A 115,343-nucleotide genomic window follows, 5' to 3' on the forward strand; every position below is an offset into this window, starting at 1 on the left:
CTAAAAAAGCTCGCGGAACGATGGCAAAATTTCTGATGCAAAATCAATTTGATGATTTGACGCATCTTAAGCAATTTAATGAGTTAGGCTATAAATTCCATGAGCCGACCTCAACTGCTCAGCATCTTGATTTTGTAAGAGATACCCATTAAATAATAAATAATGGATTCAAGTTGCTCACAGGTAGGAACGATAGTAGGTTGGCCTTAGCTAACAATTAATTTAAGGAAATGTTGGCCCAAGGCCTGACCCAGATCAAACACCGCTTTGAAGTGTGGATTAGCGTTTAATCCAGGCTAAAATTGGCACGTGTTACTAATATAATTTGATATTTAATCTATGTGGAATTTATCCAGTCGAGTACATCATTTAAATCATTTTCCTAACGATGAAGTCGATTGTTATGTTAAGCGGGATGATGAGTTAGGGTGTGGCATTAGTGGTTCAAAGTTACGTAAGTATGCCAGCCTTTTCCCTTTTTTAATTGAGCAGGGGATACAGCATTTAATTATTATTGCTGGACCACAATCCAATAATTTACTTGCTGCTTTGCAATTGGCCAGAGAGTTTAAGTTAAAGGTGACTGCTTTTTTAATTAAACCTTGGAAATTAGAACTGCATGGAAATTATAAATTAAGTCGTCTATTTCTGGACGAGCAGGAAATCGTTTGGATTAGTCGCGATGAGTGGTCACAAGTTAATGAATTGGCATCTCACCATCTACTCACCTTAAAAGAAAAAGGGTTCGTTTTACAAGAAGGTGCAAGTGTTCCCGAGGCAATGAGCGGGGCATTGACTCTTGCTGATGATATTATTTTGAATGAACGAACTTTAGGTTTTAAATTTCAACATATTTTTATTGATGCCGGTACAGGTTTTTCTGCTGCTGGACTCTTAAATGGATTCAATCGATCACATCATTCGGCACAAGTTCATGTATTGTTACTGGCGGATAACGAATCAATATTTCGCTGTAAGTTAAAGCAATGGATTGGTTTCATCCCCCAAAATGTTTTTTGTTTTTATCCAACTACAGCAAAAGCTTTTGGTTCTGTAAATCAAACCATTAAAAATGAAGTCAAACGTATGGCACGAGAAGAGGGCATTTTGGCTGATCCAATCTATGCAGCAAAACTCTTCTATGAATCAAGGAAATACATCGAAACCCAACAATTAAAAGGCAAAGTCTTAATCATTCATTCTGGTGGCACATTAACGATGCCTGGATTTAATTACTAGGGGGTTGTTGAATGGTCAACAGTTCCTGGACACTCATGATAATTTCATTTCATTTCCCCCTTGAAATTTACTAACCTAAACCCTATATGGAAAACATCATCATAAAATGTGTAACAAGGAGATTAGGTAAATGTCGAATAAGCAACAAACTATGGGCTTTCAAACAGAAGTAAAGCAAATGTTGCATTTGGTAGTGCATTCGCTTTATAGCAACAAAGAAATATTTTTACGTGAATTAATTTCTAATGCTTCCGATGCATTAGACAAATTACGATTTTTGGCTTTATCAAACAACACACTTTATGAAAATGACTCCGATCTAAAAATTACCGTTGAAGTTAATGAGAAACTAAAAACGATAACGATTAAGGATAATGGTATCGGTTTAAGCTGGGATGAGGCAGTGGAGAATTTAGGGACCATTGCGAAATCAGGCACTAAAGAATTTATGAGCCATTTAACGGGTGAAAGTGCAAAAGATTCACAGTTAATTGGACAATTCGGTGTGGGATTTTATTCCGCATTTATTGTTGCAGACAAAGTAACCGTAAAAAGCCGACGCGCTGGGATGAAGCCTGAAGAAGGAATCGTTTGGGAGTCTAATGGTGAAGGAGAATTTACCATTGCTTCTGAAAATAAAGCAACACGTGGTACTGAAGTTACTTTACATATCAAAAAAGAGGATGATGAGTTCCTTAGTAACTGGCGTTTACGAAGTATTATCAGCAAATATTCAGACCATATTTGCTGGCCTATCGAGATGAAGAAAATATCTCAGGATGATAAAGAATCAAATGAATATGAAACTGTAAATAAGGCAACTGCCTTATGGACAATGCAAAAATCAGACATTACTGATGAAGAGTACAAACAACTCTATAAGCACATTTCTCATGATTTTCAGGATCCACTCATCTGGTCACATAACCATGTTGAAGGAAAAAATGATTATATTTCTCTACTTTATATTCCTGCTCATGCATCGTTTGATTTGTGGCAACATGAAGTGAAGCATGGCTTAAAACTTTATGTGAAACGTGTTTTTATTATGGATGACGCCACTCAATTCTTACCGCGTTATCTGCGATTTGTTAAAGGTATTGTTGATGCAAGCGATTTGCCACTTAATGTCTCCCGAGAAATTTTACAAGACAACAAGCAGGTAGAGAGCATACGTTCTGCATGTACCAAACGTGTTTTATCCATGCTTGAAAAAATGAGTACTCAGGATAAAGAAACGTATCAAAAGTTTTGGAATGAATTTGGGTTGGTTTTGAAAGAAGGACCCATTGAAGACTTTGCTAATAAAGAAGCGATTGCCAAATTGCTACGTTTTGCGACAACTGCAACCGATTCTGAGAAACAAGAAGTAACTTTAGATGAGTATGTAAGTCGCATGAAAGAAGGCCAGGATAAAATTTATTATATTACTGCGTCCAGTTACAATGCGGCTAAGAATAGCCCTCATTTAGAAATCTTTAGGAAAAAGGGAATTGAAGTCTTATTACTCAGCGACAAAGTGGATGAGTGGTTGGTTGGTTATTTGAGCGAATATGCTGGGAAGAAATTGCAGTCTATTTCCAAGGGTAAAGTGGAATTAAATGATGAATCAACCGAGCAAATAAAAGAGCAAGAGAAAACGCTTGAACCCTTGTTAAAACATATTAAGCAAGTCCTAGATACACAAGTTAAGGATGTATTGCTTACAAACAGGTTGACTGATTCACCCGCTTGCGTTGTTGCTGATGAGCAAGATATGGGCTTGGAAATGCAACGTATTCTGCAGGCCGCTGGTCAACAAGTACCTACGAGCAAGCCTGTTTTTGAAATTAATCCAGACCATGCATTAATTAAACGTTTACATGATATTCAAGATGATGATTTATTTAAGCTATGGGTCACCATGTTGTTTGAACAAGCCGTTTTAGCTGAGGGTGGTCAACTCGATAATCCAGCTGATTTTGTCAATCGAGTCAATAAACTGTTGGTTTCAACGGCAGTATAGAAATAATTTATTTTGCCTGGGTACAGCGTCGTTGAACCCAGGCTCTATTTTTCTGTTTAAGTTAAACTCTTGATTGTTGCGCTTTTGTATTAAGAGTTCCTTTCAAAATGACAAGTACAATCAATGCTGCTTCTCCAGCTATAGAGCAAATATCCTTGCTTTTAAAATAGATATTTACAAGTAAATCCAAACCAAGTATTTTAAATAAAGTACAGATTGTATATTTAAAGGGAGTTAATATGTTTGCAAAAGGATTTTTGTTCTCCGCTGAATTTTCTTGGGATCAAGATTTATCTATCAAAGATAATGTTAAGTTTCTAATTCATGATTAAATACCTTATGGATTTAATGTACTAACGAGAAAAACACATTTAACTGATGCAAAGAAGCTGATTTCCCTCTTAGAGACAAATCAAAATATTACCGATTTTGAAATTTATTTATTGATTCAAACGATGAGGCAAGAATTGAATGATGAATCGGGTGAGTTTAAAAAAAGATTAATTTTTGTGTGCGAAAAATGGAAGAGCAAAATGCTTTGTTCAAAACTATGGGGAAAACTGGGCAAGCGATTAAATCCCTTTTTTGTATGAACCAATGATACCTCAACAGTATTTGTTTGAATTTAAAGTGATACGAGAGGAAGGGAATGTTAAGGCCACGGCCAAACTTTGATTCGCATAATAAAATTTAATAGGAGGGATGTTTCTGGCAAAAACGAAGTTCATCTCATTGCTGATTAGTATAATTGGTGTTATGAGAAATCTACTCAAGAGAGTGCATTTAATAAAGGCAACAATCTGATGTGATTTTCCTGTTTACTATTTTACTCACTTGGCAAGCTCTAGAATACTAAGCTATTTTTCATTCTTTAAAACCCTGGGAAATATTATTTTACTGTTTTCCCAGGATTATGTAGTGATTATGCGTAAGGGAGTACTAATACCGTTGTTCCTACATCAATGAAATTCTCATTCAGCCATTTTGCTGCCCCGGGTAAAACACGAATACAGCCATGGCTGCTGTTGTATTTAGGTACTTCATAGGCCGCATGAATTGCATAACCGTCATGGAAATGCATGCAATAAGGCATTTTGGCTCCGCCTATGACATGGCCATCACGAGCAATAGGATATTCATTGGATTTACAGTCAGCTCCTTTTTTATTGAACACATGGAAAGTTCCTGTAACTGTTCTACATGATTCGTGAATATCATCACAATAATCCATTCCGCCAGAGGCACTACCGGTCATAACTCTGTTTCCTTGGGCATCATAAGCTGCCCATGCATTAGCTTTTGGATCAAAAACAAAGAGTTTTTTTCCTTGAACATCTCGTTTCATCGGAAAAACTTTGCGGCCACGTGTATCGTCTTGATAGGGCGTTGTGTAATGTAAGTTACCTGCATCATCTGCAATGACATCAGGTTTATCAGTAACACAGGAGGTTAATAGTAAGCCAATTAGAGGGGTTAGATAGATTATTTTTTTCATTACAAATCCTTAAAAGCTGGTTTATCTACTGCAAAAAAAAGGCTCGATATTCGAGCCTTTTTAACATAATTAAAATTTATTATTCATCAGTTAAGCGAAAATATTTAGTTCCAAAATATCTTTGGAGTTTCTTACGGATGGTGCCACGGCTAATACCTAGCATCTTAGCAGCTTGTAGTTGATTGCCACGACGTTTTTCCATAACTGCTTGCAGTAATGGAGGCTCAACCTCAGATAATATCATGTCATAAAGATCATCGATGTTTTTGGTCTTGTTTTCAGCAAGAAAACGAGTGACTAAATTGTAGACTAAATCTTGTAGACCTTGGTCTTGTTTAGTCATGCTTAGAGTAGTATCAGGTGTTTCAATGACAGTCATCTTAACTTCCTTATTATTAATTAAATCACACATTCCAATTGCTAACATTTAAAATGAAAGCAAAATTAATTGTACATGAAGGATAATTGATATTCTATATTTTTAAGAGAAAACTATGCATTATTTTCGAGCAATTCATTCACCACAAGACTAAATAATGAGCGATCGGATTTTTCTGAGGACAATGATTTCTTTACCTTGGCTAATTGCGAAATCATTTTTGTTGGTTGTTCGGGATCATTATAAAAAAGATCAATATAGCGAGTTAATTCATGAGCATTACAGTCGTATTGTAAAAACTCTGGCACAATCATTTTGTTCGCCAAAAGATTACACAGACCAAAAAATTTTACGCGAATAAACCGCATCGCTAATACGTAGGAAAGAAAAGAGGATTTATAAATAATACACATAGGCTTTTCTAATAGGGCACACTCAAGAGAGGCCGTGCCTGAAGCAACAATGATGAAATCCGCGGCAGCCATACAATTTATTGCTTTACCTTGGACAAAGCTAATCGATAACTGCATATCCGAAAAATAATCTTTAATTGTTTCTGGATTAATTGTATCTGCAATAGGGATTACAAAATGTAAGTTAGGATAACGTTGCTGCAAAATCTGCGCGGTATCCCGCAGTATGGGCATATGATATTTGATTTCATTCGTGCGACTTCCAGGAAGAAGCGCAAAAATTTTTGCATCCTGAGGCAGACCTAGAGCTGTACGCTGCACATTGCTGGAGTCAACAGATATTATTTTTTCTACTAAAGGATGACCAACAAAATTGACAGGGACTTGGGCTTTTTCATATAAAGTTTTTTCAAAGGGCAAAATAACTGCCATTTGGTCAACGCATTTCTTGATTAGATGAATACGATTTGCTTTCCATGCCCAAATTTGCGGGCTTATATAATAGAGAATTTTAAGACCTAATTTTTGCTTTGCATATTTAGCCAACCTCAAATTAAAGCCAGGGTAATCGACTAGAATAAGTAAATCTGGTTTTTGTTGGTTTAAATGTTTTTTAATGGCAATAAATGCCTTACGGATTACATTAAGGTGACGAATAACAGCTGTAAGTCCTGTTACGCCAAATCGTGCTAAATCAGAAATTATGTGCGCTCCGGCTTCTTGCATATGCTGACCACCAATCCCACTAATCTCTATATCAGGATAGGTGGCTTTTAATTGCCGAATTAAAACGGATGCATGAACATCACCTGATTCTTCACCAGCAATAATGACAACTCGTTTAGATTTTTGCATGACGTTCAATTAAATTATTCTGAATGAGCGTAGTAATTGTCTCAGCAGTTTCAAGCGCAAGACGGCCATCTTCACCAGTAACCAATGGAAGCGTGTCTTCTTCAATGCATCTGATGAACGATTTTATTTCTTCAAGTAAGGCGTCACTTTTTTCAAATTCTTTTTCATCACGAATGATATCAGGAACACCGGGAAATAGTTCACCCTTTCCTTTTTTAAAAACAGCAAATTTTTTGTGCTGATAATCAATTGAAAGATACGAATTAGGTTGAAATATTCTTGTCTTACGTTCCGTCTTAAAGCTTACTCGACTCGCCGTAATATTGGCGACACACTGGTTAGCGAATGTAATATGTGCATTGGCAATATCGATTGCATTAGTAATTACGGGTGTCCCGTGGGCTTGGATTGAGGCAATGGGGCTTTTTACTATATTTTGAATTAAATCGATGTCATGAATCATTATATCGAGAATCACATTAACATCTGCACCACGAGGATTAAAGGGAGCTAAACGTTCTGATTGAATAAATAAAGGCGTATCTAAATATTCATCCAAAGCGAGTCGTGCAGAGTTAAAGCGTTCGAGATGTCCTACTTGCAATTTTACATGGTTTTTCTTGGCAAGATGAATTAATTCTTCTGCCTGAGTTATTGTTTCAGTGATTGGCTTTTCAATTAACACATGGATGCCATGTTCCAAAAATGCTTTGGCAATATCAAAATGCTTATTGGTCGTGGCGGCAATGCTTACTGCATCAACCTTGCCAAATAGGTCGCGATAATTGCTATAGCCTGGGACATCCAACTCTTGTGATACGCCGTCTAATGCTTTCTGATTCAGATCGCAAACCCCAATTAACTCGGCATTTGGAAGGAGTTTATATTTTTGTGCGTGAAATCTACCTAAATAACCTACACCAATTACTGCGCAGCGAATTTTACTCATTATGTCTATATGTTAATTATTTGTGCGAATGATCGCATTTCCTGGATGATAAATCAATTTTAAAAGAGTATTATTAGCCGACATTAAAGCCCATGACTATACTGATTTAAATAAAGAGAACAATATTATGCTTATAGCTGGAGTTGATGAAGTAGGACGCGGTACTTTGGCTGGTGCAGTTGTTACTGCAGCAGTTATTTTAAAAAAGCCTATAGAGGGTCTTGCCGACTCAAAAAAATTAAGCGCAAAAAAACGTGAATTGTTATCTGTACAAATAAAAGAACAAGCCCTAGCTTATGCATTTGGTCGGGCAGAAGTGGATGAAATCGATACTCTGAATATTCATCACGCCACGTTACTGGCGATAAAGCGAGCGGTTGAGGCGTTACCAATCCAGCCAGATCAGGTATTGGTAGATGGCATACATCTCCCAAAGTTAAGTATTCCTTGTAAGGCAATTGTACAGGGTGATAATTTGATTCCTGAGATTAGTGCCGCCTCTATTATTGCAAAAGTATTTCGCGATGCTGAAATGGCTGCGCTTGATGCGATTTATCCCGGATATGGGTTTGCCGAACATAAAGGATATGCGACCGTGGCGCATCGAGAAGCATTAAATCGACTTGGCCCATGCATGATTCATCGTCAAAGTTTTGAACCAGTTGCAGCATTGCTGTAAAAATAAACATAGCCTGAGTGGAGCAGCGTCCTTCACAGTTCCCTTCATCCCGAGCCTAGCGAGGGTGCTCCACGCAGTAGCACGCTATTCTATGGGAGATCGCTCGCTAGGCTCGGGATGAAGGTACATCAGTGTAAGCTATTGAATAAAATCTTATGTGAGCTAATGGACATTAAGATCCCGAAACTCGCTAAAAAAGTAACCATTGCCGTACCACCGTAACTAACTAAAGGCAAGGGAATGCCAACAACTGGAATGATCCCCATAACCATGCCAATATTTACAAAACCCGACATAAAGAACGACATCGCAAGACTTGCTGCTAAGAGGCGAGTATAAGTAGTTTGGGCATTTGAGGCGATATTTAGACTTCTTAGGGAAATTAAAACAATCAGTGTAATAATAGCGAACCCACCTGCGAATCCAAATTCTTCACTGGTGACTGCAAAGATAAAATCGGTCGCATGTTCAGGTAAAAAGTTAAGATGTGATTGGCTTCCTTGCAACCAACCTTTTCCTGCAAGACCACCTGAGCCTATGGCAATTTTAGACTGTATAATATGATATCCTGATCCTAATGGATCTTGTTCGGGGTCAAGCAGTGTATAAACGCGTTGCTTTTGATAATCATGCATGACATGCCAAACTACTGGAATCGCAGCGCCAACCAGGAGCATGAGTAATAAAATCACCTTAAAACGAATTCCAGCTAAAAAAACCACACATAAGCCAGCAGCAGCCACCATAATTGCAGTCCCTAAATCGGGTTGTTTGGCAATAAGAAGGGCGGGGACACAAATAATGAGCCCGGCGATGCTAAGCGACTTGAAACTACTGGGTCGAGTCTGGCGGTCAAAATACCATGCGGCCATCATAGGGACGGCCAGTTTCATTATTTCAGAGGGTTGAAAGCGAAATAAGCCCAATTCAAGCCAGCGCTGTGCTCCCTTCCCAATTTTACCCATGAGCATCACTGCAATTAATAAAGTTAACCCGACGCTATAAATCCATGGAGTCCATATCTTATATTTATGAGGTGGGATAAATCCAAGCACAATCATGATGAGCGAAGCAAAAATAAGTCTCATGGATTGACGTAAAATCATACCTGAATTGGCATTAGAAGCGCTGTATAATATTAGAAGACCAAAACTGATTAATACGAGCAATAACCCCAATAAAGGAAAATCTAAATGGAGTGATTTTTTGGTAAAACGATAAACGGGTTTACTGTGGCGTCTGTTCATGAGTTTTCATCGGATAAAGTTGATAGTAAGTATCGAGAACTTTGCGTGCGACCATTGAGGCTGCAACATCATTCTCAACAACAACTGCAAGTGCAATTTCAGGCTCATCAACCGGAGTAAATGCAATAAACAAAGAGTTATCACGTAATGCTTCGGGAATGTCCTCATATTTTGCTTTTTCATATTGTCTACCGCTAAAGACCTGTGCGGTCCCTGTTTTCCCTGCAACAGGGTAGGGGGGATTACGTCCAAAGCGATAACCTGTACCTTCATTACTGGTTAATACACTATGCATAGCATCTGCAACAATATCCCAATTTGCTTCATCTTTAAGGTAGATTGGATATTCTTCAACAGGTTTATACTGTTTGACCTCACCACTATCGCTGTTCACGGTTTTCGTCAATAAATGAGGTCTAAAACGTTGTCCATGCTGGCTTAAAGAGGCTGTTGCATTAGCCATCTGTAGGGGTGTGGCCAGCATAAAACCTTGGCCTATTGAAGAGATTAATGTATCCCCAGGATACCAAGGCACTCCTTTAGTTTGTTTTTTCCAACGCAAGCTGGGTACAATTCCTGAAGCCTCTTCATAAAGATCAATATGGCTTAAATGGCCTAAACCAAATTTAACAAGCATGTCTTCAATATTGGAAATACCCATTTTATTTCCTAGCTGATAAAAATAGGTATCACAAGATACAGTGATCGCACGTTTAAAATTTATCATTCCATGCCCTGTTTTTTTCCAGTCTCTATAGATATGGCTTGCAGTGGGAAGTTTATATCTTCCCGGATCATAAATTGTTGTGGCTGTTGTGATAAAACCTTTATCTAAGCCTGCTAAACCAACAAATGGTTTAATTGTGGAGGCGGGTGGGTAGACACCCCGTACCGCACGATTGAATAAAGGTCTTTGTAAGGTATTGGAGAGTTTTTTATAATCTTTAGAACTGACACCGCCAACAAAAATATTAGGATCAAAACTAGGAGAACTCACCATGGTCAAAATTTCTCCATTTTTAGAGTTAATCATGACAACGGCTCCTCGTTTGTCTTTTAGCGCTTCATATGCTGCTTGCTGGAGTCTGGCATCGATACTTAAATAGAGTTTTGCTCCTGAACGAGGATTAATTTTATCAATGACCCGAAGTGTCCGTCCACTGACGTCCGTTTCTACCATTTGGTATCCAACTTTGCCATGGAGTACATCCTCATAATATTTTTCGATACCCGCCTTACCAATAAAGTTTGTAGCCCGATAATTAGTAGGATCGACTGCTTTTAATTCCTCAATATTAATTCTACCGACATAACCCAAAACATGTGCCGTGATTTCGCCTAAAGGATAATGGCGCATCAGGCGCGCCTTAATACTGACACCAGGAAAATGATATTGATTGATAGCAAAAAGCGCGACTTCTTCTTGAGTTAATTTTAACTTAATGGGTATGGGTACAAAGGATCGATTTTGTTTTCGAGTTCGTTTAAAGTTTTTTATATCTTCCTCAGAGATGGAAGGAATTAGTTTTTGCAGTTCGATTAAAGTTTTATCCATGTTTTTAACATGTTCAGGAATAATTTCCAGAACATAGACAGGAATATTTTCTGCAAGCAATACTCCATTTCTATCAAGAATTACTCCTCTAGGTGGGGCGATAGGAATAATACTCATTTGATTTTTTAAAGAGAGTGTTTGATATTTTTTAAATTCAGAGATTTGTAGAAAAGCGAGTCTTAAAACAAGAATTAAAGATAAAATAATAAGAAAGGCTACCAGCAATTTAATTCTAAAGAGTTGGTGCTGGGATTCAGTTCGGTAATTTTTAAAAGATTGATAACTCATTGACGCACAGTCAGTTAAGCAGGACTTAAAGATTGGCATAGTAACTTAAAATTCGAATGTTTACTAGCATTGTAGCTGGGTGTAGCGCGGTGGAAACCTGGCATTTTGCGGTTTTATTTATATCTTAAAATAGGGGTAGTCCAGTATAAAGAAAATTTGTTTAAAAAACCCTCACCCTAACCCTCGCCCCTTTGGGGAGGGGGTTAGGGTGAGGGGGCAATAGGGTTACCCACAACATTTACTACTTATGATACGGATGATTGTTAATAATAGACCAGGCTCTATATAAGGTTTCGAGTAATACGATGCGGACTAAGGGATGAGGAAGGGTGAGTTTGGATAAAGACCAACGTTCATCGCATAATTTTAGAATGTCTTTTGAAAGGCCTTCAGGCCCACCGATTAAAAAGCAGAGGTGGCTCGTTGTTTGATTCAACTGAGATATTTTAAGGGCTAACTCTTCACTACTAAACGTCTTGCCTTCGATTTCTAAAGCAATGATTCGTGCGCTATTAGGTAAAGCCTCTTTAATTAAAGCAGACTCTTTTTCCATGATCCGCGACAAGTCCGATGATTTGCTGCGACGAATTAGAGGGATCTCGATTATTTTAAGCTGAATCCCATCATTAAAGCGTTTGGCGTACTCATTCGATCCTTGAGTAACCCAGTCGGGCATTTTATTACCTAAAGTAATGAGAGTAATTTTTAACATAATCAATGAATCAAAATATTTAGTCTTTAGAATGTTCTTCCCAGAGACCTTCTAGATTGTAATATTGCCTGTACTCAGGCTGCATGACATGAACTATGAAGTCGCTAAAATCAACAAGAACCCAATCACCAGTTTCCAAACCGGTACAATTCATAGCAGGAGACCCCGAAGCCTTCATATCTTCCATCATTTTTTGAGCAATGGCTTTTACATGGCGGGATGAGCGTCCAGAAGCAATTATCATATAGTCAGTAATTGTTGTTTGATTTCGAACATCAATTACTTTAACGTCAATGGCTTGGTTATCATCAAGTAGTTGTAATAGTTTTGTTAATATTGGATTTTGATCTGGCATAAGTAAGTGAATCGTCTATAAAAGGCGCTGAATAATAGCAGTATTTTCTCTATATAAAAAGGGTTGAAATAGTTCGTATTGTTCTTTTATATGTAATTTATTGAATTATCAATTAACATTATCTTGTTTTTATTGATTGGGTGAAATAAATGGGCCTTCTTTATTTCACCCAAAATAGGATTATTCTGTTAAGTGTACATGAGTTAATAAAAATTTAATCACTGCAAACAAAACTAAACAGCATAAAGCCGCAATAAATAGGATTCCCAGTTGTTGTGAAAACGCAGCGGCGTAGAGCGTTTTTAACACCGTAATGTTTGTTTCCCCTGAAGGTATCGCCGTTAATGAGGCTAGCTTGCCTGATAAAAATCCACCAATTCCCAAAGAAACGAAAAAGATACCCATTAAAGTACTTACTTTATTCTTATCCGCTAACAAAGTAATTGCAGATAATCCCACCGGAGATAAAAGAAGCTCTGCTAATGAAAACATTAAATAAGCAGGGATGATTAAAAGTGGGGAAAGTAAGGTATTTTTATCAGTGAAATTACTGACTAATGCAATCACAGCATAGGCTGCAGTGATAATAAATATAGCAAGAAGAAATTTTTTTCCAATACTTAAGCCACGTTCGATTAGGTTAAGCTTTGGATTTTTCTTTGCAAGAAAATAACCAACAAGTAACATACCTATACTTTGAATGGTCACATAATACGGTGCTGGGAATTGAATACCTAAAAATGTTGGTTCGACAACTCGTGAAATGAACAGAGTTAATGACATAAACATTTGAAAGTAAAAGGACCAGAATACGACTGAAATAATACACAATAAACCAATGACTAGCGTTTGTCTTGATTGATTTGCATTTTCTCCGCTAACTGAATGTAAAATATATCCGGCAGAGAATATGACAACCAGACCAAAAATAATATTAGCTAATTGTGGCGAATTGAGAATATAAAAAGATAAAGACCACAAAAATACGATGAGCACAGCAGCAGTAATGAGCTTTTTATATTGAAAAATAAAAGGATTATAATCTCTAATGTTGTATTTTTTGATTCCGTAAAAAAATACAAAAAAGGCAATGACCATGCCAATTGCAGCACTGGTAAATGATGCGAGCCAGCCAAAATTATCATTTAGAATACTAGGTACAGTAGTTCCTAAAATAATACCGGTGGTAATTCCCATATAAAAAATAGTAAAACCACTCTCACGACGAGCAGAACTCATTAGATATTCATTGCCCAACAGTGAGGATATGTTTGGCTTCAGTAAGCCAGTTCCTACAGCAATAGCAGCCAGCGATGCTGTAAGTATCTTGGTGTTATCCACTAGCGATAAGAAGCAATAGCTTAAAAAGAGTACAATAGCACCAAGTAAAACAGCTCTTTTTTGACCAATTAACTTGTCGGCTATCCATCCGCCTACTACTGGGGAAAGATAAGTCAATGCAGTAAACGAACCTACTAAGGCATAAACTTGTTTGTCAGGCCATTTAAAATGTAAGGCTAAATAAAGTGCTAAAAGTGATTGAACTACATAAAAACCATATCGTTCCCACATCTCAGTAGCAAAAAAAATACGGAGTGACTTTGGGTGTTTTTCAGAGGAGGTATGCACTGTACTTACATGGTTAGTTAACGTAAGGCAAAGTATAACATAAGGGCTTAGATATTAATAGACAATATGTGCTTTTAATGGTCATTAAGCTCAAGGTTCTTGGAGATTCTTATAATCATATTATTAAAAACACATGCAAATAAATGGGGCAGTTTTCCTCTATGTTTCTAATACTGAAATTGTATCTTTGCGCTGAAATAGCTCTAGTGTATGATGCATCTATTTTTAGTTCATTATGGAGCATTCTTAATGGAAGAATTCAAGTCAAATCGAATAATTAGAGCAAATCATGGCAAAGAGAAACAAGCCAAAAGTTGGCTTACTGAAGCAGCACTTCGCATGTTGTGCAATAATCTTGATCCCGATGTAGCAGAAGACCCTGATTCTCTAATTGTTTATGGCGGCTTGGGCAAAGCGGCTCGCAATTGGGATTGTTTCAACAAGATTGTTGAAGTGCTAAAGACCTTAAATGATCAGCAAACACTATTAATTCAATCGGGAAAACCGGTAGGTGTTTTTACAACACATGAAGATGCACCTCGGGTGCTTATCGCCAATTCCAATTTGGTTCCTCGTTGGGCTACCTGGGAACATTTTAATGAATTAGACAAAAAGGGTTTAATGATGTACGGACAGATGACTGCTGGGAGCTGGATTTATATTGGCTCACAGGGCATTGTTCAGGGTACTTATGAAACTTTTGTTGCTGCAGCGCGTAAACATTACGCGGGAAATCTAGACGGGCGTTGGATTTTAACCGGTGGGTTAGGGGGTATGGGTGGAGCTCAAACCTTAGCTGGAACTATGGCTGGAGCTAGTGTCTTGGCAGTTGAATGTGACCGTTCACGAATAGAAAAACGTATTAAAACCAGATACTTAGATCGTTACACGACGGATTTGGAAGAAGCCTTAAACTGGATCAATGAATCATGTCAGAAAAAAATGCCGATCTCCGTTGCCATTTTGGGAAATGCTGCTGAAATTTTCCCTCAATTGGTTCAACGAGGAGCCTCTCCAGCTTTAGTAACCGACCAAACCAGTGCCCATGATCCCTTAAACGGTTATCTTCCTGCCGGATGGACTTTGGAGCAAGCTGCTCAATTAAGAAAATCAGCACCAGATGAGGTTGTTGCAGCAGCAAAAGAATCTATGGCAGTACAAGTACATGCGATGCTTGAATTCCAAAAAAGAGGCATTCCTGTTTTTGATTATGGTAATAACATAAGACAAATGGCTTTTGAAGCAGGTGAGAAGAATGCTTTTAAATTTGAAGGATTTGTACCTGCTTACATACGCCCTTTATTTTGTGAAGGAATAGGACCTTTTAGATGGGTTGCTTTATCTGGGGATCCTGAAGATATTTATGCAACGGATGAAATGGTTAAAAAACTTATCCCAGATAATAAGCACTTGCATAATTGGTTGGATATGGCCAAGAAAAAAATTGCATTTCAGGGCTTACCCGCACGCATTTGCTGGGTTGGACTAAAAGATCGCGCTCGTCTGGCCTTGGCTTTTAACGAAATGGTTCGCACAGGCGCTGTTAAAGCACCTATAGTAATAGGCCGTGATCATCTAGATTCAGGTTCCGTTGCAAGCCCTAATCGTGAAACCGAGGGGATGATGGATGGAAGTGATGCTGTATCTGATTGGCCTTTACTCAATGCTTTATTAAACTGCGCAAGTGGCGCAACGTGGGTTAGCATTCATCATGGCGGTGGTGTAGGCATGGGATTTTCCCAACATGCAGGAGTGGTGATTGTTGCAGATGGAACAGAAAAAGCAGCGCAGCGTCTAACAAGAGTACTCCATAACGATCCTGCTACTGGGGTCATGCGTCATGCTGATGCAGGTTATGAAATTGCAAAAAAATGCGCTAAAGAAAACGCACTCTGGTTACCTATGGAAGCTTAGATTGGATTTTTCCTGTGGTTTTTTTATGACACAATATTAAAAAATAGTAGTTGGTATGGCGATCTATTTGAATCAATTCCAACTTACTTTAAGGAGATACGTTAATGCAAGAGCCATTTCTTCTTCAACCTGGTCAGTTGAACTTGCAATCGATTAAACATATTTTAAATCAGCAATTACCTTGTGCTCTCCCTAAAGAGGCATTTGAACGGATTGACGCATCACGGCAAACGGTCAAAAAGGTAATTCATGAGAAAAAAACAGTTTATGGTATCAATACAGGTTTTGGATCATTAGCTAATCAGACGATTTCAGAAGAAAACCTCAAACAGTTACAACGCAATATTGTGCTTTCCCATGCATGTGGTACAGGTGAGTTACTTTCTGATGAAATAGTTCAATTAATTTTACTGCTTAAAATAAATAATTTAGCGCAAGGATATTCTGGCGTGCGTCTGGAGCTGATCGAGGCGTTGATTTCATTGTATAACCATAAAGTTTATCCTTGTATTCCTTCTAAAGGCTCAGTAGGTGCTTCAGGTGATTTAGCGCCTTTAGCGCATATGTCTTTACCCTTACTCGGTGTTGGTGAAGTACGCTATCAAGGGAAAATTATTCCTGCTCTTGAGGGATTGAAGATTGCGGGTTTAAAACCCGTTGAATTGGAAGCAAAAGAAGGTCTAGCTCTTCTAAATGGGCTGCAAGTGTCTACTGCAATTGCTTTAACTGCCTTGTTTGTCTCAGAAAGTTTGTTTGAAACGGCACTTATCGCGGGCGCCTTATCTGTTGATGCAGCAAATGGTAGTGATGTCCCCTTTGATGAGCGGATACAAACGGCTCGAGGTTATAAGGCTCAGCACGATGTAGCAAAGTGCTACCGTGAGCTTTTAAGTGGGAGTGAGATCCGTGCAGCCCATCTGCACTGCTCACGTGTTCAAGATCCCTATTCATTGAGATGCCAACCTCAAATTATGGGAGCGATATTGCATCAAATTCGGTTTGTTAGAGAAACCTTGCAAGTAGAAGTGAATGCAATTTCTGATAATCCGCTTGTTTTTAGTGAGCAAGAACAAATAATTTCGGGGGGCAATTTTCATGGTGAAATTGTAGCTATGGCTGCTGACAACCTTGCTTTGGCAATTGCTGAAATAGGGGCCAGTTCCGAACGACGTATTGCGTTGTTAATTGATAAAAACTTTAGTAGTTTACCCGCTTTCCTTATCAAAGAGAGTGGATTGAATTCAGGATTTATGATTGCTCATGTTACTGCTGCGGCTTGTGCTAGTGAAAACAAGGCGCTTGCACATCCTCACTCAGTGGATAGCCTTCCTACTTCTGCGAACCAAGAAGATCATGTTTCTATGGCAACCAGTGCTGCACGAAGGTTGCATGATATGAATGACAATACGGCAACTATTTTAGCCATCGAATTATTAGCGGCTGCCCAAGGAGTTGAATTTTATAAACCTTTAAAATCATCTGCATTACTAGAAGATGTTCACCAACGTTTACGCTCTTATGTAGCGGCCTATGATACAGATCGTTTTTTTGCACCAGATATTTCCATAATCAAACAAAAAATTCTGAATGAGGAATTTAACACTCCATTTTTGCATTTGTGGAATCAAGATTAGGAATCAAAGTGACTATTGAAATTTATACCGATGGTGCATGTAAAGGAAATCCAGGACCTGGTGGTTGGGGAGTATTGCTTCGTTATAAGGGACAGGAAAAAACGTTATATGGTGGGGAAACACATACTACCAATAATCGTATGGAGCTTATGGCTGCAATTAAAGGTTTGGAAGCCTTAAACCGTCCCTGTGTCGTTAATTTATATACTGATTCTCAATATTTGAGACAAGGCATGACCGAATGGTTAGCCAATTGGAAACTCAATGGATGGCGTAACTCTAAAAAAGAGCCTGTAAAAAATGCAGATCTTTGGAAATTACTCGATGAATTGGCGTCACGTCATCAAATAAAATGGCACTGGGTAAAGGGGCATTCGGGGCATGTAGAAAATGATTTAGTTGATGCATTGGCCAATCAAGCAATTGAAGAGTTAAGTGAGTAAGTAATGCGACAGATTGTTTTAGATACTGAAACTACAGGTATAGGACATGAGCAGGGGCATCGAGTTATTGAAATTGGCTGCGTGGAATTATTTGATAGAAAATTAACAGGGAAACATTTTCATGTTTATCTTAATCCACAACGTCTGGTTGATGAAGGTGCTTTTCGTGTCCATGGAATTAGTAATGAATTTTTACAAGACAAACCATTATTTGAAGAAAAAGCGGATGAATTTTGGAATTTTATTGTTGGTGCTGAACTAATAATTCACAATGCACCTTTCGACGTAGGATTTTTAAATTCGGAATTGAAACATATTCAATGGAACAAAAGATTAGAAGATTCTTGCACTATTATTGATACCTTAGTGCTAGCACGCGATAAATATCCTGGACAGCGAAACAGCTTAGATGCTTTATGCAAACGATTTGGAATAGATCACTTCAATCGCGAACTTCATGGTGCTTTACTTGACGCGGAGATTCTTGCATACGTCTATCTGGCTATGACCGGTGGTCAAACCAGTTTATTTGCAGAAGTTGAAGAAGCTTCCATCTCAACCAAGATCAAAACTCAAGAAATTGCCGCACTTCAGTTAGCAAACCCAATAGTCTTGTCCGCAGATACTAAAGAGCTAGAATTACACCAAGATTTTGTAGCATTTCTAAATAAGAAATCAGGGGTTAATCATTGGGAGGAGAGCTGATTGAGTGTAGCCCGGATTACACGAAATGGTAATCCGGGACTAAGCTGACGTCAAACTCATTTGCATCTATGGGCTTTTTAGCCTTTTTATTAGCTTTTAGGGATTAGATACTTTATTGCAAAATCTTTACCGATACATTCACCAAGAGATTTTCCCCAAATACCTGCACTGTCGTTATTGATTTTATCAGGAATACTCCCATACAGTTGTTGTTGGCATTTACTGACGCTATCTGGAATTGCAGCAATGCACTTTTCATAGGTCATTTTGATGTCATCCAGCCGTTTTTTCAACTGGGGATCATTTTCAAATCCTTTGCAAATGAGATCAGGCAATAAAGGTGTGACTGATTTTAACCAGCTATCTTTAGATATTTCCATTGAGCTGTCAGAGGATGCAGCACCGTTAGTACTTGTAGTTGTGCCTGTACTTGTACCTGTACTTGTACTCTTGGATGTATCTTCAGCATTTGATGTGAAAGAAATAACGGTACACCCTAAAAAAATGTATAAAGCTGCCTGCAATTGTTTAGTCATGATTGAATACCTTTTGTAATCATTTCATTAAAATAGTAGAACAAATATTTCATTCTTGCTTAAAATTAATTTGTTTTGATTAAAAAATAATCTAAAATTAAGGTGACGATGGGTAAATACTAGGAATTTATTATGGAAAAACAAAGTTCTATTTTATCACCATTAGCTTGTTTTTTGTTCATTCTTCTGTTCATCTTTCTTTTTTATCCTTCTTCTGCTTTAGCGAATACATTTGTTTTCAATCCCAATACACTTACTTGGAAAGCTATTGACTCAAATGGAAAAGTAGTACGTACTGGCAGAGGATCTGGAGGTAGACGATATTGTCCTGACATACATAGAGGATGTAAAACGCCAATAGGTGTTTTTACTGTATGGAGTAAAGGAGGGGCTGGTTGCAAATCATCTCGTTACCCCGTAGGGCGAGGCGGCTCACCAATGCCTTATTGTATGTTTTTTACTAAATATTATGCGGTGCATGGTTCTTATGAAGTGCCAAATTATAATGCGAGCCATGGTTGCATACGTGTGCATCCTAATGATGCTTACTGGCTCAGTAAGCATTTTATTAAAATAGGAACAAAAGTCGTTGTTAAACCTTACTAATTTCTACTTCTAATCACGTCATCTCTTACTAAGTGCGGGATGACGTGGTTAAAAATTATTTTAATAATCATCCTCATCATCGATGCTAAATGATGAACCGCATCCACAAGTAGTTTTTGCATTGGGGTTACGAATAACAAATTGTTCGCCTTGTATGCCTTGAACGTAATCAATTTCAGCATCATGCAAATATTGGTAGCTCATTGAATCAACCAAAAGTTTTACTGAAGACACGCCATCGGAGCATTGTTGAACAATGACAGTATCATCCTCATTGATGTCTTCATCAAAACTAAATCCATATTGAAACCCAGAACAACCTCCACCAGTAATGGATACACGTAGATTTAATTTGAAATTATCTTCCTCTTTTATGAGTTCAGCCACCTTGTCTGCTGCACTTACAGAAAAGTGGATATCGCTAGTAGTAGGGGATATATCAATAGCAGCCATTTTAACTCCCATAGTCATAATATAATTATAACGCAATTATCGTATAATCTGTTCAATAGTAGCTCCACCCAGGCATTGGTTTTTATCATAAAAAACCACATATTGACCCGGTGTAACTGCTCTTTGTGGATTTGAAAACATTACATAATGCTGATTTTCATTCTGAGGCGAAATAATACACCCTTGTTCTGCCTGTCTGTATCGTGTTTTAGCATAACAGGTCAGTGGTAAATTATCCGCACAATCAGCTAACCAATGGATTGGACCACAAATCAGGCCTTGTGCATAGAGCATGGGGTGTTGGCTGCCTTGAGCTACATATAAAGTATTTGTAGCCACTTCTTTATCAACCACATACCAAGGTTCATCGGCCGAATTTTGTAAACCACCAATTCCTAGCCCTTGCCGTTGGCCTAAAGTGTAAAACATTAATCCGTCATGTTGTCCTAAAACTTTGCCATCCGTACTTTTTATCTCGCCTGGGCGTGCTAAAATAAATTCCTGTAAAAAGGATTTAAATCGTTTTTCGCCAATAAAACAAATCCCTGTCGAATCCTTTTTGGCCTGGGTTACTAAGCCAAGTTTTTTCGCAAACTCTCTCACTTCTGGCTTAGTATAATCTCCTATAGGAAATAAAGTTTTGGCCAAAGCTTTAGGGTTTACTGCGTGAAGAAAATAGGTTTGATCTTTATCACGATCTTTTGCTTTATATAAGAGCCCAATATCGCCTTCTATTTTATTTTTAGCATAGTGTCCTGTTGCAATGTAATCTGCTCCGAGGCTTAATGCATGATTTAAAAAAGCATTGAATTTGATTTCCTTGTTACACAATACATCAGGATTGGGCGTTCTTCCTTTTTCGTATTCATTTAAAAAATGAGTGAAAACCCTTTGCCAATATTCTTCTGAAAAATTAACTGTATGCAGCGGAATGCGCAATTGATTGCATACTGCTTGGGCATCAGCAAGATCTTGTGCTGCAGGACAGAATCCATCTTTATCATCTTGTTCCCAGTTCTTCATGAACAAGCCTTCAACTTGATAGCCTGCTTCTTGTAATAACCAGGCTGCAACAGAAGAATCAACACCACCAGACATTCCAACTATAACTTTAGCTTTCATAAAATTGAGATACCGCTTAATATTCTATTTTTTCAGCATCGTAGCCTAAGCGAGTGGAGTTGCTGTCATCCCTCGCTAGGCTTGGGATGACAGCAACTAAGCGAGATTCTATTGCTCAGGCGACGATTCTGAAATTGAACTTATACAAATAATAACTCTTTAGGATACGACAATAATGCTGCACTTACAAGAAATGGTTAAACAAGGGCAACAAACTAAGACAGTGACACTTAGTGAACGTTTACCTCATTTCATTACTACTCCCTGTCAGCTTGAGGTGACTTATCATGTTGAAGCAAAAGAAGATTTTTATCTTATTCATCTTCATGTTAAAGGCGATTTGCCCACACAATGTCAACGCTGTCTGGACGAATTTAATTTTCCATACGATAATATGACAGTAGTTGCTGTATGTCGTAATGATGAGAGGGCAGAGCAGATACTGGAACATTATGAATGTATCGTTTCTGAAAATTTGCAGGTGAGTTTGGAAGATATACTGATTGATGAGTTACATCTCTATGCGCCACAGTTTCATCCTGAAATTAATGATTGCAGCAGTGAAATAAACCAAATTTTAGTGGGAAAAAAATGAATTTTATTGAAATTTTATCTAATTAACACTAATATTCCCGCTTTATGAATGCAATTTGTTTAGGAGTAATACAATGGCCGTACAACAAAATAAAAAATCACGCTCACGTCGTGACATGCGTCGTTCACACGATGCTTTGACAAAGCCAACACTTTCTGTGGATGAAACTACCGGCGAAACACATCTTCGTCATCATATGACTCCAGATGGTTATTATCGTGGTAGAAAGATTATTGACACTGATACTGTTTACGAACAAGAGTAATTTTCTTGAAAAATATCACCATTGCAATTGATGCGATGGGTGGGGATCATGGTTTGAATGTTGTGATTCCTGCCTGTATTCGCGCAGCAAATAATAATCCTGATTTGAAACTCATTCTTGTTGGAGTTCATGATAAAATTCATGCTTTTTTAAAAAAGCATGGAGTGGCTTCTTCAAATCAATTTTCCATAGTCCATACTTCTGAAGTGGTGACTATGGACGAATTGCCTTCACATGCTTTGCGCAATAAAAAAGATTCTTCCATGCGTGTAGCCATTAATTTGGTGAAAGAGGGAATGGCGCAAGCTTGTGTTAGTGCCGGAAACACTGGCGCTCTTATGGCTACAGCGCGTTATGTTCTAAAAACTTTACCCGGAATCGATAGACCCGCAATTATTTCTGAGTTACCGACTATGCGTGGTAGGACTTGGGTGATTGATTTGGGTGCAAATGTTGATTCCTGTGCGGAACATTTATTTCAATTTGCCGTAATGGGATCTGCATTAGTTCAAGCGGTAGCAAATAAGCCCAAGCCTAAAATTGCCTTATTGAATATCGGCGTGGAAGAAATGAAGGGAAATGATCAAGTGAAACGTACGGCACACATGCTTGCAGAGTGTGACGTTATGAACTACGTTGGTTATGTAGAAGGTGATCATTTTTATACTGGGGAAGTTGATTTAGTGGTCTGCGATGGTTTTGTGGGTAATGTTGCTTTAAAAGCGAGCGAAGGCCTTGCAAAGTTTTTTGTAAGTTTACTCATGGAGTCATTTAACAGGAACTGGTATACCAAACTTTCTGCTTTAATTGCACGACCTGCATTAAAGCATCTTAAGAAACGCTTTGATCCTTCTCGTTATAACGGCGCAAGCATGCTCGGATTAAATGGCATTGTTGTAAAAAGCCATGGCGGTGCTAATGAATTAGGATTTCAACATGCTATCGAACAAGCAGTTCTTGAAGTTAAAAATAACGTGATTGATTTAGTGCGTGTACAAATAAATGATTTTATCAATCAGGGATTGCTGTTATGAAAAATGCTGTAATACGTGGTACTGGAAGTTATATTCCTGAAAAGCAACTCACAAATCTCGAGCTTGAGTCAATACTGGATACGAGTGATGAGTGGATTGTCACCAGAACTGGAATCAGTAGTCGTAGTGTGGCGCAAGCTCATGAAACCACCTCATATATGGCTTCTAAAGCTGCTGAACAAGCATTAAGTGCTTCCGGTATGGATGCAGATGAAATCGATTTAATCTTAGTTGCTACCTGTACCCCAGATCATTTTTTTCCAGGGGTTGCTTGTTATGTCCAGCATGCTTTAAAAATTAAACGTCCCATCCCTGCTTTTGATGTCGGCGCCGCATGCAGTGGCTTTGTATATGTAATGGATATTGCAAAACAGTATATTGAGTCCGGTGCAGCTAAAAATATTCTTGTTATCGGCAGTGAAAGTATGTCTAGAGCAGTAGATTGGACCGATCGTGCAACTTGCGTCCTATTTGGAGATGGTGCCGGAGCAGTCGTTTTAAGTGCTAGTGACAGACAAGGCATTATGGGTAGTGTGCTACATGCCTCTTACGATGCAGAAAAATTACTAAATTTAAGTAATGCTACATTTGAAAATCAACGTGCTACGATTACCATGCGTGGTAATGAAGTTTTTAAAATCGCCGTTAAAATTATGGGTGATGTTGTTGATGAAGTTTTAGAGATCAGTCATTTGAAAAAATCTGATATTCAATGGCTTATTCCTCATCAAGCAAATATGCGTATCATACAAGCCATCGCTAAAAAACTGGACCTTCCTATGTCACAAGTGATTGTTACTATTGGTAGCCAGGGAAATACTTCGGCTGCATCTATTCCTTTGGCTCTGGATCATTCTATTCGAACCAATCAGATTAAAAGAGATGAATTAATATTGATTGAGTCTTTTGGAGGTGGAATGACTTGGGGAGCTATGGTAATTCGTTATTAATAATTTTAATGAGTTCTTTTTTTGAATTAAATTTTTAGTTCGGAGCTATTTTTGATATGGTAAAAACAGCATTTGTATTTCCCGGGCAAGGTTCACAATCAGTAGGTATGTTAGCTGATTTTGAGTTGCAGCATCCTATTGTTGTCAATACTTTTGCAGAAGCATCTGAAGCGGTAGGTTACGATCTATGGAAACTCGTGCAACAAGGACCTGAAGAACAATTAAATCAGACAGAACATACACAGGTCGCAATGCTTACTGCTGATGTTGCCGTATATAGGGTATTGATGCAACATGATGTCGCTCAACCAATGCTCATGGCCGGTCATAGTTTAGGTGAATATGCAGCTTTGGTTTGTGCTGATGCATTATCATTGTTTGATGCAGCGTGTTTAGTAGCGCGTCGAGGACAAGTAATGCAAAATGCAGTCCCTTTAGGCTTAGGTGCCATGGCGGCAATCGTTGGTTTAACCGATGAGCAAGTTAAAGCACTATGTGAGCAGGCCAGCCGTGAAAATGAAGTGGTAACTCCCGCAAACTATAATGCAATTGGACAAGTTGTTGTGGCTGGACATACTCCAGCAGTTAACAGAATATTGAACTTAGCCGAGGAAGAAGGCGCACGTCTTGCTAAAGTGATCCCAGTCAGTGTTCCATGTCATTGTCCTTTATTGTCTGAAGCTGCTGAATCATTTGCTGATTATCTCGCTAAAATTGATTTTAAAAATCCAAAAACAGATGTTGTGAGTAATGTTGACTTAAGTTTTTATCATTCAGCACAACATATACGTGAAAAACTAAAAGAACAGCTTTACAGTCCTGTACGTTGGGTCGAAACGATACAACTCTTTAAAAACAGTGGCATAGGCCTTGTTCTTGAGTGTGGTCCAGGAAAAGTGTTGAGCGGATTAATTAAAAGAATTGATAGAAGCTTAAATACAATTAGTGTTTACGATACTATTAGTTTAGAACAACTTGAAGAGCAATTTGCATAGTCTAAGTGTAGCGAATTGAGATCTTAAGGGATATGCTGAGATGTAGACTGAGCAGCACTTAAAATGATATTGATGTAGTAAGGCACATGCTCAACCTAAAGAAATAACTTTTTCTATAGAGGAAAATAAATGACAAGTTTAGAGGGGAAAATTGCCTTGGTAACAGGGGCAAGCCGAGGAATAGGTCAGGCTATAGCTCTTAAATTGGCCCAGCAAGGTGCTTTTGTCTATGGTACTGCAACTACTGAACAAGGTGCCCAATCAATAAATGCCTATTTTGAAAAAGAAAAGTTATCAGGAAAGGGTCTCGTTCTGGATGTTACAAATTCGGAGCAAATAGAAAAAGTAATTGGTGAATTGGTTGACAAGAATCAATCCCCTTCAATATTAGTGAATAATGCAGGGATAACTGCAGATAATTTACTGCTGCGTATGGATGATGATGAATGGTATAAGGTAATCGAAACAAATTTGAATTCAATATACAAAATGTCTAAAATTTGTATAAAACCCATGTTTAGAACTCGATGGGGACGAATTATTTCTATAGGTTCAGTAGTCGGTTCAAGTGGGAATTCAGGCCAAGTAAATTATACTGCAGCAAAAGCCGGTATTGTTGGTTTCAGCAAATCCTTAGCTCAAGAAATTGGAAGCCGAGGAATTACTGTTAATGTTGTTGCGCCTGGGTTTATTGATACAGACATGACAGCAGCTTTACCCGATATGGTAAAGGAAGAGATGTTAAAAAGAATTCCTATGCGGAAGCTGGGAGATCCTAAAGATATAGCTGAAGCAGTAGCTTTTTTAGCATCAGAAAGTGCTAAATATATCACGGGTGAAACAATTCATGTCAATGGCGGCATGTATATGGATTAAATGCACTTGCGTTATCTGTATAAATGAATAAACTATACCACTTCCATTTAACTTTGGTTGTTTGGTATTTGAGATTGCTTATAAATTTCAGTGATTAAGCAATCAAAGTTAAGTGGAAGTTGTATTTTAATAATCTGGAATTTTTTTAAATTTCTATCAACCGAAAGAGGAAAATCAAGTTATGAGTACAGTTGAAGAGCGTGTTCGCAAGATTGTTGTTGAACAACTAGGCGTTAAAGAAGAAGAGTTAAAGAACGATGCATCATTTGTTGATGACTTAGGTGCTGATTCTTTAGATACTGTGGAATTGGTTATGGCTCTTGAAGAAGAATTTGAAACAGAAATTCCTGATGAGAAAGCTGAAAAAATTACCACGATTCAAGAAGCGATTGATTATATTGAATCTAATTTAAATAAAGAAGAAGCATAAGCATTTGCTTTTATCTCTTTCTCTCCTACCCAATGTGTGGGAGAGAAATGGGAATTGTTTTACGAGGAGCCTTCATTGAATAAGCGGCGTGTAGTAATTACTGGTATGGGTATGATTACCCCTGTCGGGCTTAATGTAGAAGAAACTTGGCAAAATATATTAGCTGGTGCAAGTGGTGTTGTTTTGGCAGATGAATTCGATGCTAATGAATACAGCACACGGATATGGGCTAAGGTTAAGAATTTTAATATTGAGAATTATGTTCCGCTTAAAGATGCACGTAAAATGGATGTGTTTACCCAATATGGCATTGCTGCAGCTGATGAAGCAATGTTGGATTCGGGTTTGAAGATTGATGCGAATTTAGCCAATCGTATTGGTGTCGCCGTTGGAGCAGGTATTGGTGGCATCCAGACAATTACCAATAATCAAGATAAATTGATGGCGGGTGGACCTCGAAAGGTTTCTCCATTTTTTATTCCAGCAGGAATCATTAATATGGTTGCTGGGCAGATTTCAATAAGACATCAGCTGAAAGGGCCTAATATTTCAGTCGTTACTGCATGCACTACGGGTACTCATAATATTGGACTTGCGGGACGAATGATTACTTATGGTGATGCTGATGTTATGGTATGTGGTGGGGCTGAAATGACCTTAACCCCACTGTGTTTAGCGGGATTCTCTGCTGTGCGTTCCCTATCTAAACGTAATGATGAGCCTGAAAAGGCATCAAGACCTTTTGACAAAGATAGAGATGGCTTTGTTATGGGCGAAGGCGCAGGTGTTCTTATTCTAGAAGAATATGAGCACGCTAAAGCTCGTGGTGCAAAAATTTATGCCGAACTTGTTGGGTTTGGTATGTCTGGTGATGCGTTTCATATCACTGCGCCCGATGATGATGCGGATGGTGCAGCTCGTGCCATGGAAGCAGCCATACATGATGCAGGAATTGATCCAGAACAAGTTGATTACATTAATGCACACGGTACATCGACTTATCTTAACGATTTGAATGAAACAAAAGCCATTAAGCGTGTTTTTAAACAACATGCTTATGATCTAGCAGTTAGTTCTACAAAATCAATGACAGGTCATTTATTAGGTGCTGCTGGTGCTGTTGAAGCAATATTTAGTATTTTAGCACTCAGGGATCAAATTGCTCCCCCAACTATTAATTTGGATAATCCTGATGAAGGATGTGATTTGAATTATGTACCTTATACACCTCAAAAAAGAGCGATCAATTTTGTTCTAAGTAATTCACTTGGTTTTGGTGGAACAAATGGTAGCTTGTTATTTAAGCGGGTCTAAATGACATTTTCAAGACATAAAAAACTGATATTTTTTATAGTAATATTGTTTTTTATGTCTTGTTTTCTCCTCTTTTTTAGTAATTATATTCAGATTATCAGACCCATTATTCCCAAAGAGGGCTCACCAGTTATCATCACGCTTGACCGAACTGCTTCCGCCTCACAATTTGTAAGAATACTAAAAGACAAAAATCTAATTCACTCTGATTCGGCGCTTCTAACGATGATTCGTTTCTCTGGTTTATCATCCCAGCTTAAAGCGGGTGTATACCAAATTAAACCGGGTGAAACGGCAATGCAACTAGTACACCGAATCGTAGCAGGGGATGTCTTAACCCAAAATTTTACAGTTATTGCGGGTACCACACAGCAAAAAATTTCCCAAGATTTGGCTAAAGCGGCCTATTTGAATTACAGTCCCGAAGACTGGCGTTCTATTAAGGACGACCATCCCAATGCAGAAGGGCTGTTGCTTGCGGATACCTATCAATATCATGGTGGGAGTAGTGGTAAGAGTTTATTAGAGCATGCCCATCGTAATTTAATTAACTATTTAAATATGAGTTGGACGAATAGAGCTGCTAATTTACCTTATAAAACTCCCTATGAATTGCTTATCGCTGCCTCAATCATTGAAAAAGAAACAGCTGTTCCACAAGAACGTAAGTTAATTTCAGGAGTGATGGTGAATCGATTAAATAAAAAAATGCCATTGCAGATGGATCCAACTGTGATCTATGGTTTGGGTGCTGCTTACAAGGGAAAGCTCTCTCATAATGATTTGCTTATTGATTCTCCCTATAACTCATATCATTATAGAGGTTTGCCGCCAACACCTATTGCTATGGTCGGTAAAGAAGCATTGGATGCAGCAGCGCATCCACAACTCTCCAACTATCTATATTTTGTTGCTAAAGGGGATGGAACACACCAATTTTCCGAAACGTACGAACAGCAAAAACAAGCAATTAATCAATATAAACGCAAGGATCCCTAATGTCATCTTTAGCTGGGAAGTTAATTGTTATTGAAGGATTAGAAGGCGCTGGTAAATCTACCGCAATAAAAACTGTTACAGAACTTTTGGCAAAAAGAGAAATTCAAACCTTAACTACCCGAGAGCCTGGTGCTACAGCAATAGGTGAGATTTTGCGTGAACTGATTAAGAATCCCAAATATCGGGATGTTTTAGATGATCGCAGTGAATTGTTATTGCTTTATACTGCCCGAATTCAGCTTCTTGAGGAAGTGATTAAACCTGCGTTGCGACAAGGAATTTGGGTTATTGCTGACCGATTCGAACTTTCAACGATGGCTTATCAAGGTGGCGGACGAAGATTAGATCAAGAGATGATCCACAAGTTATCTTCCTTTGCACTTAGGGGATTTAAACCCGATCTGACTTTATATTTGGACATTAACCCTGAAGAAGGAATGATGCGTGTTAAATCAAGGGGGGAATTTGATAGGATTGAACAACAATCAATTGATTTCTTTCATCGTGTCCATGAAAGTTACACACATCATGTAAAAATGAACTCCAATGCGGTAATGATTGACGCTCGAAGACCTCTACATGAAGTGCAACAGGCAATAGAAAATGCAATAAATGTATTTATTGAGCATCAATAATGAGCAATTTTAACGAGTTATCCGATCAAATAATAAAATATCAATCCCAATGGAATCAAATTCAATCAGCATGGATAAATAAGCGTATTTCTCAGGCTATGCTGTTTGTGGGCTCGTTTGATTGTGCTTTTGTCGATTTTGTAAAAAAATTAAACCAGCTGATTTTCTGTAAAAAAGAAGAGAATGAGCCTTGTTTTGCATGTTCTGATTGTCAAATGGTTGCATGTGGCGAGCATCCCGATGTGGAATGGGTTAAACCAGAAAAAAGCGGTGGGGCAATTAAAGTCGATCAGATAAGAGAGTTACAAAATAATGCTTATTTGACACCCCAACGCACCAAATACCGCTTGATTGTTATTGAATTCGCTGACCGCATGAACCTTTCTGCTGCTAATGCATTATTAAAAATTTTAGAAGAACCTCCCCCACAGACCATATTTTTACTTTTGGCTCAGCAAATAAGTACTTTATTACCTACAGTCTTAAGCAGATGTCAGATCATACGTTTTGCTTCATATGAGGATTTATTCGGGACTAATTATTTGCAGTTGGCAGAGTACTATCCAGAGGAATCTGAGCAAGCAAGGATTGTGAAACAATCAGAATTTATTTTAGATGGGTTAATTGCAGTAATTGAACAAAAGGAGCATCCAAGCCGTGTTGCTGCTCAATGGAATCAATTTGAGTTAGGAACATTACTTTGGTTTCTATATTTGGTTTATGCACAAATACAAATGATGCAAATTATTACACCCGCAGATACTGGTCCAATTCTACCTCAGATGAGTTGCTTAATGTCTTTATTGAGTCCCATAATGATTTTTTCTCAAATTGATAGAATTAATACATTACAGCGAAAATTAAGCCATAATATGAATGTAAATCAAACTTTGGCATTGGAAGATTTATTGTTAACAATATGCAGTGAATCTAGAGCTTCTTAAAATATGTAATGTTTTGATTTTTATGAAGTCCAGAATATTTAAGGAAGATCTATGATGGATACAACACAACAAATCAATTGCACGTTTCTGAGTGAGTCAGATCTTTATGCAGCTTATATGCCTTTTGTCAAAGGAGGCGGGTTATTTATCCGTACTAAAACAAACTACTCATTTGGTTCAGAGGTTAAGCTATTTGTTAAACTAATGGATGAGGATGAATCCTATGTTGTTGAAGGTAAAGTAATCTGGATTACTCCTAACGGAGCGCAGGGAAATAAAGTACCGGGAATAGGAGTACAATTTATCGGTGAAAACAGCCGCTATTTATGTAATAAAATAGAGACCTATTTAGCAGGCATGTTAAAATCCTCTCAATTTACAGATACAATTTAGGTTCATTCAATATGGGGAACTATTTCTTTCTATTCCTTATGTTGGGCTGACGAACATTTTAAGAGGTCATCCATGTTAGTTGATTCACACTGTCATTTGAATTTTCTCGATTTAGCTGATTTTAATAATGATATGGCGAATGTTTTGGCACAAGCAAAATCAAATGGAGTGCAGCATTTTTTATGTGTTTGCGTTGAATTAAAGGATTATCCACAATTAGAAAAGCTTGCTGCACAATATACTGATATTAGTATATCGGTTGGTGTTCATCCAAATACTGAAATGGATGTTGCTGTTACCTCAAAAATGTTGCTTGATTTAGCAAAGAATCCAGCATGTGTTGCAATAGGTGAAACAGGTTTAGATTATTATCGAACTCATACTGAAGAAGCGCGAGAAATACAACGTAGCCGATTTAAAGCGCATATAAAGGCTGCTTTACAATCTTCAAAACCATTGATTATTCATACTCGTCAAGCAGCAGAAGATACAATCGCATTAATGGCAGAAGAAAATGCCCAACACATTGGTGGTGTTATGCATTGTTTTGCTGAAAGTTTGGATATAGCACATCAAGCCATGGATTTGAATTTTTATATCTCATTTTCGGGAATAGTTACGTTTAAAAATGCAACGGCCCTTCAAGATGTAGCAAGAAAAATACCTTTGGACCGAATACTCATTGAAACGGACTCACCTTATTTAGCACCCGTACCTTATCGCGGAAAACAAAATCATCCTGCACTAGTAAAACATGTGGCGGAAGCTATCGCTGAGCTGCGCGGTATGTCATATGATGAGATAGCTGAAATTACTACCAATAACTTTTATACTTGTTTCAAATTATAGGCGTCTAGACATGTAGCTTCGGTGCGCGCAGTGGCATTGCTATTAAGTGAAAAGAATCCCATCTCCCCAGAGGGGGATGGGAAGTTTCTTAATTTAATCGCAATGCCAAAGCGCTGTATCCAGCTATATGCTTTTAATATTTTCTATTGGGGATCACAGAATGACTTTGTACATAGGCTTGATGTCTGGAACAAGTATGGATGGTATTGATGCGGCGTTGGTTGATGTATCAAAAAACACACTGGTTTATGGGATCACTAATAAGTACAGCGATGAAGTGAAAGCACGCATGGATAATTTGCTCCATGGTTTAGACCTAAGTCTGGCCTCTATTTGTCAACTGAATACATTGATTGGAAGAGAGTTTGCCTATGCAGTAAATCAATTATTACAAAAAGCAAAATTATCAGCCAGTGATATTTGTGCGATAGGAAGTCATGGTCAAACAGTGTGTCATAATACGAATTGTTCTATTCCATATACTTTACAGTTGGGATGTGCTCATACTATTTCAACATTAACTGGTATCACTGTTGTTGCTGACTTTAGAACTCGTGATTTGGTACTGGGTGGGCAGGGTGCTCCTTTTGCACCGCTTTATCATCAGCAGTTATTTAGTGGCAGAAATAATCATATTGCTGTAGTGAATGTAGGTGGTATAAGCAATATTACCTTTATTCATGCAAATCAGCCAACTAAAGGTTGGGATGTAGGTCCTGGGAATTGCCTAATGGATGCTTGGATCATGGAGCAGCAGGGCAAGGATTATGATGCTGGTGGAGAATGGGCGCAACAAGGCGAAATTATTGTTCCTCTTTTTGAAGCATTAATGTCAGATTCTTTCATTACCTCTTCAGCACCAAAGAGTATAGGTAAAGAATATTTTTCCTTATCATGGCTAAAAAACCATTTAAGAGAAGGATATAAAGCAGTAGATATTCAAACAACATTGCTTGCATTTACTGCTCAAACGATTGCGGATTCGGTTTTAAATGAACCCAATCAAGTAGAGCAAATGTATCTGTGTGGTGGGGGCACCCACAATCATGCTCTTTTGCATAGGCTTACTGAATTATTACCAGAAACCCGTGTGAAAAGTATAGCAGAGGTAGGTATTAGCCCTGATTATTTAGAAGCGATGATGTTTGCTTGGCTGGCTGCGCAAACAATAAATCACGTTCCCGTAGATTTAAGTACGATTACCGGATCTCAAGCCCCTGCAATTTTGGGTGCGATTTACCCTAAACAAAAGTAGAATCATATAGTCTGGATATTGTGCTGTGAAGTTCTCGTCATCTCGAGTACAGCGAGGAATTTTCCCTCCTAACACGGTACTACAGCCCTGGAGATCCCTTGCTGTACTGGGGATGACGACGAAAAGAGAACAGAGAATCCTTTAAGTAAAATACATCTGACTTCCTTTTCTGTATTAAGATCATATTGACAAAATAAATATGTATGAGCTTAAATGAGGAATTTCAAACGGAGTGGCCTTAAGTTGAGCGCAAATTATATAGAAAAAACACCTCAAGGAGTAAGTACAAGTCTGGTGACTGCGTATTTTATCTTTTTCCTGGCAGCATCATTTTATTTATATGAATTCATTCTGCAGGTAGCCCCTAGCGTCATGGCTGAATCGATGATGAAAACCTTTGGGGTTACAGGACAAGGATTTGGAGTGATCTCCGCATTTTATTTTTATGCTTACGCACCAACCCAAATACCCGCAGGCGTGTTATTTGATCGTTATGGGCCGCGAAAATTAATGACTTTTGCCATTATCCTATGTGCTCTTGGGTCTGCTTTTTTTGCTTCAACTGACAGTGTACTCACTGCATGTATCGGAAGATTCTTAATTGGAATTGGCTCAGCATTTTCTTTTATTGGAGTGTTGGTTCTTTTATCACGTTGGTTTCCTCCTCATTATTTCGCCATTTTGGCAGGGATCGCCCAATTGATGAGTTCCGTAGGTGCTATGTTTGGTGAAATGCCTTTAGCTTATCTAATTCAGGGTGTTGGCTGGCGTAATGCAAGCTTTATTCTTTCGATTATTGGCTTTATTCTGGCGACATTCTTTTGGTTGTATATCCGAGATTACCCACATCAGAAAAGCCAAGCAGTTCCTGAGCATTACCTCCGTGATGAATGGAAAAGACTTATGGCGGTGTGCAAACATAGTTATACTTGGATAATAGGTGGTTATGCGTTCACAATATGGGCACCCATTGCCGTCTTCGCAGCACTTTGGGGTGTTCCGTATTTACAAGAAAAATTCCAAATAAGCGTGGTTGCCGCTTCAGGACTATGCAGTATGATTTGGATTGGAATCGGTGTGGGGAGCCCCTTATTAGGATGGTTTAGTGATCGTATTCAAAGTCGACGCATCGCGCTCATTATCAGTGCCATTTTAGGTTTGTTTGCGACATTGGTTTTATTGTATTTGCCTGGATTATCTTATGGATGGACCCCATTTATTCTGTTCGTATTGGGTTTAGGCGCCGGAGGGCAAACGGTAAGTTTTGCTGTAGTCAAAGAAAATAATCCACCAGAGCTTGTTGGTACTGCCTCAGGTTTTAATAATCTTTCCGTAGTGCTAGGTGGTGCCTTATTTCAGCCTTTAGTGGGGTACATATTACAGCATACCAACTTATGGCATTTGGTTAATGGAGTGCATGTGTACAGTATTTCAAGTTACCAAATCGCTTTAATGGTGATGCCAATATGCTTTTTAGCAAGTTTGCTGATTGCAAGTTTCGTGTTAAAAGAGTCACATCCAGCATATAAGAAACATTAATTCTAAATAGCCTTAAGTTCACCTTTTCATTTTGGATAGGTGAACCTTTAAAGTGAATCTCCAAACTTAACTCTTAGTGTATTTCAGGGCGTAGGCCTCGAATTATCAATTTTAATTGAACAAGATTCAAGCCCTGACCCTGGGGTATTGTTTCGTTTCAAAATATTATTCTTAACGGCGACATACATCGCTAAAACCACTAGAAACCTTTAAAAGTCATTCCTGGTGCATCGACCACAGAAGTTGAGACATCATCATGAGATGAAGAATGACTAAAAATACTCAAAGAAGAGTGCGGTGTATTTGAGTTTTTCTGGAATGCTCCCTCTCCAGAATCATGGAGTACTTCATTGTCTCTACCAGAAGATTTATATGTACTTAACTCAGTGAATGGTTGCATTAAAAGAGCAGGGACCTCAGTAAAATGGGTACTGGGACCGAACAGAGGGTTCCCACTACAGAGAATAATTGGCTTCTCTTCTGGCAATAAAGGAATAATACCGATAATCGTATTTTCCTCATGCTCGCCACTGAGAATTTTTACAGTATCACACTCCAGGCCTAAGTTTGTAAAGGTGGCTAAATTAATTGTGGTCTGGTCAGTTAGCTTTTTTGCATGTTGAATTATTTCTTCCTTAACATGTGTTTTAAAACTGGCAAAAAGGGTAGATCCCCCTACTTTATCCAAGGTATTACTTTCGTTTAATATAGTTAATATCTCTACGGAAAGTTTTGCAGAAGGGGTATCTAAAAAGAACTCTTTGTTATTGTTATACTCCGCACTTGAATGAGATAGATATGCAGGATTTTTACCAAAATGAAAAAAACACATTCCTCCTGTTATTTCATCATAGACAATCACTGCGCCAAAACGAGAAGCGCCACCATGATTTTGTATTTCCGAACTTTCAGGTGAGGTGAGGGTCAGCGTCGGAGGGACACTATGATAGTAGCCTACAGGCAAGACCCAAAGATGATTACATCTAGGCAAGGCTAATGTTTCTAAAATAGAAAGACCCACAATCCTAAATACAGTTCCTTCTGATAAACTAGATTTATAAATGTCTTGATACTCCAAAATTAATTTTTGCTTTTCCTCTGAAGATTTAGCCCAACTGCTGCGCGTCGAATATTTTTCACTTTCAATTTTATTGAACATTACACGTTCCTATTAAATCAGAATTGATGACTAATACATCGGGTGGTTAAAAGTTTATATTGAATCCATGAGGTGCTCAACTTGTATCAAAGATGAGCGAGAATAAATTAGATGGTTAGGATTTTATTGGTTATTTCAAATGTCATAATTTCTTTATTCCAATAATTAATGGTTCCTGCATAACTCATTCCACATTTGATTAATACATTTTGGGAAGAAGCATTTTCTGGATGGACTACAGCGATTAGTTTTTGCATATTAAGCTTTCGAAAAACTAATTGAATTAGAGAGATAGTGATTTCTGTAGCATACCCTTTGCCCCAGTATTGAGGTAATAAAGCATAAGCGAGTTCAACCTCTGATTGCTGGTCATCATAATTGAAATAAATAAGTCCTGCTCGACCGATAAACTCATCGGAATCTTTTGTATAAACAGAGCCAAGGCTAAATTGATGTTTTTGAAAGTGATGAATGGCTTTTTCTAATCCAACTATGACTTCATTTTTATCACGTTGCCCATGACCGATAAAACGCATCACTTGAGAATTTGATTGCAGTCTGTAGAGATTGTCAAAATCATTCAGAGAGGGTTCGCAAATTATTAATCGTGTAGTTGTCAAAAGTGGGATCATTTAATTTTTTTAGAGCAGGATAGTTAAATTTGAAGAGTATACATTGGAACTGTTAATTAGTTTCAATTATGCATCCAAAATGTAGGGAAAACAAAGCACAAAAATAATTACAGAAACTTTAACATCAGTTGATGTAACCCGAGAGCATCATTTCAAACATATAATCAATGCATTATGCCTTAAATTAAGGGCAGTCAGACTACGCTTATTGCTTTTTACTTATTCAATTCAAAAGACAGAATTAAAACAGGATACATGTTGGCTGAGATGTGGATAGCTGGTTTTCAAGCAAAGAAGCACATTGATTAATTAGGCGTAAAATTATCTGTGTTTTGCTTTCAGTAGTGGTAAAGCTAAAAAAACGTAAATTACAGCCAGAGGTATTTTTGACGGCATGTTTCATATCTTCCTTGAAATCTTGCATCATCCCCGTAACAATTTCATTAAAATAACAAGTTTTGATGTTTTTTTCTGGGTTTGTGCCAGTAAGAAAAGCCAGCATATCACCTACATCGTCTTTGATCTTATCAATGTCTTTTTCTGAAATAGAGGTTCTTAGTGTATCACTCTCATCATTAGAAGTAATCAAATAGGAAACTGCCAATACTGAACTCTCTAGTACGTCGGGTTCGCGTGGAAGCGTAAATTCAACTTGGTTATGGTTGGTATAGAAATACAGCACTTCATACAATTGTAATAATAAGATACCGATACTGGCCTCTTTTTCGTTTGGATCGGATATTTTAGGCAATTCATCAAGCGCAAATACAGTTATAAGATGTATTATTTTTAGAGGGTTTACTGAGTCAAAGCGTATAGTTCTTGTTATTAGGTAGTCGTTGAATAACTCTTGCGCTTCATTTTTGGTTAATTCTCTATCAGCTTCCAGAAAGCGTTTGCATACTAACCTCCCTTTATGATTGGTAAACCCGAGCAAATAGTGCAGCATTTCATTCGGCAAATTATCAAAAGGATTTATAGAGTGGGATGTTAATATGGTAGTCGTTTTCATTTAGTCTATCGTTGAGGATGTGTTACCGTTTAAGTGGAAAATAGCATCATGCTGAATAGTAATTGTACATTGATTGTCATGGTAGCAAGCGTAGGTACTGCCCTTTAAAATCAAGCCCAATTTTCATTAAAAACTTGCTTTTAAGGATGCCAAGCTTTAATTAAAATTTTTTGCAACAAGAGCAGGATAAAGTCTGGAAAAATCGTCTATCCGCCCCACTAGTTAGCATTCAAATTGCTCTAATAATTCAATCTGTTCATTAAGATTTATTATCAGATTTTGCCAATATACAGGAGTATTAAACCATGGAAAACTCAAAGGGAACGCGGGATCGGCCCAGCGTTTTGCGATCCATCCTGAATAATGCAGCATGCGTAGTGTACGCAATGCCTCGATTAAATGGCGCTCACGCGGGTTAAAATCATGAAATTTACAATAACCCTCTAAAATCTTCTCCAGTTGCAAATCCATTTGTTTGGGTTCACCTGAAAGTAACATCCAAATATCCTGTATCGCAGGGCCCATGAGGCAATCGTCTAAGTCAACGATATGAGGGCCTGATTCGGCCCATAACACATTTCCTGCATGACAATCGCCGTGCAAGCGTATTTGATCAATATCGCCTATAGACTTAAATATCTGATTTACTTTCTGTAATGCTGTTTCAACTGTTTTGCAAAAATTTGAGTTTAAGTAATCAGGAATAAAACTTTGTTCAATGAGAAGTTTGTAAGGATCATGGCCATAACTTTGGGGGGTTAATTGGATGCGATGTTGAAATGACCGGCATGCACTAACTCTATGTAAGCGCCCTATAAAACGCCCCATCCATTCTAGTTGTTCGCTATTATCCAATTCTAGTGCGTGGCCGCTGCGCCTGGGAAAGAGTGCGAATCTGAAATCATGATGATGGTGTAAGGTTCGGTCGTTTATAATGAGGGGGGCAATAATGGGAATTTCATGTTGTACTAATTCAAGTGAGAATTGATGTTCCTCTAAAATAGCTGCTGAACACCAGCGATTCGGTCTATAAAATTTAGCAATGAGCGGCTCGGCATTTTCAATTCCTATTTGATAAACGCGGTTTTCATAGCTATTTAGTGCGACTAGGCTGCCTGTGCAAAGAACCCCCGTGCTTTCAATTGCATCCAAAATGGTATTGGGATCGAGTTGCGCATAAGGTGTTTGATTCTCGTGATTCAAGTGCGAATTCTCTGATGGATAAGTATAGGATGTATTATACAGATTGTATGGCAGCAAGCGTAGGTCAACAGCTTATGAGATTATCAAGAAATACTTTGTTCCTGTGAATTAGTGTACCGATGGGCTACACGCTATTGATAGAAAACATGAGCCTATAAAACGGTGGGTTTGTAAACGATTAAAATTGCTGTTCGAAAACTTTTAATTCACCACTATTCAATCAATTTGTAAGATGGTTGGGGTGGGGAAGACTACACTTTATAAATATATAAACCAATAAGTAGCGTTTAAATAATAGTATTCGCGGATTCAATTGCTAATGCAACCACTATCTAACAAGTTTCTTTAGGCAAAAATAACATATCAGGAGTTTTAAATCCTAACATTTTTCTAGGTCTTTCATTAAGTGTTTTCTTAATAGCAATTAAATGTTGAGCTGTCATTAAATCAAAACTGGAACTTTTCTTTAAATATTGCCGTACAAGTCCATTAGTATTTTCATTGAGTCCACGCTCCCAAGATGAATAAGGATGGGCACATGAAAACTAATTTTAATTTTAAAAGATGCTTTTATGCCAATACAATAGCTCTTAGTGTTCCAGCGAATGCAGGGGGCAAATTGGTATTTTGACCTGGGGTGGGTATGTATGACAGTACTGGTTCAAGATATATGTTATTCATTATTTTTGCTTGATAATATATTTGATACATTAATTCAGAAGAGCGATCAGTAATGCGCTGATTGAGCCAAGCAAGCGAAAAACCTGCGCCTAATGAGTCGCCCTCACGATGCGCAATAAGGCCAAATAAAGTAATGCCACCCCCGATAGATTGTTTCATAGGTAACACACTGGAGTTATTGATCCCATATTGATAAAACGCGGAAATCCCGCTGGTATCGTATCCAGGATGGCGATACCATAAACGCTGCGAACCAAATAGATAAGCGCCTGTTGCTTCCATTTCAGTGAGATTGTGCTGCCGAATTAAGCCAGTTTGATGCCATACACCTAGTCCAGCAGTCCCAGGTAAATGATTTTTTCCTAAAACCCAAGCGCCACCCATTTCACTCACTTGAAAATACCTTCCATTAAATGTCGGACCGGTTAAGCCGGTTTGTTTGCCACTAGCGAGATTGCCATCATATATTCCATAGGATAGATACCATTGAGAGATTGGGGCCAAAGTCATAGTAATACCATAAGCAGTATTCGTATAACCGGGCATGATGCCATCTACTTCTGGATTAATAAAAATTGGGGTATAAATTAAACTTGTCACTGCAGGAATGTTAAGTGCGTCAGAACTGAGTGGGGCGGGTTTAATGACGTTATTAAAATCGAGCGTGGTGATTGTTTTTCCAATTCGGACAAATAATTTTTTATCGAAAAGTTCTTGGCGATACCAAAGGGCATAGAGTTCGGAGCGATTAAAAGGATAAACATCGGGTAATGAGTTATATCCTTGTATAATACCCGCTTGTGCATTGGTATTCTGAGCATTTTGTTGCAGAAATTGAGCGCTAAACAACCCACCATCCCATCCAGTAAATTGTCCCATATCCACGGTAAGATCTACTAAAAGAACGCTGTTGGATGTCACTAGGTCCGCATCGGGCACTCCACCTGAGAACAGTCTGTTGGTGTCACCAATCCATGCTCCTTGAAGCATAATTCCATGATTATTTTGAATACCTAGCTTGTTCTCTAAATAACGTTGTAGCACTCCAGAGCCAGTAGTTACATTAACTGCGGCAGGGTTAGAACTAATACTGGAGTTGTTTTCAATCGGTTTTTGATCTGATTTCGTTGGCTTTGTAGGAGGATTTTTTAATGTCTGTGCATTAACAAGGTTATGAATACCATTTAGGAGAATGAGTAAAGTAAAAAATAATAATCGGATCATGATTTTTTTCTTTCAAAAGCATAGACATACGAATCTTTCTTTACATCTTTAACTATATATTTTTCTAAAGCAAGCCCAATCGTTTAATATTGACAAAGAATACCTAACTCTATACCGTTAAATGGAAACTGCTGATGCAGACAAGGACTTTATCTAGAGAAAACAATAATCTATTACGGCGAACATGGAGCGGAACTATGGTTGTGGACTATAAATTATTTTTACTTGTTGGCGCAGTTTGTTTCAATATACTGAATACTGGCGCGGCCTTGGCCCAAGATAATTCAATCAATTCGGTAGGAAAAACAAAAAAATGTTTTCCATACATTGAAAAACTACCTGAGCAAAAACTTATGGCTGCTCCGCTAGAGAGTGCCAACTTAGCACATAAAACCTATATGCTTCCTGCAACGCCTGCAACGACACAATGGGGTGTATACAATAATCATCAACCCCCTGTTTTAACCATTAATCCAGGTGACAGTATTTCTATAGAAACTATGGCTGCTTCCGATAACCAAGTGGTACCAGGTACGCCTATTGAAGAAGTTGTCCGTATGAATAATGCCGTCCCAGGTAGAGGCCCTCATACTATTACAGGCCCCGTCTATATCCAAGGTGCCGAGCCTGGTGATGTGCTCAAAATACATTTTAATAAAATACTGCCTCGAAGCTATGCATCGAATAATAATGTTCCTGGAAAAGGATTATTCCCAGAAGAATTTCCGGAGGGACAAATTAAGTATTTTTATCTCGATGTAAAAAAGATGCAGATGCAATTTGCGCCGGGGATTGTAATTCCACTTGCCCCATTTCCGGGTTTAATTGCAGTAGCACATGAAAAATCTGGTGATTTTGACACAATTCCACCGGGCCCTTTTGGTGGAAATATGGATTTACGTGAAATGAAAGAGGGTACCACATTGTACTTACCGGTTTTCGTAAAAGGGGGGCTACTGTGGACAGGTGATTCGCATGCTGGGCAGGGGAATGGCGAGATCAATCTCACTGCAATTGAAACCGCATATGAAGAGTTCAATATTACAGTTGATTTGCTTAAACACACTCCATTGAGCTGGCCACGTGTCGAAACACCCGATGCATGGATCGCAGTAGGTTATGATGCGGATTTGAACAAGGCTCTTGATATTCTTAAAGGAGAAACGATTAAATTGATTATGGATCAACGTAAAGTATCTCCCGAACAAGCTGAGCAAATTATGTTTGCAACATGGAATTGTCCTATTTCAGAGGTGGTTAATGGAGTAAAAGGTGTTTATTGTATGGTTCCAAAAAAGTCTGAAAAACAAACTCCGTTCCTATTGCCTAAAACGGATACGCCCACTCAATATGTTACTTACGCAAAGGATAATGATATTGAAAATGCAATGAAAAAAGCGTCTATGACTATGCTCAATCGAATCGCTGCAGAGAAAAAGTTAACTCGACTCGATACCTACTCCTTACTTAGTCTTACAATGGATTGTCGCATGGCACCCTATAAAACAGGGGAAAAAGAAGTCCACTGCATGTTAGATAAAAATTTGTGGATTTCTTAAACTATTTATTGTGAATAATAGGAAAATGGAAACCCAGGATTAAAAACTGGGTTCATACCGTACAATCGAGGCTGAGCTAGATTGTGTTATTATTTTCTGCTTTATTTTCTTCCATAATTGCATTTTGACTTGGGAAGAATGTTAAAGCTATAAATATTAAAAATAGGAGTTGAATCGCATTACAATAAAGTCCGAAATGAAAATTATTGTGATATTTATAGAAAAAATTAGCTAACTCTGTTCCTATCGCACCTACAACCATAACACATAGACTAACCAATGCCGACGCGGTGCCCTTGCTTACAGGGGTTACAAAAAGACAGTATCTGTTTAAAGGTGCATTAATCACACTGAGTGCAAAAAAATAGATAATTGTCCCAGGAAGTAAATGGTAATAAGCATTACCATAAAGGTATGGAAGCAATGAAGTTAAAATGGCCCCAATAACCATAATAATACAGCCCCAAAAAATGATTTGTTTAATTGTGTATTTGTAAGTTAATTGATGTAAAAACCAATTACCCAAAATGGTCGCACCAAATACAGGAAGTTGCCAAAGTCCATATTGAATCACCGTGAGTTTCGCTTCAGAAATCAAAATAATAGGGGCTAAAGCAATCCAAGCAATACATGGGATACCTACAGTACCTGCGGCCAAGGTTCCAAAGACAAATGCTTTATTAGTAAACAAATCTTTATAATTTCGTAATACTTTATTTGCTGAGAACTTGGTTTTTGGTGTTACTTCTCCATTCTTTTTTGTCTGGCCAATCGGTTCAGGCATGTATTTCCATAATCCCCATAATGTAATAAGAGCACCCAGAGCAATGGTTATGAAAATATAACGCCAGGAAGTGTAATGAATTACTATAGCTCCCATCAGTGGGCCTAATAAGGGAGCAAGAATTGCAACGTTTGCCATGATCGAGATTAAACGAATGGCATCCATTTCTTCAAATATCTCTTGAATGGTCGCATAACCTATGACGCCAATAAAGCATAATCCCATACCTTGAAAAAAACGTGCGAACAGAAATTGAGACATTGAATTGGAGCTGGCAATAAATAGGGTAAAAATAAAAAATAGAAATGCACCAAGAAGCATCATGGGCCTGCGCCCATAACTATCAGATATAGGACCTAAGAAAATTTGCAAGCTTGCACCTCCGAGAATATAAACACTCAAAGAAGTGGCTACCGCTGATTCAGGCGCATTAAAAGACTGGACCACATGAATCATCCCCGGCATGATCATATCGTTGGCTATATAAGTTAAAAACTCATACATGACAAAAAAACAGGTAAATACTAAAGCTTGTCTTTTGGTTATAGGAATAAGGGGGTCAGTCATAGCAAGAGCCCTTGTTGTTTAATTTTTTCTTTAAATGTGCTGTCTTGTAATTTTGTGGCTAAATTTTATATACTCTTTTGATGCTCAATTTTTATGAAACGATCTTTATGAAATGGTATTTTTTTGGCAAAGATAATGGCAATCCTGAAATTTATGAACATTTAATGATCTACATTCTTAGTCTACTCGATCCTAAATCGCAGTTCAAGGCATCTCTGGTAAACCATGCATGGAAAGAGATGGTCGAGTTAACTCAGAAATACATGAGCTTATTACCCACAATTCATCGCATACCGCTGCTTTCAAAAGTGGGGTTGGATGCGCTGAGATTAAAATTATTATCAGGTGGAATGACCAATACAGTGTACAGAGTACAAATGGGTCCTAATATTCCTAAGTTGCTTGCCAAAATCCCTGGAATCAATCCTCATCTCATCGAGCGTAGCCAATTCAAACGATGGGTATTACGAATTCCTGGAGAGGTGTCCTCATTTTCAATATCGCGTGAGCACGAAGGAGAAAATGCGCGCAAAGCATCAGTCTTGGGACTTAATGTACCCATAAAACACTTTGAACCTGATGGATTACAGTTGATGGAGTACATTGAAAATGCTCATGATTTAGACAAAGAAACATTGCAACGTATTGACATATTGACCACTCTAGCAAGTATGGCCAAACAACTGCATACGTCGGAACGTTTTGACAATGACACAGCAGTTTTCGAACGCAACGAACAGTTATTGGAACGGTTAAAAAGTAAAAGTTTTGTGGTTCCTGAGAATACAGACTTTATAGTAGAACAGATGATTGCATTGAAGAATTTATTTTCTTCGTATCACGTTGAGATGAGCCCATGTCATAATGATTCGACACCCCTAAATTATATGATGGCATTTTCTGGACCAAAGAAAGAGAAAGTGTTCTATCAAATTGATTGGGAGTATTCCGGTAATAACGACTTTATGTGGGATCTGGTTTATTTTGCAATTGAAGCAAAACTGAGTAAAGAGCAAGAATTAATTTTTTTTAAAAGCATACTTCGGAGATAAAGAACTTACAGAGTCGGTATTGGCCTGGTTTACTGCCTATAAACCGGTAGTCGAATGGTGGATAACCCTTTGGTCGTGGACCCAATTAGCCAATAAAGCGAAATCTGTGAGTGAGGAAGACTATGCAAAGCTAGGAACAGAACGCTTTGCAAAAACGTTAGAACATTTGCAGAGTGATGATTATCGGAATGCACTTGAGATTATTAATGCCGATAAGTTGCTGCCTTCTTTTAATGGTCATAGGTCTTTTACAATCTAATGGTAGCTTGCGTACGACGCTTTCCAGTCATCCCGAGCGCAACGAATGATCTCCACGCTTGTAGCGGTGTTACGATGGAGATCCTCGATACACTCGGGAGGTCAGGGGCGCTAGACTTATGTGACTACTCATTTTATGACATATGACTTAAAAATTCTTGCAGATGCTTTTTATCTTGCTCTGAACGTAAATAAGTTTTTAGCAATTCCAATAAACGATGATATTCATCATGTTGGAGTACGCCACGCATGAGCTCAAACCGTAAAAAAACACAATATGTATTGAGAACATCTGTTTCACAATAATCGCGAATACTTTTTATTTGGCCTAATAAATACTGTTCCCAGACTTTAGAACCACTCATGCCCATTTTTCCAGGAAATCCCAGCATACTGGAGATTTCATCCAGTGGAGCAAACGCTTTATTTTGATATCCTGCAATCACATCCATGAGATCAAGATGTCGATAATGGAAGCGGCTTAAGTAATTATTCCAACGAAAATTTTGTTGATTTTCTCCTGTTTCCCAATAGGTAGGTGCGGTGATGCCATGCAACATGGAACGATAATGCAAAACCGGTAAATCAAACCCGCTGCCATTCCAGCTCACTAGTGTTGGTGTATGTTTGTCGATTCCAGCAAAAAAACGGGTGATTAATTCCTTTTCATCAGAGGCTTCATCACCTAACGACCATACTTTTATTTGTGACCCATGGCTCATCACCAAAGAAATAGCACAAATTTTTTGTAAATAATGTGGCAAGAAATCGTTACCTACTTTAGCTCGCCGTAATGCAAACATTGCTTCTGCGGTGTCTTCATCAGACAGACCGTGTAAATCATATAAATTACGGGCTGTTTCAATATCAGGAATTGTTTCTATATCGAATACAAGAATGGTCATCGGTTTAGTTTTCTTTTACTGTAAATGAACCCCTATCTTAGCACGGGGTAGGGTGAGGAAATAGTAGGTTTTACAATTCTACCTCTTGCTACGTCATCTCGAGTGCAACGAGGGATCGTCACACGGTAACACACGGAATGACGAGGTGATACTACGGTTTCTAAAATCATTCCATTTTGGTTCATTCGAACGAATGTATGCAACAGCCAATTTATATAAAAGTATATCTCCAGTTCATCATGATTATAATTCAAGCGTAGATTGTAGTTATCAAATTTGTTAAAATGCTCAATTTTCAGGTTTGGTTGCTCATGGACGCTTTGTTGCACATTTTTAAGAAATTACGAACATTCTTTTTTTTAATATTTGCTTTAATTCTTACTGCATGTGTTAGTCATCCTCCTGCGGATGTTAATAATCTTTGTAATATATTTAGGCAATATCCTAAATGGTATCGAGATGCTAAGGATGTGGAACGCCGATGGAAAGTTCCAATTCCAGTACAAATGGCAATCATCCATCAAGAATCAAAATTTAACGCACGAGCACGACCACCTCGTCAGAAGCTCTTTTGTATTATTCCTTGGAAAAGACCTTCGTCAGCTTATGGATATACCCAAGCACTACATGGAACTTGGAATCACTACAAACAAAGTTGTGGTGGATGGTTTGCTTCCCGGGATGATTTTGCAGATGGTGTGGATTTTATTGGATGGTACGCCAATGAAGCGTATAAAAGAGCAAGGGTGCCTCGAACAGATGCGTATTTACTTTATTTGGCCTATCATGAAGGTATAGGTGGTTATCAACGTAAAACTTATTTGAGAAAATCATGGTTAATACCCGTTGCTCGCAAAGTAAAAGCGCGCTCACAACTTTATGCAATGCAGCTTAATTCGTGTAAAAAATATTAGAACAACACTATTGGTGCTAATGTTTTCCTGAATTTGTGACGTAGAAGCTTAGGGTAAATTTGAATTTATATGGTTTAATAAGTAATAATATATTCAGTAATTGAAACTGATATAGATCACTAAGGAGTTTTTAATGCGATTAATGCTTTTGGGTGGGCCGGGTGCAGGAAAGGGAACCCAGGCTTTGCGTTTGATTGAACGTTATCAAATTCCGCAAATCTCCACAGGTGATATGCTGCGTGCTGCTATTGCGCAAGGAACTCCTTTGGGACTCAGTGCCAAAAAGATTATGGAAACGGGAGGATTGGTTTCCGATGACATTATTATTGGGCTAGTCAAAGAACGTTTAAAAAAGAGCGATTGTGCCAATGGCTTTTTATTTGATGGTTTTCCTAGAACAATTGTACAGGCAGATGCCTTGAAGCAGGCAGAAATTTATTTAGACCACGTTATTGAAATTGATGTTGATGATGAAGAAATCATTAAGCGTATTAGTGGAAGACGTATCCATCAACCTTCTGGCCGTGTTTATCATATCCAAAATCACCCTCCAAAACATGACGGAATAGATGATGTTACAGGAGAAGCTTTAATTCAACGTGAAGATGACAAAGAAGAAACGGTAAGAAAGCGTTTGGAAGTTTATCGTAATCAAACAGCCCCTTTAGTTCATTACTATAAGTCTTGGGCTGAGAGTGGCACCCATGGTGCTCCTGAATTCCATAGTATTATTGGAGCTGGAGATGTGGATGATGTATTCCAAAAAATTGTTAACTCAATTGAAGCTAAGGAAGAAATATGACCAGCCTTAATATTACCAGTTCTGAATTTGAATCTTTAATTAACGAAAATGAAATTGTATTCATTGATTTTTGGGCAGACTGGTGTGCTCCATGTAAACAATTTTCCAAAGTTTATGAGCAAGTGGCTGAGCAGTTTCCAAATATAAAATTTGCAAAAGTAAATATTGAAGCAGAACAACAATTGTCGGATTTCTTTGAAATCCGCTCTATCCCGCATCTGATGGTATTCAAAGAAGGAATTGTGATTTATTCAAATGCGGGCAGTATGCCAGCTTCAACGCTTAAAGAATTGGTTGAACAAGCAGTGGCTGTTGATGTCAGTGCAATAAAAGAGGAGCTTCGGCAGAAGGATAAGAAGTAACCTTTGATAAGTAATTTGCCAATTCTTTTTTACCTGTTTCATCAATGATTAGATCAAGCTTTGTTCGGCGTTTGAGTATATCTTCACAATTTTGTGCCCATTCTTCTAAAATCAGATAATCTACTTCTACTTGATAGAGATAGGTACAATATTTTTTTCCCAAGGATTCTTTGCTATTACAGGAGGAAAGGAACAATTCCATGCGACTTCCATAAGTATTCAAATAACGATTAAATAAGTCTGTATCCATCCATTTATATTTTTCTTTAGCATAATGAACGTACTGTTCAAAATTCATTTGTTCAAAAGAGGCTCCTGGTAATGGGGTTGATGCCGTGGTCGAAGGGCCCATTTGGGGAAATGTTGGAAGGAGTTGATTGATAACCTCCTCTGCTAATTGCCGGTACGTAGTAATTTTTCCACCATAAATGGTAACACTGGGTGCGGGGTTGAGATGGACTTCATATGAATAATCACGGCTTAAAGCTTTGGCCTCTTTGTTTTCGTCAGCGAGCAAGGCTCTGACACCACTCCAAGTATAAATAATATCTTGTGCTGATATCTTACTTTTAAAGTACGAATTAACCAAATCAAGCAAATAATGAACCTCTTCATCGCTGATGCTTGCATTACCTGGATTTCCAGTGAGTGGAATATCAGTGGTACCTATCATGCTAAATCCGTGGTATGGAATAACAAAAATTACCCGTTTGTCTTGATGTTGTAATAAATATGCGTGATTGCCCTCATAAATTTGAGGAACAATAATGTGGCTTCCCTTAATTAAACTGATTTTTTGTCGATCGGGGATCTGCGTGAGTTGTTCCACCGATTTGACCCATGGACCAGCCGCATTAATTACTGATTTGGCACAGAGTGTATAGCATGGGCCTACTTTAGGTTGAACAGTTAATTGCCATAAGTTATTTACAACGTCGATATGAATCACTGTAGAGTGGGTTCTTATGCTAGCCCCATGGTTTTTTGCTTGGATTGCATTGACAATGGTTAAGCGAGCATCATCAGTTACAGCATCATAGAATAGAAAACCCATATCTAATTGATTAATTAAAGGGTCAAAATATTCCATTTTGCTTTTTCTATAAATGGTTTTGCATTTGGGTAAACGATTTTTGCTACTTAAATGGTCATAAATAAAAAGACCTAAACGTAAAAACCAAGCGGGTCGCATATGCTTTTCATAAGGTAGAACTAAGGCTTGGGGATGTACTAAATGGGGTGCTAAATCTAAAAGGCGTTGTCTTTCGGTGATTGCTTTTTTCACCATACCAAATTCATAATTTTCTAAATATCTAAACCCACCGTGAATTAGTTTTGTGCTGCTTGAGGAAGTTTTAGAGGCTAAATCATCTTGCTCCAAAAGGACTACAGATAATCCTCTTAATGACGCATCTGCAGCACAACCACAGCCATTGATGCCGCCACCGATAATTGCAACATCAAAAACCGAATTCATATTTTGGTCTCCATAAAAAAAGTATACACTTACAATATACACATAATAGCTGGGACAAGGAACTCTGCAACAATGAATTATTTACTGGCAATCGATCAAGGAACGAGTAGTACCCGTGCCATGATATATACTGTTCATGGCGAATTAGTTACTTCCAGTCAATACCCACTTACTCAACATTATCCGCAAAGCGGATGGGTCGAGCATGATCCAGAAGAAATATGGCAAAAAACTCTAACTGCCATGCGTGATGTTGTATCTCAGGTTCCTGTGGAGCAAATAGTGTCTTGTGGTGTAACAAACCAAAGAGAAACTACAGTAATCTGGAATAAAAAAACTGGAGACTGTCTTGCACCGGCTATTGTTTGGCAAGATCGGCGAACCGCTGAATACTGCAAAACATTAATAGCTGATGAATCGATGATTCAAGAAAAAACGGGTTTAATACCCGATCCTTATTTTTCAGCGACTAAGCTAAAATGGCTTTTAGATAATAATCCTGAAGCAAAAGCATTAGCAGATAAAGGTGATTTAGCTTTTGGCACTATTGATAGTTTTCTTATCTGGCGTTTGACTACGGAACATTTACATTTAACTGATGTGACTAATGCATCAAGGACCATGCTTTTTAATATTAAGGAAGAACAATGGGATTGGGATTTGCTCGAATATTTTAGAATACCCGAGTCCGTATTACCTAAAGTCTGTGCAAGTGATAGTCAATTTGGCCTGATAGATAAAAAGTGGTTGGGTATTGAACTTCCCATTACCGGGGTTGCTGGCGATCAGCAAGCCGCATTAATTGGTCAGGCCTGCTTCAACATTGGCATGATAAAAGCCACTTTTGGAACAGGTGCATTTTTATTGCTTAATACAGGAAGTAAGGCGGTTTTATCGCAGCATAAACTTCTGACAACCATAGCCTATAAGATTCATGGAAAAACAGTTTATGGATTAGAAGGCAGCATTTATCATGCGGGTACCACTGTAAAGTGGTTACGAGATTCAATGCAACTTATTTCTCATGCTGATGAAACCGAAACCTTAGCAAACTCATTAAAAGGAAATGACGGGGTTTATTTAGTTTCAGCCTTTACGGGTTTAGGTGCTCCCCATTGGTTATCGGTACCAGGAGCATCCATGGTCGGTTTAAGCTTATCCAGCAGCAGAGCTCATTTTGCCAGAGCTGCGTTAGAGGGTGTTTGTTACCAAACGCGCGAAGTATGTCTTTGTATGCGCGAAGACAGTCAATTGGATTTGTCCTTATTGCGTGTTGATGGTGGAATGGCAGTCAATCAGTGGTTCTTACAATTTTTAGCAGATCAGTGTCAACTGAAAATACAAAAACCTAAAGATATCGAGACCACGGCTAAGGGCGCAGCGATATTGGCTGCTTTAGGATGTGGTGTTTTTAATTCTTTAGATGAACTCAATGCAATCTGGAGTGTGGAGCAAGAATTTAGTCCACAAAGGGCTTTAGAGGAAGTAGAAATGGATTATCGGGGCTGGCGCCAGGCATTGCAAAAAGCAAAGTGGTAGTTACAGACTTCTATTAACCGCCCATCATCCCTCGTTACCGCGGGATGATGGGTGTGTGCTAAACTAGGCTATTAAGGTACATCTCTAGTTTTTTCGCCAGTGTATAGCTGACGTGGTCTACCAATTCGTGACTTGGTGGCAACCATTTCCATCCAATGACTCATCCAACCCACAGTTCGAGCCAAAGCAAAAATTACTGTAAACATATTGGTTGGAATTCCTAGAGCACTTAAAGTCAAGCCTGAATAGAAATCAACATTGGGATAAAGTTTTTTCTCAATAAAATAATCGTCTTCAAGGGCAATGCGCTCCAGTTCCATAGCCAGTTTGAATAATGGCTCATCTTTTGCACCTACAGCTTCCAAGACATCATAGCAGGTTTGACGCATTACTTTTGCTCGAGGATCATAACTCTTATATACACGATGCCCGAATCCCATTAATCGGAATGGATCATCTTTATCCTTAGCCCGTTTAATGTAATGTTGAATGCGATCAACGCTTCCAATTTCTTTGAGCATGTTCAGGCATGCTTCATTTGCACCCCCATGTGCAGGCCCCCATAATGCCCCGATACCTGCAGAAATGCATGCAAAAGGATTCGCACCTGTTGAGCCAGCGAGACGAACAGTCGAAGTGGAAGCATTTTGTTCATGGTCTGCATGCAGAATAAAGATTGTATCCATGGCACGGACTAGAACCGGATCAGGCGTAGACTCTTCTGTTGGTACGCTAAACATCATATGCAAGAAGTTTTCCGCATAAGACATTTTATTTTGTGGGTAAATATACGGTAATCCTATGGAATATTTATAACTCATTGCTGCAAAAGTAGGCATCTTAGCAACCATGCGAATTGCAGAAATAAAGCGATCTTCGGCGTTATTTATATCCATAGTCTCATGATAGAACGCAGAAAGCGCACCAACCATACCCACCATAATTGCCATGGGATGCGCATCACGACGAAAACCATTTAAAAATTGATACATTTGTTGATGTACCATGGTGTGATTGTTAATTAAGCTAACAAATTTTTTCTTTTCTTCAGCATTAGGTAATTCGCCATTAAGTAAAAGATAGCTTACGTCAAGGAAATCTTTTTTCTCGGCCAATTGCTCGATAGGGTAGCCCCGATAGAGCAATATACCTTTATCGCCGTCTATATAAGTGATTTTAGATTCACAGGAGGCAGTTGATAAATAACCCTGATCAAAAGTAAAGACGCCACTCGCCCCCAATTTCGTGATATCAATAACATCATTTCCTAAGGTAGGCGTATATACGGGTAATTCAAGCGGCTCTTGGCCTTCAAGGCTAAGTTTAGCTGTTTTATTGGTCATTGCTTCTCCTGATAAAGGATTCATATTGATTGTGCGTGGCACTATATAAAAATGCTCACTTACAGTCAATTTTATTATGGTTTAGAATTTCAAAGAATAACAGCAAAAAGCAATAAAATTGTTATGTGCCTGGAGAGCGCTAAGGTTTAGCTTATATTTAATTGTTTATCTCCAGAAAATACGGTGTTTCAGTGTTTCTACAAGGCTACATTTTAGGATAGATGATTTAATTAAATCCGTCTGTGTGGTATTCTTCATTATTAAAATTTATCGTCAAGGATACGTCCAAACCATGGTTTATCTAGCTAAAGAAGTCTTGCCAGTTAATATTGAAGATGAATTAAAACAATCCTATCTTGATTATGCGATGAGTGTCATTGTAGGCAGGGCATTGCCTGATGTTCGTGATGGGCTGAAGCCGGTTCATCGACGCGTGCTTTATGCAATGAGTGAATTAGGTAATGACTGGAATAAACCCTATAAAAAATCGGCGCGTGTCGTGGGGGATGTGATCGGTAAATACCATCCACATGGTGATACAGCAGTTTATGATACAATCGTTCGCATGGCACAACCTTTTTCAATGCGATATCTTTTGGTTGATGGTCAGGGTAACTTTGGTTCGGTAGATGGTGACGCGCCTGCGGCAATGCGGTATACCGAAGTAAGAATGTCGAAAGTGGCTCACGCTTTATTAGCTGATCTGGAAAAAGAAACAGTTGATTTTAGCCCTAACTATGACGAAACCGAATTCGCTCCGGTAGTTTTGCCTTCCCGTGTACCCAATCTGCTTGTTAATGGTTCTTCCGGTATTGCTGTAGGTATGGCGACGAATATTCCACCGCATAACCTGACTGAAGTGATTAATGCGTGTATTGCCTTAGTTGACGATCCTGAATTAAGTCTAGATGACATTATGGAAATTATTCCTGGTCCTGATTTCCCAACAGCAGCTATTATTAATGGACGAGCTGGGATTATTCAAGGTTATCGTACGGGGAAAGGTCGAGCCATTATCCGCGCTCGAACAGAAATTGAAACAGATGAAGATTCTGGGCGCCAGTCCATTATTATCACGGAACTTCCTTATCAAGTGAATAAAGCCCGTTTGGTTGAGCGTATTGCTGAACTGGTTCGTGATAAAAAGATTGAGGGGATTTCTGGGCTTAGAGATGAATCAGATAAACAAGGAATGCGCGTCGTTATTGAGCTAAAACGAAATGAAGTGGCTGATGTCATTTTAAATAACTTATATGCTCATACGCAAATGCAAAACGTGTTCGGAATCAATATGGTTGCCTTAGTTGATGGTCAACCCCGTACATTGAATTTGAAACAAATTCTTGAATATTTTATTAAACACCGACGTGAAGTTGTCACCCGAAGAACCCTGTTCGATCTGAAAAAAGCACGTAGCCGTGCTCATTTATTGGAAGGTCTAGGTATTGCCCTCGCTAATATTGATGAGATGATTGCTTTGATTAAACAATCACCAACGCCGCAAGATGCAAAAGAAGCCTTACTTGCTAAGTTGTGGGAAGCAGGCATGGTTAAAACGATGCTGGAGCGAGCTGGTTCTGATGCATCACGTCCTGATGATTTGGCTGCTGAGTTTGGTTTAGGTGCTGATGGCTATAAATTATCAGAAGCCCAAGCCCAAGCGATTCTGGAATTAAGACTACATCGTTTAACTGCTCTGGAACAGGATAAGATTTTAGGTGAGTTCGAGGAATTATTGAAGTTAATTCGCGAGCTATTGGAAATTTTGGCTTCTCCAGAACGGCTGATGCAAGTGATCCGTGATGAGTTTCTTGAGATTAAAACACAGTTTGGTGACGAGCGTCGTACTGAAATTACCGCATCACAAGAAGACTTAACCATTGAGGATTTAATTACTGAAGAGAATGTGGTAGTGACTCTGTCACATCAAGGTTATGTAAAATACCAACCACTTACTGCATATCAGGCTCAGCGTCGTGGCGGAAAAGGTAAATCTGCAACCAATGTTAAAGATGAAGACTTTGTTTCACGTCTCGTTATTGCAAGTACACATGACACGCTACTTTGTTTCTCTAACCATGGAAAACTCTATTGGTTAAAAGCTTATCAGCTTCCATTAGCCAGCCGTATTTCCAGAGGCCGTCCCATTATTAATATCTTACCTCTTGCTGAAGGCGAAGAAATTAATGCCATGTTGCCAGTCAGAGAATATCAAGAGGGTTATTATGTGTTTATGGCCACTAAAAAGGGAACAGTCAAAAAAGTACCTTTAAATGCATTTAGCCGTCCCAGATCCAACGGAATTATTGCTGTGGATCTTGACGAAGATGACAGCTTGGTCGGTGTGGATATCACCGATGGTAGTAAAGATATCATGTTATTTACTGATGCCGGAAAAGTGGTTCGTTTTGATGAAAATAAAGTCCGACCTATGGGGCGTACTGCTCGTGGTGTGCGAGGTATTCGCATAGAAGAAGGTCAGGCAGTAATTTCCTTGGTTGTAGCGCACCCAGATGGAACCATATTAACTGCAACAGAAAATGGATACGGTAAACGTACCTCAATTGAAGAATATCGTGTTTCTGGTCGAGGTGGACAAGGGGTGATTTCCATTCAGGTAAGCGAACGTAATGGTAAAGTTGTTCGTTCAGTCCAAGTGACTGATGCGGATGAAGCCATGCTCATTACAGATAAAGGCACCTTGGTACGCTTCAGGATAAATGAATTGTCTGTGATCGGACGAAATACACAAGGGGTTCGATTAATTAATGTCAGCCCTGGTGAAAAAGTAGTGGGTATGCAGAAAATTGAAGATTTGGGCGAGGACTCTAATGAGTCCGATAACGAAATTGAAATTGAAGAAAGTGGCGATGACGAATCGAGTTTATAATTTTGGTGCTGGTCCTTCAATGCTTCCTGAGACCATATTAAAGGAAGCTCAGGAAGAATTCCTTGATTGGCAAAACTTAGGTGTCTCAGTGCTTGAAGTGGGGCATCGTACTCCAGAATTTTCGGCGCTTTTGAATCATGCCGAGCAGTCTTTAAGAGAATTACTCTTTATTCCTCCAAATTATCAAGTACTATTTTTTGGAGGTGCGGCCCGTACCCAATTTGCGATGATTCCCATGAATTTTTTGCATCCAGAGGAGCAGGCGGGGTATTTAGTTACCGGTGTATGGTCGCATATGGCTTTTGCTGAAGCACAGCACTTAAAACAAGCCTATTGCATCGCCAGTGGCGAAGAATATGGTTATAAGACAATTCCTGAACCTAAAAGTTGGGAAATAAAAGAAAATACATCCTATGTTTATTACACACCTAATGAAACCGTCAATGGTGTACGATTTCCCAATGTTCCTAAAACAAAGGGTAGTACATTAATTGCGGACATGACCTCTGCTCTGCTTACCGAGCCGATAGACATCAAGAGTTATGGCTTAATTTTCGCCGGAGCTCAGAAAAATATAGCAAATGCGGGTTTAACCATAGTAATTGTTCGGGATGACCTGCTGGAGAGATTACCTGTTCCTCCTGTACCTACCATGTTAAATTATAAGATTCAAGCTGAGCATCATTCACTTTATGCAACTTTGCCGGTATTTAATTGTTATTTAGCTGATAAAATGTTTGATTGGTTAAAAAAACAAGGTGGAGTTGAAGCAATATATCGTATTAACTGCCAAAAAGCAGCAAAGTTATATCAATATCTGGATAGCTCAGATTTTTATACTACTAATATTGATCCTCAAGTGCGTTCCATTGTGAATATATGTTTCTCACTTAAGAATGAACAATTAGAGGATGAATTCCTTCGTTTAGCGCAACTTCGTGGTTTATATGCTTTAAATGGACATCGACTTGTGGGTGGACTACGCGCCAGCCTTTATAATGCAATGCCAATGGCTGGAGTAGATGCACTTATTGAGTTCATGTCTGAATTTGCTGAGGAAAATAGTCGGTGAGAATACATAATTTCATAAGTAAACCCGTCCGCGCGATAAAAGGTGAGATCACCGTGCCTGGTGATAAATCGATTTCCCATCGCTCCATTATTTTTGGATCCATAGCTAAAGGAACAACCATCATTAATGGTTTTCTCGATGGTGAGGATTGCATGGCGACCTTGAAGGCATTTCAAGCAATGGGCGTTTCAATAGAAGGGCCTGATGAACAACAAGTTGTAATTCATGGTGTTGGGAAATATGGGTTGAAGAAACCGGAGCAGGTTATTGATTGCGGAAACTCTGGAACCAGCATGCGCTTATTAGCGGGATTATTGGCGGCACAATCTTTTGATAGTCAGTTGACCGGTGATGAAAGTTTATTAAAGAGACCTATGCTACGGATTAGTAAGCCATTGACACAAATGGGTGCTGATATAACTACTGTGGATGGCAAACCTCCGGTAACAATTAGAGGCGGAAAAGAACTTAATGGAATCCATTATGTAATGCCTGAAGCAAGTGCTCAGGTGAAATCATGTATTTTATTGGCAGGACTTTATGCTCGAGGTGAGACTCAAATTACAGAAACCGGTATAAGTCGAGATCATACGGAGCTAATGCTCAAATACTTCTCTTATCCAGTTCATCATAAAGACAATGTTCTCGTTATTAATTCAACAAGTGAATGCTTGGGTACTGAGGTTTTTGTTCCTGGAGATATTTCCTCGGCAGCATTTTTTATTGTTGCAGCCACGATTATTCCTGGTTCTGATGTCCTAATTCGTAATGTTGGCATTAATCCAACACGTACAGGGATAATTCATATTTTACTCGAAATGGGCGCCAACATTACTCTGTTAAATCAACGGCAACTGGGAGAAGAATGGGTTGCTGATTTACGCGTTAAATATGCGCCATTGAAAGGAATTAATATTGGTGCAAATATGGTTCCACTTGCAATTGATGAATTTCCTGCTATTTTTGTAGCCGCAGCATGTGCCCAAGGACAAACTACACTTCATGGGGCAAGCGAGTTACGTTTTAAAGAAAGTGACCGTATTGCTACCATGGTTGATGGCCTAATAAAATTAGGCATTCATGCGGAAGCATTCGATGACGGTGTCATGATTGAGGGCGGAATAATGCATGGAGGTAGTGTTGAAAGTATGGGTGATCACCGTATTGCCATGTCTTTTGCAATCGCTGGGGCGGTAGCTAGTGAACCCGTTACTATTAAAAATTGTGCCAATGTAGCTACCTCATTTCCTTTGTTCATCGAAACAGCAAGGGCGCTTCAGCTACAAATAGAGGAAACTGTTGATAATGTACAATGACACCGTACCTGTGATAACCCTAGATGGGCCAAGTGGAACTGGTAAGGGAACGATATGTCAATTACTTGCAAAACATCTTAAATGGAATATGCTTGATAGCGGTGCAATTTATCGCGTCCTCGCTTATGCGGCAAGAAAAAACAAAATTGATTTTCATGATGTGGAACAATTAACTGCTTTAGCTCGGTCCCTAAATTTACGTTTTGTATCTTCAGATGATTATGGAACACAAACTATATTGGACGAAGAGGACATCAGCTCAGCAATTCGAAGTGAGCAATGTGGGCAAGATGCATCTCAAATTGCAGCAATTCACGAAGTAAGGCAGGCGCTTCTTGAGCGTCAACGTAATTTTGCTCAACCTCCCGGTTTGGTTACTGATGGCCGCGATATGGGCACAGTAGTTTTTCCAACGGCCATTTTAAAGATTTTTTTATATGCAAACGAAGCAGAAAGAGCAAATAGACGATATTTACAGTTGAAAGAAAAAGGAATTAATGTTAGCCTCGCGCAGGTTGTAGAAGAATTGGCTAAACGTGACGTAAGGGATACTGGTCGTGCACATGCGCCATTAAAGCCTGCAGATGATGCAGTGCAAATTGATACAACCAGCTTATCCATTGTACAAGTGTTTAATATTGTATTAGAATTAATGAAGGAACGTATGCACAATGTTTAAGTTTTTATTAGGGGAAAGATGAGTGGAACTCATTCTTTCATTTTTTTACTAAAGAGTTTATTAACATGTCTGAAAGTTTCAAAGAATTGTTTGAGCAAAGTATTGCCGGTGCTCAATTTTATCCTGGTGCCATTATTAATGCCAAAGTTATCGGTATCGATAGTGATTATGTCATTTTAAATGCCGGTCTAAAATCTGAAGGGATTGTACCTAAAGAAGAATTTTATGACAAAGATGGTGCCTTGGAAGTTAACCTGGGTGATACTGTCGAAGTAGCGCTGGACTCAGTCGAAGATGGCTACGGCGAAACGCTCCTTTCAAGAGAAAAAGCAAAACGTCAGGAAGCTTGGCGAAAATTATCTAAATCACATGAAAACAATGAAACAGTTACCGGTCTTATTTCCGGCAAGGTCAAAGGCGGATTTACTGTTGAAATTGGAACGATACGCGCTTTCTTACCTGGTTCATTAGTAGACGTCAGACCTGTAAGAGATCCTTCTTATCTTGAAGGAAAAGAGCTTGAATTCAAAGTAATTAAAATGGATTTAAAGCGCAACAATATTGTTGTATCACGTCGCGCAGTTGTTGAAGAAGAAAGCAGCGCTGACAGACAAGCATTGCTTGAGTCACTACATGAAGGCCAAGAGCTCCATGGTATTGTCAAAAACCTTACCGATTATGGTGCATTTATTGATTTGGGTGGCATAGATGGCTTGCTACACATTACTGATATTTCTTGGAAACGGGTCAAACATCCAAGTGAGGTATTATCAGTTGGTCAAGATGTGAAAGTGAAAGTATTAAGCTTTGACAGCGAAAGAAACCGTGTTTCCTTAGGCATGAAGCAATTAGGTAACGATCCTTGGGTTGACCTGGTAGAACGTTATCCAATAGGCAAAAAATTACAAGGTAAAGTAACCAACATTACTGATTATGGTTGCTTTGTAGAAATTGAAGAAGGTGTTGAAGGCTTAGTCCATATGTCTGAGATGGATTGGACCAATAAAAACGTACATCCAAGTAAAGTGGTTTCACTAGGTGATGTAGTTGATGTTATGGTTCTTGAAATTGATGAAGAACGACGTCGTATTTCTTTAGGTATGAAGCAATGTGTGGGTAATCCATGGCAACAATTTGCTGCAACTCACAATAAGAACCAAAAAGTTAGTGGTAAGATTCGTTCCATCACTGATTTTGGAATATTCATTGGCTTAGATGGCGATATTGATGGTTTAGTTCACTTGTCTGATATTTCCTGGACTGTTCCTGGCGAAGAAGCAGTAAAACAGTTTAAGAAAGGACAGGAATTAGAAGCAGTTATTCTTGCTATAGACCCCGAGCGTGAGCGAATTTCCTTAGGTATTAAACAACTTGAAGGCGACAACTTTACAAGTTTTGTTGATGAGTACACCAAAGGAGCTATCGTCAAAGGAACTGTTGTGGCTGTTGACGCTAAAACAGTTACTGTTGCATTAGCAGATGACATTACTGGTACTATTCGTGCGAGTGAGCTTTCAGATGAGCGTGTTGATGATGCGACTACTCTGGTCAAAGAAGGTGACGAGATTGAAGCAAAAATCATCAATGTTGACCGTAAAAACCGTTCAATTACTCTTTCAGTAAAAGCGAAAGATGCTCAAGATGAAGCTGATGCGATTAAGAAGTACTCTAGAACTGAAGGCGCATCAACAACAACCTTAGGTGATTTGTTGAAAGAAAAAATGGCAAGCAAAGAAAGTGATTAATTTCTTTATTGTCAAATAGCTAAAAAAGCGTAGATTTTTCTACGCTTTTTTGTTTTTATCTATATAAATAATCTGAGTGAGGCGAAGTGAGCTCAGGTTTATGTTATTATAGTCTCCTGGTAATACCGGGTTGCACTTCGCTTTTACTGCCCAGGCAACAAAAGGAAGAATTTATGCGCATATTAATGCTGGTTATTTATTTACTTCTCATTATTATTGGCGTTAGTTTTGCTGCCCTAAATGCTACTTCGGTAGATGTTAATTTTTATTTTAAAACAATATCTATGCCTATCTCAGTTCTTATGACCATAATGTTGGGCATTGGTATTCTAGTGGGTTTTATACTTTTTGTTGGACGATATTGGCGTCTAAAGGCGGAATGTTACAAAATTAAGAATCAATTGAAATTAACTGAAAAAGAAATTAAAAACTTACGATCAATTCCATTGCAAGATCAACATTAGTTTTTTTATTATATAAAACGTAACATGCACAGAGGAGGGTAATAATGATTGATTTATGGCCATTACTATTGCCTGCTGCTGCTTGGTCGGGCTGGTGGATGGCAAATCGTAGTAAACCCAAAGAAGATCCTACTTTTTATAACCGTTTATCCCGTGAATACGTTGTCGGACTTAATTATCTCTTAAATGAACAACCTGATAAGGCTGTTGATATTTTTATTAAATTATTAGAGGTAGATAGTGATACGGTAGAAACTCACCTTGCATTAGGAAGTTTATTCAGGCGTCGTGGAGAGGTTGATAGAGCCATCCGAATTCATCAAAATTTGATTGCAAGGCCTCAATTAAGTATTCTGCAAAGAAAAGAATCTTTAATGGCTCTTGGCCAGGATTATATGAGTGCTGGTTTATTTGATAGGGCAGAGCGAATTTTCTTAGAGGTTGTGGAGTTAGGTGGTTCTAAAGAAACACGAAGTTTACATGGCTTATTAGCCATTTATCAGCAAGAAAAAGCTTGGGAAAAGGCTTTAGATGTAATTAAAAAATTAGAAATTTCAACAGGAACAAGTTTTCATAATCAAGCAGCTCATTATTATTGTGAAATGGCCAGTCAGGCATTAAAAACTAATGCGATTGACAAGGCTACATATTGTATTAAACAAGCTATAAGTGTGGATAATGAATCAGTTCGAGCCAGCTTAATGAATGCAAGCCTGGAAATGAAAGAAGGTCGTTACAAGCAAGCCATTCGCTCATTAAAGCGTGTCCCACAACAAGATGCAGATTTTTTAACAGAAATTATTGAACCACTAGTTATATGCCACAAAGAATTAAATACAATGGATGAGTGCATCAAGTATCTTGAGCAGACCTTAGAAAATCATCCTCGGGCTTCAGTAATTTTTGTCATCGCAGAATATTTAAGACAACAAAAGAATATGGATGCCGCTATAGATTTCGTAGCCGATAATTTAAGCAAACATCCATCAATAAGAGGTTTAAATCAGTTAATTTATTGGCATCTTGAATCTGCTCACGGGAAAGTTCGTGACAAATTACAAATGCTTTATGATATAACGAGTAAGTTTTTAGACAATAAGCCAGTTTATCGATGCGTTCATTGCGGCTTTGGTGGTAAGCATCTGCATTGGCATTGTCCCGGTTGTAAAAACTGGGGAAGAATGAAACCTGTCCATGGTTTGGAAGGATATTAACTAATTTTAAGAGATTATGATGCAATTTATCGATTTAAAAAAACAGTATTCAATAATAGAAACCGAAATTTTGGCCAGTATTAAAAATGTTTTGAATCATGGCCAGTATATTATGGGACCTGAAATTACAGAGCTTGAAAAGCAATTGGCTGATTTTATAGGTGTCAAACATGTTATTGTCAATTCAAGTGGAACAGATGCCTTATTAATGGCATTAATGGCTTTGGAAATTCAGCCTGGAGATGAGGTTATTACAACTCCGTTTAGTTTTTTTGCCACCACAGAAGTAATTAGCCTTTGCCAAGCCAAACCAGTTTTTGTCGATATCGACCCTCTTACCTATAATATGGATCCCAAACATTTAGAAGCGGCTATTACCAGTAAAACTAAGGCTATAATGCCCGTTGGATTGTATGGTCAATGTTCTGATCATGATGAAATTAATGCGATTGCTGCTCGTTACGGTATTCCGGTAATTGAAGACGCAGCGCAGAGTTTCGGTGCAACATATAAAGGTAACTATTCATGCGCCTTATCAACAATTGGATGTACTAGTTTTTTTCCATCTAAACCTTTAGGTGGATATGGTGATTCTGGTGCTTGTTTTACCAATGATGATGCTTTGGCACAGAAACTCATTGAAATAAGAATTCATGGACAAAATGCGCGTTATTGCCATAATCGTATAGGCATTAATGGCCGAATGGATACCATACAAGCTGCTGTTTTAATTGAAAAACTGAAACTTTTCCCTGATGAAATCATTATGCGGCAAAGGGTTGCTAAGGCTTATGATCACATGCTCTCGCCATTAGTAAAAACACCTTATATTCATAGCTATAACACAAGCGTGTACGCACAATATACAATTGAAGTAAATAATCGTGATGCTTTTCAAAAATCAATGAGCGAATCAGGAATCCCAACAGCAGTCCATTATCCAATACCGTTGCATCAACAAACTGCCTTAGCTTATTTAGGTTACAAAGTGGGCGATTTTCCCCATTCTGAACATGCAAGCAGTCGGGTAATCAGTTTACCTATGCATCCTTATTTGCAAGAAGCCGAACAAATGAAAATTGTTGCTGCAGTTAAAAATGCTCTAGAAATGCGCGAAGAAGAGGCTGTGGCATAAAATGACACCTCAATTAATTGTTGCGCTTGATTTTGATAATGAGCATGCTGCTTTAAACCTAATTGAAAAGCTTGATCCTAAAAGTTGTGCTCTGAAAGTAGGTAGCGAGCTTTTTACTCTATTTGGCACGGATTTTGTGAAACAATTAGTGAAGCGACAATTTAAGGTTTTCTTGGATTTAAAATTTCATGATATTCCCAATACTGTTGCAAATGCGTGTAAGGCAGGGGCTGAATTAGGGGTGTGGATGATGAATGTTCATGCCTCCGGCGGAGTAAGCATGATGCAGGCAGCACGCAAAGCAATCGATGCGTATGGCACTAATCGACCTCTTTTAATCGCTGTAACTGTTTTAACCAGTTTTAATGAAAACGAATTAACTTCTATTGGCATAAGCACACCGATCATGGAGCATGTAAAGAAACTGGCAATCTTAACCCAAGAATCCGGTTTAGATGGAGTGGTTAGCTCCGCTCAAGAAGTTAACGTAATTAAAAGGGCCTGTGGCGATCAATTTATTACAGTTACTCCAGGAATTAGACTTACAAATGATGCAAATGATGATCAATCAAGAGTGATGACACCCAAACAAGCTATTAAAGAAGGTAGTGATTATTTAGTGGTAGGTCGTCCCATCACCCAATCATCAAATCCAGAACTCGTTGTCGCAGAAATTCTAAAAAGTATTCAAGAACCTTAATTATCTCAATGTCCTGGGTAACCCAAGTTGTTACCCAGGGTTATCTTAAGAAAATTTATTTATACCTCAACTCAATCTCACTTACTTCAAAATAAGAAGTGTAATTTTTGATTAATTAGTGCTATTTAATTTCTGATAAATTTGTGTTAATTATATTTGTGATGGTTAAAAATAATAAAACAGATAAGCATCCAACCGTATCACTTAAATGAATGAGGTGATTAAGAAAAACAGGAGTTTAAGCAAAAAGAAGATTTAAGCAGAATAGGAAATTTTGCAAAATACAATAAAGCTGCTGAATGTATTAATGGATTATCATAACTTAAGGATAAGTGATGACACCACAACACGTAATAAGTCAGTTGCTTGACTCTGACTCAGCTCAATATGCTCAAAACCTGGATTTATTAAAAAAAATTATTATTACTGCCTACTTAGGTCGTCTACAGATCAACGGCTTACCTCCAGATAATAAAATTGCCTTAGGGAACTATTTATTTGACAACGAGCAGATGATGTTCGATTTTACACGTCTAAGTGAAGAAAAAAGAGCCCTATTTATGCACTGGTTCTTAGAGCCGCATCAAGAGAATAAATCGAAGGTTTTTTTAAGAGGCGTTACCGTAAATGAGTATCGAGGTTTTACTGCTGAGGTCCCTTTGTCCTGGTGGGGTAGAATAGTAAGCTGGTTCCAAGGGCTGTATTTAGACTATTGGAAAATAAGCGATATCGATTTATCACTGAAAAATATATCTCACTATCAATTGACTGGAATTGAGATGTGTCAAGGGACTCATGGAATATTGATCGGCTTTAATCAATTTTTAGTACCTGGAACAGGAACAAAGTACAAAGCCCACAATGACTTACAACAAGAGCCTTTAGGAAATACAAAACGAATTTTTATTACCGATAAATTAGTCGAACAGCTTAGTACGCTCAATTTAAAAAATATCAAATTTGAATCGGTATGCAAAAGCCCGCATCCTCAATCTATAGAAGTGTCTGATCCGCAGGAACGTCTCGATAAAATGTATGATTATCGAAAAATGCAGCGATTTATGTCCATGAAACCTTGGTATATTCGAATTTGGATTTGGTTATTTCCATGGTTGGGTGAAGAAAAAGTTAAAAGCAAATCCATTAAAGAAAAACAAATAGTTCCCTTACATGAATCAAAAAAAATAGAAATATATCGATTTTTAAAATCTCATGAGATTTTAGTCAGAGAAAGAAAACCTAATATTGAAAATATTGTTCTTTGCGGTGGTGGTGCAAAAATTTTTGCTCATATTGGGGTCTGGAAGGCGCTAAATGAAGCCAGAATATATCCTGAAAAGTTCGCGGGTAGTTCTGCGGGCGCGATTATGGCTTTAATGTGTTATTTAGGCTATTCAGCGGCTGAAATTGAAGAATTATTTAAACATTTTAAACATGAACATTTAGTTCATTTTGATATTAATATTAATGGAATTTCAGAGGCTCATTCGCTAAAGACAGCTCTTGATTATGCAATTGCCTATAAATTAAATGAAATCGTTGCTAAATATCGAATTCCATATCCAGAAGGAAAAATTACTTTCGCAACTTTAGAAGAGATAAGAAAAAAATGTCCTGGATGTGGTATAGGAAAAGAGTTGGTGGTAACGGCTACGAATAAACGTAAGGGGGAAACGCGCTATTTTTCATTTTTACGCTCACCTAATTTTGAAGTAAGTGAAGCAGTTAAAACATCAGCAAGCTTTCCTATAGTTTACCGGTCGACCGATATTGATGGGGATCCACATAATGATGGTGGTGTATTGAATAATTTTCCTACGGAAGCTTTTGTGGATGATCATACAACATTACTCGAATCCGAATATGGTAATAATTTAAAAGTACTCGCTGTCAAGTTCGATGATGGACCCGAGAGAAAGGCAATAGATCGAGTGATGGATAGGGTTTATAGAGAAAATATAGTGTTAAACTGGATTTATCGATTGCTAACTGGGGTGAGTGATCCTGCCAGTGGGTGGGAAAAAGACCGTTTAAAATTAAGAAAATATGCATGCCAATCCATTGTGATCAATGTAGATAATGTATCTACCTCATCATTTACAGTGGGAGAGAAAACCAGAAAAAAAATGATTGAGTCAGGTTACAAAGAGACAATAAACTACTTAAATATGCGCTATCACAAAAATGAATTTGATGAGTATGATAATGAGGAGTTCATGTATGAGACGTTCAGCTCTTTAGGTGAATTGCTCTCTTATTGTTGTTATAGAGGAGATAGACAATGGTTTGATAGAGTGTATCAACTACTTGAAGAATCTACTGCTCCTAATCGCGTTGATTTGTTAAAACAGGCTCAAGAATTAAAGGCTCTTTATTTCAACTCGGGATCTTCTTCATTACATAGCCCTTCACATGAAGATCGTCCATTAACATTTTTTGGTAATGAAATACACCACACCCTTTCTTCTACAGTGAGAATGGAGAATCACAAAATTTTACTTGCGGTATATCCTGTATTTTTAAAGTTATCGCAGTCCTTATTAAAAGACAGTACGGACAAAAAAATCTTTGATTACGCTCGCCATTCATTTTTGTTGAAAGATCCTTTTGCTTGTTTAGAGCATTTTGCAAAAATTCGAAATGAAACTCATTTAATTCTTCATATTGTGATTAAGTTATTAAAAGAACTTAAAAAAAATCCGGCTAAAGAGGTTTATGATGCATTGAGTCAGGTGCTTGATTTGTTGAATGGGAATAAAAACATGGATAAAGACGAGTATTTTGCACGTTGGGATTTATCTTTTCCCCAATGTTTACGTATGTTGCGTATATGGAACAAAGATTCTCAAATTAATACTCGCTTACTTCGTTCGATGAGCAGAAAAAGTGAGCCTTTGCAAACCGTAGTTTCAGGTGTTTATTATGAAGCAGAGGATGACTCTGATGAGGCGTTTTCTTTTAGTATGTAATATGTTGCAATACATGATATTTTATTTACTTCCATTCGCACCAGGAATAGATATGGAGAAGCATTTATTTTTATGAAAAGAAAAGGTTTTACACTTCTTGAGTTAGTGATAACGATGGCGTTATTTATAGGATTATCACTATTAGGAATAGCTTCATATACTTATTTCATGAATAAAAATGAGCAACAAACAATAATTGATGAACTACGAACAGCAATTCAATATGCCAAGATTCAGGCGATTATTCTTGGTAATCCAGTATATCTTACTCCCATAGATAGCTCATCCAATTGGTCAAATGGTATGGTTTTGAGTTTTTTAGAGAAACAAACCAATCAAACCAAAATGATTTATCAATGGCAATGGAATCATCCACGCTGGAGTTTGAATTGGGAGGGCGCTGGTTCAAAAAATAAGATCACGTTTTCAACTGTTCTTGGTCAGGCGATGAGCAATGGGCATTTTACCTTAATTAATAAAGTGACACATGAGCAAGTCACTGTGATTTTAAATCGACTAGGAAGAATAAGAGTCAGCAATAGCTTGTCGCTAGAGCGTTAATTTTGTAAGATCTTACTGATAATATTTTGTTTTAAGTAATACCATCCATGGCTATTAATACCCAATCTATTTTTACAATAAGTGCAAAAAGCTCCGAGCCTCTTACAGAGTGGCTCAATCATCAAGCTTCATTAACTGATAAATTGCAGCAAATAAAGGGTGAGGCAAAAATTGAACTTATTTCCCAAGATTGGATAAATACAGATTGGTGGAATAAAAATTTTCTACACATTCAAGATGAAATGGTTTTTCAGCGTGACATTATTATGAGAAGTCATGGTGTCGCTTATTGGTATGCCCGAAGTATTATTCCTAAAAAATGTTATGACCTCGATCCTGATTTTTTTGGACGTCTAAAAAATGAATCCATAAGAAACTTAATTTTTGATCAAGATAAAGTGTGTCGCGTACAATGGATTAGTTATCCCGCCGATCAACAATGTTTAGAGTATTATTGGGTTAAACGAACTTTGGATTCGGTTCATGGTGTACTTTGGGTCCGTCTCGCAGAGTTTTCATTTCAACAAAAGGAGTCATTTTATTTAGTTGAAATTATGTTACCTGAACTTGAGAGTTTGAATCAATGAAATGGAATGCGTATTGGCGATTAATGCGCTTTGATAAACCTGTGGGAATTTTATTGCTATGGTATCCCACTGCATGGGCTTTGTGGCTAGCAAACAAAGGGGCGCCATCATTTAGATTGTTTGCCCTTTTTTTTGGCGGAACGGTTCTTATGCGATCAGCAGGCTGTGTCATCAATGATATTGCCGATCGAAATATCGATAAGCATGTCGCTCGCACTAAATTAAGACCATTAACTGCTGGAGAAGTGACTTTACCCGAGGCTTTTCTTTTATTAATCGTATTGCTTTTAGCCGCATTGTTGATATTAATTCAGTTACCTCGAAATTGTTTTTATCTTGGATTAATCGCATTATTTGTTTCTTTACTCTATCCATTTTGCAAACGTTTTTTAGATGCTCCACAACTGATTCTTGGTTTTGCATTTTCTATGGGAATACCTATGGCTTATGTCGCCTCAGGTTTCACGTTAACTATTGAATGTTTCTTATTATTTTTAATCAATTTTTGTTGGATCCTTGTTTATGACACCATGTATGCTATGGCCGATAAAGCAGATGATTTACGAATTGGGGTAAAATCTACTGCCATTTTGTTTGCTGATTATGATCGATTAATTATTGGCATGTTACAAAGTTTATTTCATGGCTTATGGCTCTATTGGGGATTGATCAATCAAAGGAATTTATTTTTTTATATTATTTGGTGTATCGCCGGTTTTATCTTGATTTACCAACAAAAGCTTATCAAGAAAAGAGAGCCTCAGGATTGTTTTAAAGCTTTTATCGTAAGTGGGTACTATGGGGCATGGATGTGGTTGGCAGTTGCGATATAGGTGATTATAAATTTAGCGGAGGTCGCTGAATCGGGGCAATTGAATTCAAATGCAAGACGTAACATAAGGTTAATTTATGAATGCATCGACAGTCTTAAGCCATCTATTTAGGACTTAAAAAAAGCCCGGCTGCTTGCAACCAGGCTAGATTAGCATCACAGGATTGATTCATCCAAAAGTTGTCGCTATTAAAATGTCTCACTTCCATTATCTGCGACAACACGTGTGTGTTTTCCATAAATAACAAGAATTTTTTGTTTTGTTTTAAGTCTGAGATCTTCGGACTGAACGACAGAAATAATTCCGCCAGAGTTTAATTTAATAACGTACTCAACACCGCGTGTTTGACTATAACCATTATCTACAAAACCATTGTTTGTATTTTTAGTCATATTATTCATGTTTCGATGTAAGTTCACTGGACGTTTAGAAATAATTGTTCCAGGAATTACTTTTTTAACTTTGCCAACTTCATTTGTATCATACTCACCGGGAGGCAATGCTTTGTTGCAGCTTATTAAAATAAAGCCAAAAAGTAGTATTAAAACAGATTTAAATAAGTTTTTTTTATTCATAGGGCTTAAACTCCAGTTAGGAACATGACCGAAATAACACCGAGTCATATCATCAATTTAATGTTTGGCCGCACGAAGTATAACCGAGAATTAAATTATTTTTAACAGTTCATCTAACAAACTACTAGCTCCGATGCGAAACCAGCTTTTGTTAATTGGTTTGTCGATTATTAGTTCTGAGAGCGTTGCATAATTGTATGCATCTTGGGTTTTTTTAACACCCCCAGACACTTTAACACCACAGTCTGCTTTTGCATCTCTAATCGCACTTAAAATCGCAAATACCGCAGATAAAGATGCACCTAAAGGTATTTTACCTGTAGATGTTTTAAGGAAATCGCAACCTGATGCAATGAGCTCTTTACTTGCATTGTAAATGCTTTGCATGTCAGGAAAAGCACCCGTTTCCAAAATTATTTTTAAAACAAGATTGTGTTGTTTGCATGAGTTTGACACAGCATGACATTGGGCCAATGCTTTATGTTTCTGTCCTTGTAGATACAAATGATAGGGAAGGACATAATCAATTTCAGTTGCGCCTAATTGTACCGCTTGTTCTATCGAAGCAAGTGAGAAATCTAACTCATCCTTTCCATGAGGAAAGTTGATCACTGTTGCCAAGGGTATGGTATTTTGCGAAGAACACTGTTCTAAATGTTGTGAGTAAATACATAGTGCAGCAACATGATTCAGATTGGCATTCTGTTTTAATTGAGATAATGAGTCATCGGTTGCCTGCTCATCTAATAGGGTGAGATCGAGTGTATGGATGAGTTGTTTGGCAGTTATCCCTCGATGAGGATAACTGCCAAGCAAAACTTGTATGACCTCGTTAAAATGGGTTTCTAACGTCACTTTAGGCTCGCAATGTATTGTTTTAGGATAAGATTTAGCTGCTCAGCAGCACTTTCTGCCATTGCAACTACTGATTCATGACTATGAGCTGTTTTTGAAAGGCCAGTCGCGTAATTAGTTATCATGGCAATTACTGCCACATTCATAGAGCAGTGGTTAGCTACTAAAACTTCTGGAACGGTAGACATTCCTACTGCATCTGCTCCCCAAATTTTAAATGCCTTAATTTCTGCGGCTGTTTCATAGTGTGGGCCTAAAACAGAAATATAAACTCCTTCAGTGAGTTTGATTGAATTTTTTTCTGCAATTGATAATAAATCTAAACGCATCTGTTTATCATAGGCATTGTCTAAAGGATAAAATCTTGGACCAAACTCATCATCATTAGGGCCTATTAAAGGGTTGCTTGGTTGCAAATTTATATGGTCAGAAATGAGCATTAGTTCCCCGGGCCCGACATCTTCTCTTAATGACCCTGATGCATTGGTTGCAATAAAATAGGTGCATCCTAGAAGTTTCAAAGTACGAACGTAGGTCTTAACCGTCTCATAGTTTTCTATACCTTCATACGTATGCGCTCGCCCTTGCAGACAGACAACACCTACGTTGTTCCAATAGCCAAGGATTAGATTACCGCCATGTCCTTGTACGGTAATTTTTGGAAATCCAGGTAATTCATCATAATTGATACGTATAGAATTTTTTAATTCATCAGCAAATTTACCTAATCCTGATCCCAAAACCACAGCAATAGTTGGCTTAAATGAAGGATATAGTTTTTTGATATGGTTTGCTGCTAAATGAGCATAGTTCTGCTTGGTTGCAGTATCGGTCATACAAATTTTCCTATTATGTTAAGAGTTAAAATCAAATTTAAAAGCCAGCGGCAGGAGTTCATCAATTTTTAAGCTATGCAATATCGAATCTTTATTGCACAGATGGACTACGGTATCTGGTGTTGCAAACTCATAAATCCTTTGTCTGCACGCACCACAGGGTGAACACAATGCATTGGTTCCTGCAAGTACCACCATACTTTTAATATGCTGTTCCCCGGCAGAAACCATCGCTGAGATTGCTGAAGTTTCTGCACATACTGCTAAACCATAAGAGCTATTTTCCACATTAACGCCTGTATATAGATTATCTTTATCCGTACAAATACAACAGGCTACGCTAAATTTGGAGTAGGGTGAGTAAGAATGAGCAAGTGCTTGATATGCATTTGAAATCATTGTGGTAATTTTGGGATCCATAATAAGTCTCAATAAAATAGATACTATTTATTCAATTATAAAAGACTATTGGTACTAAGACTATGTCCTCCTCCAATTTCTTCATGTTTCACTGCATCAATTAATTCAATGGAATTTGAAAATGATTTATTAGGTTTATCATTTGGACTAGAAAACAGGCTGCTCCAACAGCCTGGTTCTGGCGTATCAGCATGTTCCAGAGAGGAGGACGGACCAAGTGTATCGCCCATTTGCACATAACTACCAGGTACTGGGGCTGGTTTATGATCCCCAAAAGAGGAGTTTAGCCAGAACTCAAATGCTAAGGCACCCAGCCCTACGCAAACGATCAGCGAAAAAATAGTAATGGGTATTGCCATAGGAGGAAATATAAATGTAAGAGTGGCTGCGATAGCGGTTACTAATGAGATAACAGCTGATGTTGAAGCATAACCAAAATAAGCACTTTGTCGAGAATAAGAGGAATTCTTATCCAGTGGATTTTTTAATTTATGATATTCGCCAACGGCCCATACCAGGTTACCCAAAAAAAAGAGCCAAGCGGCTGGAGGGAATAGAGCTGGCAGAAAAACTGCAGCAATACTGAGGATTGTGGCACCAAACCCTATGAATGATGAATAAAAAAATTGTTCTTTTATTTGGGCAAAACCATACCATTTTTGGTAGTGTTCTTTATGATCTGGATGAAGAAGGCAAGCTGTAAGCCAAGAAAGATATGCAAATAAATAGATCCCCAGCGAAACGAATCTGAAAATTGCTGACACAATTGGAAAAGGTAGATATTGGAGCTTTGAAAGCAAAAAGCCAGCGAAGAATAAAATACCACTTGCTTTATCTAATTTCTGAGCTACGGTCATTCTAAAAATAGTCCTGGAGATTCTATAACCCTGTGCATTGTACCTTAATTAAACAGAAAAAAATAGTTCGTTTTCAGACACTAAGAAGAGTTATCATTGATGTCCTATATGGTCATAAGAGAGTCTAATTCAGGTTTTTCGATTCGAACTTCACTCGTTAAATTTGAATTAAGAATAATTCGTACAAGCAATCCTCCTCCCGAATTATTTAGAGCCATAATTTTGCCATGATGCATTTGAATCGCACGAGAGGCTATAGCCAAGCCTAAACCATACCCCCCAGTTTTTTTTGCTCTCGATGTATCTACTCGATAAAAAGGATTAAATATTCTCTCTAACTGATCTTCAGGAACACCAGGTCCTTTATCACTAATGTCGATGCATACGTGTTCTTTTGTTTCATCATATTTTAATGACACAGTAACCTGTTCAGCAGCCGGTGAATAATGCAATGCATTGCGAACCACATTTTCTATTGCTCTGTGAATCAAACGTTCATCGATTAATAAGTGACAAGGCTCAATTACTCCTGCTTGGACTCTGGGTGTATCCTCACCTACCTCATAATTGGCATCTTCGATGATATGAAACAGAAGCTCCGAAAGATTGCTTTCAGTTAAATTAAGTTCAGTTGTTGATTTTTCTAAACGAGCAAAGTCTAAAACTTCTGTAATCAAAGCATTTAGACGAGAACATTCAAGCTCCATACGGTTAAATTCGGTATCTGCCAAATGTTGTGTTTTATTGCGCCCCAATTCAATGGCAATTTGTAGTCGGGCAAGAGGGGAGCGTAATTCATGAGAAATATCTTGCAGCAATCGTTCTTTTGAATTTATCAATCGTTCCAGTTGCTCTGCCATTCGATCAAACTCTTTACTTAACTGAGCAATTTCATCGTTATGATGGCCTCTTAAATGCCCGACACGCGTATTTAATTTTCCCGTTGCGATTGATTTAGCTGCCATGCCTAAAGAACGCAATGGCTGAGTTAAGTATCGTGATAATAAATAGCATATTAGTCCGCTGATAAATGTTGCTAAGATAAGACGAATCGCTAGACCTGCCCAAGGTACACCAACAAAATGATAGATAGGTTTTTCACTAACCGCTGCAAGACGATAGAATTTTCCTGAAGTGGATAAAATTTCATGACTGACTATGAGCTTTCCTGACTTTAAAATACCTTCACTTAATTGATCTTGAAGCAGATTTTCAGCAACTTTTTTGACATTTTCTGGCGCTACCTGTGTTCCAATAATTTCACCAGTACTGGACAATAAATAAATGGACATATGACGAGAAATGCCTATTTTATTTAGCCATTTTAATAAAGCAGCTTGCCTGCCAGATTCATAAGTAGCAACAGCTGCATTCGCATAGCTGTCCATAAAGAGTTGTTCTTGGGCGGGTAATGATGACTTTTGTACAATATGGCTGATGACCCATGCGGTAGTGAAAATAATAAGTATGGTGGCAAGCCAAAATGAAATAAAAATTTTCCAATATAAACTACGCATTAAACATATATCCAAAGCCACGAACCGTCTTAACTATGGGTTCGCCTTGAGGATTATCTCCTAACTTGTTTCTTAGGTTACTGATATGAACATCAATGCTGCGATCATAAGCGGTGTATTTTCGCCCAAGAGCATATTCAGTAAGCTCTTCTTTTGAGAATGCTTGTCCTGGTGACTTAATAAGCATTTCTAAAATATTAAATTCAGCATTGGTTAATTCAAGATAACTTCCGCCCATAGTTACATGGCGTTTGGAACAATCAACAACAATATTATGTTGTTCAATGATCGGTCTTGAAGTGGGAATTTTTTGAGTACGTCTTAAGATAGCACGCAAACGAGCTACCAATTCACGTGGATTACAGGGTTTCGGTAAGTAATCATCGGCGCCAATTTCAAGACCTACGATACGATCGATATCATCCCCCCGAGCAGTTAACATGAGGACAGGGGTTTCCAAATGTTCTCGAATTGCTTTTAATACCTCAAAACCATTTAATTTAGGCAGCATCACATCGAGAATAATGGCATCAAAAGTTTGATTTAAGGCCTTTTTTACGCCACTTTCACCATCATGGACACATACAGCGTTAAAACCCTCAGGCACCAAATATTGGGACAATAAATCGGTCAGCTCTGTATCATCATCAATTATGAGAATATTACCATTCATACTTCATTATGCCTTACGTTTATCAATACATTCCATTAACTTAATTCTTCTGGCATCTGCATTAATAATTCTAAATTCAAAAGAATCAATTGTAATGGTTTCCCCTCGTGAAGGTAAATGGCCAAAACTATTCATTACAATACCACCAATTGTATCATAAAATTCATCACTAAAATCTGCATTCAGTTGTTCATTAAATTCTTCAATGGGCATATGGGCTTTGACAATATAGTGCCCATCTTCATGTACTTTAAGGTAAGCATCTTCATCGATATCAAACTCATCTTCAATATCGCCGATTATTTGTTCAATAATATCCTCAATGGTTACAAATCCTGAAACTTCGCCGTATTCATCCACAACAATAGCCATGTGATTTTTATTACTACGAAACTCACTGAGCAGACTATCGAGACGTCGGCTTTCAGGAACAAAAGCCGCCAAGCGACAAATATCTAACAAATCAAAGGTATCCAGATTAGACGATTGATAGCGTAGTAAATCTTTTGCATGGAGTATCCCAATGATTTCATCTGCATCTGCAGCAATAACTGGGAACCTTGAATGGCCGGTTTGAGTTACAGTTTTTATAATATCGCAGAACTCATCGTTTTGTTTAATACAAACCATTTGATTTTTAGGCAGCATAATATCTCGTACGCGCATTTTGGAAAATGAAATAGCGCCTTCGAGCATTGCCAAAGTTTCTGCACTAATAAGAGAGCGAATTTGAGCGTCCCTTAATAAACTAACAAGTTCCTCTTGGTTTTGTGGTTCTCCTTGTAAAAACTGTTTAAAGCGAGCAAACCACGTACTATTATCTTCCTCTTTATTCAAGTTCAATACCCTCTGCGTCGTAAGGATTAGGAAACCCCAGTTCCGCTAACAATTTAATTTCAATAGCTTGCATTATCGTTGCTTCATCATCCTTAATGTGATCATAGCCCAATAAATGCAATATTCCATGAATCAAAATCAATGCCCAATGGGCTTCCAAAGTTTTATTAAGCTGTTTACTTTCTTCTACTAATACCTGCGGGCAAATAACAACATCACCTAAGAGAGGGCATTCAAGTTGTATTTCAGGAGGCAAAGCACTGGGAAATGACAGTACATTTGTTGTTTTATTTTGTTTTCTGTAGGTGTGATTTAAGTAGATCATCTCTTCTGGTGTAACGAGACGAATGGTCAGTTCAGCATCTTTTTGATTATCCCTCAAAGCCAGGTGTGCTAGACGTGTTAATTCGTCTTCACTAACAGGTAAGGATTCATCAGTTGCATTTTGAATATCAATATAATAACTCATTATTTTTTTCCTGTTGATGCATTATCATAGCAGTCAACAATTTTAGATACTAAAGGATGTCGTACTACTTCCCGACTCGTGAACATATGAATACTAATTTCCGGTATTTTTTTGAATAATCCTACTGCATGGGCAAGTCCGGAATCAATACCCTTGGGTAAATCTACTTGGGTCATATCTCCAGTTACCACCGCTTTTGAACCAAAACCTATGCGAGTTAAAAACATTTTCATTTGCATAATGGTCGTATTTTGTGCCTCATCAAGAATAATAAATGATTCATTTAAAGTTCGTCCGCGCATAAATGCCAGAGGTAAAACTTCGATTATATCAGTTTGAATTAATTTTTGTGTTTCTTTAAAACCTATCATTTCGTATAAAGCATCATAAATAGGTCTTAAATAGGGCAAAACTTTTTCCACCAAGTCTCCTGGTAGGAAACCTAATTTTTCACCTGCTTCAACTGCGGGTCTAACAAAAATCAATCTTTGTACTTCACCTTTTTCAAAGCATTGTATGGCCTTAGATACAGCCAAATAAGTCTTCCCAGTTCCAGCAGGACCTACAGCAAAAGTTATGTCAGATCGATCAATGGAATCGAGAAAATCAGCTTGTTTGTTATTTCGCGCAGCAATCGATTTTCGGCATAATTTAACGTGATGAACATTATGAATCATTATTTTTTGGTTTTCCTCAATAAAGTAATATATATTATGAGTATAGTATTTTTAATACTTTTTGACCTTGAAAAATATAGGTATGCAAGAATAGTGCAGAAAGCACATCTCCTGCAAGATTTATGCTACAATCATTCTTTTTGATATAACACGAATTCATGATCGATCTTCATTGTCATAGCAGTTTTTCTGATGGAATTTTAAGTCCAAAAGAACTAATACAAAAAGCGCAAAATCAAAAGATTAGGTGTTTGTCACTCACCGATCACGATACTGTTGCAGGTTATCCAGAGTTACTTGAGGCAACCGCTGCGACATCCATTAAAATAATTAATGGCATAGAATTTAGTGTTCGATGGAAAAAGCATGAATTACACATCCTTGGTTATCAAATAAATCATACTGCAGATTTTCTGGAACTGATTGACCGGCAAAATCAAAGTAGAGTAGATCGCGCGCAACAAATTGCTAGTGCTTTGGATTCACTCGGTATTTCGGATGCCTACTTAAAAGCGTGTCATTTGGCTGGTCATGAACGAGTAGGTAGACCTCATTTTGCACAGCTTCTCGTGAATGAAGGAATGGTTAAGGATCTAGCTGCTGCATTTAAACGTTTTTTAGGAAGAGGTAAGTGTGCGTTTGTGCCTACTCCCTGGATTAGCCTTCAAGAGGCAGTGCAGGGCATTATCGCTGCTGGTGGCCAGGCAGTCATTGCTCACCCGCTTAAATATGGATTGACGCGTTCTAAATTGCATGAGTTAATTAATGAGTTTAAAGAAGCAGGTGGAGTAGGAATAGAAGTCGTCTCGGGGGAAATGACAGTAACTGAAGTTAATGAAATGGCTGCAACATGTCTTCGTTTTCATTTATTAGGTTCTTCTGGTTCAGACTATCATAGTGATCGCACTTCACGTGTTAACCTTGGTGGTCAAAAACAACTACCAGCAAACTGTAGGCCTATTTGGCATGAATGGAACATATAACAGGGGACTTTATGAGTCAGTTTTTTGCATTACATCCTGATAATCCGCAAGCTCGTTTGTTGAGAAAGGCGGTAAATATTATTGAGGAAGGTGGTTTAATTGTATATCCCACAGATTCAGGCTACGCATTAGGTTGTAGTTTGGGGAACAAGGCCGCGCTCGAACGCATTAGAAAATTACGTCAATTGGATAAGAATCATAATATGACTCTTGTATGCCGCGATCTATCGCAACTTGGCACGTATGCTCGAGTATCAAATCCAATATTTCGATTATTGAAAGCATTCACACCGGGCTCCTATACTTTTATTCTTAATGCAACACATGAGGTTCCTCGTTTAATGTTGCATCCAAAAAGAAAAACATTGGGATTACGGGTGCCTAATAACATGATTACACTGGCACTGTTGGATTGTCTTGATGCTCCTTTAATGAGCACTACATTAATTCTTCCTGGTGCAAAAGCTCCATTAAGTGAACCTGAGGCGATTCGAGATCTTTTGGGAAATCAAATCGATTTGGTTATTGATGGTGGTAATTGTGGGCATGAACCCACGACAGTAGTTGATTTAACTGGTGATTATCCAGTGATAATAAGGGAGGGTAAAGGTGATCCTGAGCCCTTTAGATAATAATATTTAAAAAAAGAGGATATTGATGTCAGCACTATTTAGTTCCAATAAACGAGTTGTTTCTGGAATGCGAGTCAGCGGAAGATTACATCTTGGGCACTACCATGGTGTAATAAAAAATTGGATTAAATTACAACATCAATATGATTGCTTCTTTTTTGCGGCCGATTGGCATGGCTTAACAACACAATATGATGAACCCGGTTTTATCGAAAACCATTTATGGGATATGATCATTGATTGGCTGGCTTGCGGGGTAAATCCTGGATTATCACGAATATTTATTCAATCATGGGTGCCAGAACATGCAGAGCTGCATTTACTCTTATCCATGATTACACCTTTGGGCTGGCTTGAAAGGGTGCCCAGCTTTAAAGATCAGCAAGAAAAAATAAAAGAAAAGGATTTATCCACTTACGGTTTTTTAGGCTATCCCTTATTACAAAGTGCTGATGTTCTAATTTATCATGCCGATTATGTTCCAGTTGGCGAAGATCAGGTATCTCATATTGAGCTGACCAGAGAAATTGCGCGTAGATTTAATCATATCTATGGTAAGGAGCCTAATTTCGAAGAGCTTGCAGCTGAAGCAATAAAAAAAATGGGAAAAAAGAACAGCAAATATTATAGTGAATTACGTCGACAATTTCAGGAGCATGGGAATCACGAAGCGATTAAAACAGCACAGGCTCTTCTAGAAGACCAGTCTAATTTATCTATTGGCGATAAAGAGCGTTTATTAGGCTATTTAGAGGGAAGTGGTAAAATTATTCTACCAGAACCACATCCATTACTGACTGAAACAGCCAAGATGCCTGGGCTTGATGGACAAAAGATGTCTAAGTCTTATCACAATACAATTATGTTAAGAGAGCCGCCGGCACAAGTCGAAAAAAAGGTATTGACGATGCCAACTGACCCAGCACGGGTCAAACGAACCGACCCTGGCGAGCCAGAGAAATGCCCAGTTTGGCAATTTCATAAAATTTACTCAAATAATGAAGTGAAAGATTGGGTACAAAATGGATGTCGTTCTGCAGGGATTGGTTGTATTGAATGTAAAAGACCTGTTGTGGACGCGATTAATAAAGAGTTACAGCCTATCCAGGAAGCAATTTCAGAATATGAGTCTGATTTGAGCTCCGTGAAAAGAATTGTTTCTGAGGGGAGTGAGGCAGCGCAAGAAGTGGCTAGTAAAAATTTGAGTACGGTCCGAGAAGTCATGGGACTCGATTATTGATGTTTGCGGTATGGGTGTCCTTAAGCGTTATCATAACGCCCCAGGCTTCACTGTTATTAAATAGAAACTGCCGTTCCCGAAGGAGGGAGTTTCTTTATCGGGCGGCACAAGGCTATTTTATGAGTAGATTCCCGTTTGTGGGAATGAAATAAATTTTTAGAATAATGACAGTAGGTCCAGGTTCACCCATTCTATTGTTGATTATGTCGATTTTTTAACGTGTACTGACAAGCTAAATAAGAATGAGTTGTTAGCATGGATATTGAAATATCAAGCAATCCGGAAGTAAAAGCAATAGTTGATGGTAAGGAGCTTACAGAGCTTCCGGATGATTTATTTATTCCTCCAGATGCGCTTGAAGTACTGCTGGATTCATTTAGCGGCCCACTCGATTTGCTTTTATATCTTATTCGCAAACAGAATCTTGATATCTTAGATATTCCTATTATGAGTATTACCAAACAATATTTGCATTACATTCAATTAATGGAATGTAGAAGATTGGAGTTAGCGGCTGATTATTTGTTGATGGCTGCAATGCTTGCAGAAATTAAGTCTCGGCTGTTACTACCAGCGCCACCCACGAGTGATGAAGAGGAAGAGGACCCTCGAATGGCACTAGTAAGAAAACTACAAGCCTATGAACAAATAAAAATTGCAGCAGAGCTGCTTGATGCACTCCCTCGACAAGAGCGTGATCGCTTTATGATTCAAGTAGTACCTTCAGAACTTGAGAGGATAATCGTGCACTCTGAAGTTACACTCGAGGATTTAATTGATGCAATGAAATCATTATTGAAAAGAGAAGAACAAATAAGCCATCACCAGGTCTCTCGTGAGGTGTTATCAGTTCGTGAGCGTATGAGCCATATTTTAATGCAGCTACAGGAACACAAGCTCTTGGAATTTAATCAATTATTTTCTATTAAAGAAGGTCGAATTGGATTAGTTGTCTCTTTGTTGGCTATTTTAGAGTTAGCACGACAATCACTGATTGTGATTACGCAAAATGAACCATTTTCACCAATACATTTACAGGCAGCATAAAATGGATGAAAAGGAATTAAAAAACATAGTGGAAGCATTACTCTTAAGCAGTAATGAACCCGTATCTCTTGATAGAATGTTAGAGGTCTTTGATGAGTGGCAAAGACCGACTAAAGAGTATTTAAGTGTTATTATCAATGACCTAAAGGAGGAGTATGTATCTCGATCTTTTGATCTGGTACAACTCGCAACAGGTTTTATTATTCAAACAAAAAAAGAATACAGTAACTGGATTGCGCGAATGCAAATTGAGAAACCCCCAAAATACTCGCGTGCTTTACTTGAAACTTTAGCCATTATTGCTTATAAGCAACCCGTTACTCGTGCAGATATAGAAGAGTTGCGTGGAGTAGCAGTAAGCAGTCAAATAATGAAAACACTGCTGGAAAGAGAATGGATTCGTATTTCTGGTTATAAAAATGTAGCAGGTAAACCTGCTGTATATACAACGACGAGAGAATTTTTAAATTATTTTAATTTAAAATATTTAAATGAACTTCCAACCTTACCCGAGGTTATGGAAGCATTAACCTTACACAATCCTAACGAAGAGTATATTACCGAATGAGCAGCGAAAGGTTACAAAAAATACTAAGCCAAGCAGGTCTTGGCTCGCGACGAGAAATGGAGCGATGGATAGAGAATGGCTGGGTACAAGTGAATGGAAAACCTGTTAAATTAGGGGACTCAGCAAGTGCTGAAGATAAGATCACAGTAAAAGGAAAATTAATTCCCAATCCACTTAAGGTAAGACAAAATGTACGCATTCTTCTTTACCATAAACCTGTTGGAGAAATTTCTAGCCGCCATGATCCTAAATTTGAAAAAACAGTTTTTGATCATTTACCTCACTTAAGACAAGGTCGTTGGGTGCAAGTAGGACGTTTGGATTTGAACACTTCTGGGTTGCTTATCTTTACAAATAATGGTGAGTTAGCCAATCAGTTAATGCACCCAAAATATGGTTTAGAAAGGGAATACGCAGTGAGAGTGCATGGTCAGGTGAGTCCTGAAGCATTAAATAAGCTTCAAAAGGGAGTTGAACTGGAAGATGGAGTCGCTAAATTTACTCGTTTAGAATTTCGAGGCGGTGAGGGTGCTAACTCTTGGTATCATGTGACTTTAAATGAGGGGCGTAATCGGGAAGTCCGCCGCCTGTGGGAATCGCAAGGTGTCGAAGTTAGCCGATTAATACGCATTCGCTACGGCCTATTAACTATGCCAAGGTACTTGTCACGGGGACAGTGTTATGAGTTATCCCCGAAAGAGGTCACTGAGTTTTTGGCTTCTTTACCAAAGGAATAATTGAAAAAAGCTTGAAGTTTACGGGTGAATGAACTGTAATTCCCTGATTACACTGTGCTAATTCGGGCTATGAAACCACCTAAATCTATTCTCATATTTGTAGGTTGGTCCTTGGCCCAGCCTACATTTGATTTTGTACTAGATCTTAAACTGTATAGCTTTTTTTGTTAAAGGGTTTTAGTGACTCTGCAATTTGTTTATATAATTCAGGAAGCCATCTGGGTTGAGCAAATGTAGAAGTTGATGGCTTACCTTTACGCAAATCATTTGGTGCAATAATTACTTGAATGTTATCTAGACCAACACGACGTGCCAAAATAAAAAGCTGATCTATAGCCAGATCGCCTACAGCCAGACAACCAACGGATAAATTTTTACCATGAATAAAAATATTATTACCTAAATTTCTTCTCCCATCTTGATAACCTTTTTGCTTATCAAAATTATTGGGATAATTAATCATCATCGATAAATGCATACTACTAAAAGGGTTGAAGTTAACCAGTCTATAAACCCCTTCAGGAATTTGTTTGTCATTTTCACGTAACTTAGGTCCTAACCGCCCACTGAAACCAGTTAAAGGATAGTCGTGTATATGTTTCCATTTTTGATTGGTATTTTTGGCCCATAGCTCTACTTTTCGTTCTGATTTAAAAGCGAGTAAGGCGATCTCACTGGGAGGATAACTTACTTTTGCTTTGGAGAAATAAGATTTAAGCCTGGGTTCAACTCGTAAACCATAGCGTTTTATTGCTTTGTCAACTGCTTGATCCCAATTAAGTTTGGGGGCCATTGCATGACAATTGAAACTAAGAATGAATATGGTAAGAGATAATAACCGTTTCATATTAATATTAAAGTGCTGAATTATTGGCATATTATCAAAGATTAACCCAAAGAACAATTTAACCTCCAGACCGAATCAGGACTACGTAACCCTTTGTAATAATTTATTAATACATTAACTCTTATTTTTTTGCTTCAAAAGTAATTGTTTTTTAACAGGTAATGACAATTGTGTTGTAATGAAATCTGGGCTTGTCGCTAAGTGTCCAATTGAAGGTAACAAACCATAATAATTTGGACAGAGGTATGTGACTTTGCTGTCTTGATCAATTTTGTAAAAAACATACTTATTGCCACAATAATCTGGTTTTTCAAACAGAGCTACTTGCATTATGGGAGTGCCTTCCAACTTATTTTCTATAAAAAAAGCATTAATCCAAAGATTACTAATTACAATTAACGCTCCCACCACCATAAGTGAACTAATAAAGGCGTATGTGTATTTCAATGCGGGACCATTAGCACTTAAATGTGAAATGACTTGGAGTAATGCAAGGAGCAAGATAAGGAAATTAAATGAATAAATGCCTGCATTAAAATAGTTAAAATAGGTTCCAAAAATTTGATTCCCTGAAAATTGGAAATGAATTAACAACGCAATTAGGCTAAGCCAAAGAGATGAAATGATATAATAAATGGCGTTTCTTTTAATTCCAATAATAAAGAGTACTAGAGCAATTAATGGAAAAAAAGCTTGGATTAATTTTCCCAGTGTATACATTGAGCCATACTCTCAAAATTAAATGGTATTTAATTTAAAACTATATAGTTATAACAGTAATTTTTACATATGTATAGAGAATGAAGTGTATGAAAGAAGTTTTTGATTGTCGCTTGAGGAGGACAACTAAGATCTTTTTTCAAGTTGATTTATCTGATAGGGGATTTCTACCATAAGTTCTTATTATTAAGCGTAGGAGTTTCTAATTCTTACTTAGCTGGTATTCATGTCATGATAAACTATTTTTCTTTATAAAATATAGGCAGCGCTATAAAGACACCTGGCAGGTATATGAAGAAACGAGAAGCAAACCAGTGATTTTAGATTACATTAAAATCAGGTAATTCATTGGGTATCTACGGTACCTTATTTATACTTGGTTTTATTTGCTAAGGACTTGATGTTCTTCTTTAATAAGGGTTAAGTAGGGCTCTGTTGGATAGATTGTTGTTTTAATCATAGTATCCGGTAATTTGATTTGTTTGACCGCAAAGGAGTGATTCTTTTTAAACAAATATTTTGATGGATTGAGTAATTGGGGAAAATAACCTTGGTTACTCATCTGCTTGTTAGCACGGTTGGATGGATGAATGCTGCCTATCCATAAGGGCTGGTTCGATTCAAGTAAATTATAATTAGACTCCCAAATTCTTAACTCCAGTGTTAACTTAGTCTCTTCGTCGGTATAGGTCATGACGAGCAAGGGCGCTTTATTTTCATATAATTGAGTAAATAATGGGAGTTTAATACTGTTTGGTTGCTTATTCATGCGCATAAGTAAGTTCGTAAAAAATGAGTCTGTTTGTAATTTCCACCCATTCTTATCTAAAGTATTTTGCAATGATTCTAGATTACCTGCGAATTGAACGTTCAATAAACTGATTCTTTTACCAATTCTACTGTATTGATACATTGGAAGAATAGGTTTTTCTTGCTCCCACCATGTTACTTCACTGAGAGTGAATTTTTTATAGTTGGGTGTATGGTTATAAGATAGCGTTTTAAAATTAATGTAGGTCGATGTGACCGAAGCTAAAAGAATGCCTATTAGAAGCAGAGAGAGCATTAACAATGAGTGGCTTGCTTTCTTGAGGGGTATATTAGATTTTCTATAAACCAAGCAGTGGATTAAACAAATTGATGTACCTAAAAAATAGGATGTTAACACGTCGGTGAGCCAATAATCCCCTAAATAGAGAGACCCTAATCCACTAAAACCCAAAATTACAAAGAGAATTGATTTCAGTATATTCGCAAATAGGGTAAAGGTTCTATTAATGTAAAATAAAATAAATCCGTATAATGCAGTTGCAATCAAAAGGTTAGTTGCAGGAAAAGAGAATCCAGGAAGAGTCACTAAGAGTCCCGATGGTCTAGGACTATGAATAAGTGAGTTTAGTAATAGCGCCACCACACTGCTTATAAAAATCAGGCTGCATAAATAAATAATCGCTGTTCTATTCTTATAAAAAATGAACCAGCAACAACAAATAATAAAAACGCTAATTATTGTTATTGTAGAGGTTAATTGGGTGCAAAAGATAAAAAATACTTTTAAGGACAATGTATTAAAACTTTGCAAAAATAGATAGATAGGCAAATTAATATAAGTTAGGTATTGTGTTGTAACAGTTAATCCAAGAATAATTAAAAAAAAGAGCATACAAACTACGGCTATTAGGACAAGAGCAGCTGTAGGATAATGGTTTGTTTCACTTTTTGGTGTAAATGCATTATATACATATACCCATAGCGAGTTGTTTTTAAGCCTGAGCCAAAAATCATGTAAATAAGCCATTAAAAAAGTATTTAACAACCGAATTAGTCGCTTTATAACTAAACTAATCACCCAGAGCCCTGCAAGTAAAACAAGTATTAGGATAAATAAACGTGTCGCGCTTTCTGCTGATAATTCGTGACTTGCTGCTCCGATTGCGACACCAGGCATTACGTATAATAGAGACCAGCCAATTGCAGATAAGACATTAGCTACAAAAAAACGCCATTGCTTCATATGCAATATTCCAGCGATGACAGGAATAATTGATCGCAAAGGACCAACAAAGCGACCAATTAATACACTTTTTCCACCATGTGTTCTAAAGAATTCCTTACCATATTCTATCCATTTTGGATATTTACTAAATGGCCATATTTCAGTTAAGCGATCACTGTAATAATAACCCAAGGTATAACTTAGACTATCTCCAGCAACAGCACCTAAAATAGCTGCCAATAAAGTCAAATCAATACGCATAATCCCAGAACCAGCGAGGATCCCTATAGCGGTCATAGTGACACTCCCTGGGACGATGCTGCCCACTATTGCCAGGGATTCTGTTAAAGAAATTAGAAAGGTTATGAATAAAGACCAACGCGGGTTGTGTTGCAACCATTCTGTAAGCGGTTGTACATAGTCAACGAACAAATTCATATTGTATTCAGGGATAAAATTGTTCTAGAAAATATTGCACGAAATGCTGATTAACTTGAGAGATTTGAACATCAGGAACGAAATGTCTTATTTGAGTCATTTCCATTTTTGCAAATCCACAAGGATTAATTCCTGAAAAAGGGTTTAAATCCATATCAACATTGAGCGCAATTCCATGATAGGTACAGCCATTTTTTACTCTTAATCCTATTGAAGCAATTTTTTGTTCTTTGACATATACTCCTGGTGCACCACAACGAATAGAGCCTTCTATTTGATATTTTGCCAGAACAGAGATTAAAATTTGTTCTAATTTACTCACTAATGATCTGATCCCTAAATTTTTTCTCCTGATATCCATTAGTACATAAGCAACTAGCTGGCCAGGTCCATGATATGTTACCTGTCCTCCTCGATCAGACTGTACTATGGGTATGGACTGAGGATTGAGTATGTGCTCGGGTTTGCCTGCCTGTCCTTGGGTATAGACAGGGAAATGCTCTAGGAGCCAAAGTTCATCGTGTGTTCCTGCTTCACGTTTTTGAGTAAATTCTTTCATTAGCAGCCAAACATCATTGTAATCTTTAATACCTAGCTGTCGTATTTTCATTATAGAACCATTTTTACTTCGGGATGCTGGGTAACGGCTCTATAAAACGCATCAAGCATCTCTTGATTTTCAGCATAAACAGTGACTGTTATTGCCAAATAATTGGAGTCCTTGCTCATCTTATGAGTCAATGCCTCATCTTCAATGTTAGGAAAGTGAGTAATAGTAATGTGTTTAATTTCCTCAAAAAAAACGGGCGAATTATTCCCTATTATTTTTATAGGAAAATAACAAGGAAATTCAATTAAAGTCGTTTTTTTCATCCTCAATCCTATAAATCCTAGGAGCCAAACCAACGTTTGAAGGCTAAACGTATGGAGTCTTTGGTTCGAGTATAAAAACCGCCTGATTCAACATCTTGTAAAGCATAAAGAGGTCGGGTCGAGACGACGTTATTATCAAATTGAACCACTAAGTCACCTATTTTATCACCTTTTTTAATCGGAGCCTCAAGATAAGATGGAACTTTAGTTGAAATGTTTAATCGTTGATATTGGCCAGTAGGAATGGTGATAAATTGATCTTCAGTTAATCCTACAGTAACTTTATCTACTTTTCCTTTATAAAGAGGAAGCTCGGTTATTGATTGTCCTGATTTGTAAAGCTGATGGGTTTCAAAAAATCTAAAACCATAATTTAGTAATTTTTCACTATCATCAGCACGGGAAGAGTCGCTTGGTTCTCCAAGGACTACTGCCAATAAACGCATGTTGTCACGTTTTGCAGAAGAGACGAGACAAAACCCTGCATCATTGGTATGACCAGTCTTAATACCGTCGACTTGATTGTCGCGCCATAACAAGCGATTTCTGTTGGGTTGACGAATACCATTATAGGTAAACCATTTTTGCTTATACCAATCATAGTATTGTGGAAAATCGATAATCAATGCTCTACCAAGAATCGCTAAATCCTTCGCTGTTGTATACAAATTAGGATCAGGCAAACCAGTACTGTCAGTGAAATGGCTGTTTTTCATTCCAAGGTTTTGAGCTTGCTGATTCATAAGATCAGTGAATGAGTTCTCAGTTCCTCCCACGTGTTCTGCCATTGCTACGCAGGCATCATTACCAGAGTCAACAATAATTCCCTTAAGCAAGTCTTCCACTGGGACTTGTTGTCCTTCTTTGATGAACATGCGAGAGCCACCTATTTTCCAGGCATCACGACTTACACGCACACTGTCAGTGAGGTGAATTTGGTCATGATGCAATGCATTGGAAATGACATATAAAGTCATCATTTTTGTTAGGCTTGCAGGAGGTAAACGCTCTTCGCTGTTTTTTTCAGCAATGATTTTACCGCTGTTCACATCAATCAATATGTATGCTTTTGCATTAAGAATTGGAGGAGCAGGGGTTACTAAGGGTTTATCATTCACTGTTGGAGAGGGTCTTTCCAAATCAGCGGTAGGTTTTGTAGGTAATGAACCTTCATCAGCAATTGAATTGGTTGATTGTACAAATAGGGTAATGATAAACAATGTGGTTAATAGAATAGACGTGGTTCTTGTCATGTTGTTTACGAGTCCAATTACAAAAATGAGAATATATTATCACAGCCTTTTGATGGCAACAAAATAACAGATGAAAAATAATGAAATTTTTTTCAAATTAAAATAAGTCTTCGAAATTAAGTGATATTTCGGTATATTAGCCAGAAAATAATAATAAATAATGGAAAAAATGCGAAAGATACTTATTGCTGTGCTCATTCTGTTAACAGGATGTCAAACTACAAATCAGTCTCTTGATTCTGCCTCATCAGGGGTGAAACAGTCTACGCGACAAGCAAGTAAAAAAACGAATAATTCCATATATAATCGCTATAAAAATAAAACAAATCGTTACACCCAATTAAAAGACGGAGCCCCCTCTAAAAAGAAAGCAGTCACTTTCAAAGAGCCCGTGCCAACCAAAGAACCACTTAGCCGATACGGCAATCCGACTGAATATTCTGTTGATGGACGCTCATACCAGGTGATGAGAAGCTCTACGGGTTATAAAACACGAGGGATTGCTTCATGGTATGGAACAAAGTTTCACAAGCAAAGAACGTCAAGCGGCGAGCCTTACGATATGTACGTCATGTCTGCTGCCCATAAGACCTTACCTTTACCTACTTATGTAAAAGTTAAAAATTTAAATAATGGAAAAGAAGCTGTTGTTAAAGTAAATGATCGAGGTCCTTTTCACTCAGATAGGATAATCGATTTGTCATACGCTGCAGCGTTAAAACTTGGGGTATTTCCTAAAGGAACAGCTCCAGTTGAAATTGAAACGTTAATGGGACCTGCAGGACAAGCGCATTATTATCTGCAAGCAGGAGCTTTTTCTACCGAAATCTTGGCAAAGCGTTTAAAAGAAAAATTATCCCACCTGACTCCTTCTCCCGTTTATATTGAACATTTTAAACAGCATTATATTGTTAGAGTAGGGCCATTTGGGTCAAAAATTATGGCGGATAGTTTAAAGCATAAATTGGTTCTTAATGGTATTACAGGATCTTTTTCTGTTTTGATTTAATTAAGATTGAATTATTGATAGCTAATTCGCGGATTAATAGATAAAATTATGGCGTCGAATTTTCAGGACATTAGAATTGCTATGGTAACAAAATTGTAGCATTGATGAAGCGTGTATTAACTCGTTTTTTGTGTTCAATTTCTTATTCTTGCGACATCATCAAGCTAAAATTTTCTTAGGTTGATATTTTTTAATATTGAGGTATTCAATCAATGCATGATGGCACTGTGTTTTATACAATTTTCTTAATCTTCGCAGGCGCTGCATTTCTATCAACATTGGTTCTTTATACCAAACAGTCCCTGTTGGTTGCTTATATTCTTCTTGGTGCTGTGTTTGGCCCTTGGGGCTTAAGTTTGGTATCCGATGTAACTATTGTTAAGCAGATTGGTGATGTTGGAATTGTTTTTCTATTATTTTTACTTGGATTGCATTTGCAGCCACAAAACCTGATACACATGCTTAAGAAAGTAACATGGATTGCTCTAATTAGTTCAATCCTTTTTGCAGTAATGGGTTATTGGGTGGGTAGGCTTTTCGGTTTAACTGTGAATGAATCATGGATTTTAGGTGGATCAATGATGTTTTCAAGTACCATTATTGGCTTGAAATTATTACCAACAACCATCTTGCATCATCAGCATACTGGTGAGGTCATGATCAGTGTATTATTAATGCAAGACGTTATCGCAATTATTGTGCTGATCCTAATTAATGGTGCGAAACAAACAAACGGTTTATCCATCGATGATATCATTCTAGTAGGAATTGATTTACCTGCACTATGGCTGTTTGCATTTGCCATTGAGCGGTATGTTTTGATCCGATTACTGGCTCGTTTCGATAGAACTCAAGAATATGTATTTCTTTTGTCAATTGGATGGTGTCTTGGCTTGTCTGTTCTTGCGCAAGCGATAGGTCTTTCAGAAGATATTGGTGCATTTATTGCAGGTGTGGCTTTGGCAGCAAGTCCTATTTCTCTTTATATTGCAGAGAGTTTAAAACCCTTAAGAGACTTTTTCCTGGTTATGTTTTTCTTTTCAATCGGGGCAACATTTAATTTTGGACTGGCTCATCAAGTCATTATTCCCGCACTTATTTTATCGGGTTTGGTTTTACTATTTAAACCGATATTATTTTATTTACTTCTTGGTAAGTCGGGTGAAAAAAAACAAGTTTCGAAGGAAGTTGGTATCCGATTGGGGCAAGCGAGCGAGTTTTCATTACTTGTCGCCAGTATTGCTCTAAGCACCAACCTTATTTCGGATAAGGCATCAAATTTAATTCAAGCGACTACTATTTTAACTTTTATTGTTTCATCATACTTTGTTGTTTTGAAATACCCAACCCCCATAGCATTCTCTGATAAAATGCGTAAGGATTAAATAATGAAATTACTTGTTATCTTATTGTGCTTACTAAGTGAACGTTTTTTAATTCACAGTCTGTCCTATCAACGATTCTATTGGTTTGCCGACTATTATCAAAAAATAAAAGCATTTGCCGACAAACACAGCATGTTTACTAATCCCTGGATATTGTTATCCTTAATAGTAATACCTGTCGTATTGCTTGTATTAATCATATATTTGTTACTGCACCATATTGTTTTTGGATTGATGGGACTTCTTTTAAGTTTGTTCATTTTCTTTTATTGCCTTGGCCCACAGAATGTCTTTTACCCAGTAACTCAATCAGATACTAAAAGTAATCAAGAGATTTTGGGGGACTATTTTATCTTAGTTAACCGGCAATTATTTTCTCTGATATTTTGGTATATTATTGCCGGGCCTGTAGGTGCTTTGGCTTACCGTCTAATCACATTATGCCGTGATCTTAATTCTGTTAGTGAGCACGCAAATGAAATTACTGATTTGCTTGAATGGATTCCTGCGCGATTAACCGCTTTGCTTTTTTTACTTGTGGGAAATTTTCAACGCGGTTTTTCCTCGTTCACCAAATACTTTTTTGCCAAACCCGATTTGAATAGTAATATGCTACGTGAGTGTGGATTATTAGCAGTTAGAACAAATGAAGCCGAAGAAGTTCCTATGCCTGAAGCCGAAGGTTTAGTGGAACATGCAATTATAGTCATGTTGGTTTTTATTGCGCTATTTACCTTAATTCCTTGGCTTTAGTTTTTTAATTTATAAATTGAGATTGCAGTTGGGCTTATGGCTCAACCTGCATAATTATTTATTCGGATGCTCTCTATATGAATTCTTTTTTGCGTTTAGTTTGTTGCACTATAATATTAGGACTTGGGGGTTGCCAGGGATTAAAACAAAGCGCACTTAAAGCCCAAGAAGAACAACGATGCAATATGAGGTGCATGCAACATTTTGAATTTTGCAGACAAAATTGTGTTGATAACTGCCCAACTTGTTCTTATAAGGCTCAAAGAACGGCAGAGAAAAATTTTGCTAAATACGTGCATGAACGAAAAGTTGAAGGCAAAAAGGTGATGCGCGAGTTGAATTCTTACCGCGATCCACTACAATGCCGCAAAGTGACATGCGATTGCTTATTTGATTTGGCAATGTGTAAGAAAGGTTGCACTGGTGTAATTCCAAAAAAATTACACGCTATACCTTATTGTGTTTAATAGATTTCGGGGAACACTTTCATGGCAAATGAAACTAAATTAGATTTGGATCCTATAGAAACGCGTGAATGGCTGGATGCCCTGCAAGCTGTATTAGTCAATGATGGCCCTGAACGAGGTGCTTTTCTTTTGAAGCAGCTTCTTAATAGAGCAAATTCAGAAGGGGTTAACTTAACGAGTTCAATTAATACCCCCTACAAAAATACCATTAAACCCTATGAAGAAAAGCAAATTCCTCCCGATGAAGGGATTGGCAAACGCATTAGTGCCTTAATTCGCTGGAATGCTGTGGCAATGGTTTTACGTGCTGGAAAGTACGCTCCTGAGCTTGGAGGACATATTGCCTCCTATGCTTCATCATCTACTTTATACGAAACTGGATTTAATTATTTTTTTAAAGGACCCAATGGCGAGCATGGTGGTGATTTAATTTATATTCAGGGACACTCTTCTCCTGGAATTTATGCGCGCGCTTTCCTTGAGGGACGTTTGACAGAAGAGCAATTAAGTAATTTCAGACAAGAAGTAGAAGTTGATGGTTTATCATCATATCCACATCCTTGGTTGATGAGCGAATTTTGGCAGTTTCCTACTGTCTCTATGGGATTGGGGCCATTACAAGCTATTTATCAAGCACGTTTTTTAAAATATTTGGAGAACAGAGGCCTCATTAACACTGAAGACAGAAAAGTGTGGGCTTTCCTCGGTGATGGTGAAATGGATGAGGTAGAGTCAGTAGGCGCTTTAAGCATTGCTGCTCGAGAAAAACTTGATAATCTTATTTTTGTTGTGAATTGCAACTTACAGAGACTTGATGGTCCTGTGCGCGGCAATGGCAAAATTATCCAAGAACTCGAGGGTTTATTCCGTGGAGCGGGTTGGAATGTCATTAAAGTCATTTGGGGTGGCCGTTGGGATCCATTGTTTGAGCGTGATAAGGATGGCTGGTTGCAAAAACGCATGGAAGAATGTGTTGATGGTGATTACCAAGCCTACAAGGCAAATGATGGGGCCTATGTAAGACAACATTTCTTTAATGAATATCCTGAATTAAAGAAAATGGTTGAAAATTACACGGATGAAGAAATTTGGAGATTAAATCGCGGTGGACATGATTCGCAAAAAGTTTATGCGGCCTATGCCAAAGCTGTGGAGCATAAAGGTTCGCCAACTGTTATTTTAGCAAAGACAATTAAAGGCTATGGAATGGGAGCTGCGGGTGAAGGACAAAATATCACCCACCAGCAAAAAAAGATGACTGTTGATCAATTAAAAGCGTTTAGAGATCGATTCAGTATTCCTATCAGTGATGAGCAAATTGCTGACATTCCTTTTTATAAACCTGCGGATGATAGCCCAGAGATTAAATACATCAAAAAACAACGTGAAGCTTTAGGTGGGTATTTGCCATCACGTTCTACAGAAGTAGAACCACTTAAAACTCCTCCCTTAGAAGATTTTTCATCCGTTACAAAAGGATTAGGGGATAGAGAAATCTCAACAACAATGGCTTTTGTACGAATACTTTCTGTATTACTAAAAAATAAAGAGATAAGTTCGCGTATTGTTCCAATTGTTCCTGATGAGTGCAGAACGTTTGGTATGGAAGGGTTGTTTCGACAAATTGGTATTTATTCTCCAGTTGGACAACTTTATACCCCAGTAGATCACGAACAGGTAATGTTTTATCGTGAGGCTAAAGATGGACAAATCCTAGAAGAAGGAATTAATGAGGCAGGTGCTTTTTGTTCCTGGATTGCTGCGGCAACTTCATACAGTTCCAATAAATTGGCCATGATTCCATTTTATATCTATTATTCTATGTTTGGATTTCAGCGCATTGGCGATTTAGCATGGGCTGCAGGTGATATGCAAGCCAGAGGATTTCTGCTCGGTGGAACCGCTGGAAGAACAACCCTTGCGGGAGAGGGATTGCAACATCAAGACGGGCATAGTCATTTATTTGCATCAACAATTCCTAATTGTGTTTCTTATGATCCTACCTTTGCTTATGAGCTTGCTGTGATCATTCAAAACGGGTTACACCGTATGTATGAAAAGCAAGAAAATGTTTTTTATTACATTACAGTAATGAATGAAAACTATATGCATCCGGACATGCCCGAAGGAGTTGAAGAGGGTATTATCAAAGGAATGTATTTACTTCAGGATAATAAGAAAAAATCCAAACAGCATGTGCAACTCATGGGAAGTGGGACTATATTGCGTGAAGTAATTGAAGCTGCAAAGATGCTAAAAGAAGATTATTCTGTGACCTCAGATATTTGGAGCGTGACAAGCTTTAATGAGTTAAGAAGAGATGGATTAGCTGCGGAACGATACAATGCAATGCATCCTGAGGCAAAGGCATTAAAAAGTTATGTTACAACACAATTAGAAGGTAGAACCGGGCCAGTGATTGTTGCAACGGATTATATGAGACTTTATGCGGATCAAATTAGACCTTTTGTTCCAAATTATTTTGTAACATTAGGCACAGATGGTTATGGAAGAAGTGATACACGTCAACGTTTACGTCATTTCTTTGAGGTGGATGCTAAATTTATAGTTTTGGCAGCATTAAACGCTTTAGTTGCTGAAGGAAGCATTGATAAATCCAAAGTAGTTGATGCAATGAAGCGCTATAACATTAATCCTGATAAATTGAATCCGGTTAATCATTAGAATTGAAATAGATAGAGGCCTTGATAATTCAAGCCCTGAGATTAAGGAAGCGGATAACTATTTTAGGTCTGCTTCCTGAAGATCGTTGCTTGAATTAATCGGCAACCTTTGAGGAAAGACATGTCAAACGAAATAGAAGTTAAGATTCCTGATATTGGTGGGGCTACTCAAGTTGATGTGATTGAAATAATGGTTCAGGTTGGTGAGCAGATCGAAGTTGATACACCACTTATTACTTTGGAATCAGATAAAGCCAGCATGGAGATTCCTTCTCCGGTTGCCGGAAAAATCACTAAACTGAAAATGAAAGTGGGGGATAAGGTCTCTGAAGGAGACGTGATTCTTTTAGCAACAGTTGAAAGTAAATCACAAACTGAAAAGGAAAGTGCACCACGAGCCCCGCAAAATGAAACGCCAAATAAAGAGGTGGATAAACCTCAAATTGTGCAGGAAAAAAAATCAGAAAGTGTAAAAGAAATCAAGATACCCGATATTGGTGGCGCAACCCAAGTTGACGTGATTGAGATTATGGTGCACGTTGGGGATCAGATTGAAGTTGATACACCACTTATTACCTTAGAGTCAGATAAAGCCAGCATGGATATCCCTTCTCCAGTGGCTGGGAAAATCACGAAACTCAGTGTAAAAGTTGGTGATAAAGTATCTGAAGGAGATGTGATTCTTTTAGCTACTGTAGAAAATGGTTCTGAAGTAGAAAAACCTGAACCAACCCCTAGCGAATCAGTGCAAGTAAGTGCTTCTGAATCATTGAAATCAGCCGCAGAGGATCATAAACAAGAAGATGTTTCAACAAAACCTATTTCTGCCAGCACCGTAGAGTCAACAAGAATACTCGCTGCCGGCCCTGCTGTAAGACGTATGGCTCGAGAGCTTGGGGTAAACTTATCTGAAGTTGCAGGAACAGGTCGTAAAGAGCGTATTACGAAAGAAGACGTCCAGGCTTTTGTAAAAGCACGTCTCAGTGAGCAACCCAGTTCGAGTTCTTTAGGCATGCCCTCGAATCCAGTAATTGATTTTAGTCAGTTTGGTGAAATTGAAACGAAACCACTAAATAAAATTAAAAGGCTTACTGGGGTTAATGTGCATCGCTCGTGGATTACAATACCTCATGTAACACAATTTGATTCAGCTGACATTACCGATGTAGAAGCATTTAGAAAATCTGAAGCAGAGAATGCAAAAGAAAAGGGTTATAAACTTACATTACTTGCATTTGTCTGTGCCGTAGTAAGCAAAGCTTTAAAAGCGTTCCCTCAATTTAACGCATCTTTAGATGCTACCGGTGCTAATCTTGTTTATAAAAAATATTGCAATATAGGAATTGCTGTCGAGACGCCAAATGGTTTGGTGGTGCCGGTAATTAAAAATGTGGATAAGTTAAGCGTTGCTGATATTGCAACTGAAATGACGCGTTTAAGCTCTAAGGCTCGAGATAAAGGATTGATGCCAGCAGATATGGCTGGCGGCTGCTTTACTATTTCCAGCCTAGGCGGTATTGGTGGTACATCTTTTACACCAATAGTGAATAGCCCCGAAGTAGCGATCCTTGGGTTGTCTCGTTCTGAAATAAAACCTGTCTACGAAAATGGCACATTTCAACCAAGGTTAATGTTGCCTTTATCTTTATCGTACGATCATCGAGTGATTGATGGTGCTGAAGCAGCGCGTTTTACTCGTTTTATTTGTGATTGCTTAAGTGATATAAGACGAATTTTACTGTAGTTTTTTATAATATCTAATTAAAAGAGGCTTGTAATGGCTAATAAAATTAAAACTGATGTCGTTGTGTTAGGAAGTGGACCTGGTGGATACACAGCAGCATTTAGAGCAGCGGACTTAGGAAAAAAAGTAGTTTTAGTTGAACGTTATGATTCACTAGGTGGGGTTTGTTTAAATGTGGGCTGTATCCCTTCTAAAGCATTGTTGCACATTGCAAAAGTTGTTGATGAAGCTCATGAAATGTCTGAGCAAGGTGTAAGCTTTGGCAAACCCAAACTGGATAATAAAAAAATTGTTGCATGGAAAAACTCTGTTATTTCTAAATTGACAGGCGGTCTAAAAGCCTTATCAAAACAGCGTAAAGTGGAAGTAATTACTGGGGTAGGGAAGTTTTCGGGGGCCCACCAAATCACTGTGGCTACCAAAGATGGCTCTGTCGAAGTAGAGTTTGAAAACGCTATCATTGCTATAGGTTCTGAATCCATTAATTTACCTTTTATTCCTGAAGACAAACGTATTTTTAGTTCAACAGGTGCGTTAGAACTTGCTGATATTAAAGGCAATTTATTGGTTTTAGGTGGAGGAATTATTGGACTGGAAATGGCCACAGTTTATTCAGCCCTTGGAGTTGATGTAACTGTTGTTGAATTTATGGATCAACTTATTCCAGGTGCTGATTTGGATCTCGTCACTGTTTTGCAAAAACGTATGCAAAAGAAAGGCGTCAAATTCCTTTTGAAAACCAAAGTAACCGCAGTTGAAGCCAAAAAAGATGGTATTTATGTTTCTATGGAAGGCGAGCATGCAACAGACAAACCGCTATGCTTCCAACAAGTTCTTGTTTCAGTTGGAAGAAAACCAAACGGTGGTGCAATTGATGCAGAAAAAGCTGGGGTAAAAGTGGACGAGCGAGGCTTTATCAAGGTAGACAATCAACAAAGAACCAATGTGTCGCATATTTTTGCTATCGGCGATGTGGTTGGTCAACCTATGCTTGCGCACAAAGCTATTCCCGAAGGTAAAGTTGCTGCAGAAGTTATCGCTGGAAAAAAACATTATTTTGATCCCAAATGTATTGCGAGTGTTGCCTATACTGATCCCGAGATTGCTTGGACAGGTTTAACTGAAAAAGAAGCAAAAGAAAAAGGTATTCGCTATGAAAAAGCTACCTTCCCTTGGGCTGCCAGTGGCCGTGCTCTCAGTATGGGACGTGAAGAAGGAATGACGAAATTGTTATTTTGTCCTGATACCAACCGAATATTGGGTGCAGGAATTGTTGGAATTAATGCCGGTGATTTAATCGCTGAAACATCATTGGCTATTGAAATGTGTTGTGATGTTGAAGATATTGCCCTGACAATACACCCACATCCGACACTTTCGGAAACTATTGCTCAAGCTGCAGAGGCATTTGAAGGTACGATAACAGATCTTTATTTGCCAAAAAAGAAAAAAAGTACTGAATAACATTTGATAGAAAATGCTTGTACTCCCCCCATCCGCCCTGACGGGCACCTTCTCCCCAAGGGGAGAAGGGATGTTTCACATTAAATTAATAGGTGCAGGGATGGGGCAGTTTCGTAGATTTTTTGTTGTCAGAGTAGTAGTCAATTTTCGGCATTTGCAGGAATAGGAAATATTCAGTAAGGTAATTGGGAGCTTTCTCCTTAGTTTCAGACAAAAAATTATTTGGGAGCAAACAGGGATGGCATTCAACATTCGGCGCATGACTGAATCAGATGTTGATGCAGTTTATTTAATTGAAAAAAATACTCATATTGCTCCTTGGAGTAGAGAGATTTTAAGGGATTGCGTTCGTGTAGGATATGATTGTCGCTTATGCGAAGTTGATGAAGGAAGTAAACTGCTCATTGGTGGTTATATTATTTCTAGACACAGTAACAAATGCTGTCATATTTTAAATTTTTGTATTGCCAAACCATTTCAGTCAAAAGGTTATGGACGCCAATTTCTCCAAAAAGTGCTTTTTTCGTTAACTGAATCACAGCATATTGATTATGTCATTCTTGAAGTGCGACCTAGCAATAAAGCAGCGTTATCTCTTTATCAGAGTATGGGCTTTGAACAAGTAGAAATTAAACCGGGCTATTACATAGAAGATAATAACATTGAAGATGCAATTGTATTGAAAAAGATATTAACGATTCAAAATTAACATTCTAATAAAAAACATATAAAAATTCACTGTCAAGACTGTTTTTTAAATTTTTATTTAGCTATCATGTACGACCAACTCAGTGCAATCTTAAATTTCTCTTCCTGTGAATAACTTTTTTTAAAAAGTTGTTTTTTATTTCATTCTTTTACAAAAAAAAATCATAAACCCTTTATGTACCGCGGTATTGTTATTTTTATAAAAATGTATTGATGTACTTGTTATCCACAGAAACTGTGGATAACACTGTGAATAGGACTATGAATTACTTGATAAATAAGCTCATTTTAAAGATGTTCTAAAATAACTCAATCGGGCTCTACCCCAAATAAGGGGGCATTTTAATCAAGTTAGTCTAGACTAACCCTTTGATTTGACGGTCAAAAGGAAGATTAAAATGCCTAAGAAAGATTGTATCCTAAATTTGCCTGGATATTCTATTAAAAGAGTAAGTGGAGAAAACCCGGTATACATAGAGGTAAGCTATCGCTGGGTAGTTCGCTGTATTCATTGTGGTAATAAGAAGTTACGTAAAAAGGACAGTTTTATAAGACGAATCCGTCATGAATCGATTGGATTGCGACGCAGTTATTTGTGTTTAAAAGCTCATAAGTATTATTGTCCATCATGTGGTCGTTATTTTAATCAGCGATTTCCTGGGATAGGGAAACATCAAAGAGCGACGGAGAGTTTACGAAAACAAGTATTTCACTATCACAGTAAGGGAGTGAGTCAAAAAGATTTGTCTCGGGACTTAAAGCTGGGCAAATCGACTGTAGAACGTTGGTATCACTATGGTTATGAGCTCCGTTATAAAAAGATATCGAGTCGCTCTTGTCCTCGGATATTAGGCCTTGATGAGCATTCATTGGGTATGCGACAACCTTTTGTGATTTAGCCAAGCACAAAATCTTTGATGTGGTTGAAGGGCGTAGTGCTAAAGACTTAGAGAGCTATCTCAAGTCCTTAGAGGGGCGGGATAAAGTGCTTGTTGTGTGCATAGATTTAAGCAGTAGCTACCGTTTGTTAATAAGACGTTATTTTCCTAATGCAAAGATAGTGGCTGACCGTTTCCATGTGATTCGCTTGTTGAATCAGATGAGCCTCCAGACTTATCAACAAATAGACCCTCAAATCAAATATCAACGTGGCCTATTGGCCGCATTAAGAACGAATGAAGCCAATTTAACGATAAAACGATTAAATAAAAGAGCCAGCTATTTACAGCACCAGCCAGCAATTGCGGCTATCTATCACTTGAAGCAACGTCTCCATCGACTCCTGATGAAAAAGCATCGGACAGCAAAGCAATGTAAGCGTTTACTGCCTTTGTTTCTTAAATACGTCACGCTTTTAAAAGAAAGTCCTTTTGAGTCACTAAAGACTCTAGGTAAAACATTATACCAATGGCGTGAAGAAGTGGTTAGAATGTGGCGGTTTACTAAAAACAACGGCATTACGGAAGGGTTTCATCGTAAGATGAAACTGATTCAAAGACGTGCTTACGGGTTTAGAAATTTTGAAAATTACAGGTTAAGGGTTAAAGTTTTGTGTTCTTGATTAGTGCCCCCGGAAATGGGGAAGAGCCCTCAATCGTGAAATGGTAAATATTATCTATTGCAATTAAAGCAGAATATGAGAGGGTTCATATAATGGGTATTACTTGAATTCAAGACGGACATGCAATGATATTTATTTGAACATCATGGGTTTTGTCATAACAAATTACCATGACAAATATAAATTGCATGTGGTACTCTTTACCGTTTTAAACCATGCAATTATTTTCACAATTGCATGGTTTTTCAGTTAATTAAAAGATTTATATGTTGAGAATACTTTCATGAGAAGAGCAAAACCCAAACAGAATCCCACCCCGCAAACTGCTCAAATCGATAATTTAAGCCATGATGGAAAAGGAGTTGCGCGTATTGAAGGTAAGGCAACTTTTATTCAAGGTGCATTGCCAGGTGAATTCATTGAGTTCCAGTATAAACGGATAAAAAAAGATTTTGATGAAGGCCTTTTACTTAAGGTTCTTAAACCCTCTCCCTTACGGGTGGAACCTAGGTGCCCGCATTATTCAATGTGTGGAGGTTGTTCATTACAACATATGAGCGAAGAAGAACAAATTCATTTTAAACAAGAGCAATTATTGGATTTGTTATTACGATACGGGCATACTAAACCGCAAACTGTGTTATCACCTCTAGTGTCAAATTATTGGAATTACAGAAATAAAGCACGATTAAGTGTACGATTTGTTGAGAAGAAACAGACTTCAATGGTTGGGTTTAGGGAACGTAATAATCCTCGGTATATTACAGAGATTACCCAATGCCCTGTTTTAAATGCCAAACTTGATGCTGATATCATTCCGTTAAGACAATTGATCGATTCTATGCAAGACAAAAATTGTATTGCGCAAATTGAAGTTGCTGCGGGGGATGAGGAGGTTGCGCTGATTTTTCGGAATTTAACCACTCTAAATTGTGAAGATGAGTTAAAAATTCAAAAATTTGCTGAAGACTATCAATATAAAATTTTTCTTCAACCTGGTGGCCCCGACAGCGTTTATTGTTTTTATCCACCCAAATCCAGTGAGTATCTAACTTACACATTACCGGTCTATGATATTACCTATTCATTTCACCCCACAGATTTTACGCAAGTGAATTCTGCATTAAATCGTTCCATGGTATCGCAAGCAATACAACTTATGGACTTAAAAAGTACAGATATAGTGCTAGACTTATTTTGTGGGTTGGGAAATTTTTCACTTCCAATGGCTAAATTTTGTGCCAAAGTTCTCGGTGTTGAAGGCAGTAAGACTATGGTTGAAAGAGCATATATGAATGCCAAATTAAACCATATCCCAAATGTAGATTTTTATGCTGCAAATTTGGATGATGTTAATGAAGTAAAGAAACTGGTTCAACAGCCCTGCAGTAAAGTATTAATTGACCCTCCTCGATCAGGTGCGCTTGAAATTGTGAAACAAGTTGATGCATTAAATCCAGAGCGTATTGTTTATGTATCGTGTAATCCCGTAACATTAGCACGAGATACTGATATATTAGTCAATCAAAAAGGCTATACACTGATAACAGCAGGAGTAATGGATATGTTCCCTCATACTGCCCATGTCGAGTCGATAGCGTTATTTGAAAAAGGATAAAACTCATGGTTAGAGTAAAAGATACCGTTCCATTGTGCGAAGATGGAAGCATTGATGTTGATTTATGGCTTCATCAATTAGGCGCAAAAGGCTATTTGGAAAATCTTGAACTCATTCGTAGCGCATGCACTCTCAGTCAGCTTGCAGGCCAAGAACATGCTACAGAAACAGGTCATTCTTGTTTGCAACAAGGATTGATTATGGCGGATTTGCTTGCTGATCTTGAAGTTGATCCAGAAACGCTGGCTGCTGCAATTATTTTTGAAAATGTGCATTATGCCGATCTGTCTATTGATGACGTGTCTGAGCAGTTGGGTCCTAATATTGCGAAGCTGGTGAAAGGTATTGAGCGCATGAGCGCGATGCACAGTTTTCAAGGATTAAATAAATACCCACAAAATAAGCAACAAATTGATAACATTCGCAAAATGTTATTGGCTATGGTAGATGATGTGCGGGCTGTATTAATCAAGCTTGCTGAACGTTTGTGTGTTTTAAGAACCGCCACTCATTTATCTGAAGAGTTACGCAAACAATTAGCTACCGAGGCAATGGAAATTTATGCACCTTTAGCCAACAGGCTGGGAATAGGGGCGATCAAATGGGAAATGGAAGACTTGGCTTTTCGCCATTTACATCCTGAGGATTATAAAGCGATTGCCAAGGGTCTGAAGGCCAAACGCCTAGAGCGCGACAACTTTGTTAATACTATTGTTGCCCAGCTTAATGAACAAATTAAAGCAAGCGGAATAGATCATTTTGCTGTTTACGGTAGATCAAAACATATCCATAGTATTTATAAAAAAATGACGCGCAAGAATGTGTCGCTTGATGAAATTTATGATGCTACAGCGGTACGTGTCCTCGTAGATACCCAACCTCAATGTTATGAGGTCTTAGGTATGGTCCATACACTTTGGAAGCAAATTCCTGCTGAGTTCGATGATTATATTATTAACCCTAAAGCAAATGGCTATCAATCGTTGCATACAGCAGTTAAAGGACCTGAAGGTCGAGTTTTTGAAGTACAAATAAGAACATTTCTTATGCATGATTTGGCAGAAATGGGTGTTGCCGCACATTGGAAATATAAAGAGGGTGGTTTTAAACAGAAGCAAAGCCATGAACGTAAAATTGAATGGTTACGCGATGTATTGGCCTGGCATCGAGAAATGGCAAGTAATAAGGGGGTTCCCGAAAGTACAACCACAGAGTTTCTCGAAGATAGAGTTTATGTTTTTACTCCTGATGGTGATGTTCTTGATCTACCCCAAGGCGTTACTCCTTTAGATTTTGCATACCACGTACACAGTGATTTAGGACATCGCTGTCGTGGGGCTCGTATCAATGGCCATATCGTTCCATTGACTTATCAACTGAAAACAGGAGATAAGGTAGAGGTTTTGGCTGGAAAAGAAATCAAGCCATCTCGTGATTGGATCAATCCACACTTAAACTATCTCAAAACATCCCGAGCTAAAGCCAAAGTATTGCATTGGTTTAAAATGCAAGATTATGATCGAAACATCCAGGATGGACGTGAGTTATTAGATAAAGAATTAAAATCTTTAGGAATAAAATCCGATAAACTGAATGAAGTGACGGCGGCACTGCATTTCAAAAAGCTTGATGATCTGTATGCAAATCTTGGACGTGGTGATATTAAGATAGGACAAATCATTAGTAAACTTGCTCCACCAGCAACCTCAGAACTCAATCTTGAGCGATTTGTTAAACCACAGGCCAAACCAGAAGTTACTGGGAGCGATCTTCGGATTGAAGGGGTAGGTAATTTATTAACTTTTATGGCTCGATGTTGCCAACCCGTTCCAGGTGATCCAGTTATTGGCTACATCACTGTAGGAAGAGGTGTGTCAGTACATAGACCAGATTGTCCTAACATTATCCATGCGAGTGAACACCAAAAGCAACGTTTCTTGCAAGTTACTTGGGGCAGTGCTACGCGTGAAAACTATGTAGTGGATATTTTAATCAAGGCATTTGATCGTTCTGAGCTTTTAAAAGATGTCACCTCATTACTTGCCAATGAAAAAGCACATGTTTATGCGTTACAAACTCAAAGTAACAAACAAGAAAACATGGCATATATTACATTAACTGTAGATGTTGATGGTCTAAACAGCCTGTCTCGCCTATTAACAAAATTAGAGCAAATCCCGAATGTGCTTGAGGCACGAAGACAGCTTTAAGTGGCTGCCTGATAAAATGGAACCTGGGTGCAGCGCAGCCATTGTGTTTCCCTTCTCCCCCCGTGGAGAAGGTGCCCGTATGGGCGGATGAGGGAATCCCTCACCCCAACCTCTCTCCCACAAGTGGGAGAGAGGAATTTCTTATAACCGCTGCACTGCACCCAGGTTCCATCTATATTTCTATTCAAAAATAAATCCTGCAACAACAGCACGGTGCTCACTCAATAATACATTATAGGTACGACATGCTGCACCCACAGACATGCATTCTATACCTATTTGCTGTTGGGTCAGTTGATTCAGAATTGACAGAGGCAGGAGTTTTCCGGTATGTTCATGACCAATGATGATAATTTCCGGTTTAAATTGCGTTAATAAGTTCATATAGTGTGCATCAATTTCTTCAATGGTTTTAATTGAAAGATCACTAATGATTTCTGTTTTAGAAATTATTAAACTGCGTTCATAAACAATGGAATTAATCTGAATTTTGTTATCACTATAAGCTTGTACTGCGTGTAGTTCTGCTGACTCTAAATTGATGTTCATGGTTTAGAATGTTTAAATGAATTATAGATAGCTACAAGTATACTACAGAGGTCACTATTATGAGTCAATTTCCGCGCATAAATCGTTTGCCACCCTATGTTTTTAATACGTTAACGCAATTAAAAACTGAAGCGCGGGCGCGTGGAGAAGACATTATTGATTTCGGTATGGGAAATCCTGATCAACCCACGCCACCTCATATTGTAAATAAGTTGATTGAGGCAGTACAAAGGCCAGATACTCATCGGTATTCTATGTCCAAAGGAATACCAAGGTTAAGACGGGCTATGGCCTCCTGGTATCAACGTAACTATGATGTACAGTTAAATAGTGAAACACAAATATTAGCTACTATTGGTTCAAAAGAGGGGTTAGCACATTTGGCATTAGCGATAAGTGGGCCTGGAGATACCATACTGGTCCCTGATCCAGCTTATCCTATCCATACTTATGGATTTATTATTGCTGGTGCTAATGTCAAACAAATTCCTCTGATTAATGAAACTCAGTTTTTAGCGTCAATAGAGGATACAATTAATCGAAGCTTGCCCAAGCCTAAAGCGTTAGTCATTAATTTCCCTGCTAATCCAAGTACGCATTGTGTGGATTATCCTTTTTTTGAGCAAGTAATTGATCTGGCAAAAAAGCATAAAATTTGGGTGATTCATGATTTAGCTTATGCTGACATTGTATTTGATGGATATAAAGCTCCATCAATACTTCAAGTACCCGGCGCTACTGATGTTGCCATCGAAACTTATTCGATGTCTAAGTCATATAATATGCCAGGTTGGCGCGTTGGTTTTGCTTGTGGAAATGAGGAACTCGTTGCTGCGCTTACTCGAATTAAATCTTATTTGGATTACGGTACGTTTACACCAATTCAAGTTGCTGCTATTGCCGCACTAGATGGTCCTGATGAGTGTGTGCATGAAATCAGGACACTATATGAAAAACGACGTAACATTCTTTGCGATGGTTTAAATGAAATTGGCTGGGAAGTGACTCGACCCAGAGCAACTATGTTCGTCTGGGCACCTATCCCAACTCATTATCAGCACATGGGATCACTTGAATTCAGTAAATACTTACTTAAAGAAGCTCATGTCGCTGTATCCCCAGGGATAGGTTTTGGCCAACAAGGTGATAATCATGTTCGTTTTGGTTTGATAGAAAATAAAGATCGTATGCGACAAGCATTACGAAACTTAAAGGCATTGTTTCGTAGAGATGGATTGATTAAGGCCGAAGAAACATGCATGTTGTAATTGATTCAGACTGTAATTCTATTCCAGAAAGAATGAGCCCATTACACTCAGAAGGGAATGTGTTACTCAATTTTTTGTTGAGTCTTGGCTATGAACCTACTAATCCACCTTATGCTGATTTATTAAGACGATATCATAATTTAGAAGGTGAGTGGTTCATAGTGACACCAGTTCACTGGGAAGCAACCCATAATGACGCGATGATCGTTGCCTCGGCTAGAGATTTACAGCTGGAAGAGAGTGAGTCGAGATCATGGTTTGACTTATTTTCACAGTATTTGGCAGAAGACGAGACCGTACTTTATTATCATGATGCGGAAACATGGTTGCTTAATACGAATAAAAAATATTCTTTAAATGCAAAACCTCCTCATCATTTATTGCACCAATCCTTAATGCCGGAATTAATTCAACTTGATAACTCGATGCATTGGCAGAAATTCATCACTGAAAGCCAAATGCTGTTCGCCTCTAGACCTAATCAGTCTTTAATTAATGGATTATGGGTTTGGGGGAATGCAAAACTTAATGAGAAAAAAACACTTAATATTTGTGTTGACACGCATCTTTTTTCATTCGCGACATTATGTAGTACTCAGGTTACTGTATATAGCCCAGAAATAAAGCTCAAGGACTTTCAAATTTTATTACTCTCTGAGTTTTCAATACTAAGTAAGCAACATCAAGAAGAGTTAAACAAAATGCCGGTTCATTTGTATTGGAATAATACTGCTTATTTGATGAGTAGCGGCAGGTGGTATGCTCGTTTATGGAGAAAAATAATTCATGCTAATTAAACAACGCCCCAGACCAGAACTCATACTCGATTTACCTAATGTGCCTGATGTACTAAGGCGAATATTTGCAAACCGGGGGATCAAAGAATCTTGCCAATTGGATAAACAACTCCAAACATTACTGCCTTTTGACAGCTTTAAAGGAATAAATGAGGCTTGTGTACGTTTAGAGAGCGCATTACGTGAACAGCATAGAATTTTAATCATTGGTGATTTTGATGCCGATGGCGCAACTTCAACCGCACTTGCTGTTACTGCTTTACGCGCTATGGGGGCTCAATTTGTTGATTATTTGGTTCCTAATCGGTTTGAGTTTGGCTATGGTTTAACACCTCAAATCGTTGAGGTTGCCAGTAAATGGAAGCCTGATCTCATTATCACCGTAGATAACGGTATTGCTAGTGTTGAGGGTGTGGAAAAAGCAAACCAGTTAGGTATCGATGTTTTGATTACCGATCATCATTTGCCTGCAGATACTCTTCCTGCTGCCTGTGCTATTGTGAACCCAAATCAGCTGGATTGTAAATTTCCCAGTAAATCGATTGCTGGCGTAGGGGTTATTTTTTACGTCATGCTGGCCTTGCGTAGACATTTGGTGAATGCCAATTGGTTCCATGAAATGAATATCACCGAACCTAATATGGCCAGTTTTTTGGATTTAGTTGCATTAGGAACTGTAGCTGACGTAGTTGGGCTGGATCAGAATAATCGCATTATGGTTAATCAAGGTCTTTCCAGAATACGTCAAGGACAATGTCGTGTAGGAATTAGGGCTTTGATTGAAGTGTCTGGACGTGAGTGTGCGCGACTAAGAGAGTCCGATTTAGGTTTTGCTATTGCACCAAGACTCAATGCTGCAGGAAGATTGGACGATATGGCTTTAGGCATAGAATGCTTAATTACTACAGATCAGCAACAAGCTAGAAACTATTGTCAACAACTCGATGAGTTAAATGAAGAAAGAAAGTTAATTGAAACTGAAATGAAAGAGCAAGCGATGCTTGCATTGGAAAAACTTGCTTTAAGTACAGAATATACAAGTAATCATTTACCCATTGCGTTATGTCTTTTTGATAAAACCTGGCACCAAGGGGTTATTGGAATTTTAGCGGGACGAGTCAAAGAGCGATATCATCGACCTGTTATTGCTTTTGCGGAAGTCAGTGAAAATGAATTAAAAGGATCTGCACGGTCTGTTCCGGATTTAAATATCCGAGATGTATTGGCAGCAATTGATAAGGATTATCCAGGGCTCATCAGTAAATTTGGTGGTCATGCTATGGCTGCGGGTCTGAGTATTCATCCAAACTCGTTTAAAGCATTTAGTGAAGCACTAATTTCTGAAGTGAGTAAGCATATTGATTTATCTCAATGTGAAGGGGAAGTGCTTACTGATGGGCCATTGCAGCCTGAAGAGCTTAATATTGAGATCGCTCAATTGATCCAGCAAGCGGGCCCTTGGGGACAGCAATTTGCTGAGCCTGTTTTTGATAATGTTTTTGAAGTGCTTGAGCAACGACTGGTGGGAAAAAATCATTTGAAAATGACTTTGGCAACAACACAAGGTGATCAACAGGTGGACGCGATCGCATTTAACATTGATCTAAAATCTTGGCCAAACCACAGAGTTAAATACATCCATGCCGCTTATAAGCTTGATATTAATTTTTACCAAGGACGTACACGCTTACAATTACTTATTCAAGCGATGAATGCGGTAAATCAAAAATAGAATGAGTGCTTATCTCCCCGTAACACCCTACTATGCTCGGGATGTAGGGGAGGGTGTTACCTCGGCATCTGCTGCAATACGGTTATTTTTTTGCACAAAAAATTTTAGTTTCAGTTATAATCAGTACTTTTTAACCGAACAATCATAGTGACGAATATTCTGCTTTCTCCTTTGTCAATTGCTCCGATGATCGATTGGACCTACAGTCATTTTCGAGTTTTTATGCGTTTTTTGGCTCCTCATGCGCTTTTGTATACTGAAATGCAAACTACTGGGGCGATACAAAACAATCCTGTGCGTTCTTTGCAATTTAGTGCAAAAGAACATCCCATCGCACTTCAACTTGGTGGATCGGATCCTGATGCGTTAGCGCAATGCACTCAACGTGCTGAGCAAGAAGGATATGATGAAGTGAATATCAATCTTGGCTGCCCTAGTGATAAAGTTCAAGCAGGACGTTTTGGTGCGTGTTTGATGAAAGAACCAAAACAGGTTGTTGATTGTATTCATGCCATGCGACAAGCAGTAAGTATTCCTGTTACAGCCAAAACTAGAATAGGAATTGATCATCAAGACAGTTATGAATTTTTCAGTGATTTTGTACATCAATTAGTTGAGGCTGGGGCACAAAAGATTATTGTTCATGCACGTAAAGCTTGGTTAAACGGTTTAAATCCAAAACAAAATCGAACAATTCCACCGGTTAATTACGAGTATGTTTATCGTCTTAAAAAGGAAATTCCTGAAATTCCGATAGTGATCAATGGCAATATTTTGAATATAGGGGAAATTAAAGACCATCTTCAACATGTTGAAGGAGTGATGCTTGGACGTTTAGCATGTGACAATCCTTTTCAAATAGCAACAATACATCAAACGCTTTATCCTGAAACTTCCGTGAGAACACGCAGTCAGGTATTTAACTATTATTTGGATTATTTGCTGGATCAATACAGCAAAGGTGTATCACTTAGTTTACTAATAAAACCTATATTCAACCTTGCTTTTGGTTTACCTGGCGCCAGTCAGTGGAAAAAAAAGTTAATGCTGATTTTGCAGGATAAAAATTTAACTTTGTTTCAAGAGCTAAGCGAGTATCTTCAGAATATTGAATTGCTTGCAGCGGTTTGATGAATTGAAATTTATTTTTCTAATCGTTAACCGTTTCGTTACGCTAAGGAGTTTATTACCCTGACTGGCTGTCCTTTATGGATAAAGGCAAAAATCAAGATCTGACCCCTATATTTTGTAAAAATAATAAGTTACTGTGTAGCATATCCTGACAAGCAGGTCGGATCATATTATAAAGAGGGTTATATGCAAGATCGATTTTTTAAGGAAGCCAGCTCTGACTTTTCAATTTCACTCCCATCGCTGAGTTTGGAAGATTTACATCATTTACAGACTTTATGTGATGAAGATATTGATATAAATACCTTGCTTATTCAAAAAATGCCTAAAACAGATTTACATGTTCACGCTGAGGCTGGCTTTTTGATTGATATTGAATTAGCTAAAACTATAGCGGAGCGTAATAATATCCCTTTTCCATATGATTTGATCGATGAACAAACCCAGCAATGGAAATTTACGGGTTCGGATGATCTCGATCAATTTATCAAAGACTTTCGACGTATTTCGAATCTGTTGAAAACGCCACAAGATATCGAAGATCTCACTTATGCATTTTATAAATATTGTTATGAGCATCATGTCATCTTCGCTTTGCCAGGAATATCCTGGATTCAATGTAAAGAACATATAACTTTTGTTGAATTTAACCAGGCCTATAATCGTGGCATCGCACGTGGGATCAAAGAGTTTGGTGATGTCACCACATTAAGATTACGCTATTATCAAGAGCGACACATAGATCCAGAAGATTTTCAGAGCATATGGGGTACTATTCAACAATATCCCAATCCGATGGTGACAACAATAGGCCTTGCAGGTGCAGAAGATGGGTTCCCTCTAGAGCGTTTTTTTAATTTTTTCGATGAGATCAATCGTTATAGACAGCAAAAGGGTAATCCTTGGTATTTTATCACCGCCCATATCGAGCCTGAGGCACAGAAACATACCTTGGAAATTGCAAAACAATATCTTGACCGATTTGCCCATGGAAGAAATGTTGCCAATTATCCCGAACTCGAAAAAGCACTTAAATTTGACGGCATGACACTTGAACTATGCCCTTTAAGTGACGTTGCATTTTTCCCAAAATCGATACCCAATTTAAAATCTCATACTCAATTTCAAACTTTATTTAAAGATGAAATGATCTCTTTAAATTCTGATGACCCCGCATTTTGTGGGCCAATTGATCAGGTATATCAGGCTGTTTTTAAAGAACTCGAATGCGACATGAAACTTTTATTCCGATGCACTTATAACGGTCTATTTGCAGTAGCACCTGGTAAATTAGAAGCTATGCATCGTTTCGCACCAGAAATGTATCAGGACCACATGTTATTCCTCAAACACAGCATGTTAAAGCTTAAATTTTTTGAACAATATTTTCATTTGTTACAAGAGATTAGAACAATAGATAATGAGTATCGCGAACTAAAAAAACGCATTTTGGGAATTAGCTTACACACACCCATAAGTGAATTAAATCACCTCTCATCATCTCTTTTAAAAATTGGAAAAGAGACAAGTATCAGCTCATTAATAGATATAAAACAGGAAATTATCAGAACGTCTAAATTATTAGAAAAAAACACGTTGCAAGCTATAGAACAATTTGAACACAATTATCTCCTCTCACAAGAGCAAAACATCAGCTGTCTTGAACTATGATGCAAGACAGCTCCCATAATATAAAAATGAATCCGGTTCAAGGCAGACCAAAACACAGATTTATGAGTTTATTGACGCCAGGGTAATGCAACGAAGAATCTCCTGATTTGGAGATCCTTCGCTACGCTCGGGATGACGTTTCTCCCTATTGAGTTTACAGATTAACAAAATTTTGGTGCAAACTTTCCTCTGCATCTTCACTTAGCAACTTTTGTGCTTTGTCATAGAAAATTTGCGTCGTTTCACCGCGTTTATTGAAAAAGCCGTGATTATTCTTTTTAGCGGAGGCCTCGATCATCCCAGCGACTTTCTCTACGGTTTCTGAAAAGGTCACCAAGCCTTTTTGCGCATCTTCAATCTCTTTAAGGACCGCATGCATTCCTTTAGGAATGAGATTGGGAGTACCTGTAGTTGATTTAACTTTTTCCCCACCAAAATAACCAATATCCCACTGTGTATCTCTAATGAGGTACTTAAGTACTTCTAATAATGCTTTATTCACAGCCTCTTTAGGCGACTCTGGGGCAAAAGTTGAGTCTTGATGAATCTTGAAGCTATCAATTGTTCCATTAGCATTTTTTGTTCTCAGTTGCCATTCCGAAACTTGAGGCAAGTTATTTAATTGATAGAGTAGAAATTCTTTCCTAAAGGTATTTTTTTTATTTTTATCTAGATCAGATTTTTGCAAATCAGAATAGATAGTATGAATGGGGGTCGTACGCAGCCTTGTTTCATAGTCCAAAAAGCTATCGTTTATCAATGCAGGCTCATTTTCAGTTTCAATCCAACGATAACCTATTGATTTGATACACTCTTGAATCTTTGGCATTTGTTCTAAAGCAGATTTAGACTTGATATCCCCGAGCTGAGTTAAAAATGCATTGGCCTGTCCTTTTACTTGTAAATCAAAAAGCAAATCGGCAAAATGATCTTTCTCTTTCTTGCTCGCATCTTTGTACCAAGTAAAAACTTGTTCCATGATCTTTGCTAAATCATCGACATCTATATCACTATATCTGCTAGAGCGAGTTTGTTGATATTCGTATAGCCTCAAATACAGTTTCAACATCGGTGTTAGGCATTGAGCAATTTGAGTTGTATCGGTTGGATCCGCTTTAGCATATTCAGCGCCAGTAGTTGCTGTCAGTAAAAGTTTGGGACCATACTTGACCATCACCGCCGGAGTCTTTCTAGTGCCTGTATTATTGAGAAATTCTACTAATTTTTGTTGTTCTCCTTTAGGTAACTGATGGAATGCAGCATCAATACTTTCTACAAATAAACGAGTCCTTGCTTCGTATTGTCCTGCGTCACGAATTGTAATTTTTTTATTGTCTGGATTTTGTACCGTTTTAAATAAATGACAACGTAACATTTGCGCAATACGTGTTATTGCTAAATCGTGCAATGAAGGATCTGATCTAAGAATATCAGGGATGGCTTTCGCTAATTTTTTGCGATACAGAGTATAGGCTTCTTCAGCAGGATCTTTACCTGGCTCTTGTTTTTGAGCTACGCGAACTAATGTTTTATATAGTAGATTGATTTTTAAATGGATTTCAGGCGAACTTCCAGCAGCACTAACCATTGTATCAGAGGGTTTCGCGCCAAAAATGTCATAACAATGATGTACAAAAACCAGTTCAGCAAGTTTTGGATTTTTTTTGTACGCAGCAAAAAATAAATCTAATCCTTTTTTAATTCCTGCAAAAGGAATTTCGCCCTGAACAATTTGGGCTATGTTCATTTCATTGCATAAATTGAATAATTCATCACAGAGAATAAATGATTCTTTATTTTTTTGTTCTTCTTTAGGTGCGGGACCACCCCATAATAAATATTCTGTAGCAGTACAATTATTTTCTTGAGAACCAGCAAAACCATAAAGTTCTAGAGCAATGTCATGATCAACATATTCTTTTGCTCGCTCGAATTGATCTGCATCAGCGGGGGAAATAAGTTGGTTGTCAGTGCACTTAAAATAGTTTCCTGATGGAAGACGAACTAAATAATTCCCTTTGGTATCCCGATGAACTGCATTTTTTATGTGATCGCCTTTTCCTGCATCATGAAGTGCTAAATGTAAATAAAACGCTGTTTTATTAGTTTCAGAATGACCTTCTAGGCGCAGTAGCTCTTTATATTTTGCAGACATGCCCAAAACACCGCTTGGAAAAGCAGCGATCAAATGGTTTCGGGTGGCTAAAGAAAAGTATAGAACGCTATTACCAGTTCGTTTAAATTCAAATCCCAATTTGCCATTTTGCTGCAGTAAATTGGATGCACTTTCAGTGGGCATCAATCTGGGTCTTAGCATATTAACGAAGAGGCCTGTTAAGGCAGTGTATTTTTTTTCTGTAGTCGGTTGTTGTAATGCTTTATTGATATCCTGAACCATTGATTCTGGGAAATCATTGTTTTCAATAAGTTGTAGGAAAGCTTCGATTTCCCTAACCCATTGCAGGAGATTTTCACCTAATGCATTTTTATTCTCAGCTTCTAATGTTTCAGCGCTAAGAAAATATTTATTTGCTTCATCTAGGTTAGCCTGGGCCTGAAGTTTGAGTTGCTGTTGCAGTTCCAATAAGTTCGCCTTTATCCATAGCGAATTAACTTGCTTCTCTGTTTCTGGATCAGTTTTATCTTGTTGTTTTAAGTGATGTAACCCAGCTTTTAATTCAATAATTTTTTTATAGCAATTAACTAAGCGTTCTTGTCCTTTGACACAGCCCACAGCAATGAGATGCAATAGCGAAGTAACGAATATGGGATCTATTTCTTTACCATAAATAAAGTTTCCATCACTTTCAATCGCAATATCTTTTTTCTCTGGGTCTACAGGAACGGTAGAATCAATTAAAACTCCAGTATTATTGACCATGCGTAGGCGGAGATCATGAGCAGGTATTTGAGCTGTCTCCTTAAACAGCATTTCTTTAGTCACTTCAGTTCCAATGGACTCTTTCCAGTTGATTATTCCAATTAATGCCAAAAGTGAAGCCACAACATCGTGGGGCCAAAATCCTTTGTATTTAGAACTTTTGATAAACTCGCCCATCGCAGTGAGTAGCGTAGGGGCATATTGTCCGGTTAATACAGGATAAGCGCGAGACATAATGTCTGATGTCCCTTTTATCGATGTTATTTTACTGTAGTTAGGGAGTACGCGAGTTGTTTTTGATACCACATGAAATGCATTGTCATGGGTTAATGCTGCTACTGCAAGAGCTGCCTTCTTCGTGTCAGTGCTACGTGCATTGTAGGGAAGATCCGAAGTTTGATAATCATTTTGAGAGTAAGGTTTATTATAACCCAAATTGATAAGGGTATACTTTTTCTGCTCTTCTGGCGCCATTTGTGCTAGAAAATCGCTAACTGCATTAAATGATGCGATGTTAACTATAGTTGTGTCTTCAGGACTTGCTTGCCCAATATTTTGTAGCCACGCATCGGGTTCGTCAGTGCTTAAAAGGGAGTTTATGTGTGGAAATACTTCAGATTGAGCATAATACTTAATTACTTCATCAATAGGATAGAAGGCATCGCTTTGTGATGGCTCATGATAGTATTTTTTTAGTTGTTCGTTATAACTGTAATAACTTGTTACTGGACCAGCAATTACTTCGGGTAAATAACCTTTGGGGAGGTTGAGTTGTTTCTGCAATTGCTCAATGTGCATTTGTAAATATAAAGCACGCAAACCGTATTTGCCCTGGGGATCCTGCACCCCGTATTTATTGCAAGGAATTTCGTCGGTAGTGATTAGTTTAATTGGTGTAAGAGGATCTATAATACCTGCAACTTTGGCTTGAATGATTACATGGACTGTAGCAAGCAAGTCATCCCCATCTTTTCCTGGGTCAGTAAAAAAAACTATTTGTACCATTATTATCTCCTGTTAAATTCAAAATCAGGCTTTTATCATAATTCTTAATAAAAACATATTGTTATTTTTATTTGCAGAAGATATGGTTGTGTTTTTTTAATTGTTCAGTTTGTGTGATTGCTATGGTATTTCACGCTTAGAGTGCTTTTTTCTGGTAATATGCTTTCCACTTTAAGATATATTCTGAATCTAAGGGGCATTTAGATACTAAAATATTGTATACTATGAGAGAAAATTGCGGAAAATAATAGTTTGGTTGTCTGTTTTGTCAGCAACTCTTCCTTTCACTAAGTTAAACCATGAAGATTCACTTAAATTAGAAGGTATTCATAGTATTTTTCCCCAAATTTTAGTACATTAACCAATTTGTTATTTGATATCTCCAGAGGATTATTTAGGCCATGCTGAATACGTTGATTAAGAAAATGTTTGGAAGCCGAAATGAGCGTACATTGCGGCGTATGGAAAAGGCAGTAATGGCAATTAATGCATTTGAGCCACAAATGCAAGCACTCACTGATGCTGAATTAGCCGCAAAAACCCAGCATTTTAAAGCACGTTTTGCAGAGGGAGAAAGCCTTGACGAGATGTTAGCAGAGGCTTTTGCTACAGTAAGAGAAGTATCCGTACGTACTTTAGGCTTACGTCATTTTGATGTTCAGTTAATCGGTGGCATGGTGTTGCATGAAGGTAATATTGCTGAAATGCGAACAGGGGAAGGTAAAACATTAGTTGCAACTTTGCCTGCATATTTAAATGCAATTACTGGGCGCGGTGTCCATGTTGTTACTGTGAATGATTATCTCGCTAAACGGGATAGTCAATGGATGAAGCCTATATTCGAGTTTTTGGGATTAACTGTAGGTGTGATTTTCCCTGATATGCCACATCCTGCGAAACAAGAAGCTTATCGTTGTGATATTGTATATGGAACAAACAATGAGTATGGCTTTGACTATTTGCGCGATAATATGGCTTTTAGTCTAGAAGACAAAGTACAACGAGAACTAAATTTTGCCATAGTGGATGAGGTGGATTCAATTCTCATCGATGAAGCACGTACCCCGTTGATTATTTCAGGGGCGGCTGAAGACAGCTCAGAACTTTATATCAAAATTAATACCTTGATCCCCCATTTGAAAAAACAAGAAGAAGAGGGTGGAGAAGGAGATTATACTGTTGATGAAAAACAAAAACAGGCACATCTTACAGACGCAGGCCATCAACATATTGAAGAGTTACTGGTTAAAGCAAAACTTTTGGATCATGGTGAAAGCCTATATCATGCCAGTAACATTATGTTAATGCACCATGTCAATGCAGCATTAAAAGCCCATGCTATGTTTCATCGTGATGTGGATTATATCGTTAAAGACGGACAAGTGATTATAGTTGATGAGCATACTGGTCGAACTATGCCTGGTCGAAGATGGTCTGAGGGATTGCATCAGGCTGTTGAGGCTAAAGAGGGGGCCTCTATTCAAAATGAAAATCAAACCCTGGCATCAATTACATTCCAGAATTTTTTCCGTATGTATAATAAATTATCAGGGATGACTGGAACAGCAGATACCGAAGCATATGAATTACAGCAAATTTATAATCTTGATGTGGTTGTCATTCCAACAAATAAACCTATGGTACGTAAAGATGAGTCTGATTTGGTTTATTTAACTCAAAAAGATAAATTTCAGGCTGTTATAGAAGATATTCGTGGGTGTATCGTGCGCAA

Annotated in this window: 103 protein-coding genes and 3 pseudogenes (2 of these 106 cut by a window edge); 66 read left to right on the top strand and 40 right to left on the bottom strand. The window is 38.0% G+C overall.

Features of this window, described 5'->3' with window-relative positions; genetic code table 11:
• The 3 genes from yaaA to htpG form a co-directional block, all read left to right on the top strand.
• Positions 1-152, top strand: partial view of a peroxide stress protein YaaA gene (yaaA, locus tag OQJ26_RS12300; RefSeq protein ID WP_265704068.1) — the 3' end only. Its footprint begins 625 nt before the window's first position; 152 of the gene's 777 nt are visible here — the last part of the coding sequence; its start codon lies off the left edge, out of view; its stop codon occupies positions 150-152.
• 187 nt (positions 153-339) lie between these two features.
• Positions 340-1,239: a pyridoxal-phosphate dependent enzyme gene (locus OQJ26_RS12305; protein ID WP_265704069.1), complete on the top strand. Its 900-nt coding sequence runs from the start codon at positions 340-342 to the stop codon at positions 1,237-1,239.
• Between the two features lie 130 nt (positions 1,240-1,369).
• Positions 1,370-3,244, top strand: a complete 1,875-nt coding sequence (gene htpG, locus OQJ26_RS12310; protein ID WP_265704070.1) for a molecular chaperone HtpG — start codon at positions 1,370-1,372, stop codon at positions 3,242-3,244.
• Positions 3,245-4,166: 922 nt separating this feature from the next.
• On the opposite strand, the gene OQJ26_RS12315 is transcribed toward htpG, so the two are convergent.
• The 4 genes from OQJ26_RS12315 to OQJ26_RS12330 form a co-directional block, all read right to left on the bottom strand.
• Positions 4,167-4,739 carry a L,D-transpeptidase gene (locus tag OQJ26_RS12315; RefSeq protein WP_265704071.1) on the bottom strand — a complete coding sequence of 191 codons (573 nt, stop codon included), beginning with the start codon at positions 4,737-4,739 and terminating at the stop codon, positions 4,167-4,169.
• Between the two features lie 79 nt (positions 4,740-4,818).
• Positions 4,819-5,118: a helix-turn-helix domain-containing protein gene (locus OQJ26_RS12320; RefSeq protein ID WP_028380363.1), complete on the bottom strand. Its 300-nt coding sequence runs from the start codon at positions 5,116-5,118 to the stop codon at positions 4,819-4,821.
• Positions 5,119-5,231: 113 nt separating this feature from the next.
• On the bottom strand, positions 5,232-6,386 hold the full coding sequence (gene lpxB, locus OQJ26_RS12325) for a lipid-A-disaccharide synthase (protein ID WP_265704072.1): 1,155 nt from the start codon (positions 6,384-6,386) through the stop codon (positions 5,232-5,234).
• Positions 6,373-7,335 (bottom strand): Gfo/Idh/MocA family protein, encoded by a 963-nt coding sequence (locus OQJ26_RS12330; RefSeq protein WP_265704073.1) that lies wholly within the window; start codon positions 7,333-7,335, stop codon positions 6,373-6,375. The genes lpxB and OQJ26_RS12330 overlap by 14 nt, the downstream gene beginning before the upstream one ends.
• Before the next feature lie 127 nt (positions 7,336-7,462).
• Here OQJ26_RS12330 and rnhB point away from each other — a divergent pair, with 127 nt between their 5' ends.
• Positions 7,463-8,014 carry a ribonuclease HII gene (gene rnhB / locus OQJ26_RS12335; RefSeq protein WP_265704074.1) on the top strand — a complete coding sequence of 184 codons (552 nt, stop codon included), beginning with the start codon at positions 7,463-7,465 and terminating at the stop codon, positions 8,012-8,014.
• A gap of 128 nt (positions 8,015-8,142) precedes the next feature.
• On the opposite strand, the gene rodA is transcribed toward rnhB, so the two are convergent.
• From rodA to OQJ26_RS12360, 5 genes are all read right to left on the bottom strand, one after another.
• A complete protein-coding gene (gene rodA / locus OQJ26_RS12340) occupies positions 8,143-9,261 on the bottom strand; it encodes a rod shape-determining protein RodA (RefSeq protein ID WP_265704075.1) in 1,119 nt (372 codons plus the stop codon).
• Complete coding sequence (gene mrdA / locus OQJ26_RS12345; protein WP_265704076.1) at positions 9,242-11,104, bottom strand: penicillin-binding protein 2; 1,863 nt, start codon at positions 11,102-11,104, stop codon at positions 9,242-9,244. Before mrdA ends, rodA begins: the two co-directional genes overlap by 20 nt.
• A 241-nt stretch (positions 11,105-11,345) precedes the next feature.
• Positions 11,346-11,816 carry a 23S rRNA (pseudouridine(1915)-N(3))-methyltransferase RlmH gene (gene rlmH / locus OQJ26_RS12350; protein WP_265704077.1) on the bottom strand — a complete coding sequence of 157 codons (471 nt, stop codon included), beginning with the start codon at positions 11,814-11,816 and terminating at the stop codon, positions 11,346-11,348.
• Positions 11,817-11,835: 19 nt separating this feature from the next.
• Complete coding sequence (gene rsfS, locus OQJ26_RS12355) at positions 11,836-12,171, bottom strand: ribosome silencing factor (RefSeq protein ID WP_265704078.1); 336 nt, start codon at positions 12,169-12,171, stop codon at positions 11,836-11,838.
• Between the two features lie 180 nt (positions 12,172-12,351).
• Complete coding sequence (locus OQJ26_RS12360; RefSeq protein ID WP_265704079.1) at positions 12,352-13,800, bottom strand: peptide MFS transporter; 1,449 nt, start codon at positions 13,798-13,800, stop codon at positions 12,352-12,354.
• 249 nt (positions 13,801-14,049) lie between these two features.
• Between OQJ26_RS12360 and hutU the strand changes: the two genes are divergently transcribed.
• From hutU to dnaQ, 4 genes are all read left to right on the top strand, one after another.
• Positions 14,050-15,714, top strand: coding sequence for a urocanate hydratase (gene hutU, locus OQJ26_RS12365; RefSeq protein ID WP_265704080.1), 1,665 nt, complete (start codon positions 14,050-14,052; stop codon positions 15,712-15,714).
• Positions 15,715-15,818: 104 nt separating this feature from the next.
• The gene (gene hutH, locus OQJ26_RS12370; protein ID WP_265704081.1) at positions 15,819-17,348 is read left to right on the top strand and encodes a histidine ammonia-lyase; all 1,530 of its coding nucleotides are present in this window, start codon (positions 15,819-15,821) and stop codon (positions 17,346-17,348) included.
• 8 nt (positions 17,349-17,356) lie between these two features.
• Positions 17,357-17,791 (top strand): ribonuclease HI, encoded by a 435-nt coding sequence (gene rnhA, locus OQJ26_RS12375; RefSeq protein WP_265704082.1) that lies wholly within the window; start codon positions 17,357-17,359, stop codon positions 17,789-17,791.
• A 3-nt stretch (positions 17,792-17,794) separates the two neighbouring features.
• On the top strand, positions 17,795-18,496 hold the full coding sequence (gene dnaQ / locus OQJ26_RS12380; protein ID WP_265704083.1) for a DNA polymerase III subunit epsilon: 702 nt from the start codon (positions 17,795-17,797) through the stop codon (positions 18,494-18,496).
• 89 nt (positions 18,497-18,585) lie between these two features.
• Here the strand turns inward: dnaQ and OQJ26_RS12385 are convergent, their stop codons facing one another.
• Positions 18,586-19,032 carry a hypothetical protein gene (locus OQJ26_RS12385; protein WP_265704084.1) on the bottom strand — a complete coding sequence of 149 codons (447 nt, stop codon included), beginning with the start codon at positions 19,030-19,032 and terminating at the stop codon, positions 18,586-18,588.
• 132 nt (positions 19,033-19,164) lie between these two features.
• Between OQJ26_RS12385 and OQJ26_RS12390 the strand changes: the two genes are divergently transcribed.
• Complete coding sequence (locus OQJ26_RS12390) at positions 19,165-19,638, top strand: L,D-transpeptidase (RefSeq protein ID WP_265704085.1); 474 nt, start codon at positions 19,165-19,167, stop codon at positions 19,636-19,638.
• Positions 19,639-19,698: 60 nt separating this feature from the next.
• Here the strand turns inward: OQJ26_RS12390 and erpA are convergent, their stop codons facing one another.
• The gene (erpA, locus tag OQJ26_RS12395; RefSeq protein ID WP_265704086.1) at positions 19,699-20,091 is read right to left on the bottom strand and encodes an iron-sulfur cluster insertion protein ErpA; all 393 of its coding nucleotides are present in this window, start codon (positions 20,089-20,091) and stop codon (positions 19,699-19,701) included.
• A gap of 36 nt (positions 20,092-20,127) precedes the next feature.
• On the bottom strand, positions 20,128-21,213 hold the full coding sequence (gene mnmA, locus OQJ26_RS12400; protein ID WP_265704087.1) for a tRNA 2-thiouridine(34) synthase MnmA: 1,086 nt from the start codon (positions 21,211-21,213) through the stop codon (positions 20,128-20,130).
• 175 nt (positions 21,214-21,388) lie between these two features.
• Here mnmA and OQJ26_RS12405 point away from each other — a divergent pair, with 175 nt between their 5' ends.
• From OQJ26_RS12405 to OQJ26_RS12475, 15 genes are all read left to right on the top strand, one after another.
• On the top strand, positions 21,389-21,808 hold the full coding sequence (locus OQJ26_RS12405) for a YceD family protein (RefSeq protein WP_265704088.1): 420 nt from the start codon (positions 21,389-21,391) through the stop codon (positions 21,806-21,808).
• A 73-nt stretch (positions 21,809-21,881) separates the two neighbouring features.
• Positions 21,882-22,073, top strand: coding sequence for a 50S ribosomal protein L32 (gene rpmF / locus OQJ26_RS12410; RefSeq protein WP_028380381.1), 192 nt, complete (start codon positions 21,882-21,884; stop codon positions 22,071-22,073).
• Between the two features lie 5 nt (positions 22,074-22,078).
• On the top strand, positions 22,079-23,107 hold the full coding sequence (gene plsX, locus OQJ26_RS12415; protein ID WP_265704089.1) for a phosphate acyltransferase PlsX: 1,029 nt from the start codon (positions 22,079-22,081) through the stop codon (positions 23,105-23,107).
• Complete coding sequence (locus OQJ26_RS12420) at positions 23,104-24,057, top strand: beta-ketoacyl-ACP synthase III (RefSeq protein WP_265704090.1); 954 nt, start codon at positions 23,104-23,106, stop codon at positions 24,055-24,057. The genes plsX and OQJ26_RS12420 overlap by 4 nt, the downstream gene beginning before the upstream one ends.
• Before the next feature lie 56 nt (positions 24,058-24,113).
• Positions 24,114-25,052, top strand: a complete 939-nt coding sequence (fabD, locus tag OQJ26_RS12425; protein WP_265704091.1) for an ACP S-malonyltransferase — start codon at positions 24,114-24,116, stop codon at positions 25,050-25,052.
• Positions 25,053-25,181: 129 nt separating this feature from the next.
• Positions 25,182-25,928: a 3-oxoacyl-ACP reductase FabG gene (gene fabG / locus OQJ26_RS12430; protein WP_265704092.1), complete on the top strand. Its 747-nt coding sequence runs from the start codon at positions 25,182-25,184 to the stop codon at positions 25,926-25,928.
• Between the two features lie 181 nt (positions 25,929-26,109).
• Entirely contained in the window at positions 26,110-26,358 is a 249-nt protein-coding gene (gene acpP / locus OQJ26_RS12435; protein WP_003631752.1) for an acyl carrier protein, read from the top strand.
• 75 nt (positions 26,359-26,433) lie between these two features.
• On the top strand, positions 26,434-27,672 hold the full coding sequence (gene fabF / locus OQJ26_RS12440) for a beta-ketoacyl-ACP synthase II (protein ID WP_265704093.1): 1,239 nt from the start codon (positions 26,434-26,436) through the stop codon (positions 27,670-27,672).
• Positions 27,673-28,671: an endolytic transglycosylase MltG gene (mltG, locus tag OQJ26_RS12445; protein ID WP_265704094.1), complete on the top strand. Its 999-nt coding sequence runs from the start codon at positions 27,673-27,675 to the stop codon at positions 28,669-28,671.
• Positions 28,671-29,306, top strand: coding sequence for a dTMP kinase (gene tmk / locus OQJ26_RS12450; RefSeq protein ID WP_265704095.1), 636 nt, complete (start codon positions 28,671-28,673; stop codon positions 29,304-29,306). The genes mltG and tmk overlap by 1 nt, the downstream gene beginning before the upstream one ends.
• Positions 29,306-30,250: a DNA polymerase III subunit gene (locus tag OQJ26_RS12455; protein WP_265704096.1), complete on the top strand. Its 945-nt coding sequence runs from the start codon at positions 29,306-29,308 to the stop codon at positions 30,248-30,250. Before tmk ends, OQJ26_RS12455 begins: the two co-directional genes overlap by 1 nt.
• 54 nt (positions 30,251-30,304) lie before the next feature.
• Positions 30,305-30,643 (top strand): PilZ domain-containing protein, encoded by a 339-nt coding sequence (locus OQJ26_RS12460; protein ID WP_265704183.1) that lies wholly within the window; start codon positions 30,305-30,307, stop codon positions 30,641-30,643.
• Between the two features lie 72 nt (positions 30,644-30,715).
• A complete protein-coding gene (locus tag OQJ26_RS12465; protein WP_265704097.1) occupies positions 30,716-31,492 on the top strand; it encodes a TatD family hydrolase in 777 nt (258 codons plus the stop codon).
• 160 nt (positions 31,493-31,652) lie between these two features.
• Positions 31,653-32,747, top strand: coding sequence for an anhydro-N-acetylmuramic acid kinase (locus OQJ26_RS12470; RefSeq protein ID WP_265704098.1), 1,095 nt, complete (start codon positions 31,653-31,655; stop codon positions 32,745-32,747).
• 243 nt (positions 32,748-32,990) lie between these two features.
• On the top strand, positions 32,991-34,286 hold the full coding sequence (locus tag OQJ26_RS12475; RefSeq protein WP_265704099.1) for an MFS transporter: 1,296 nt from the start codon (positions 32,991-32,993) through the stop codon (positions 34,284-34,286).
• 199 nt (positions 34,287-34,485) lie between these two features.
• Here OQJ26_RS12475 and OQJ26_RS12480 read toward each other — a convergent pair whose 3' ends face one another.
• The 4 genes from OQJ26_RS12480 to OQJ26_RS12495 form a co-directional block, all read right to left on the bottom strand.
• Positions 34,486-35,445 carry a hypothetical protein gene (locus tag OQJ26_RS12480; RefSeq protein ID WP_265704100.1) on the bottom strand — a complete coding sequence of 320 codons (960 nt, stop codon included), beginning with the start codon at positions 35,443-35,445 and terminating at the stop codon, positions 34,486-34,488.
• 107 nt (positions 35,446-35,552) lie between these two features.
• Positions 35,553-36,065: a GNAT family N-acetyltransferase gene (locus tag OQJ26_RS12485; protein WP_265704101.1), complete on the bottom strand. Its 513-nt coding sequence runs from the start codon at positions 36,063-36,065 to the stop codon at positions 35,553-35,555.
• A 253-nt stretch (positions 36,066-36,318) separates the two neighbouring features.
• Positions 36,319-37,089 carry a hypothetical protein gene (locus OQJ26_RS12490; RefSeq protein WP_265704102.1) on the bottom strand — a complete coding sequence of 257 codons (771 nt, stop codon included), beginning with the start codon at positions 37,087-37,089 and terminating at the stop codon, positions 36,319-36,321.
• A gap of 222 nt (positions 37,090-37,311) precedes the next feature.
• On the bottom strand, positions 37,312-38,292 hold the full coding sequence (locus OQJ26_RS12495) for a serine/threonine protein kinase (RefSeq protein WP_265704103.1): 981 nt from the start codon (positions 38,290-38,292) through the stop codon (positions 37,312-37,314).
• Between the two features lie 214 nt (positions 38,293-38,506).
• Here OQJ26_RS12495 and OQJ26_RS12500 point away from each other — a divergent pair, with 214 nt between their 5' ends.
• Positions 38,507-38,572: a hypothetical protein gene (locus tag OQJ26_RS12500; protein WP_265704184.1), complete on the top strand. Its 66-nt coding sequence runs from the start codon at positions 38,507-38,509 to the stop codon at positions 38,570-38,572.
• 52 nt (positions 38,573-38,624) lie between these two features.
• Here OQJ26_RS12500 and OQJ26_RS19545 read toward each other — a convergent pair.
• Positions 38,625-38,837: pseudogene (locus OQJ26_RS19545) on the bottom strand (transposase); the annotation flags it as partial.
• A 25-nt stretch (positions 38,838-38,862) separates the two neighbouring features.
• Positions 38,863-40,197, bottom strand: coding sequence for a carbohydrate porin (locus tag OQJ26_RS12510; protein ID WP_265704104.1), 1,335 nt, complete (start codon positions 40,195-40,197; stop codon positions 38,863-38,865).
• 134 nt (positions 40,198-40,331) lie between these two features.
• On the opposite strand from OQJ26_RS12510, the gene OQJ26_RS12515 reads away from it, so the two are divergent.
• Positions 40,332-41,756 carry an acetamidase/formamidase family protein gene (locus tag OQJ26_RS12515; RefSeq protein WP_265704105.1) on the top strand — a complete coding sequence of 475 codons (1,425 nt, stop codon included), beginning with the start codon at positions 40,332-40,334 and terminating at the stop codon, positions 41,754-41,756.
• Between the two features lie 76 nt (positions 41,757-41,832).
• Here the strand turns inward: OQJ26_RS12515 and OQJ26_RS12520 are convergent, their stop codons facing one another.
• Positions 41,833-43,107, bottom strand: a complete 1,275-nt coding sequence (locus tag OQJ26_RS12520; RefSeq protein ID WP_265704106.1) for an MFS transporter — start codon at positions 43,105-43,107, stop codon at positions 41,833-41,835.
• Positions 43,108-43,214: 107 nt separating this feature from the next.
• Here OQJ26_RS12520 and OQJ26_RS12525 point away from each other — a divergent pair.
• Positions 43,215-44,418: pseudogene (locus tag OQJ26_RS12525) on the top strand (phosphotransferase).
• A 133-nt stretch (positions 44,419-44,551) separates the two neighbouring features.
• On the opposite strand, the gene OQJ26_RS12530 reads toward OQJ26_RS12525, so the two are convergent.
• Entirely contained in the window at positions 44,552-45,322 is a 771-nt protein-coding gene (locus tag OQJ26_RS12530) for a 3'-5' exonuclease (protein WP_265704107.1), read from the bottom strand.
• 311 nt (positions 45,323-45,633) lie between these two features.
• On the opposite strand from OQJ26_RS12530, the gene OQJ26_RS12535 reads away from it, so the two are divergent.
• The 3 genes from OQJ26_RS12535 to OQJ26_RS12545 all read left to right on the top strand — a co-directional run bounded on the left by OQJ26_RS12535 (position 45,634) and on the right by OQJ26_RS12545 (position 47,400).
• Positions 45,634-46,236 carry a transglycosylase SLT domain-containing protein gene (locus tag OQJ26_RS12535; RefSeq protein WP_265704108.1) on the top strand — a complete coding sequence of 201 codons (603 nt, stop codon included), beginning with the start codon at positions 45,634-45,636 and terminating at the stop codon, positions 46,234-46,236.
• A 133-nt stretch (positions 46,237-46,369) separates the two neighbouring features.
• Positions 46,370-47,038 (top strand): adenylate kinase, encoded by a 669-nt coding sequence (adk, locus tag OQJ26_RS12540; protein WP_265704109.1) that lies wholly within the window; start codon positions 46,370-46,372, stop codon positions 47,036-47,038.
• On the top strand, positions 47,035-47,400 hold the full coding sequence (locus tag OQJ26_RS12545) for a thioredoxin family protein (RefSeq protein WP_265704110.1): 366 nt from the start codon (positions 47,035-47,037) through the stop codon (positions 47,398-47,400). The genes adk and OQJ26_RS12545 overlap by 4 nt, the downstream gene beginning before the upstream one ends.
• Here OQJ26_RS12545 and glpD read toward each other — a convergent pair.
• Entirely contained in the window at positions 47,357-48,877 is a 1,521-nt protein-coding gene (glpD, locus tag OQJ26_RS12550) for a glycerol-3-phosphate dehydrogenase (RefSeq protein ID WP_265704111.1), read from the bottom strand. The genes OQJ26_RS12545 and glpD overlap by 44 nt on opposite strands.
• A 72-nt stretch (positions 48,878-48,949) precedes the next feature.
• On the opposite strand from glpD, the gene glpK reads away from it, so the two are divergent.
• Positions 48,950-50,416: a glycerol kinase GlpK gene (gene glpK, locus OQJ26_RS12555; RefSeq protein ID WP_265704112.1), complete on the top strand. Its 1,467-nt coding sequence runs from the start codon at positions 48,950-48,952 to the stop codon at positions 50,414-50,416.
• A gap of 71 nt (positions 50,417-50,487) precedes the next feature.
• Here glpK and gltA read toward each other — a convergent pair whose 3' ends face one another.
• Positions 50,488-51,759 carry a citrate synthase gene (gene gltA / locus OQJ26_RS12560; protein ID WP_265704113.1) on the bottom strand — a complete coding sequence of 424 codons (1,272 nt, stop codon included), beginning with the start codon at positions 51,757-51,759 and terminating at the stop codon, positions 50,488-50,490.
• A gap of 292 nt (positions 51,760-52,051) precedes the next feature.
• On the opposite strand from gltA, the gene gyrA reads away from it, so the two are divergent.
• The 13 genes from gyrA to ubiA all read left to right on the top strand — a co-directional run bounded on the left by gyrA (position 52,052) and on the right by ubiA (position 67,924).
• Entirely contained in the window at positions 52,052-54,649 is a 2,598-nt protein-coding gene (gyrA, locus tag OQJ26_RS12565; protein ID WP_265704114.1) for a DNA gyrase subunit A, read from the top strand.
• On the top strand, positions 54,630-55,721 hold the full coding sequence (gene serC, locus OQJ26_RS12570; protein ID WP_265704185.1) for a 3-phosphoserine/phosphohydroxythreonine transaminase: 1,092 nt from the start codon (positions 54,630-54,632) through the stop codon (positions 55,719-55,721). Before gyrA ends, serC begins: the two co-directional genes overlap by 20 nt.
• A complete protein-coding gene (gene aroA, locus OQJ26_RS12575; protein WP_416209961.1) occupies positions 55,718-57,037 on the top strand; it encodes a 3-phosphoshikimate 1-carboxyvinyltransferase in 1,320 nt (439 codons plus the stop codon). The genes serC and aroA overlap by 4 nt, the downstream gene beginning before the upstream one ends.
• Positions 57,027-57,716, top strand: a complete 690-nt coding sequence (gene cmk / locus OQJ26_RS12580; RefSeq protein ID WP_265704115.1) for a (d)CMP kinase — start codon at positions 57,027-57,029, stop codon at positions 57,714-57,716. Before aroA ends, cmk begins: the two co-directional genes overlap by 11 nt.
• Before the next feature lie 65 nt (positions 57,717-57,781).
• Complete coding sequence (gene rpsA, locus OQJ26_RS12585; protein WP_265704116.1) at positions 57,782-59,461, top strand: 30S ribosomal protein S1; 1,680 nt, start codon at positions 57,782-57,784, stop codon at positions 59,459-59,461.
• A gap of 173 nt (positions 59,462-59,634) precedes the next feature.
• A complete protein-coding gene (locus tag OQJ26_RS12590) occupies positions 59,635-59,925 on the top strand; it encodes a lipopolysaccharide assembly protein LapA domain-containing protein (RefSeq protein ID WP_028380413.1) in 291 nt (96 codons plus the stop codon).
• A 44-nt stretch (positions 59,926-59,969) separates the two neighbouring features.
• A complete protein-coding gene (gene lapB / locus OQJ26_RS12595; protein WP_265704117.1) occupies positions 59,970-61,139 on the top strand; it encodes a lipopolysaccharide assembly protein LapB in 1,170 nt (389 codons plus the stop codon).
• Between the two features lie 19 nt (positions 61,140-61,158).
• A complete protein-coding gene (locus OQJ26_RS12600; protein WP_265704187.1) occupies positions 61,159-62,274 on the top strand; it encodes a DegT/DnrJ/EryC1/StrS family aminotransferase in 1,116 nt (371 codons plus the stop codon).
• A gap of 1 nt (position 62,275) precedes the next feature.
• Complete coding sequence (pyrF, locus tag OQJ26_RS12605) at positions 62,276-62,974, top strand: orotidine-5'-phosphate decarboxylase (RefSeq protein ID WP_265704118.1); 699 nt, start codon at positions 62,276-62,278, stop codon at positions 62,972-62,974.
• A 335-nt stretch (positions 62,975-63,309) separates the two neighbouring features.
• The gene (gene vpdC / locus OQJ26_RS12610) at positions 63,310-65,943 is read left to right on the top strand and encodes a Dot/Icm T4SS effector VpdC (protein WP_322783967.1); all 2,634 of its coding nucleotides are present in this window, start codon (positions 63,310-63,312) and stop codon (positions 65,941-65,943) included.
• A gap of 72 nt (positions 65,944-66,015) precedes the next feature.
• On the top strand, positions 66,016-66,504 hold the full coding sequence (locus OQJ26_RS12615; protein WP_265704120.1) for a GspH/FimT family pseudopilin: 489 nt from the start codon (positions 66,016-66,018) through the stop codon (positions 66,502-66,504).
• Between the two features lie 47 nt (positions 66,505-66,551).
• Positions 66,552-67,091 (top strand): chorismate--pyruvate lyase family protein, encoded by a 540-nt coding sequence (locus OQJ26_RS12620; protein WP_265704121.1) that lies wholly within the window; start codon positions 66,552-66,554, stop codon positions 67,089-67,091.
• A complete protein-coding gene (gene ubiA, locus OQJ26_RS12625; protein ID WP_265704122.1) occupies positions 67,088-67,924 on the top strand; it encodes a 4-hydroxybenzoate octaprenyltransferase in 837 nt (278 codons plus the stop codon). Before OQJ26_RS12620 ends, ubiA begins: the two co-directional genes overlap by 4 nt.
• Positions 67,925-68,112: 188 nt before the next feature.
• Here the strand turns inward: ubiA and OQJ26_RS12630 are convergent, their stop codons facing one another.
• The 10 genes from OQJ26_RS12630 to OQJ26_RS12675 all read right to left on the bottom strand — a co-directional run bounded on the left by OQJ26_RS12630 (position 68,113) and on the right by OQJ26_RS12675 (position 75,640).
• Positions 68,113-68,499 carry a hypothetical protein gene (locus tag OQJ26_RS12630; protein ID WP_265704123.1) on the bottom strand — a complete coding sequence of 129 codons (387 nt, stop codon included), beginning with the start codon at positions 68,497-68,499 and terminating at the stop codon, positions 68,113-68,115.
• Between the two features lie 90 nt (positions 68,500-68,589).
• Positions 68,590-69,354 carry a deoxyribose-phosphate aldolase gene (gene deoC, locus OQJ26_RS12635; protein ID WP_265704124.1) on the bottom strand — a complete coding sequence of 255 codons (765 nt, stop codon included), beginning with the start codon at positions 69,352-69,354 and terminating at the stop codon, positions 68,590-68,592.
• Positions 69,351-70,190, bottom strand: a complete 840-nt coding sequence (locus OQJ26_RS12640) for a purine-nucleoside phosphorylase (protein ID WP_265704125.1) — start codon at positions 70,188-70,190, stop codon at positions 69,351-69,353. The genes deoC and OQJ26_RS12640 overlap by 4 nt, the downstream gene beginning before the upstream one ends.
• Before the next feature lie 18 nt (positions 70,191-70,208).
• Positions 70,209-70,610 (bottom strand): cytidine deaminase, encoded by a 402-nt coding sequence (cdd, locus tag OQJ26_RS12645; RefSeq protein ID WP_265704126.1) that lies wholly within the window; start codon positions 70,608-70,610, stop codon positions 70,209-70,211.
• Positions 70,611-70,645: 35 nt separating this feature from the next.
• Positions 70,646-71,467 carry a hypothetical protein gene (locus OQJ26_RS12650; RefSeq protein ID WP_265704127.1) on the bottom strand — a complete coding sequence of 274 codons (822 nt, stop codon included), beginning with the start codon at positions 71,465-71,467 and terminating at the stop codon, positions 70,646-70,648.
• Positions 71,468-71,571: 104 nt separating this feature from the next.
• Positions 71,572-72,984, bottom strand: a complete 1,413-nt coding sequence (cpxA, locus tag OQJ26_RS12655) for a two-component system sensor histidine kinase CpxA (RefSeq protein WP_265704128.1) — start codon at positions 72,982-72,984, stop codon at positions 71,572-71,574.
• Positions 72,977-73,657, bottom strand: coding sequence for a two-component system response regulator CpxR (gene cpxR, locus OQJ26_RS12660; RefSeq protein WP_265704129.1), 681 nt, complete (start codon positions 73,655-73,657; stop codon positions 72,977-72,979). Before cpxR ends, cpxA begins: the two co-directional genes overlap by 8 nt.
• Positions 73,658-73,663: 6 nt before the next feature.
• Positions 73,664-74,500, bottom strand: coding sequence for an HlyC/CorC family transporter (locus OQJ26_RS12665; protein WP_392537079.1), 837 nt, complete (start codon positions 74,498-74,500; stop codon positions 73,664-73,666).
• Entirely contained in the window at positions 74,487-74,963 is a 477-nt protein-coding gene (ybeY, locus tag OQJ26_RS12670; RefSeq protein ID WP_265704131.1) for an rRNA maturation RNase YbeY, read from the bottom strand. Before ybeY ends, OQJ26_RS12665 begins: the two co-directional genes overlap by 14 nt.
• A complete protein-coding gene (locus OQJ26_RS12675) occupies positions 74,963-75,640 on the bottom strand; it encodes a PhoH family protein (protein ID WP_081776853.1) in 678 nt (225 codons plus the stop codon). Before OQJ26_RS12675 ends, ybeY begins: the two co-directional genes overlap by 1 nt.
• A 158-nt stretch (positions 75,641-75,798) precedes the next feature.
• On the opposite strand from OQJ26_RS12675, the gene OQJ26_RS12680 reads away from it, so the two are divergent.
• The 6 genes from OQJ26_RS12680 (at position 75,799) to rluB (ending at position 80,847) form a co-directional block, all read left to right on the top strand.
• Positions 75,799-76,623 carry a PHP domain-containing protein gene (locus OQJ26_RS12680; protein ID WP_265704132.1) on the top strand — a complete coding sequence of 275 codons (825 nt, stop codon included), beginning with the start codon at positions 75,799-75,801 and terminating at the stop codon, positions 76,621-76,623.
• Between the two features lie 11 nt (positions 76,624-76,634).
• On the top strand, positions 76,635-77,255 hold the full coding sequence (locus OQJ26_RS12685; protein WP_265704133.1) for an L-threonylcarbamoyladenylate synthase: 621 nt from the start codon (positions 76,635-76,637) through the stop codon (positions 77,253-77,255).
• 25 nt (positions 77,256-77,280) lie between these two features.
• A complete protein-coding gene (locus OQJ26_RS12690; protein WP_265704134.1) occupies positions 77,281-78,495 on the top strand; it encodes a tryptophan--tRNA ligase in 1,215 nt (404 codons plus the stop codon).
• Positions 78,496-78,750: 255 nt separating this feature from the next.
• Positions 78,751-79,542, top strand: coding sequence for a segregation and condensation protein A (locus OQJ26_RS12695; protein WP_265704135.1), 792 nt, complete (start codon positions 78,751-78,753; stop codon positions 79,540-79,542).
• Position 79,543: 1 nt separating this feature from the next.
• Complete coding sequence (gene scpB, locus OQJ26_RS12700; protein ID WP_265704136.1) at positions 79,544-80,110, top strand: SMC-Scp complex subunit ScpB; 567 nt, start codon at positions 79,544-79,546, stop codon at positions 80,108-80,110.
• Positions 80,107-80,847 carry a 23S rRNA pseudouridine(2605) synthase RluB gene (rluB, locus tag OQJ26_RS12705; RefSeq protein WP_265704137.1) on the top strand — a complete coding sequence of 247 codons (741 nt, stop codon included), beginning with the start codon at positions 80,107-80,109 and terminating at the stop codon, positions 80,845-80,847. Before scpB ends, rluB begins: the two co-directional genes overlap by 4 nt.
• Positions 80,848-80,992: 145 nt before the next feature.
• On the opposite strand, the gene OQJ26_RS12710 is transcribed toward rluB, so the two are convergent.
• The 6 genes from OQJ26_RS12710 to OQJ26_RS12735 all read right to left on the bottom strand — a co-directional run bounded on the left by OQJ26_RS12710 (position 80,993) and on the right by OQJ26_RS12735 (position 86,974).
• Positions 80,993-81,640: a L,D-transpeptidase family protein gene (locus OQJ26_RS12710; RefSeq protein ID WP_416209962.1), complete on the bottom strand. Its 648-nt coding sequence runs from the start codon at positions 81,638-81,640 to the stop codon at positions 80,993-80,995.
• Positions 81,641-81,808: 168 nt separating this feature from the next.
• A complete protein-coding gene (locus OQJ26_RS12715; protein WP_265704138.1) occupies positions 81,809-82,414 on the bottom strand; it encodes a type I secretion system protein LssZ in 606 nt (201 codons plus the stop codon).
• Between the two features lie 382 nt (positions 82,415-82,796).
• Positions 82,797-84,848: a bifunctional DedA family/phosphatase PAP2 family protein gene (locus OQJ26_RS12720; protein WP_265704139.1), complete on the bottom strand. Its 2,052-nt coding sequence runs from the start codon at positions 84,846-84,848 to the stop codon at positions 82,797-82,799.
• 7 nt (positions 84,849-84,855) lie between these two features.
• Positions 84,856-85,458 carry a lipoyl(octanoyl) transferase LipB gene (lipB, locus tag OQJ26_RS12725; RefSeq protein WP_265704140.1) on the bottom strand — a complete coding sequence of 201 codons (603 nt, stop codon included), beginning with the start codon at positions 85,456-85,458 and terminating at the stop codon, positions 84,856-84,858.
• A complete protein-coding gene (locus OQJ26_RS12730; RefSeq protein WP_028380440.1) occupies positions 85,458-85,721 on the bottom strand; it encodes an HP0495 family protein in 264 nt (87 codons plus the stop codon). The genes lipB and OQJ26_RS12730 overlap by 1 nt, the downstream gene beginning before the upstream one ends.
• Positions 85,722-85,738: 17 nt before the next feature.
• Positions 85,739-86,974 carry a D-alanyl-D-alanine carboxypeptidase family protein gene (locus OQJ26_RS12735; protein ID WP_265704141.1) on the bottom strand — a complete coding sequence of 412 codons (1,236 nt, stop codon included), beginning with the start codon at positions 86,972-86,974 and terminating at the stop codon, positions 85,739-85,741.
• A gap of 169 nt (positions 86,975-87,143) precedes the next feature.
• Between OQJ26_RS12735 and OQJ26_RS12740 the strand changes: the two genes are divergently transcribed.
• From OQJ26_RS12740 to relA, 10 genes and pseudogenes are all read left to right on the top strand, one after another.
• The gene (locus tag OQJ26_RS12740; protein WP_265704142.1) at positions 87,144-87,983 is read left to right on the top strand and encodes a septal ring lytic transglycosylase RlpA family protein; all 840 of its coding nucleotides are present in this window, start codon (positions 87,144-87,146) and stop codon (positions 87,981-87,983) included.
• Between the two features lie 212 nt (positions 87,984-88,195).
• The gene (locus OQJ26_RS12745) at positions 88,196-89,368 is read left to right on the top strand and encodes a cation:proton antiporter (RefSeq protein ID WP_265704143.1); all 1,173 of its coding nucleotides are present in this window, start codon (positions 88,196-88,198) and stop codon (positions 89,366-89,368) included.
• Positions 89,369-89,371: 3 nt separating this feature from the next.
• Positions 89,372-90,121 carry a regulatory signaling modulator protein AmpE gene (locus tag OQJ26_RS12750; RefSeq protein ID WP_265704144.1) on the top strand — a complete coding sequence of 250 codons (750 nt, stop codon included), beginning with the start codon at positions 89,372-89,374 and terminating at the stop codon, positions 90,119-90,121.
• 488 nt (positions 90,122-90,609) lie between these two features.
• Positions 90,610-93,273, top strand: coding sequence for a pyruvate dehydrogenase (acetyl-transferring), homodimeric type (gene aceE / locus OQJ26_RS12755; RefSeq protein ID WP_265704145.1), 2,664 nt, complete (start codon positions 90,610-90,612; stop codon positions 93,271-93,273).
• Between the two features lie 120 nt (positions 93,274-93,393).
• The gene (gene aceF, locus OQJ26_RS12760; RefSeq protein ID WP_265704146.1) at positions 93,394-95,016 is read left to right on the top strand and encodes a dihydrolipoyllysine-residue acetyltransferase; all 1,623 of its coding nucleotides are present in this window, start codon (positions 93,394-93,396) and stop codon (positions 95,014-95,016) included.
• Between the two features lie 33 nt (positions 95,017-95,049).
• On the top strand, positions 95,050-96,480 hold the full coding sequence (gene lpdA / locus OQJ26_RS12765; protein WP_265704147.1) for a dihydrolipoyl dehydrogenase: 1,431 nt from the start codon (positions 95,050-95,052) through the stop codon (positions 96,478-96,480).
• Positions 96,481-96,718: 238 nt separating this feature from the next.
• The gene (gene rimI / locus OQJ26_RS12770) at positions 96,719-97,189 is read left to right on the top strand and encodes a ribosomal protein S18-alanine N-acetyltransferase (RefSeq protein ID WP_265704148.1); all 471 of its coding nucleotides are present in this window, start codon (positions 96,719-96,721) and stop codon (positions 97,187-97,189) included.
• A gap of 397 nt (positions 97,190-97,586) precedes the next feature.
• Positions 97,587-98,749 (top strand): annotated as a pseudogene (locus OQJ26_RS12775) (ISL3 family transposase).
• Positions 98,750-99,032: 283 nt separating this feature from the next.
• Positions 99,033-100,367: a 23S rRNA (uracil(1939)-C(5))-methyltransferase RlmD gene (gene rlmD, locus OQJ26_RS12780; protein WP_265704149.1), complete on the top strand. Its 1,335-nt coding sequence runs from the start codon at positions 99,033-99,035 to the stop codon at positions 100,365-100,367.
• A gap of 5 nt (positions 100,368-100,372) precedes the next feature.
• The gene (gene relA / locus OQJ26_RS12785; protein WP_265704150.1) at positions 100,373-102,577 is read left to right on the top strand and encodes a GTP diphosphokinase; all 2,205 of its coding nucleotides are present in this window, start codon (positions 100,373-100,375) and stop codon (positions 102,575-102,577) included.
• Positions 102,578-102,757: 180 nt separating this feature from the next.
• Here the strand turns inward: relA and OQJ26_RS12790 are convergent, their stop codons facing one another.
• Positions 102,758-103,126: an Mth938-like domain-containing protein gene (locus tag OQJ26_RS12790; RefSeq protein ID WP_265704151.1), complete on the bottom strand. Its 369-nt coding sequence runs from the start codon at positions 103,124-103,126 to the stop codon at positions 102,758-102,760.
• A 59-nt stretch (positions 103,127-103,185) separates the two neighbouring features.
• On the opposite strand from OQJ26_RS12790, the gene alaC reads away from it, so the two are divergent.
• The 5 genes from alaC to OQJ26_RS12815 all read left to right on the top strand — a co-directional run bounded on the left by alaC (position 103,186) and on the right by OQJ26_RS12815 (position 109,725).
• Positions 103,186-104,394 (top strand): alanine transaminase, encoded by a 1,209-nt coding sequence (gene alaC / locus OQJ26_RS12795; RefSeq protein ID WP_265704152.1) that lies wholly within the window; start codon positions 103,186-103,188, stop codon positions 104,392-104,394.
• A complete protein-coding gene (locus tag OQJ26_RS12800) occupies positions 104,382-105,191 on the top strand; it encodes a hypothetical protein (RefSeq protein ID WP_265704153.1) in 810 nt (269 codons plus the stop codon). The genes alaC and OQJ26_RS12800 overlap by 13 nt, the downstream gene beginning before the upstream one ends.
• Positions 105,181-106,923, top strand: a complete 1,743-nt coding sequence (recJ, locus tag OQJ26_RS12805) for a single-stranded-DNA-specific exonuclease RecJ (RefSeq protein WP_265704154.1) — start codon at positions 105,181-105,183, stop codon at positions 106,921-106,923. Before OQJ26_RS12800 ends, recJ begins: the two co-directional genes overlap by 11 nt.
• A gap of 147 nt (positions 106,924-107,070) precedes the next feature.
• Positions 107,071-108,054 (top strand): tRNA dihydrouridine(20/20a) synthase DusA, encoded by a 984-nt coding sequence (dusA, locus tag OQJ26_RS12810; RefSeq protein WP_265704155.1) that lies wholly within the window; start codon positions 107,071-107,073, stop codon positions 108,052-108,054.
• A gap of 186 nt (positions 108,055-108,240) precedes the next feature.
• Positions 108,241-109,725: an amidohydrolase family protein gene (locus OQJ26_RS12815; RefSeq protein ID WP_265704156.1), complete on the top strand. Its 1,485-nt coding sequence runs from the start codon at positions 108,241-108,243 to the stop codon at positions 109,723-109,725.
• 154 nt (positions 109,726-109,879) lie between these two features.
• On the opposite strand, the gene OQJ26_RS12820 is transcribed toward OQJ26_RS12815, so the two are convergent.
• Positions 109,880-113,611 carry a DUF6829 domain-containing protein gene (locus tag OQJ26_RS12820; protein ID WP_265704157.1) on the bottom strand — a complete coding sequence of 1,244 codons (3,732 nt, stop codon included), beginning with the start codon at positions 113,609-113,611 and terminating at the stop codon, positions 109,880-109,882.
• 401 nt (positions 113,612-114,012) lie between these two features.
• Here OQJ26_RS12820 and secA point away from each other — a divergent pair, with 401 nt between their 5' ends.
• Positions 114,013-115,343, top strand: the start of a protein-coding gene (gene secA / locus OQJ26_RS12825) for a preprotein translocase subunit SecA (RefSeq protein WP_265704158.1). It continues 1,363 nt past the right edge of the window; only the first 1,331 of its 2,694 coding nucleotides appear in the window; its start codon is at positions 114,013-114,015; the stop codon falls past the right edge of the window.

It is taken from the genome of Legionella sheltonii, from assembly GCF_026191355.1.
Lineage (GTDB): Bacteria > Pseudomonadota > Gammaproteobacteria > Legionellales > Legionellaceae > Legionella > Legionella sheltonii.

Bases quoted from the DNA above. Each gene is read 5' to 3' on its own strand.
- OQJ26_RS12545 (WP_265704110.1), top strand. From the start codon at position 47,035: ATGACCAGCCTTAATATTACCAGTTCTGAATTTGAATCTTTAATTAAC.
- OQJ26_RS12420 (WP_265704090.1), top strand. From the start codon at position 23,104: ATGAAAAATGCTGTAATACGTGGTACTGGAAGTTATATTCCTGAAAAG.
- ubiA (WP_265704122.1), top strand. From the start codon at position 67,088: ATGAAATGGAATGCGTATTGGCGATTAATGCGCTTTGATAAACCTGTG.
- cpxA (WP_265704128.1), bottom strand. From the start codon at position 72,984: ATGCGTAGTTTATATTGGAAAATTTTTATTTCATTTTGGCTTGCCACC.
- OQJ26_RS12470 (WP_265704098.1), top strand. From the start codon at position 31,653: ATGACTTTGTACATAGGCTTGATGTCTGGAACAAGTATGGATGGTATT.
- OQJ26_RS12390 (WP_265704085.1), top strand. From the start codon at position 19,165: ATGGAAAAACAAAGTTCTATTTTATCACCATTAGCTTGTTTTTTGTTC.
- rsfS (WP_265704078.1), bottom strand. From the start codon at position 12,171: ATGCCAGATCAAAATCCAATATTAACAAAACTATTACAACTACTTGAT.
- OQJ26_RS12480 (WP_265704100.1), bottom strand. From the start codon at position 35,445: ATGTTCAATAAAATTGAAAGTGAAAAATATTCGACGCGCAGCAGTTGG.
- fabG (WP_265704092.1), top strand. From the start codon at position 25,182: ATGACAAGTTTAGAGGGGAAAATTGCCTTGGTAACAGGGGCAAGCCGA.
- OQJ26_RS12640 (WP_265704125.1), bottom strand. From the start codon at position 70,190: ATGACCGATACTGCAACCAAGCAGAACTATGCTCATTTAGCAGCAAAC.
- cdd (WP_265704126.1), bottom strand. From the start codon at position 70,610: ATGGATCCCAAAATTACCACAATGATTTCAAATGCATATCAAGCACTT.
- lipB (WP_265704140.1), bottom strand. From the start codon at position 85,458: ATGAAAATACGACAGCTAGGTATTAAAGATTACAATGATGTTTGGCTG.
- aceF (WP_265704146.1), top strand. From the start codon at position 93,394: ATGTCAAACGAAATAGAAGTTAAGATTCCTGATATTGGTGGGGCTACT.
- mrdA (WP_265704076.1), bottom strand. From the start codon at position 11,104: ATGAGTTATCAATCTTTTAAAAATTACCGAACTGAATCCCAGCACCAA.
- OQJ26_RS12490 (WP_265704102.1), bottom strand. From the start codon at position 37,089: ATGAAAACGACTACCATATTAACATCCCACTCTATAAATCCTTTTGAT.
- acpP (WP_003631752.1), top strand. From the start codon at position 26,110: ATGAGTACAGTTGAAGAGCGTGTTCGCAAGATTGTTGTTGAACAACTA.
- lapB (WP_265704117.1), top strand. From the start codon at position 59,970: ATGATTGATTTATGGCCATTACTATTGCCTGCTGCTGCTTGGTCGGGC.
- gyrA (WP_265704114.1), top strand. From the start codon at position 52,052: ATGGTTTATCTAGCTAAAGAAGTCTTGCCAGTTAATATTGAAGATGAA.
- OQJ26_RS12615 (WP_265704120.1), top strand. From the start codon at position 66,016: ATGAAAAGAAAAGGTTTTACACTTCTTGAGTTAGTGATAACGATGGCG.
- hutU (WP_265704080.1), top strand. From the start codon at position 14,050: ATGGAAGAATTCAAGTCAAATCGAATAATTAGAGCAAATCATGGCAAA.
- OQJ26_RS12465 (WP_265704097.1), top strand. From the start codon at position 30,716: ATGTTAGTTGATTCACACTGTCATTTGAATTTTCTCGATTTAGCTGAT.
- aceE (WP_265704145.1), top strand. From the start codon at position 90,610: ATGGCAAATGAAACTAAATTAGATTTGGATCCTATAGAAACGCGTGAA.
- erpA (WP_265704086.1), bottom strand. From the start codon at position 20,091: ATGGCTGCTATTGATATATCCCCTACTACTAGCGATATCCACTTTTCT.
- alaC (WP_265704152.1), top strand. From the start codon at position 103,186: ATGAGTCAATTTCCGCGCATAAATCGTTTGCCACCCTATGTTTTTAAT.
- OQJ26_RS12320 (WP_028380363.1), bottom strand. From the start codon at position 5,118: ATGACTGTCATTGAAACACCTGATACTACTCTAAGCATGACTAAACAA.
- OQJ26_RS12750 (WP_265704144.1), top strand. From the start codon at position 89,372: ATGAAATTACTTGTTATCTTATTGTGCTTACTAAGTGAACGTTTTTTA.
- rluB (WP_265704137.1), top strand. From the start codon at position 80,107: ATGAGCAGCGAAAGGTTACAAAAAATACTAAGCCAAGCAGGTCTTGGC.
- OQJ26_RS12815 (WP_265704156.1), top strand. From the start codon at position 108,241: ATGCAAGATCGATTTTTTAAGGAAGCCAGCTCTGACTTTTCAATTTCA.
- OQJ26_RS12710 (WP_416209962.1), bottom strand. From the start codon at position 81,640: ATGGCCCCCAAACTTAATTGGGATCAAGCAGTTGACAAAGCAATAAAA.
- OQJ26_RS12530 (WP_265704107.1), bottom strand. From the start codon at position 45,322: ATGACCATTCTTGTATTCGATATAGAAACAATTCCTGATATTGAAACA.
- rpsA (WP_265704116.1), top strand. From the start codon at position 57,782: ATGTCTGAAAGTTTCAAAGAATTGTTTGAGCAAAGTATTGCCGGTGCT.
- OQJ26_RS12330 (WP_265704073.1), bottom strand. From the start codon at position 7,335: ATGAGTAAAATTCGCTGCGCAGTAATTGGTGTAGGTTATTTAGGTAGA.
- rodA (WP_265704075.1), bottom strand. From the start codon at position 9,261: ATGAACAGACGCCACAGTAAACCCGTTTATCGTTTTACCAAAAAATCA.
- OQJ26_RS12510 (WP_265704104.1), bottom strand. From the start codon at position 40,197: ATGATCCGATTATTATTTTTTACTTTACTCATTCTCCTAAATGGTATT.
- cpxR (WP_265704129.1), bottom strand. From the start codon at position 73,657: ATGAATGGTAATATTCTCATAATTGATGATGATACAGAGCTGACCGAT.
- htpG (WP_265704070.1), top strand. From the start codon at position 1,370: ATGTCGAATAAGCAACAAACTATGGGCTTTCAAACAGAAGTAAAGCAA.
- OQJ26_RS12730 (WP_028380440.1), bottom strand. From the start codon at position 85,721: ATGAAAAAAACGACTTTAATTGAATTTCCTTGTTATTTTCCTATAAAA.
- cmk (WP_265704115.1), top strand. From the start codon at position 57,027: ATGTACAATGACACCGTACCTGTGATAACCCTAGATGGGCCAAGTGGA.
- OQJ26_RS12745 (WP_265704143.1), top strand. From the start codon at position 88,196: ATGCATGATGGCACTGTGTTTTATACAATTTTCTTAATCTTCGCAGGC.
- serC (WP_265704185.1), top strand. From the start codon at position 54,630: ATGACGAATCGAGTTTATAATTTTGGTGCTGGTCCTTCAATGCTTCCT.
- OQJ26_RS12680 (WP_265704132.1), top strand. From the start codon at position 75,799: ATGATCGATCTTCATTGTCATAGCAGTTTTTCTGATGGAATTTTAAGT.
- OQJ26_RS12685 (WP_265704133.1), top strand. From the start codon at position 76,635: ATGAGTCAGTTTTTTGCATTACATCCTGATAATCCGCAAGCTCGTTTG.
- glpK (WP_265704112.1), top strand. From the start codon at position 48,950: ATGAATTATTTACTGGCAATCGATCAAGGAACGAGTAGTACCCGTGCC.
- OQJ26_RS12590 (WP_028380413.1), top strand. From the start codon at position 59,635: ATGCGCATATTAATGCTGGTTATTTATTTACTTCTCATTATTATTGGC.
- ybeY (WP_265704131.1), bottom strand. From the start codon at position 74,963: ATGAGTTATTATATTGATATTCAAAATGCAACTGATGAATCCTTACCT.
- tmk (WP_265704095.1), top strand. From the start codon at position 28,671: ATGTCATCTTTAGCTGGGAAGTTAATTGTTATTGAAGGATTAGAAGGC.
- OQJ26_RS12315 (WP_265704071.1), bottom strand. From the start codon at position 4,739: ATGAAAAAAATAATCTATCTAACCCCTCTAATTGGCTTACTATTAACC.
- OQJ26_RS12600 (WP_265704187.1), top strand. From the start codon at position 61,159: ATGCAATTTATCGATTTAAAAAAACAGTATTCAATAATAGAAACCGAA.
- mltG (WP_265704094.1), top strand. From the start codon at position 27,673: ATGACATTTTCAAGACATAAAAAACTGATATTTTTTATAGTAATATTG.
- scpB (WP_265704136.1), top strand. From the start codon at position 79,544: ATGGATGAAAAGGAATTAAAAAACATAGTGGAAGCATTACTCTTAAGC.
- recJ (WP_265704154.1), top strand. From the start codon at position 105,181: ATGCTAATTAAACAACGCCCCAGACCAGAACTCATACTCGATTTACCT.
- OQJ26_RS12620 (WP_265704121.1), top strand. From the start codon at position 66,552: ATGGCTATTAATACCCAATCTATTTTTACAATAAGTGCAAAAAGCTCC.
- OQJ26_RS12720 (WP_265704139.1), bottom strand. From the start codon at position 84,848: ATGAATTTGTTCGTTGACTATGTACAACCGCTTACAGAATGGTTGCAA.
- OQJ26_RS12735 (WP_265704141.1), bottom strand. From the start codon at position 86,974: ATGACAAGAACCACGTCTATTCTATTAACCACATTGTTTATCATTACC.
- vpdC (WP_322783967.1), top strand. From the start codon at position 63,310: ATGACACCACAACACGTAATAAGTCAGTTGCTTGACTCTGACTCAGCT.
- OQJ26_RS12455 (WP_265704096.1), top strand. From the start codon at position 29,306: ATGAGCAATTTTAACGAGTTATCCGATCAAATAATAAAATATCAATCC.
- OQJ26_RS12515 (WP_265704105.1), top strand. From the start codon at position 40,332: ATGCAGACAAGGACTTTATCTAGAGAAAACAATAATCTATTACGGCGA.
- rlmH (WP_265704077.1), bottom strand. From the start codon at position 11,816: ATGTTAAAAATTACTCTCATTACTTTAGGTAATAAAATGCCCGACTGG.
- OQJ26_RS12405 (WP_265704088.1), top strand. From the start codon at position 21,389: ATGCTGCACTTACAAGAAATGGTTAAACAAGGGCAACAAACTAAGACA.
- mnmA (WP_265704087.1), bottom strand. From the start codon at position 21,213: ATGAAAGCTAAAGTTATAGTTGGAATGTCTGGTGGTGTTGATTCTTCT.
- OQJ26_RS12520 (WP_265704106.1), bottom strand. From the start codon at position 43,107: ATGACTGACCCCCTTATTCCTATAACCAAAAGACAAGCTTTAGTATTT.
- dnaQ (WP_265704083.1), top strand. From the start codon at position 17,795: ATGCGACAGATTGTTTTAGATACTGAAACTACAGGTATAGGACATGAG.
- rimI (WP_265704148.1), top strand. From the start codon at position 96,719: ATGGCATTCAACATTCGGCGCATGACTGAATCAGATGTTGATGCAGTT.
- OQJ26_RS12460 (WP_265704183.1), top strand. From the start codon at position 30,305: ATGGATACAACACAACAAATCAATTGCACGTTTCTGAGTGAGTCAGAT.
- OQJ26_RS12385 (WP_265704084.1), bottom strand. From the start codon at position 19,032: ATGACTAAACAATTGCAGGCAGCTTTATACATTTTTTTAGGGTGTACC.
- OQJ26_RS12650 (WP_265704127.1), bottom strand. From the start codon at position 71,467: ATGACCGTAGCTCAGAAATTAGATAAAGCAAGTGGTATTTTATTCTTC.
- glpD (WP_265704111.1), bottom strand. From the start codon at position 48,877: ATGAATTCGGTTTTTGATGTTGCAATTATCGGTGGCGGCATCAATGGC.
- OQJ26_RS12630 (WP_265704123.1), bottom strand. From the start codon at position 68,499: ATGAATAAAAAAAACTTATTTAAATCTGTTTTAATACTACTTTTTGGC.
- OQJ26_RS12675 (WP_081776853.1), bottom strand. From the start codon at position 75,640: ATGATTCATAATGTTCATCACGTTAAATTATGCCGAAAATCGATTGCT.
- relA (WP_265704150.1), top strand. From the start codon at position 100,373: ATGGTTAGAGTAAAAGATACCGTTCCATTGTGCGAAGATGGAAGCATT.
- rlmD (WP_265704149.1), top strand. From the start codon at position 99,033: ATGAGAAGAGCAAAACCCAAACAGAATCCCACCCCGCAAACTGCTCAA.
- adk (WP_265704109.1), top strand. From the start codon at position 46,370: ATGCGATTAATGCTTTTGGGTGGGCCGGGTGCAGGAAAGGGAACCCAG.
- pyrF (WP_265704118.1), top strand. From the start codon at position 62,276: ATGACACCTCAATTAATTGTTGCGCTTGATTTTGATAATGAGCATGCT.
- OQJ26_RS12820 (WP_265704157.1), bottom strand. From the start codon at position 113,611: ATGGTACAAATAGTTTTTTTTACTGACCCAGGAAAAGATGGGGATGAC.
- lpdA (WP_265704147.1), top strand. From the start codon at position 95,050: ATGGCTAATAAAATTAAAACTGATGTCGTTGTGTTAGGAAGTGGACCT.
- OQJ26_RS12695 (WP_265704135.1), top strand. From the start codon at position 78,751: ATGGATATTGAAATATCAAGCAATCCGGAAGTAAAAGCAATAGTTGAT.
- rpmF (WP_028380381.1), top strand. From the start codon at position 21,882: ATGGCCGTACAACAAAATAAAAAATCACGCTCACGTCGTGACATGCGT.
- lpxB (WP_265704072.1), bottom strand. From the start codon at position 6,386: ATGCAAAAATCTAAACGAGTTGTCATTATTGCTGGTGAAGAATCAGGT.
- rnhB (WP_265704074.1), top strand. From the start codon at position 7,463: ATGCTTATAGCTGGAGTTGATGAAGTAGGACGCGGTACTTTGGCTGGT.
- OQJ26_RS12690 (WP_265704134.1), top strand. From the start codon at position 77,281: ATGTCAGCACTATTTAGTTCCAATAAACGAGTTGTTTCTGGAATGCGA.
- OQJ26_RS12790 (WP_265704151.1), bottom strand. From the start codon at position 103,126: ATGAACATCAATTTAGAGTCAGCAGAACTACACGCAGTACAAGCTTAT.
- hutH (WP_265704081.1), top strand. From the start codon at position 15,819: ATGCAAGAGCCATTTCTTCTTCAACCTGGTCAGTTGAACTTGCAATCG.
- OQJ26_RS12715 (WP_265704138.1), bottom strand. From the start codon at position 82,414: ATGTATACACTGGGAAAATTAATCCAAGCTTTTTTTCCATTAATTGCT.
- fabD (WP_265704091.1), top strand. From the start codon at position 24,114: ATGGTAAAAACAGCATTTGTATTTCCCGGGCAAGGTTCACAATCAGTA.
- OQJ26_RS12800 (WP_265704153.1), top strand. From the start codon at position 104,382: ATGCATGTTGTAATTGATTCAGACTGTAATTCTATTCCAGAAAGAATG.
- OQJ26_RS12305 (WP_265704069.1), top strand. From the start codon at position 340: ATGTGGAATTTATCCAGTCGAGTACATCATTTAAATCATTTTCCTAAC.
- gltA (WP_265704113.1), bottom strand. From the start codon at position 51,759: ATGACCAATAAAACAGCTAAACTTAGCCTTGAAGGCCAAGAGCCGCTT.
- OQJ26_RS12535 (WP_265704108.1), top strand. From the start codon at position 45,634: ATGGACGCTTTGTTGCACATTTTTAAGAAATTACGAACATTCTTTTTT.
- OQJ26_RS12740 (WP_265704142.1), top strand. From the start codon at position 87,144: ATGCGAAAGATACTTATTGCTGTGCTCATTCTGTTAACAGGATGTCAA.